Source organism: Janthinobacterium lividum (assembly GCF_011601275.1).
Taxonomy (GTDB): Bacteria; Pseudomonadota; Gammaproteobacteria; order Burkholderiales; family Burkholderiaceae_D; genus Janthinobacterium; species Janthinobacterium lividum_E.
This window is the reverse complement of record NZ_JAAOLY010000018.1, coordinates 1-113,078: the sequence shown is the minus strand read 5'-3', so window position 1 is coordinate 113,078 and position 113,078 is coordinate 1. Positions and strand designations below refer to the sequence as shown.

General features: G+C 60.8%; 114 protein-coding genes, 1 tRNA gene and 3 pseudogenes (1 of these 118 running past the window's edge). 70 read left to right on the top strand and 48 right to left on the bottom strand.

Going from position 1 to position 113,078, the window contains the following annotated elements:
* Window positions 1-2,419, top strand: partial view of a bifunctional diguanylate cyclase/phosphodiesterase gene (locus GYK42_RS23830; RefSeq protein ID WP_166449509.1) — the 3' portion only. The gene continues 338 nt to the left of window position 1, outside the view; only the last 2,419 of its 2,757 coding nucleotides appear in the window; its start codon lies off the left edge, out of view; its stop codon occupies window positions 2,417-2,419.
* Window positions 2,420-2,616: 197 nt separating this feature from the next.
* Entirely contained in the window at window positions 2,617-4,050 is a 1,434-nt protein-coding gene (locus tag GYK42_RS23825; protein WP_046682947.1) for an OmpP1/FadL family transporter, read from the top strand.
* 140 nt (window positions 4,051-4,190) lie between these two features.
* Here the strand turns inward: GYK42_RS23825 and GYK42_RS23820 are convergent, their stop codons facing one another.
* From GYK42_RS23820 to wrbA, 9 genes are read right to left on the bottom strand one after another with little or no spacing between them, the layout of a single operon-like run.
* Window positions 4,191-5,282 carry a beta-eliminating lyase-related protein gene (locus GYK42_RS23820; protein ID WP_166449508.1) on the bottom strand — a complete coding sequence of 364 codons (1,092 nt, stop codon included), beginning with the start codon at window positions 5,280-5,282 and terminating at the stop codon, window positions 4,191-4,193.
* A 10-nt stretch (window positions 5,283-5,292) separates the two neighbouring features.
* Window positions 5,293-5,967 (bottom strand): leucine efflux protein LeuE, encoded by a 675-nt coding sequence (leuE, locus tag GYK42_RS23815; protein WP_166449507.1) that lies wholly within the window; start codon window positions 5,965-5,967, stop codon window positions 5,293-5,295.
* Window positions 5,968-5,978: 11 nt separating this feature from the next.
* Window positions 5,979-7,850 (bottom strand): ABC transporter transmembrane domain-containing protein, encoded by a 1,872-nt coding sequence (locus GYK42_RS23810; protein WP_166449506.1) that lies wholly within the window; start codon window positions 7,848-7,850, stop codon window positions 5,979-5,981.
* 36 nt (window positions 7,851-7,886) lie between these two features.
* The gene (locus GYK42_RS23805; RefSeq protein ID WP_166449505.1) at window positions 7,887-8,963 is read right to left on the bottom strand and encodes a lipocalin-like domain-containing protein; all 1,077 of its coding nucleotides are present in this window, start codon (window positions 8,961-8,963) and stop codon (window positions 7,887-7,889) included.
* Window positions 8,963-11,554, bottom strand: coding sequence for an FtsX-like permease family protein (locus GYK42_RS23800; protein ID WP_166449504.1), 2,592 nt, complete (start codon window positions 11,552-11,554; stop codon window positions 8,963-8,965). The genes GYK42_RS23805 and GYK42_RS23800 overlap by 1 nt, the downstream gene beginning before the upstream one ends.
* Window positions 11,542-11,934 carry a DUF4124 domain-containing protein gene (locus tag GYK42_RS23795; protein WP_166449503.1) on the bottom strand — a complete coding sequence of 131 codons (393 nt, stop codon included), beginning with the start codon at window positions 11,932-11,934 and terminating at the stop codon, window positions 11,542-11,544. Before GYK42_RS23795 ends, GYK42_RS23800 begins: the two co-directional genes overlap by 13 nt.
* 32 nt (window positions 11,935-11,966) lie before the next feature.
* Window positions 11,967-13,382, bottom strand: a complete 1,416-nt coding sequence (locus tag GYK42_RS23790) for an FAD-binding oxidoreductase (protein ID WP_166449502.1) — start codon at window positions 13,380-13,382, stop codon at window positions 11,967-11,969.
* Window positions 13,379-13,789, bottom strand: a complete 411-nt coding sequence (locus GYK42_RS23785; protein ID WP_166449533.1) for a DUF2069 domain-containing protein — start codon at window positions 13,787-13,789, stop codon at window positions 13,379-13,381. Before GYK42_RS23785 ends, GYK42_RS23790 begins: the two co-directional genes overlap by 4 nt.
* Window positions 13,789-14,397, bottom strand: coding sequence for an NAD(P)H:quinone oxidoreductase (wrbA, locus tag GYK42_RS23780; RefSeq protein WP_166449532.1), 609 nt, complete (start codon window positions 14,395-14,397; stop codon window positions 13,789-13,791). The genes GYK42_RS23785 and wrbA overlap by 1 nt, the downstream gene beginning before the upstream one ends.
* 67 nt (window positions 14,398-14,464) lie before the next feature.
* Here wrbA and GYK42_RS23775 point away from each other — a divergent pair, with 67 nt between their 5' ends.
* Window positions 14,465-15,841, top strand: a complete 1,377-nt coding sequence (locus tag GYK42_RS23775; RefSeq protein ID WP_046682940.1) for a YihY family inner membrane protein — start codon at window positions 14,465-14,467, stop codon at window positions 15,839-15,841.
* A 122-nt stretch (window positions 15,842-15,963) separates the two neighbouring features.
* A complete protein-coding gene (locus GYK42_RS23770) occupies window positions 15,964-17,361 on the top strand; it encodes an esterase-like activity of phytase family protein (RefSeq protein ID WP_166449501.1) in 1,398 nt (465 codons plus the stop codon).
* A 22-nt stretch (window positions 17,362-17,383) separates the two neighbouring features.
* Here the strand turns inward: GYK42_RS23770 and GYK42_RS23765 are convergent, their stop codons facing one another.
* The 4 genes from GYK42_RS23765 to GYK42_RS23750 are packed head-to-tail and all read right to left on the bottom strand — an operon-like array spanning window position 17,384 to window position 22,973.
* Window positions 17,384-19,396 (bottom strand): DUF6630 family protein, encoded by a 2,013-nt coding sequence (locus tag GYK42_RS23765; RefSeq protein ID WP_166449500.1) that lies wholly within the window; start codon window positions 19,394-19,396, stop codon window positions 17,384-17,386.
* Between the two features lie 24 nt (window positions 19,397-19,420).
* On the bottom strand, window positions 19,421-20,815 hold the full coding sequence (locus GYK42_RS23760) for a PoNe immunity protein domain-containing protein (protein ID WP_166449499.1): 1,395 nt from the start codon (window positions 20,813-20,815) through the stop codon (window positions 19,421-19,423).
* A gap of 33 nt (window positions 20,816-20,848) precedes the next feature.
* A complete protein-coding gene (locus tag GYK42_RS23755) occupies window positions 20,849-21,661 on the bottom strand; it encodes an alpha/beta fold hydrolase (RefSeq protein ID WP_166449498.1) in 813 nt (270 codons plus the stop codon).
* Window position 21,662: 1 nt separating this feature from the next.
* On the bottom strand, window positions 21,663-22,973 hold the full coding sequence (locus GYK42_RS23750; RefSeq protein ID WP_166449497.1) for an O-acetylhomoserine aminocarboxypropyltransferase: 1,311 nt from the start codon (window positions 22,971-22,973) through the stop codon (window positions 21,663-21,665).
* 296 nt (window positions 22,974-23,269) lie between these two features.
* Between GYK42_RS23750 and GYK42_RS23745 the strand changes: the two genes are divergently transcribed.
* Both GYK42_RS23745 and GYK42_RS23740 read left to right on the top strand, forming a co-directional pair.
* Window positions 23,270-23,893 (top strand): 2OG-Fe(II) oxygenase, encoded by a 624-nt coding sequence (locus GYK42_RS23745; protein ID WP_166449496.1) that lies wholly within the window; start codon window positions 23,270-23,272, stop codon window positions 23,891-23,893.
* A gap of 128 nt (window positions 23,894-24,021) precedes the next feature.
* A complete protein-coding gene (locus GYK42_RS23740) occupies window positions 24,022-24,468 on the top strand; it encodes a CBS domain-containing protein (RefSeq protein WP_010398828.1) in 447 nt (148 codons plus the stop codon).
* 68 nt (window positions 24,469-24,536) lie between these two features.
* Here the strand turns inward: GYK42_RS23740 and GYK42_RS23735 are convergent, their stop codons facing one another.
* Window positions 24,537-26,798 carry a putative bifunctional diguanylate cyclase/phosphodiesterase gene (locus GYK42_RS23735; protein ID WP_166449495.1) on the bottom strand — a complete coding sequence of 754 codons (2,262 nt, stop codon included), beginning with the start codon at window positions 26,796-26,798 and terminating at the stop codon, window positions 24,537-24,539.
* 408 nt (window positions 26,799-27,206) lie between these two features.
* Between GYK42_RS23735 and aroC the strand changes: the two genes are divergently transcribed.
* Window positions 27,207-28,301, top strand: coding sequence for a chorismate synthase (gene aroC, locus GYK42_RS23730; protein WP_166449494.1), 1,095 nt, complete (start codon window positions 27,207-27,209; stop codon window positions 28,299-28,301).
* Window positions 28,302-28,498: 197 nt separating this feature from the next.
* On the opposite strand, the gene GYK42_RS23725 is transcribed toward aroC, so the two are convergent.
* Both GYK42_RS23725 and GYK42_RS23720 read right to left on the bottom strand, forming a co-directional pair.
* Window positions 28,499-29,995 carry an HDOD domain-containing protein gene (locus GYK42_RS23725; protein WP_046682931.1) on the bottom strand — a complete coding sequence of 499 codons (1,497 nt, stop codon included), beginning with the start codon at window positions 29,993-29,995 and terminating at the stop codon, window positions 28,499-28,501.
* Window positions 29,992-31,731, bottom strand: a complete 1,740-nt coding sequence (locus tag GYK42_RS23720) for a putative bifunctional diguanylate cyclase/phosphodiesterase (protein WP_166449493.1) — start codon at window positions 31,729-31,731, stop codon at window positions 29,992-29,994. The genes GYK42_RS23725 and GYK42_RS23720 overlap by 4 nt, the downstream gene beginning before the upstream one ends.
* 397 nt (window positions 31,732-32,128) lie before the next feature.
* Between GYK42_RS23720 and GYK42_RS23715 the strand changes: the two genes are divergently transcribed.
* The 4 genes from GYK42_RS23715 (at window position 32,129) to GYK42_RS23700 (ending at window position 35,495) form a co-directional block, all read left to right on the top strand.
* Window positions 32,129-33,811 carry an isovaleryl-CoA dehydrogenase gene (locus tag GYK42_RS23715; RefSeq protein WP_166449492.1) on the top strand — a complete coding sequence of 561 codons (1,683 nt, stop codon included), beginning with the start codon at window positions 32,129-32,131 and terminating at the stop codon, window positions 33,809-33,811.
* 146 nt (window positions 33,812-33,957) lie between these two features.
* Window positions 33,958-34,608, top strand: coding sequence for a uracil phosphoribosyltransferase (upp, locus tag GYK42_RS23710; RefSeq protein WP_166449491.1), 651 nt, complete (start codon window positions 33,958-33,960; stop codon window positions 34,606-34,608).
* Between the two features lie 22 nt (window positions 34,609-34,630).
* Window positions 34,631-34,993: an Hpt domain-containing protein gene (locus GYK42_RS23705; protein WP_166449490.1), complete on the top strand. Its 363-nt coding sequence runs from the start codon at window positions 34,631-34,633 to the stop codon at window positions 34,991-34,993.
* A 298-nt stretch (window positions 34,994-35,291) separates the two neighbouring features.
* Entirely contained in the window at window positions 35,292-35,495 is a 204-nt protein-coding gene (locus GYK42_RS23700; protein WP_010398811.1) for a cold-shock protein, read from the top strand.
* A 384-nt stretch (window positions 35,496-35,879) separates the two neighbouring features.
* Here GYK42_RS23700 and GYK42_RS23695 read toward each other — a convergent pair whose 3' ends face one another.
* A complete protein-coding gene (locus tag GYK42_RS23695) occupies window positions 35,880-36,791 on the bottom strand; it encodes a LysR family transcriptional regulator (protein ID WP_046682926.1) in 912 nt (303 codons plus the stop codon).
* Window positions 36,792-37,007: 216 nt separating this feature from the next.
* Between GYK42_RS23695 and aceB the strand changes: the two genes are divergently transcribed.
* Window positions 37,008-38,606, top strand: a complete 1,599-nt coding sequence (aceB, locus tag GYK42_RS23690; protein WP_166449489.1) for a malate synthase A — start codon at window positions 37,008-37,010, stop codon at window positions 38,604-38,606.
* 79 nt (window positions 38,607-38,685) lie between these two features.
* Here aceB and gloB read toward each other — a convergent pair whose 3' ends face one another.
* The gene (gloB, locus tag GYK42_RS23685; RefSeq protein WP_166449488.1) at window positions 38,686-39,495 is read right to left on the bottom strand and encodes a hydroxyacylglutathione hydrolase; all 810 of its coding nucleotides are present in this window, start codon (window positions 39,493-39,495) and stop codon (window positions 38,686-38,688) included.
* A 19-nt stretch (window positions 39,496-39,514) separates the two neighbouring features.
* Here gloB and GYK42_RS23680 point away from each other — a divergent pair, with 19 nt between their 5' ends.
* From GYK42_RS23680 to GYK42_RS23665, 4 genes are all read left to right on the top strand, one after another.
* The gene (locus tag GYK42_RS23680) at window positions 39,515-40,291 is read left to right on the top strand and encodes a class I SAM-dependent methyltransferase (RefSeq protein WP_166449487.1); all 777 of its coding nucleotides are present in this window, start codon (window positions 39,515-39,517) and stop codon (window positions 40,289-40,291) included.
* The gene (gene rnhA, locus GYK42_RS23675) at window positions 40,284-40,721 is read left to right on the top strand and encodes a ribonuclease HI (protein WP_034755581.1); all 438 of its coding nucleotides are present in this window, start codon (window positions 40,284-40,286) and stop codon (window positions 40,719-40,721) included. Before GYK42_RS23680 ends, rnhA begins: the two co-directional genes overlap by 8 nt.
* A 101-nt stretch (window positions 40,722-40,822) precedes the next feature.
* Complete coding sequence (gene dnaQ / locus GYK42_RS23670; RefSeq protein WP_166449486.1) at window positions 40,823-41,539, top strand: DNA polymerase III subunit epsilon; 717 nt, start codon at window positions 40,823-40,825, stop codon at window positions 41,537-41,539.
* Between the two features lie 81 nt (window positions 41,540-41,620).
* Window positions 41,621-41,695: transfer RNA gene (locus GYK42_RS23665), tRNA-Val, on the top strand.
* Between the two features lie 88 nt (window positions 41,696-41,783).
* Here GYK42_RS23665 and GYK42_RS23660 read toward each other — a convergent pair.
* From GYK42_RS23660 to GYK42_RS23640, 5 genes are read right to left on the bottom strand one after another with little or no spacing between them, the layout of a single operon-like run.
* On the bottom strand, window positions 41,784-42,794 hold the full coding sequence (locus tag GYK42_RS23660; protein ID WP_166449485.1) for a tyrosine-type recombinase/integrase: 1,011 nt from the start codon (window positions 42,792-42,794) through the stop codon (window positions 41,784-41,786).
* On the bottom strand, window positions 42,683-43,042 hold the full coding sequence (locus GYK42_RS23655) for a helix-turn-helix transcriptional regulator (protein ID WP_166449484.1): 360 nt from the start codon (window positions 43,040-43,042) through the stop codon (window positions 42,683-42,685). Before GYK42_RS23655 ends, GYK42_RS23660 begins: the two co-directional genes overlap by 112 nt.
* Window positions 43,039-44,793 (bottom strand): DEAD/DEAH box helicase, encoded by a 1,755-nt coding sequence (locus GYK42_RS23650; RefSeq protein ID WP_166449483.1) that lies wholly within the window; start codon window positions 44,791-44,793, stop codon window positions 43,039-43,041. Before GYK42_RS23650 ends, GYK42_RS23655 begins: the two co-directional genes overlap by 4 nt.
* Window positions 44,790-45,161 carry a hypothetical protein gene (locus GYK42_RS23645; RefSeq protein ID WP_166449482.1) on the bottom strand — a complete coding sequence of 124 codons (372 nt, stop codon included), beginning with the start codon at window positions 45,159-45,161 and terminating at the stop codon, window positions 44,790-44,792. Before GYK42_RS23645 ends, GYK42_RS23650 begins: the two co-directional genes overlap by 4 nt.
* Window positions 45,158-45,826, bottom strand: a complete 669-nt coding sequence (locus GYK42_RS23640; RefSeq protein WP_166449481.1) for a hypothetical protein — start codon at window positions 45,824-45,826, stop codon at window positions 45,158-45,160. Before GYK42_RS23640 ends, GYK42_RS23645 begins: the two co-directional genes overlap by 4 nt.
* Before the next feature lie 81 nt (window positions 45,827-45,907).
* Between GYK42_RS23640 and GYK42_RS23635 the strand changes: the two genes are divergently transcribed.
* Window positions 45,908-46,504 (top strand): hypothetical protein, encoded by a 597-nt coding sequence (locus tag GYK42_RS23635; RefSeq protein ID WP_166449480.1) that lies wholly within the window; start codon window positions 45,908-45,910, stop codon window positions 46,502-46,504.
* 23 nt (window positions 46,505-46,527) lie between these two features.
* Here GYK42_RS23635 and GYK42_RS29395 read toward each other — a convergent pair whose 3' ends face one another.
* The 19 genes and pseudogenes from GYK42_RS29395 to GYK42_RS23545 form a co-directional block, all read right to left on the bottom strand.
* On the bottom strand, window positions 46,528-46,836 hold the full coding sequence (locus GYK42_RS29395; protein WP_240943774.1) for a DNA translocase FtsK: 309 nt from the start codon (window positions 46,834-46,836) through the stop codon (window positions 46,528-46,530).
* 243 nt (window positions 46,837-47,079) lie between these two features.
* Window positions 47,080-47,997 (bottom strand): annotated as a pseudogene (locus GYK42_RS29390) (recombination-associated protein RdgC); the annotation flags it as partial.
* A 9-nt stretch (window positions 47,998-48,006) separates the two neighbouring features.
* Window positions 48,007-48,420, bottom strand: coding sequence for a recombination protein NinB (locus GYK42_RS23625; RefSeq protein ID WP_166449479.1), 414 nt, complete (start codon window positions 48,418-48,420; stop codon window positions 48,007-48,009).
* Window positions 48,421-48,448: 28 nt separating this feature from the next.
* Window positions 48,449-49,135 (bottom strand): hypothetical protein, encoded by a 687-nt coding sequence (locus GYK42_RS23620; RefSeq protein ID WP_166449478.1) that lies wholly within the window; start codon window positions 49,133-49,135, stop codon window positions 48,449-48,451.
* Complete coding sequence (locus GYK42_RS23615) at window positions 49,132-49,374, bottom strand: hypothetical protein (RefSeq protein ID WP_166449477.1); 243 nt, start codon at window positions 49,372-49,374, stop codon at window positions 49,132-49,134. The genes GYK42_RS23620 and GYK42_RS23615 overlap by 4 nt, the downstream gene beginning before the upstream one ends.
* Entirely contained in the window at window positions 49,371-50,081 is a 711-nt protein-coding gene (locus GYK42_RS29125) for a KTSC domain-containing protein (protein WP_205711524.1), read from the bottom strand. Before GYK42_RS29125 ends, GYK42_RS23615 begins: the two co-directional genes overlap by 4 nt.
* A gap of 31 nt (window positions 50,082-50,112) precedes the next feature.
* On the bottom strand, window positions 50,113-51,387 hold the full coding sequence (locus GYK42_RS23600) for a hypothetical protein (RefSeq protein ID WP_166449476.1): 1,275 nt from the start codon (window positions 51,385-51,387) through the stop codon (window positions 50,113-50,115).
* Window positions 51,384-52,040 (bottom strand): lambda exonuclease family protein, encoded by a 657-nt coding sequence (locus GYK42_RS23595; protein ID WP_166449475.1) that lies wholly within the window; start codon window positions 52,038-52,040, stop codon window positions 51,384-51,386. Before GYK42_RS23595 ends, GYK42_RS23600 begins: the two co-directional genes overlap by 4 nt.
* Window positions 52,037-53,050, bottom strand: coding sequence for a hypothetical protein (locus GYK42_RS23590; RefSeq protein WP_205711523.1), 1,014 nt, complete (start codon window positions 53,048-53,050; stop codon window positions 52,037-52,039). Before GYK42_RS23590 ends, GYK42_RS23595 begins: the two co-directional genes overlap by 4 nt.
* Window positions 53,051-53,162: 112 nt before the next feature.
* On the bottom strand, window positions 53,163-53,408 hold the full coding sequence (locus GYK42_RS23585; protein ID WP_166449474.1) for a hypothetical protein: 246 nt from the start codon (window positions 53,406-53,408) through the stop codon (window positions 53,163-53,165).
* Window positions 53,405-54,118, bottom strand: coding sequence for a zinc-finger-containing protein (locus GYK42_RS23580; protein ID WP_240943761.1), 714 nt, complete (start codon window positions 54,116-54,118; stop codon window positions 53,405-53,407). The genes GYK42_RS23585 and GYK42_RS23580 overlap by 4 nt, the downstream gene beginning before the upstream one ends.
* Window positions 54,115-54,246, bottom strand: a complete 132-nt coding sequence (locus GYK42_RS29615) for a hypothetical protein (protein WP_277346671.1) — start codon at window positions 54,244-54,246, stop codon at window positions 54,115-54,117. Before GYK42_RS29615 ends, GYK42_RS23580 begins: the two co-directional genes overlap by 4 nt.
* A gap of 237 nt (window positions 54,247-54,483) precedes the next feature.
* Window positions 54,484-54,663 carry a hypothetical protein gene (locus GYK42_RS23575; protein WP_166449473.1) on the bottom strand — a complete coding sequence of 60 codons (180 nt, stop codon included), beginning with the start codon at window positions 54,661-54,663 and terminating at the stop codon, window positions 54,484-54,486.
* A gap of 375 nt (window positions 54,664-55,038) precedes the next feature.
* Complete coding sequence (locus GYK42_RS23570; protein WP_166449472.1) at window positions 55,039-55,263, bottom strand: hypothetical protein; 225 nt, start codon at window positions 55,261-55,263, stop codon at window positions 55,039-55,041.
* Window positions 55,264-55,506: 243 nt separating this feature from the next.
* Window positions 55,507-55,785, bottom strand: a complete 279-nt coding sequence (locus tag GYK42_RS23565; RefSeq protein WP_166449471.1) for a hypothetical protein — start codon at window positions 55,783-55,785, stop codon at window positions 55,507-55,509.
* Window positions 55,786-55,794: 9 nt separating this feature from the next.
* A complete protein-coding gene (locus GYK42_RS23560) occupies window positions 55,795-56,667 on the bottom strand; it encodes a hypothetical protein (RefSeq protein ID WP_166449470.1) in 873 nt (290 codons plus the stop codon).
* On the bottom strand, window positions 56,646-57,530 hold the full coding sequence (locus tag GYK42_RS23555; protein ID WP_166449469.1) for a hypothetical protein: 885 nt from the start codon (window positions 57,528-57,530) through the stop codon (window positions 56,646-56,648). Before GYK42_RS23555 ends, GYK42_RS23560 begins: the two co-directional genes overlap by 22 nt.
* 36 nt (window positions 57,531-57,566) lie before the next feature.
* A complete protein-coding gene (locus GYK42_RS23550) occupies window positions 57,567-57,890 on the bottom strand; it encodes a hypothetical protein (RefSeq protein WP_166449468.1) in 324 nt (107 codons plus the stop codon).
* Between the two features lie 65 nt (window positions 57,891-57,955).
* Window positions 57,956-58,720 (bottom strand): S24 family peptidase, encoded by a 765-nt coding sequence (locus GYK42_RS23545; RefSeq protein ID WP_166449467.1) that lies wholly within the window; start codon window positions 58,718-58,720, stop codon window positions 57,956-57,958.
* 80 nt (window positions 58,721-58,800) lie between these two features.
* Here GYK42_RS23545 and GYK42_RS23540 point away from each other — a divergent pair, with 80 nt between their 5' ends.
* From GYK42_RS23540 to GYK42_RS23500, 9 genes and pseudogenes are all read left to right on the top strand, one after another.
* A complete protein-coding gene (locus GYK42_RS23540) occupies window positions 58,801-59,124 on the top strand; it encodes a transcriptional regulator (protein ID WP_166449466.1) in 324 nt (107 codons plus the stop codon).
* The gene (locus GYK42_RS23535; RefSeq protein ID WP_166449465.1) at window positions 59,121-59,258 is read left to right on the top strand and encodes a hypothetical protein; all 138 of its coding nucleotides are present in this window, start codon (window positions 59,121-59,123) and stop codon (window positions 59,256-59,258) included. The genes GYK42_RS23540 and GYK42_RS23535 overlap by 4 nt, the downstream gene beginning before the upstream one ends.
* Window positions 59,259-59,329: 71 nt before the next feature.
* On the top strand, window positions 59,330-59,620 hold the full coding sequence (locus GYK42_RS23530) for a hypothetical protein (protein WP_166449464.1): 291 nt from the start codon (window positions 59,330-59,332) through the stop codon (window positions 59,618-59,620).
* A gap of 17 nt (window positions 59,621-59,637) precedes the next feature.
* Window positions 59,638-59,853: a hypothetical protein gene (locus GYK42_RS23525; RefSeq protein WP_166449463.1), complete on the top strand. Its 216-nt coding sequence runs from the start codon at window positions 59,638-59,640 to the stop codon at window positions 59,851-59,853.
* Between the two features lie 75 nt (window positions 59,854-59,928).
* Window positions 59,929-60,168 (top strand): annotated as a pseudogene (locus GYK42_RS23520) (helix-turn-helix domain-containing protein); the annotation flags it as partial.
* A 20-nt stretch (window positions 60,169-60,188) separates the two neighbouring features.
* On the top strand, window positions 60,189-60,353 hold the full coding sequence (locus GYK42_RS23515) for a hypothetical protein (RefSeq protein ID WP_166449461.1): 165 nt from the start codon (window positions 60,189-60,191) through the stop codon (window positions 60,351-60,353).
* Window positions 60,354-60,380: 27 nt separating this feature from the next.
* Entirely contained in the window at window positions 60,381-61,163 is a 783-nt protein-coding gene (locus tag GYK42_RS23510) for a KilA-N domain-containing protein (protein ID WP_205711522.1), read from the top strand.
* A complete protein-coding gene (locus GYK42_RS23505; protein WP_166449460.1) occupies window positions 61,160-61,588 on the top strand; it encodes a hypothetical protein in 429 nt (142 codons plus the stop codon). Before GYK42_RS23510 ends, GYK42_RS23505 begins: the two co-directional genes overlap by 4 nt.
* On the top strand, window positions 61,585-63,855 hold the full coding sequence (locus GYK42_RS23500) for a DNA cytosine methyltransferase (protein ID WP_166449459.1): 2,271 nt from the start codon (window positions 61,585-61,587) through the stop codon (window positions 63,853-63,855). Before GYK42_RS23505 ends, GYK42_RS23500 begins: the two co-directional genes overlap by 4 nt.
* Window positions 63,856-63,860: 5 nt before the next feature.
* On the opposite strand, the gene GYK42_RS23495 is transcribed toward GYK42_RS23500, so the two are convergent.
* Window positions 63,861-64,052, bottom strand: coding sequence for a hypothetical protein (locus tag GYK42_RS23495; protein ID WP_166449458.1), 192 nt, complete (start codon window positions 64,050-64,052; stop codon window positions 63,861-63,863).
* A 122-nt stretch (window positions 64,053-64,174) separates the two neighbouring features.
* Here GYK42_RS23495 and GYK42_RS23490 point away from each other — a divergent pair, with 122 nt between their 5' ends.
* Entirely contained in the window at window positions 64,175-64,564 is a 390-nt protein-coding gene (locus GYK42_RS23490; RefSeq protein WP_166449457.1) for a hypothetical protein, read from the top strand.
* Between the two features lie 2 nt (window positions 64,565-64,566).
* Window positions 64,567-65,796 (top strand): phosphoadenosine phosphosulfate reductase family protein, encoded by a 1,230-nt coding sequence (locus GYK42_RS23485; protein WP_166449456.1) that lies wholly within the window; start codon window positions 64,567-64,569, stop codon window positions 65,794-65,796.
* Window positions 65,797-65,813: 17 nt separating this feature from the next.
* Here the strand turns inward: GYK42_RS23485 and GYK42_RS23480 are convergent, their stop codons facing one another.
* Window positions 65,814-66,323, bottom strand: coding sequence for a hypothetical protein (locus GYK42_RS23480; RefSeq protein ID WP_166449455.1), 510 nt, complete (start codon window positions 66,321-66,323; stop codon window positions 65,814-65,816).
* A 32-nt stretch (window positions 66,324-66,355) separates the two neighbouring features.
* Here GYK42_RS23480 and GYK42_RS23475 point away from each other — a divergent pair, with 32 nt between their 5' ends.
* From GYK42_RS23475 to GYK42_RS23435, 9 genes are all read left to right on the top strand, one after another.
* Window positions 66,356-66,892, top strand: coding sequence for a nuclease domain-containing protein (locus tag GYK42_RS23475; RefSeq protein ID WP_240943759.1), 537 nt, complete (start codon window positions 66,356-66,358; stop codon window positions 66,890-66,892).
* On the top strand, window positions 66,889-69,516 hold the full coding sequence (locus GYK42_RS23470) for a DNA methyltransferase (protein WP_166449454.1): 2,628 nt from the start codon (window positions 66,889-66,891) through the stop codon (window positions 69,514-69,516). Before GYK42_RS23475 ends, GYK42_RS23470 begins: the two co-directional genes overlap by 4 nt.
* Window position 69,517: 1 nt before the next feature.
* Entirely contained in the window at window positions 69,518-70,330 is an 813-nt protein-coding gene (locus tag GYK42_RS29120; RefSeq protein ID WP_346768158.1) for a YdaU family protein, read from the top strand.
* Window positions 70,317-70,961, top strand: a complete 645-nt coding sequence (locus tag GYK42_RS23460; protein WP_166449453.1) for a DUF6475 domain-containing protein — start codon at window positions 70,317-70,319, stop codon at window positions 70,959-70,961. The genes GYK42_RS29120 and GYK42_RS23460 overlap by 14 nt, the downstream gene beginning before the upstream one ends.
* A gap of 105 nt (window positions 70,962-71,066) precedes the next feature.
* Window positions 71,067-71,399 (top strand): hypothetical protein, encoded by a 333-nt coding sequence (locus GYK42_RS23455; protein ID WP_166449452.1) that lies wholly within the window; start codon window positions 71,067-71,069, stop codon window positions 71,397-71,399.
* Window positions 71,396-71,743, top strand: a complete 348-nt coding sequence (locus tag GYK42_RS23450) for a DUF1064 domain-containing protein (protein ID WP_240943758.1) — start codon at window positions 71,396-71,398, stop codon at window positions 71,741-71,743. The genes GYK42_RS23455 and GYK42_RS23450 overlap by 4 nt, the downstream gene beginning before the upstream one ends.
* Window positions 71,743-72,168: a hypothetical protein gene (locus tag GYK42_RS23445; protein WP_166449451.1), complete on the top strand. Its 426-nt coding sequence runs from the start codon at window positions 71,743-71,745 to the stop codon at window positions 72,166-72,168. Before GYK42_RS23450 ends, GYK42_RS23445 begins: the two co-directional genes overlap by 1 nt.
* A gap of 77 nt (window positions 72,169-72,245) precedes the next feature.
* Window positions 72,246-72,788 carry a hypothetical protein gene (locus GYK42_RS23440; protein ID WP_166449450.1) on the top strand — a complete coding sequence of 181 codons (543 nt, stop codon included), beginning with the start codon at window positions 72,246-72,248 and terminating at the stop codon, window positions 72,786-72,788.
* 355 nt (window positions 72,789-73,143) lie between these two features.
* Complete coding sequence (locus tag GYK42_RS23435) at window positions 73,144-73,578, top strand: hypothetical protein (protein ID WP_166449449.1); 435 nt, start codon at window positions 73,144-73,146, stop codon at window positions 73,576-73,578.
* A gap of 225 nt (window positions 73,579-73,803) precedes the next feature.
* Here GYK42_RS23435 and GYK42_RS23430 read toward each other — a convergent pair whose 3' ends face one another.
* Window positions 73,804-74,430 (bottom strand): DUF6988 family protein, encoded by a 627-nt coding sequence (locus GYK42_RS23430; RefSeq protein WP_166449448.1) that lies wholly within the window; start codon window positions 74,428-74,430, stop codon window positions 73,804-73,806.
* 425 nt (window positions 74,431-74,855) lie between these two features.
* On the opposite strand from GYK42_RS23430, the gene GYK42_RS23425 reads away from it, so the two are divergent.
* The 29 genes from GYK42_RS23425 to GYK42_RS23285 all read left to right on the top strand — a co-directional run bounded on the left by GYK42_RS23425 (window position 74,856) and on the right by GYK42_RS23285 (window position 102,480).
* Window positions 74,856-75,104: a hypothetical protein gene (locus GYK42_RS23425; protein WP_166449447.1), complete on the top strand. Its 249-nt coding sequence runs from the start codon at window positions 74,856-74,858 to the stop codon at window positions 75,102-75,104.
* 18 nt (window positions 75,105-75,122) lie between these two features.
* The gene (locus GYK42_RS23420; RefSeq protein WP_166449446.1) at window positions 75,123-75,671 is read left to right on the top strand and encodes a helix-turn-helix domain-containing protein; all 549 of its coding nucleotides are present in this window, start codon (window positions 75,123-75,125) and stop codon (window positions 75,669-75,671) included.
* Window positions 75,652-76,938, top strand: a complete 1,287-nt coding sequence (locus GYK42_RS23415) for a terminase large subunit domain-containing protein (RefSeq protein ID WP_166449445.1) — start codon at window positions 75,652-75,654, stop codon at window positions 76,936-76,938. The genes GYK42_RS23420 and GYK42_RS23415 overlap by 20 nt, the downstream gene beginning before the upstream one ends.
* 14 nt (window positions 76,939-76,952) lie before the next feature.
* On the top strand, window positions 76,953-78,320 hold the full coding sequence (locus GYK42_RS23410) for a DUF4055 domain-containing protein (RefSeq protein ID WP_166449444.1): 1,368 nt from the start codon (window positions 76,953-76,955) through the stop codon (window positions 78,318-78,320).
* Entirely contained in the window at window positions 78,321-79,409 is a 1,089-nt protein-coding gene (locus GYK42_RS23405; RefSeq protein WP_166449443.1) for a hypothetical protein, read from the top strand. It begins immediately after the preceding gene.
* A gap of 74 nt (window positions 79,410-79,483) precedes the next feature.
* Complete coding sequence (locus tag GYK42_RS23400) at window positions 79,484-80,086, top strand: hypothetical protein (RefSeq protein WP_166449442.1); 603 nt, start codon at window positions 79,484-79,486, stop codon at window positions 80,084-80,086.
* Between the two features lie 148 nt (window positions 80,087-80,234).
* Complete coding sequence (locus GYK42_RS23395) at window positions 80,235-81,044, top strand: GPO family capsid scaffolding protein (RefSeq protein ID WP_166449441.1); 810 nt, start codon at window positions 80,235-80,237, stop codon at window positions 81,042-81,044.
* A 162-nt stretch (window positions 81,045-81,206) separates the two neighbouring features.
* The gene (locus GYK42_RS23390; protein WP_166449440.1) at window positions 81,207-82,376 is read left to right on the top strand and encodes a P22 phage major capsid protein family protein; all 1,170 of its coding nucleotides are present in this window, start codon (window positions 81,207-81,209) and stop codon (window positions 82,374-82,376) included.
* A 72-nt stretch (window positions 82,377-82,448) separates the two neighbouring features.
* Window positions 82,449-82,823 carry a hypothetical protein gene (locus tag GYK42_RS23385; protein WP_166449439.1) on the top strand — a complete coding sequence of 125 codons (375 nt, stop codon included), beginning with the start codon at window positions 82,449-82,451 and terminating at the stop codon, window positions 82,821-82,823.
* A 62-nt stretch (window positions 82,824-82,885) separates the two neighbouring features.
* Complete coding sequence (locus GYK42_RS23380) at window positions 82,886-84,568, top strand: SGNH/GDSL hydrolase family protein (RefSeq protein ID WP_166449438.1); 1,683 nt, start codon at window positions 82,886-82,888, stop codon at window positions 84,566-84,568.
* A complete protein-coding gene (locus tag GYK42_RS23375; protein WP_166449437.1) occupies window positions 84,565-85,080 on the top strand; it encodes a DnaT-like ssDNA-binding protein in 516 nt (171 codons plus the stop codon). Before GYK42_RS23380 ends, GYK42_RS23375 begins: the two co-directional genes overlap by 4 nt.
* Complete coding sequence (locus tag GYK42_RS23370) at window positions 85,077-85,448, top strand: hypothetical protein (protein WP_166449436.1); 372 nt, start codon at window positions 85,077-85,079, stop codon at window positions 85,446-85,448. The genes GYK42_RS23375 and GYK42_RS23370 overlap by 4 nt, the downstream gene beginning before the upstream one ends.
* A complete protein-coding gene (locus GYK42_RS23365; protein ID WP_166449435.1) occupies window positions 85,448-85,822 on the top strand; it encodes a hypothetical protein in 375 nt (124 codons plus the stop codon). Before GYK42_RS23370 ends, GYK42_RS23365 begins: the two co-directional genes overlap by 1 nt.
* Window positions 85,822-86,319, top strand: a complete 498-nt coding sequence (locus GYK42_RS23360; protein WP_166449434.1) for a hypothetical protein — start codon at window positions 85,822-85,824, stop codon at window positions 86,317-86,319. The genes GYK42_RS23365 and GYK42_RS23360 overlap by 1 nt, the downstream gene beginning before the upstream one ends.
* Window positions 86,316-86,717 carry a DUF4128 domain-containing protein gene (locus tag GYK42_RS23355; RefSeq protein WP_277346669.1) on the top strand — a complete coding sequence of 134 codons (402 nt, stop codon included), beginning with the start codon at window positions 86,316-86,318 and terminating at the stop codon, window positions 86,715-86,717. The genes GYK42_RS23360 and GYK42_RS23355 overlap by 4 nt, the downstream gene beginning before the upstream one ends.
* 67 nt (window positions 86,718-86,784) lie before the next feature.
* Window positions 86,785-87,987 carry a phage tail tube protein gene (locus GYK42_RS23350; protein ID WP_166449432.1) on the top strand — a complete coding sequence of 401 codons (1,203 nt, stop codon included), beginning with the start codon at window positions 86,785-86,787 and terminating at the stop codon, window positions 87,985-87,987.
* A gap of 128 nt (window positions 87,988-88,115) precedes the next feature.
* Window positions 88,116-88,583: a hypothetical protein gene (locus GYK42_RS23345; protein WP_166449431.1), complete on the top strand. Its 468-nt coding sequence runs from the start codon at window positions 88,116-88,118 to the stop codon at window positions 88,581-88,583.
* Window positions 88,580-88,930: a phage tail assembly chaperone gene (locus GYK42_RS29765; protein WP_431190183.1), complete on the top strand. Its 351-nt coding sequence runs from the start codon at window positions 88,580-88,582 to the stop codon at window positions 88,928-88,930. The genes GYK42_RS23345 and GYK42_RS29765 overlap by 4 nt, the downstream gene beginning before the upstream one ends.
* Window positions 88,931-94,132: a hypothetical protein gene (locus GYK42_RS23335; RefSeq protein ID WP_166449429.1), complete on the top strand. Its 5,202-nt coding sequence runs from the start codon at window positions 88,931-88,933 to the stop codon at window positions 94,130-94,132.
* Window positions 94,129-95,598, top strand: coding sequence for a hypothetical protein (locus GYK42_RS23330; RefSeq protein ID WP_166449428.1), 1,470 nt, complete (start codon window positions 94,129-94,131; stop codon window positions 95,596-95,598). Before GYK42_RS23335 ends, GYK42_RS23330 begins: the two co-directional genes overlap by 4 nt.
* Window positions 95,595-97,802 carry a phage tail tip fiber protein gene (locus GYK42_RS23325; RefSeq protein WP_166449427.1) on the top strand — a complete coding sequence of 736 codons (2,208 nt, stop codon included), beginning with the start codon at window positions 95,595-95,597 and terminating at the stop codon, window positions 97,800-97,802. Before GYK42_RS23330 ends, GYK42_RS23325 begins: the two co-directional genes overlap by 4 nt.
* A complete protein-coding gene (locus GYK42_RS23320; protein WP_166449426.1) occupies window positions 97,802-98,074 on the top strand; it encodes a hypothetical protein in 273 nt (90 codons plus the stop codon). Before GYK42_RS23325 ends, GYK42_RS23320 begins: the two co-directional genes overlap by 1 nt.
* Before the next feature lie 203 nt (window positions 98,075-98,277).
* Window positions 98,278-98,811, top strand: coding sequence for a hypothetical protein (locus tag GYK42_RS23315; RefSeq protein WP_166449425.1), 534 nt, complete (start codon window positions 98,278-98,280; stop codon window positions 98,809-98,811).
* A complete protein-coding gene (locus tag GYK42_RS23310) occupies window positions 98,808-99,662 on the top strand; it encodes a hypothetical protein (RefSeq protein ID WP_166449424.1) in 855 nt (284 codons plus the stop codon). The genes GYK42_RS23315 and GYK42_RS23310 overlap by 4 nt, the downstream gene beginning before the upstream one ends.
* Window positions 99,663-100,877, top strand: a complete 1,215-nt coding sequence (locus GYK42_RS23305; protein ID WP_166449423.1) for a tail fiber domain-containing protein — start codon at window positions 99,663-99,665, stop codon at window positions 100,875-100,877.
* 166 nt (window positions 100,878-101,043) lie between these two features.
* Entirely contained in the window at window positions 101,044-101,373 is a 330-nt protein-coding gene (locus GYK42_RS23300; protein ID WP_240943755.1) for a hypothetical protein, read from the top strand.
* Window positions 101,370-101,807, top strand: coding sequence for a D-Ala-D-Ala carboxypeptidase family metallohydrolase (locus GYK42_RS23295; RefSeq protein WP_166449421.1), 438 nt, complete (start codon window positions 101,370-101,372; stop codon window positions 101,805-101,807). Before GYK42_RS23300 ends, GYK42_RS23295 begins: the two co-directional genes overlap by 4 nt.
* Window positions 101,804-102,199 (top strand): hypothetical protein, encoded by a 396-nt coding sequence (locus tag GYK42_RS23290; RefSeq protein ID WP_166449420.1) that lies wholly within the window; start codon window positions 101,804-101,806, stop codon window positions 102,197-102,199. The genes GYK42_RS23295 and GYK42_RS23290 overlap by 4 nt, the downstream gene beginning before the upstream one ends.
* The gene (locus tag GYK42_RS23285) at window positions 102,196-102,480 is read left to right on the top strand and encodes a hypothetical protein (protein WP_166449419.1); all 285 of its coding nucleotides are present in this window, start codon (window positions 102,196-102,198) and stop codon (window positions 102,478-102,480) included. The genes GYK42_RS23290 and GYK42_RS23285 overlap by 4 nt, the downstream gene beginning before the upstream one ends.
* A 1-nt stretch (window position 102,481) precedes the next feature.
* On the opposite strand, the gene GYK42_RS23280 is transcribed toward GYK42_RS23285, so the two are convergent.
* The gene (locus tag GYK42_RS23280) at window positions 102,482-103,414 is read right to left on the bottom strand and encodes a hypothetical protein (protein ID WP_166449418.1); all 933 of its coding nucleotides are present in this window, start codon (window positions 103,412-103,414) and stop codon (window positions 102,482-102,484) included.
* A gap of 113 nt (window positions 103,415-103,527) precedes the next feature.
* Between GYK42_RS23280 and GYK42_RS23275 the strand changes: the two genes are divergently transcribed.
* The 3 genes from GYK42_RS23275 to GYK42_RS23265 all read left to right on the top strand — a co-directional run bounded on the left by GYK42_RS23275 (window position 103,528) and on the right by GYK42_RS23265 (window position 106,059).
* Window positions 103,528-104,211 carry an SOS response-associated peptidase gene (locus GYK42_RS23275; protein WP_166449417.1) on the top strand — a complete coding sequence of 228 codons (684 nt, stop codon included), beginning with the start codon at window positions 103,528-103,530 and terminating at the stop codon, window positions 104,209-104,211.
* Window positions 104,212-104,282: 71 nt separating this feature from the next.
* A complete protein-coding gene (locus GYK42_RS23270) occupies window positions 104,283-104,756 on the top strand; it encodes a LexA family protein (RefSeq protein ID WP_166449416.1) in 474 nt (157 codons plus the stop codon).
* Window position 104,757: 1 nt separating this feature from the next.
* The gene (locus tag GYK42_RS23265) at window positions 104,758-106,059 is read left to right on the top strand and encodes a Y-family DNA polymerase (RefSeq protein ID WP_166449415.1); all 1,302 of its coding nucleotides are present in this window, start codon (window positions 104,758-104,760) and stop codon (window positions 106,057-106,059) included.
* 1,263 nt (window positions 106,060-107,322) lie between these two features.
* Here the strand turns inward: GYK42_RS23265 and GYK42_RS23260 are convergent.
* Both GYK42_RS23260 and GYK42_RS29760 read right to left on the bottom strand, forming a co-directional pair.
* Window positions 107,323-107,862: a hypothetical protein gene (locus tag GYK42_RS23260; RefSeq protein ID WP_166449414.1), complete on the bottom strand. Its 540-nt coding sequence runs from the start codon at window positions 107,860-107,862 to the stop codon at window positions 107,323-107,325.
* 1,501 nt (window positions 107,863-109,363) lie between these two features.
* A pseudogene (locus GYK42_RS29760) lies at window positions 109,364-109,660 on the bottom strand (hypothetical protein); the annotation flags it as partial.
* A gap of 573 nt (window positions 109,661-110,233) precedes the next feature.
* Between GYK42_RS29760 and GYK42_RS23255 the strand changes: the two are divergent.
* Window positions 110,234-113,078: FG-GAP-like repeat-containing protein (locus GYK42_RS23255; RefSeq protein WP_240943753.1), on the top strand; the 2,845-nt coding region annotated here is incomplete at its 3' end.

Below are 113,078 nucleotides of genomic sequence, written 5' to 3'. Positions count from 1 at the left end.
GTATGCCTTGCCGCAATTTGCCATCGTCGCCATCCTTGACCGCAAGGGCCACCCCGTGACGGCCACGGCGCCGCTGCAGCGCCTGCGGGTCAACGAGCGCAGCGATTTCCTGTTGCGCCACTGGCGCAGCAATTCCAGCGCGCTGCGCATCGCGCTGGGGCGGGCCAACGCCGCCAATGCGGCCAGCGAGGCGCCCGGCGCCGACGAAAGCCTCGTGCATTTCACGCGCCGACTCGAGGACGAAGATGGCAATTTCGACGGCGTGCTGCTGATCTCGATTCATTCCAGCTATTTTTCCGAATTCTACAACAGCGTCAATTTCGGCAAGTTCGGCATGTCCGCCATGGTAGGCGAGGAGGGCGAGCTGTTCAGCACGCGCCTCGGCGCGCGCGTGCTGCCGACACGGAGCGGTGAAGGCACGCCATTTCTCGACACCAGCTTCCTGGAAACGGAGAGCGGCGCCCTGCATTCGAGCGGCCGGATCGCTTTTTCCGACAAGCAAAGCCGCTACGTGGGCTGGCAAGCGCTGAAAGCCTATCCGTTTACGGCCGTGGTCGGACTGTCGGACGGCGAAATGCTGCACCCCTACGAGGAGACGCGCACGATTTATATCGGCATCGCCCTGGCCGTCACTTTGCTGCTGCTGGCCTTTACCGCCATCGCCACCGTGCTGTCGCTGCGCCTGGCCTGGCGCCACCACCAGTCCGAAGGCGTGCGCAATGCCTACCGCATGGCCACCGAAGGCACGAGCGACGGCTTTTATATCATTGCCGCCCTGCGCGGTGCGGATGGCAGCATCCTCGATTTCGAGATGGTCGACTGCAACGAGCCGGGCGCCGGCTATTTCGGCGTACGGCGCGAACAATTGCTGGGCATGCGATTGCAGTCGCGCGCCCATGAACCGTATTTCCGCGACCTGATCCATAATTACCGGGCCGCCATGGTTTCCGGCTTTTCCGAGGAAGAGATCGAACTGCCGGAAGGCAACCCCTTCAAGCTGCGCTGGATACGCCGGCGCCTGGTGCGCAGCGGCGACCGCCTGGCCGTCACCCTGCAAGACATCAGCACGGCCAAGGAGCACGAGCGCGACTTGCGCCGCCTGGCCACCGAAGACGGCTTGACGGGCTTGCCCAACCGTTACTGGCTGCAGCAATTCCTGCCCGGTGCGCTCGGCCGCGCCGCTGTCGCGCGGCGCATGCTGGCGCTGCTGTTCATCGACCTCGACGGCTTCAAGGATATCAACGATACTCAGGGCCACGCCGAGGGAGACAAGGTGCTGCGCGCCGCCTCCTTGCGCCTGAAGGCCGTGCTGCGGCCGGGCGACCACGTGGTGCGCCTGGGCGGCGACGAATTCGTCGTCGTGCTCGACCCGGTGGAAGACGACAGCCGCGCCGAACAGGTGGCGCAGCGCATCACCATCGCCTTCGACGAACCGTTTTACCTGGGCAGCGAACGCCACAAGATGGGCGCTTCAATCGGCATCAGCCTGTATCCGCGCGACGGTGCCGAGACGGACGTGCTGCTGAAGAACGCCGACATCGCCATGTATGCCGTCAAAGTGGCGGGCAAGGGCCATCACCGCTTCTTCCAGCCGGAACTGTTCGAAACCATTCGCAGCCGCCGCGAACTCGAGCAAAGCCTGGTGGCGGCGCTGGAGCAGGATCAGTTCCTTGTCGTCTACCAGCCGCGCGTCGACGCCATGAGCGGCCAGCTGTGCAGCATGGAGGCGCTCGTGCGCTGGCACCATCCGCAGCACGGTATGGTGCCGCCGCTCGAATTCATTCCGGTGGCCGAGAGCAGCGGCCTGATTTCACAGCTGGGCGAAGTCGTCATCGAAAAAGTATGCCTGCAGATGGCGCGCTGGCAGGCGAGCGGACTGGAACTGGTGCCCGTGTCGATCAACGTCTCGGCGCGCCAGTTCGGGCGTGGCGACGTGCACCAGGTGCTGGCGTCAGCGCTGACGCGCCACCGCATCGATGCGCGCCTGATCGAGGTGGAAATCACGGAATCGGCCATGATGGATGAACAGAACCGCGCCGTGGAGCAGCTGTCGGCCATCCGCGCGCTGGGCGTGCGCCTGCTGGTCGACGATTTCGGCACGGGATACTCTTCGCTGTCGCAGCTGCAGAAGTTCGCCATGGATGGCTTGAAGATCGACCGCGCCTTCACCATGGAGCTGGGTCGCTCGGAGCAGGGCGAGGTATTCGTGCGCGCCATCCTGTCGATGGCGCATGCGCTGGGCATGAGCGTGGTGGCCGAGGGCGTGGAGACGCGCGAGCAGCTCGACATCCTGCGCGCGCTGCAATGCAATGAAGTGCAGGGCTATTTCATCTCGCGCCCCGTGCCGGCCGAACAGATGCTGGCGCTGATGCATCAGCGCTTTCTGATACCGCTTCCAGCCCCGGCGCTGGCGCTGTAGAACGTCGTGATTGGCGAGGAAAACAACGCTGTTTCATAAAAAGAGCGAACGTTCGCTTTTTTCTAAAAAATATTATATGCTTCGCTCATGCCGTCAGTGAATTGGAGTTCACGGCGGCAAGAAAAGCGCAAGACGGGGCAGTTGAGATGCCCGCGATAGTGTGCCGAAGACACTTCATATAATAAAGAGAGACTAACTTGAAACATAAATATCTGCCCCTCCTGATCGTTGCCGCGTTCGCCGGCATCTCTTCCACCGCACAAGCATCGGGCTACCGTTTTGGTTCGCAAAGCGTATCGGGCCAGGGTTCGGCCGACGCCAACGGCGCAGAAGCGGCCGACGCGTCGACCATTTTCTACAACCCGGCCGGCATGTCGCGCCTGGAAGGCACGCAACTCGTTGGCGGCGGCACCCTGGTGGTACCGCATTCGACCTACCAGGACACGGGTTCGAAGACCTTCACCGGCCGCACGCCGGGCGGAACGACCAAGGATTACGCGCCGGACGCCGTCTTTGCGCCAGCCCTGTATGCGAGCAAGAAGGTCAATGATCAATGGACCGTCGGCATGGGCCTGTTCGTGCCTTACGGCGCCAAGCTCGACTACGGCAATGACTGGAGCGGCCGCTATGCGATCACCAACATCAAGCTCGAAGCCATCGCCCTGAATCCTTCCGTTTCCTTCAAGGTCAATGAACACCATTCCTTCGGTTTCGGCGTTACTGCGGAACACATGAAGGCGGAACTGGGCCAGGCGGTCGACGTGCCGGGTTCCGTGGCCTTCCTAGCCCAGCACGCGCCAGCCGCGTCGCAAGCCTTCCTGGCCAATATCGCCAAGACGCAGGGCCTGGCCGCGGCGCAGGCAGCCGGCGCCGCGCTGAAGGGCGCCAAGGATGGCCACGCCTCGATGGATGGCGACGACTGGGGCTTCGGCTTCAACCTGGGCTATCTGTACCAGATGAATGAAGGCACGCGTTTCGGTATTTCCTACCGTTCGTCGATTTCGCACAAGCTGAAAGGCGACACGATCTGGGACTTCTCGCAAGTGTCGGACAACGCCGCCGTGAACGCCTTCATCGCCAAGGCATCGAACAAGGTCAATTCCAAGGCGCTGGTGGAAGTGCGCACGCCGGAAACCCTGTCGATCAACGCCTTCCATCAGATGGATGACCGTTGGGCCTTGATGGGCGACGTCACCTGGACCCGCACTTCGCGCCTGCAGAACCTGGACATCCAGTTCCCGCCGACGGCCGAAGGCGCCGAGCGCATCCGCCAGCAATGGAAGAACACCTACCGCGTCTCGCTGGGCACCAACTACAAATACAGCGAAAACCTGCTGCTGCGCGCCGGTATCGCGCATGACCAGGCGCCAGTGCGCAGCGCCGAGCTGCGTCACCCAGCCCTGCCGGACAGCGACCGCATGCAGTACTCGATCGGCGCGAACTGGAAGCTGAACGCCAATTCCTCGCTCGACCTGGCCTACAGCTTCATCGACTTCAAGGATGCTGACGTCAATTACAAGAATGACTGCTCGCCGGTGACCCCTGGCTGCACCGGCAACGGTGAAACCACCAAGGGCCTGTTCAAGACCCGCATGCAGCTGATCGGTCTCGCTTACAACTACAAGTTCTAAGCAGGTAGTGGCGGCCGACCCGGCCGCCATGAAATGAAAAAAGCGCCTTCGGGCGCTTTTTTTTGGTGACGACTGTAGTGTTGTCGGGTTACGCGCTGTGTGCTAACCCGACCTACCCGACCTACCTCGATCTGCGTTGCTCAGGCTTTCATGCGCATGGCCTGATCCAGCAAAGTCAATGCCAGCCGCACGGTGTCATCGGGCAGGTCCAGCAAGTTATCTCCCACATACCATTCCACCACGCTGTGCCCGGGCAGGGCGGCGTGGCTGGCGCGGCCGAACAGCCAGATGCCGTGGTCTTGCGCCAGCTGATTGCGGATGGCGATGGCCCGCTCGCGCGAGACGGGCAGGTGCAGGTGCAGCATGTTGGCCTGCGGGGCGGCGGGATTGACGGCAATCGATGGAAAATCGCGCAACAGCGCGTACAGCCACTGCGTGCGTGCGAAATAGCGGGGCATGGCGGCGAGGCGCGCGTCGAACTGCATGGCGGCGGCCACCACGTAGGGCGTGCGGTGGACGATGTTGCCGCCCTGGCGGCGGAACCATTCGCGCGCCCGTTCGACAAAGGGGCGGCTGCCGGCCAGCACGGCGCCGCCGAGGCCGCCGATGCCCTTGTACAGCGACACGTAGACGGAGTCAAAGCCGTCGCAGATGGCGGGCAGGGATTGGTTGAAACCGGCTTGCGCTTCCCACAGGCGCGCGCCATCCATGTGCAAATGGATATTGTGGTCGCGGCAGTGCCGCTTGATGTCGTTCAACGCGTCCCATGACGGGCACTGGCCGCCGATTTCGCGCATCGGCAACTCGACCTGCGCGGCGCCCAGCGCATCGGGCACGGCGCACAAATCGTCGACCGTCCAAGGACGGTGCGGGTCGCCGAGTATCAAACCCTTGAAGTGATCGAGCAATTCATGGTTGCCCCGCTCGTGGCGCAGGATATGCGAAGTGGGGTGCAGCGCGACCAGGCGCGAGCCCCGGTCCTGGCACGCCAGGCGCAGGGCCGTCACTTGCGTCATGGTGCCCGTGATGCAGAATACGGCAGCCTCGAAACCGAGCAGGCTGGCGATCTTGTTCTCGAACTGTTCGATCAGCGCGCCTTCGCCATAGGTATCGTGCGCAACAGCATTGGCGTCGCACCAGGCGGCCATGGCGGCGAAGGTGGCGGCTGGCGTGGGCTGGCGGTGGCCGGGCAGGACGGTGTGGCAGCGCTGGCGCAGCTCAAGTTCGTTCACGGTGTTTTCCTCACAAGGTGGCCGTGGCCAGTTTCGCGCCAAAGCCGATGAACATGGCGCCCACGCCGCCGCCCATGCCGGCCGACAGGCGGCGACGGCGGCGGAAGGTGTCGGCCAGGCGGGCGCCGACAAAGATGATGGCCGTCAGATAGGTAAAACTGATCACCTGGCAAATCAGGCCCAGGCCGACGAAGGACAGCACGGGATTCGGGAAGGCCGGGTCGACGAACTGGATGAAGAAGGAGATGAAGAACAGGATCGCTTTCGGGTTCATCAGGCTGATGATCAGCGCCTTGCGGAATGGATCGCTTTCCTTGACGGGGGCTGGCGCGGCAGGCGCCTCACCGTCGACGGAGCTTGGCGCGCGCAGCTTGCGCCAGCAGCCGATCAGCATTTGCAGGCCGATCCAGCCCAGGTAGGCCGCGCCGATGTATTTCACGACGTAGAACAGGGCCGGGCTGGCTTTCAGCAAGGAGGCCACGCCGCAGGCCGACAGCACCATCAATATCAGGTCGCCGGCGAAGATGCCGAAGGCGCCCTGGTAGGCGGTGCGCACGCCCCGTTGCGCGGCCACCGACAGCACATACATGGAATTGGGACCAGGCAGGATGACGATGAAGATCGTCCCCAGTAAAAAGGTCCAGAAGTCGGTGATGCCCAGGTTGGCGTGGAAAAGTGCGTTCATGATGGTCCTGTTTAATTGAGTTGTACGTGATGGAATTGCAGGGCCGCCAGATTCGCATAGATGCCACCCAATCCGACCAGTGACGCGTGCGTGCCCGTCTCGACGATCTTGCCGTCTTCCATGACGATGATGCGGTCGGCCCGCTGGACGGTGGCCAGGCGGTGCGCGATGATGACCGTGGTGCGTCCCACCATCGCCGCTTCCAGCGCTTTTTGCACCAGGCGTTCCGATTCCGCGTCCAGCGCGCTGGTCGCTTCATCGAGCAGCAGCAGCGGCGGATTTTTCAGCAGGGCGCGGGCGATGGCGATGCGCTGGCGCTGGCCGCCGGACAGGCGCACGCCCCGTTCGCCGAGGAAGGATTTGTAGCCGTTCGGCAGGCGCTCGATAAATTCGTGGGCGGCCGCCATCTTCGCGGCCGCGATGACTTCCGCATCGCTGGCGCCGGCGCGGCCGTAGCGGATGTTTTCCATGGCGTCGGCCGAGAAGATCACGGTATCTTGCGGCACGATGCCGATGGCGTCGCGCAGGGTGTGCAGGTCAAGCTGTTTGATATCGACACCGTCGAGGCGGATGCTGCCGCTTTGCGGGTCATAGAAGCGCAGGAACAGCTGGAACAGCGTGGTCTTGCCGGCGCCCGACGGACCCACGACGGCCACCGTTTCGCCGGCGCGGATATCGAGGCTGACGTGATCGAGTGCTGCAGTATCGGGACGCGACGGGTACGAGAACATGACATCGTCCAGCGACAGCGCGGCGCCGGTGGCGGCGCGCGCGGGCAGCGGCAGCGGCGTGACCGGCGATTCGATTTCCGATTTGACGGCCATCAGTTCCAGCAGGCGTTCGGTGGCGCCGGCCGCGCGCTGCGCTTCGCCCATCACCTCGGACAGGGCGCCGATGGCGCCGGCCACGATGGATGCGTACAGGATGAACTGGCCCAAATCTCCGCCCGTCATCGAGCCTTCCAGCACGGCGCGCGCGCCCAGCCACAAGACAAACACGATGGTGCCGAAGACCAGCAGGATGGCGATCATGGTGAGCAGGGCGCGGGCGCGGATGCGGCGCATGGCCGTCATGAAGGCGCCTTCGACGGAGTCGCCGAAGCGTTTCGATTCGATTTTCTCGTGCGTAAAAGCCTGCACGGTGGGCATGGCGTTGAGGATTTCCCCGGCCATGGCCGACGCGTCGGCGATGCGGTCCTGCGAATCGCGCGACAGCTTGCGCACGCGGCGGCCAAACACGATGATGGGCACGACGACGAGGATCAGCAAGCCGATGATGATGCCCGCCAGCTTGGCGCTGGTGACGAACAGCATCACCAGGCCGCCCAGGAACAGCAGCACATTGCGCAGCGCCATCGAGATACTGGTGCCGACGACGGCCTGTATCAGGGTCGTGTCGGTGGTGATGCGCGACAGGACTTCACCCGTCTGCGTCGTTTCAAAGAAGGCAGGGCTTTGCGTGACGACGTGGCGGTACACGGCGCTGCGGATGTCGGCCGTGACGCGCTCGCCCAGCCACGACACAGTATAGAAGCGCGCCGCCGTGGCCAGCGCCAGGATGGACGCCACGCCGAACAGGGCGAGGAACACCAGGTCGACGTGCTGGATGCTGCTCGAGCCGGCCGCGCCGCCGAAACCGAGGTCGATCATCTGCTTGAAGGCTGCCGGAATGGCCAGGGTCGAGGCGGCGGCCACCACCAGCGCGATACCGGCCAGGAAGAACTGCTTGCGGTACGGCGTCAGAAAGGGCATCAAGCCCTTGAAGGCGGCCAGGCTGCCTTTTTTCAGTTCGCGGCTGGTGCCGGTGTCGGGCGTGGGTGCGGTGCTTGCGGCGGTTGCTGCGGTTGTTGAACTGGTGCTGCCTGTTTCTGTGCTGGTTGTCATTGTTTTTCGCTTAGTCTTTACTGTATTTTGTACTGCTTACAACTTCATCGGCTGGACGTAGCCCGTCATTTCCAGGTAGGCGCGGCCCACCGGCTGGCCGTCGCGCTCCACCGTCACGGCGCCTTCCCAGTACACGGCTCCCGTCGAGCGGCGCGAATCGAGTTCCTGGTCCGCTTGCAGCGGCTTGATGTGCCAGCGCGTGGCACCAGTGCGGATCTCGGTGGCGACCGGGTATTCGGCTTGTGTGCGGGGCGAGCGCCACAGCTGCGTGGGCGTGAAATCGACGTCGCCGGGCGCGAACTGCGTCATCTTACCGGACGCGTCGCGCCATGTCGCGTGCGCCCATAGTTTAGCACCTGTTTTGCTGCGGATCTGGAAGGCCATCAGGGCGCCGCCGTCATCAAGGTTGGCGCCTATCCAGTTCCAGCCGCTGGCATCTTCATCGAGCACCTGGCTCGACCACTCGTGATCGAGCCAGGTGGCGCCCGTCACGGCTTCCGGCTTGCCGCCCGCGCGCGCGATCGTGCCCGTTGTGCGCAGCTGCGGCTTGCTGTAGTAGTAACTCGATTGCGCGGGCCGCGCGCCCTTGCGCGAGTAGCCGTTCTCGCCCTGCAGCAGCACGGGCTGGGTCGGGGCCAGGGTCAGCTGCAAGTTGAATTCGCGCGCGGCGAGGCTGACGCGGTAGCTGCCGTCCGCTTGCCGCCGCATGCGCCAGTCATCGAGTTTCACGTCCGTGTCGCCCACCTTGGCGTAGGCCAGGCCGAAACCCTCGCGCGCGCTTTTCTCGTCGTGCAGCAGCTTGCCCACTTTCGGGTCGGACAGGGCCGCATGGCCGATGATCAGCTGCTTGGGCGCAAAAGCGCTGGGGTTGTCCGCGTCCGTGGCCGTGGCGCTGCGAAAGAAGGTCACCTGGTAGCCCAGTTGCTCGCCGCCGGCGGTTTTTACCCAGCCCGTGGCGTACCACCATTCCGTTTTATACGCGGGATGGGCGCCGAAGTCGTGCGGCAGGCGCAGGGTCTGGCCGGCAGGCAGCGGCGTGACGGGGGCGAAGGCGGGCGGCGCGGCCAGGGCAGGCAAGGCCAGCGCAAGCAGCAAGATGGCGATATGGCGCATTACCAGTCCTCCCTGACGGCGCGGATGGGGCCAGCAGACAGCGCCTGGCGGCCTGCGATCAGCGCCGTGGCGGCGGCTGCCGTCAACAGGGCGCCGGCCACGGTGGCGATCAGGGGCCAGGGCAGGTGCAGTTGCATGGTCCAGTGGAACGATTGGGGATTGACGATGAAGACCAGCACAAAGCTGATCAACAAGCCCAGGACAAAACCGGTGGCGATGCCCAGCGCCGTCAGCGCGCCCCCTTCCAGCGCCAGGATGGACAAGATCTGACCACGCGTCACGCCCACGTGGCGCAGCATGCCGAATTCGCGCGCGCGCGCCAGGGTCTGTGCGGAGAACGTGGCGGCCACGCCGAACAGGCCGATGACGATGGCGATGGCTTCCAGCAGATACGTGACGGCGAAGCTGCGGTCGAAGATCCGCAGGCTCAGGGCGCGGATGGCCGAGGGGTTCGACACTTCCAGGCTGGCGCCGAAGGGCAACGCTTTCAGGCGCTGCTGCAGCGCGTCGCCCGTGGCGTCCTTGGCCAACCACAGGGCCGCATCGCTGACATCGAGGTCGCCCGTCAGCGCGCGATAGTCGTCCAGCGGCATCTGGATGGCGCCGGACGAGCGCGCATAGTCGCGCCAGATGCCGGCGACAAAGAACTGGTGCAAGCCGCCCGCCAGCGGCAGAGCTATCTGCTGGCCAGGTTTGACGTTGTACAGGTCGGCCGCCGCTTCGGACAGCCACACGGGTTTCGCGCCATTGGGCACGGGCAGGGTGTCGCCCACCAGCACCATGCTCTTGCCCGGGTCCTGCAAATTGATGGGGCGCGCCAGCAAGATCACGTTGGGGCGGTCGGGCGCCAGCGACAGCGAACGCACGCGCTGGAAATCCACCCTGGCCACCTCGGGCAGGGCCGTGATGCTCGCCTGTTCGCGCGGGTTCAAGCCTGCCGTGCCGCCGCTGGCGGCCGTGCGCGCATACACGTCGGCCGGCAAGATCTGCAGCAGCCAGTCGTCGACGGAGACGCGGAAACTCGACACCATGATGGCCATCGCCACCATCAGGCTAAAGCTTGACAGCACGCCGCCGAGGGCGATGCCGGCCTGGCCCGAGGCGTTTGCCAGGCGCGCCAGGGTCAGGCTGCGCACGGGCGCATGTTTGCTCGTTTCCGTGCGCAGCCAGGCGCGCTGCAGGAAACGGAAGACGACGGCGGCCAGCTGCGGCATCAGGGCGATGGCGCCGATCAGCAGCAGGGCGATGGACAGATAGCCGAACAGGGGCAGCTCGAACACGGGCGGCAGGAACGTCAAAGCGCCAGCCAGCAGCAAACATGCCAGCGCCGGCCAGGTCTTGGCCAGGCGCGTCGTCACGACTTCCTCGCTGCCCGATTTCAGGGCGATGGCGGGTGCCGCGCGCGCCGCTTCCAGCGCTGGCGCAGCGCAACCCAGCAAGGCGACGCCAAGACCCAGCGCGAAGTAGACGAAGGCGGCGACGGGCGTGAACTGCACCTGCGGCTGCACGCCCGCGAAATAGCCGGCGCCCAGGTCGCCGCCGAAAAAGCGCAGGGCCACGGCCGCCATGGCGTAACCGCCGGCGATGCCCAGTACGGCGCCGACGACACCGAGGCTGGCGCCTTCCAGCAGCACCTGGCGCAGCAACTGGCCCCGCTCCATGCCCAGCACGCGCAGCAGCGCGAATTGGCCGCGGCGGCGGATGACGGACAGGGCCTGCGTGGAAAAGACCAAAAAGGCGCCCGTAAACAGGGCGACGAGGGCCAGTACCGTCAGATTGACCCGGTAGGCGCGGCTCAGGTTATTGTTGCGGCTATTCTGGTTTTCGTCATTCGGCTGACCCACCTGGAAGCGCCCCGGGTACTGCGCTTCCAGCGCGCGGGAAAGATCCGCCTGGAAGGCGTCGCGGTTGACGCCCTGGCGCAGTTTCAGGTCGATGCGCGACAGTTTGCCCAGCTTGTTGAAGCGCCATTGCGCCGCGCCGATATCCATTACGGCGATGCGCTGGCCGGCGCGCGCGCGCTGCAGCGAACCGGCCACGCGCAGGGACACCGTGCCCGTACCCGATTGCAGAACCACCTGGCCGCCTTCGGCCACGTCGAGCCAGCGCAAGGCGGCTGGCGACAGAAAGACGGCGTCGTCGGCCAGGGTGTCGAAAGGCTGGCCTTCGGCTGGCGCGCCGATCAGGTCGGGCGAGATGAAGCCCGCGCGGAAGACGTCGAGCGCCAGGATGTGCAGCGGGCCGCCGTCCTTCTTGCCCGCCACCGTGGCTTGCAGCTCCAGCACGGGCGAGGCCACGGCCACGCCGTCGCGCTGCGCCAGCTGCGGGTAGACGGCTTCGTCGAACAGCGCTTCGCGCCCGGCCACCTGCACGTCGGCCTGGCCGGACAGGCTTTTGACGGCCGTGGAAAATTCATTGAAGGCGGCCGCGTTGATCAGATGGATGGCAAATCCCAGCGACACGCCGATGGCGATGGCCAGGATGGCGACGAGGGCGCGCACGGGATGCGCGCGCCATTCGCCCAGCAGTAGCCAGCGCGACAGCAGGCGCGTCGTCGCCGGGCTGGCCAGCGGCGCACTCAATTCAGGCATTCGACGGCGAGGCGTTCACCGGCGCGCCGCGCTTTCAGTTGCGCCGCGTCGCGGGTTTTATCGCCCGCGCCGACGGCGTCCTGTGCCGCCCATTTCTGTTCCAGGCGCAGCTGGGCGCAATGCTTGTCGCGCGCTTCAAGCTGTTTGGCGGCCCGTTCACGGGCCTGGTCTTCCAGTTTTTCCTGCTGCTTGCGCGCCGCTTCCATCTGGCTGGCCACCCGTTCCTGGCGCGTGGCCGCACCCTTGTCGACGGCAGGCGGAGGCGAGGGGACTTCGAGGATCTGCAGCTGGCCGGCCGTGCACGGCGTGGCGCTATAGCTGGTGTGGCCATCCTGCACGCATTTGTAGACGTCCTGCGCGCTGGCGGAACCGGCCAGCAAGGCTATGGCACATAGCAGAAGGGACGGCGATCTCACAATATCTTCCCCGGATTCATGATGTTCTGCGGGTCCAGCGCCTGTTTGACAGCGCGCATCAGCTGCAGTTCCAGCGGCGATTTATAACGCGCCAGATCGTCCTTTTTCAGGGCGCCGATGCCGTGTTCGGCCGAAATGGAGCCGCCAAAGCCATGGACCTGGTCGTGCACGATGCGGTTGATGGCATCCTGGTTGGCCAGGAAATCCTGGTCCGTCATGCCGGCGGGCGGCGCCACGTTGTAATGCAGGTTGCCGTCGCCCAGGTGGCCGAAGCACACGAGCTGGCAGCCGGGGAAGGCCCTTGCCAATGCCGCATCCGTGACGCTGATGAAATCGGCGATGCAGGAAATCGGCAGCGAGATATCGTGCTTGATGTTCTTGCCCGCCTGCGCCTGCGCCAGCGGAATATGTTCGCGCAGCTGCCATAGTCCCTCGGACTGCGCCACGGAACTGGCGACGACGGCGTCGGCTATCAATTCGTCTTCCAGGGCCGCGCCGATGCTCGCTTCCAGCAATTCCACGGCGTGCGCCTCGGACTGGCTGCTCGATAATTCCAGCAGCACGTATTGTCCGTGGGCTTCGGCGAAAGGCCGCGGCAGTTGCGGGAACTGTTCCGCCACCAGTTGCAGACAGTATTGCGACATCAGTTCAAAACCCGTCAGGCTGGCGCCGCAATGGTCCTGCATCAGGCTTAATAAACGCAGGGCGTGGGCGGGCGTAGGCATGGCGGCCAGCGCCGTGATACAGGCTTTCGGCTGCGGATACAGCTTCATGACGGCGCCGGTAATGACCCCCAGAGTGCCTTCGGCGCCGATGTACAGGTCGCGCAAATCGTAGCCCGTATTATCCTTGCGCAGGCCGCGCAAGCCGCTCCAGACTTCGCCCTGCGGCGTGACCACTTCCAGGCCCAGGCACAGTTCGCGGGTATTCCCGTAGCGCAGCACGGCCGTGCCGCCCGCGTTCGTCGCCAAATTTCCGCCGATGGTGCAACTGCCTTCGGCCGCCAGCGACAGGGGGAACAGGCAACCGGCGGCGCTGGCCGCTTCCTGGATGGTTTGCAGGATGCAGCCCGCGTCCACGGTGATGGTGCGGTTGACGGGATCGAGCGCGCGTATGCCGTTCAGGCGCGTCAGCGACAGCACGACGGCAGTGCCGGCGGCATCCGGGATGCTGCCCAGCACCAGGCCCGTGTTGCCGCCCTGCGGTACGACGGGGATCTGCCATTGCGTGCAGGCGCGCAGAATACCCGCCACGTGTTCCACAGTGGCGGGGCGCAGCACGGCCAGGGCCTTGCCCGTAAACCTGTCGCGCCAGTCGGTGAGAAAGGGCGCCGTGTCGGCGTCGCTGGTGAGTACATGAGTGTCGCCCAGCAGGTCGCGGCAGGCGGCGAGGAAATCGGTTTGATCAGTCATTTCTTGATGCTCACTTTATTCACTTTTTCCAGCAGTTCCCGGGCCATGCGCTTGGCCGCCTTTTTATACGGGCGCAGATACAGCACGGCGCAGACAAAATAGATGCAGACGATGACCGCTTCGCCCCAGGCCATCAGGGCCGAGGTGGGGTTCGTGTCGCTGTAGCCGCGCACCACACCTTCCGTGAAATACAGCAGGATGACCATCGACGACCATTGCAAGGTGTAGACGTCGCGTTTGATGACCCCGTACAGGGGAATGAGCAGGGGCGCCGCCTTGAGGACGGCCCAGGAGCCGCCCGGCTGCAGCGGGGCGATCACGGTTTCCCACAGCACGCACCAGGCGATCAGAGTGACGAGGCTGGCGATGGCGCCCCAGTGAAAATACTTGTGCAGTACGCCGTGCATCATGCGCCTGCCAGTTTCGCGGCGTTTTCCGCCAGACGCCGGCCCAGGGCGATGGCCAATCGCTTTTCATCGTCGCTCAGGGCCTTGTCGCCATCGATGCCCGACCAGTGCGTGGCGCCATACGGCGAGCCGCCCGTGGACGTCGTCATCAGTTCGGGATGCGTGTAGGGCAGGCCCATGACCAGCATGCCGTGGTGGAAGAGGGGGATCATCATCGACAGCAAAGTCGATTCCTGGCCGCCGTGCAGGCTGCCCGTGGACGTAAACACGCAGGCGGGTTTGCCGGACAGGCTGCCGGCCAGCCAGTCGCTGGCCGTGCCATCCCAGAAGTACTTCATGGCGGCGGCCATGTTGCCGAAGCGCGTGGGCGACCCCAGGGCCAGGCCCGCGCATTCCTGCAGATCGTCCAGTTCCACATAAGGAGCGCCGTCAAGCGGCACCTCGGGCGCCGTTGCTTCGGCTACCGTTGAGACGGCGGGCACGGTGCGCAGGCGCGCATCGCAGCCAGGCACGCTTTCCACTCCCTGGGCTATCAGTTCGGCCAACTGGCGCGTGGCGCCATGGCGTGAATAAAACAATACGAGAATAATCAGATTGGTTGGCTTCATCATTGGTATTATAGGGCGCTTTACAGCCTGATACGACTGCTGTCATGGCGCCGTTCTGATTTTGCACATGTTTTCAAAATATATAATCCCGTTCTTCCAATACCTGTGGCGCACCCTGCACGTCGGTGCCGACATTGTGCGCGGCCTGACGTGGTCCGAAACGCGCGACCTGCTGCAGTTCGCGCGCCGCCGCGTGCGCGAGGAAAGCCTGCCGCAAGTGGCCGGCAGCCTGACTTTCGCCACCGTGTTCGCGCTGGTGCCGCTGCTTACCCTGGCCCTGGCGATCTTCACGACGTTCCCCCTGTTTAATACCTTCCGCCACGCGCTGGAAGATTATTTCGTGCAAAGCGTGATGCCCAAGGGGATATCGAACACTATCCTCGATTATCTGACCACGTTCGCCTCGAAGGCCACGCGCCTGTCGGCCATCGGCGCGGGCGCCCTGATCGTCACGTCGGTGGGCATGATGGGCTTGATCGAGCGCGTCTTCAACCGCATCTGGCGCGTGCGCCAGGAGCGCCGCTGGACCAAGCGTCTGCTTGTTTACTGGGCCATCGTCACCCTGGGACCGCTGCTGGTGGGCGTGTCGCTGACGGTGACGTCGCGCCTCTTCATGGCCACCAGCGGCGTGGTTGGCGCCGTGCCTTTCATCGGCGCCGTGTTTTATACGCTGGTGTCGATCGGCCTGACCATGCTGGCGTTTACCCTGCTCTACATCGCCGTGCCGAACCGCGACGTGGACTGGCGCGACGCGGCCTGGGGCGGCTTGCTGGCCGCGCTGGCGTTCGAGGTGGCCAAGCGGGGTTTCGGCGAATTCATCCAGGAATTCCCCACGTATTCGCGCATCTACGGCGCGCTGGCCGCCTTGCCGCTGTTCCTCGTGTGGATATACCTGAGCTGGATGATCACCCTGGTGGGCGCTCTGCTGGTGGCCGCCTTGCCCGTCGTGAAATATGAACGCTGGTGGTATGAAGCGGCGCCGGGCAGCGAATTCGTCGACGCCGTCGCCATCCTGAAAGTGCTGCATCAGGCCTGCCATTGCGCTGATTCGGCCCTGGTGGGCGCGGCCGAGATCCGCCGCAGCACGCGTCTGGGCTTCGAAGAGATGGAAACCCTGCTCGACAAGATGGTGCAGCAGGGTTGGGTGGGCAGAGTCAACGTGGATGGCGCCGTGCGCGTGCAGTGGGGCAAGCGCGTGGCCGACAGTTCCGACCACTGGGTCTTGCTGGGCAACGTCAACCGCATCAGCCTGGCCGATGTCTACCGTTTATTCGTCTTCGGCGGCATGCGCGTGAACTCCGGCTATCCGGCTGGTTCCACGAATGAACGCGACATCAAGGCGGCCGAAGAAGCGGCAGCGCTGGCGGCGCAGGTGGAAAACGCCGTGGAGCAGGGACTGGGCTTGAGTTTGGCGCAGCATTTTGGGGTAGTGCGCTGCGCGTGACGGGCCCCGGCCGCGCGCTTCCTTGCCGGCCTATGCCCCGCACGATAGGGCAAGCATGTCATAAACTGGTCACCGAAGGCCGGTAAGCTTTCCTCTTCATTCATCTTGTTGAGGAAGCAAATATGCGTTGTCATTTGAGCGGTTTGAATGTGTGCCGCGGCTTGGCCATCGTGGTGGTCAGCGGCGTGCTGGCTGCCTGCGGCGGCAGTTCCTCTGCCGCTCCTGAGGCTGCGCCCAAGGACGGGGAAGGCTTGCCGCACCAGCTTGCCGGCTGGGCAGCGTTGCCTGACACGGCACGCTGGCCAGGGCCGGTTACCGGACAGTTCACAGCCGCAGTGCTGGGCGTCACCCCGCCGTTTGCCAGTGGCGTGCCGATTCCCGGCTTTTCCGCGCTGCTCAGGAATGACGACGGCAGCTGGACTGCCATGGCCGACAATGGCTATGGCGCCAAGGGCAATTCGGCCGATTTCGTGCTCGGCCTGTATAACGCCAGCATCAACTTCCGCACGGCCGCTGACGCCGGCAAGACGCCTGGCAGCATCAAGCTCAACAGCTTCCTGGCCTTCAACGACGCCAAGGGTTTCTTAAACGATGGCAAGGGCGTTGACCTGAAAATCACGGCCGACTACGTCAACTACCCCAGCAACACCACCGGCGGCCTGGTCTTTGCCGACAGCGGTATCGCCGTGGATGCGCGCATTCGCGCTGGCCGCTTGCTGACGGGTTTTGATTTCGACATCGAGTCGCTCGCGCGCGCTGCCGACGGTACTTACTTCGTGGGCGAGGAATTCGGCCCCTATATCCTGCACTTCGACAAAAACGGCACGCTGATGGGCGACCCGGTTCCCCATCCTTTCCTGCGTAGCCCGGCCAATCCGGAAGTGCTGGGCAAGGGCGCCAGCATCACCCTGTCAGGCAGCCGCGGCTTCGAAAGCCTGGCCTACAACGCCGACCGCAGTCTGCTCTACGCGGTGCCGGAAGCGGCGCCAAGCGACCCGTCGCTGCGGCCCGTCGCAGCCGATGAGCGCTACCTGAACATTTTTGAGTTCGACCCCGGCGCCATGCGCTACACGGGCAAGAACCTCGTGTACCGCAAGGATGGCGCGGTCAAGGACAATGGCGTCGTGATCGGCGACATGACCAATGTCGGCGGCAGCAAGTTCGTGCTGATCGAACGCGACGGCTTCTGGGGCGCCAAGGCCGTGATCAAGCGCCTGTACCTGGTGGACCTGAAAGAAAAAGACGCTGACGGCGCGCTCAAGAAAACGCTGTTGGTGGACTTGCTGAACATCTCCGACCCCAAAGGCATAGGCGGGCAGGCGAGCAATATGCCCGTGGGTAAGTTCAGCATGCCTTTCGACTCGGTGGAGAGCGTTGAAGTACTCGATGCCCAGACGCTTGTCGTGGCAATCGACACGAACTACCCGGGTGAAGACGGCCGCAAGCCGGGCAAGCCGGACGATACCGAAGTCATTACCCTGCGTTTTGACAAGGCGCTATTCGATCGTTCCGCCAAATAAAGACGACGTGCCGGCAATCCCCTCATAGCAGGACCGGCCGCAAGGCCGCCTGCAGCGCCATTGCCTTGAACGCTTCCGCATCCTGCGCCCGCACCACGCCCAGGTAATACGTGTCCTCGCCGCCGTGCAGGTTCACCAGGCGCAGCTGATGCGGCGCCAGGTGCGCGGCGATGGCGGCCAGGCCTTCGGCCATCGCGTCGCCGTCTTCCCGCTCCGCCCAGCGGAAGTCCTGCAGCGCGGGCAGGTCGATGTGCTGGCCTATGCGCGGCACTTCCTCGACCGATTTCCAGTCCAGGGTGGTGCCGTGGCCCTGCGTGTGGGAAGCCGTGGACCAGAGCAGGAAGAAGCATGCCGTTTCGGGCGAGTCGCCTTCGTATTCCTCTTCCGGGTCGTCCTCCTCCAGCTCTTCCAGGGTGATGTCCACGCAGCGCGCGGCCAGGTCCGCATCGCCCAGCAAGAGCAGGGCGGCCATGCTGCGCAATTGCTCGCGGTCGGCCTTGGCCAGGATTTGCGCCGGCGTGAAGCTGCGGCGTTTGGCAGGCTTTTTCTCGGGCTTTTTCTTGCCCAGGCCCATGGCCTCGCTCAGTTGCGCTGTGACGTTGGCCTTGAAGTTTTCCACGGTGTCGAACTGCTCCAGCAGCTGGCCCGTGAAATCCATGCTCCAGGCCATGCCATCCTTGACGACATACAAAAAGTCGCTTTGCACGGCCACGCCGCGCAGATGGTGGGCGGGGGGATACAGGGGCGTGAAAGCTGGTTTTCCATCCAGGGTCAGCATGCAGGCCAGCCCTCGCGCATCGATGGCGAAGATCAGGTTCTTGCGCAGCTTCGGTGGCGACGAGGTCGTGGCGCAATCGATGGCTTCGTACCGGCACGGCGCCAGCAGCTCGCCCTGGCTATTGACCAGGCCAAACAGGAAGCGCCCGGCGATGCGCTGGCTGACGATGGCGATTTTTTTCTTGGTGCCGAAATCCTGCACGGAGCTGTAGGCCGGCGGCACCACGACCTTGCCCATCTTGTCGACCACGCCGTGCACATTGCGCTTGTCGTCATCGTCAATCTGGTCCGTCTGGCGCTCGATGTCGATCAAGCCATCTTCGCGCTGGCACATATTGTCCACCCTGTCGATGAGCAGCGCGCCATCGGGCAGGCGCAGCAGACGGCTGGCACCGTCCGGATCGATCTGCTGCAGCAGGTGGGGGCTGATCACATACAGGGCGCCGGGGGCGGGCGGCAGCACCACCGTGCCGTTCAAGTCCATGACGCCGTGCGCATCGGGCGCGTCCGCCGTGGCAAAGGTGATCCAGCCATCGTCCGCATAGTAAACACCCAGGTCCACATAGCGTTGCGACAGCGGCACGATCCAGCGGCCATAGGGCGTGACCAGGCCGGTGACGTCCGGTTCGCCGGCGGCGCTCACTTCATAGCACAGCGCGTCCTCCTCCCAGCCCACCACTTCCAGGCCTTGCAGGAACGGCAGTTCGTTCGCGCCCAGTTCCTCGACATCGGCCAGCTGCGCGCTGGCGGTGGCCGACCAGTAGCCGGTGGCCGGCGACGCGGCGCCGATGGCCAGCAACGGCGCCAGCGCGTCCCGGTCGTCGCGCAGCAGAGCGGAGTGCAGGCCTTGCGCCTCGGCGCGCAGGGCGTCTAGCCCGGCCGCGTATTCCGGCGTGCCGATATCGTGGGGGATCAGCTGCACGACATCGAGGATCAGCCACGGCTGGCCGCCGGCCAGCAGGGCGCTGATGGCGCTGCGCGCGACGATGGCGGCTGCATCGCGCGGCCTGTCCATCAGCGTTGACAGAACTTGCCAGCTGGCTTGCGCCTGCGCCATCGGCGCGGCCAGCACGCAGGCGCAGTCCTCGCCATCGCCGTAGATGGGCCAGGCGACAGCTTGCGTGCCGGCGCCGACGAGCAGCTTGAACAGCATGGGAATGTCCAGCCGCCATTCGGCCAGGCCTGTGATCGTATCGGTGTCGAAGCCGGCCTGGCCGGGTAAAAATGCGGTGCTGAACAGGGCTGCGGTATTGATCATGTCTCTTCGTTAAATGTTGGGGGATCAAGGCGATGGCGGCATGAGCCAGTGCGTCAGTGCGCCGCGATCGAGTCCCAGCTGTTTGGCCGCGGCGGCCGCTTCGAAAGCCCACAGGCCGTAATAGCCGCCGAGCCCCTGCGCGCGCAAATGGCCGTTGAACCAGTCTTCGTGGACCAGGGCCCCGTGCCAGCTGGCCAGGTAGTTGCGCAGGTGCTCGAGCTGCTGCGCAGGGTCGTCCGCGTCCAGGCAGTCGTACAGGGCGGTATAGGGTTCGGCGAAATACCATTCGTCGACGGCGGGACGCTGCGGATCGATGGCGGACAGCAGGGCTTCATACACGCCATCTTCGCCATCGAAGGCCGTTTGCAGAGCGGCCAGGCGGGCAGCCAGGTCGTGGCGGCCGAACAGCAGGGCGGCGCCCAGCAACTGCAGGGTGCGTGCGTAATCCGTCAATTGTTCGAAATCAAAGGCGGGCAAGGCATCGTCATCGTAGGCTGCGGCCAGGGCCGCGCGCGCCGTTTCGCAGGCGGCGATGGCCGCTTCCAGCGCCGTTTCCACGTCAGGCAAGGGCAAGCCTGCCGTGTAGCGCAGCGAAAAGACCTGGTAAGCCGTGCTGGCGGCCGCACATGCCCAGTAGGCGCAATCGCCACCGTCGGTTTCCGCCTGGGTCTGCGCGCGGACATAGGCAGCCAGCAGGGCGTCGAGGTAGGCGAGGTTGCGGCTAAAGTCGAACGGGGCGGGCGGCACCTGGCGCGGCGCGTGGGGCCAGGGCGTGGATGAAACCGGGCAGATATCTGCGCAGTCGCGCTGGATGGCCCAGTCGGCGAAGATTTTCCGCATATACTGCGCAGTTTCGTCGTCGTGGACGATGGCGCCGACGCCCACAAAGGTCGTGCCCAACAGGGTGTAGCCAGGGAAGCGGCTGCTCTCGTAAGAGATGGTTGTCACGCTCTGGATGGTTCTGCCGTCGCTCAGGTCGCGCACGCGGAAGTACACGTCGTCCCAGCCGACCAGCGGTGGCGCTGGCGGTTCATTCGGCAGGGTGGTCCAGCTGCTGTCCGCTTGCTCTTCATAGGCGTCGAGCAGCTCGTCGAGGCCACCGGGGCGGTCGATGCGGTTGTTGGCGTCGTATTGCAGGCCCAGTTCGGCCGCGAAGGCTGCCGCGTGGCAGCCCTCGAAGACCAGGTACTGGGAGCTCGTGGTGCCGACCAGCAGGTCCGTCTGCTGGCCTGCCACGACGAGCGCCTGCGGTAGCCTGCACCACTGGTAGTACGGAATGCCGGCCATCGGGCCGCCTTCGTCCGCCAGCGGGTTAGTGAAGCGCAGCTGTTCCAGCCATTTATAGCGTTCGTGCCGCTGCGCTTCCGTGCCGCTGCCGCGGCCAGTCAATTCATCGAACAGGGTATTCAACAACATCATCCATCTATCCTAAAAAATGTGCGTGGCGTGGCGTCATGCCGCTGCCGTTTGCGCAAAGGAAAACAGCGCGTCGAGCACGGCGTCAGGTTGCTCGGCCATCAATTCGTGCCCGCTGTCGACCTGCACCACGGTGCCATGCGCGATGGCCGCTGTCAGCAGCCGGGTCGACTTGGGCGGCGTCATCATGTCGCGCGCGCCGAAAATGAATAAAGTGGGGCAGTGTACCGAAGCGGCGGCGATTTCGCCGTTCGCGTAGGCATTGCAGGCATAAAAATCCGTATGAAACACGTGATCGGGGTTGAGGGCGGCGATGCGCTGCTTCAGGCGCCGCGCGCCGCCCATGGCATAAAAGCCGGGGCCGGGAAACGACGGCTTTTGCGCGATCGACGAGTGCGACCAGATATTGACCATATCGATGGCCGCCTGTTCATCCGTGAGCGACGTTTCCAGCAACGCCGGCGAGACCTTCATCGGGTAGGTGGAGCCCAGCATGGCCAGGTGGCTGACCCGCTCGGGCGCCAGGTGCGCCGCTTCCAGCGCGATCAAGGAGCCCATGCTGTGGCCGACCAGAATGGCCTTGTGCGTGCCGGCAGCGTCCAGCACGGCCAGAATCCAGTGCGCCAGTTCCTCCACGCTGTTTTTGGCCACGCCCTGGCTGCGGCCATGGCCCGGCAAGTCGACGGCCAGCACGTTCCAGCCATGGTGGGCGAAATAGCGCGTTTGCAAGGCCCACACGGAATGGTCGTTTTGCGCGCCGTGGATGAAGACGGCCGTGGGCTGATCCGGGTTGAACGGTTTGCCGCCCGTGTAGCAGTAGGCGGTGGTGTTGTCGATGGTGAACAGCATGTCAAGCACCTTTCTGCGACAGTTTCAGGCCGCGGGCCAGGTCTTCGATCAAATCGTCCGCGTCTTCCAGGCCGACGGACAAACGCATGGTGCCTTGCGTGATGCCCGCCTGCTCGAGTTGATCGTCGGGCACGCGGAAATGCGTGGTGGAGGCGGGGTGGATGACGAGCGACTTGGCGTCGCCCACGTTGGCCAGGTGCGAGAAAATCTTGAGGCTGTCGACAAAGCGCTGGCCCGCCGCGCGGTCGCCGCGCAGACGGAAGGTAAACACGCCGCCCGCGCCTTTCGGCAGCAGGGTCTTGCCCAGCTCGTAATCGGGGTGCGACGGCAGTTCCGGGTAGGACACCGATTCCACGGCCGGATTGGCCAGCAGGAAATCGACCACCTTGCGCGTGTTGGCCACGTGGCGGTCCATGCGCAGGCCCAGGGTTTCGATGCCTTGCAGGATAGCGAAGGCATTGTGCGGGCTCATGACGGCGCCGAAATCGCGCAAGCCTTCGCGCCGCGCGCGCAGGGCGAATGGCGCCACCGTCGATTCCTCGGCGAAGACCATGCCGTGGAAACCCTCATACGGTTCGCACAGTTCGGCGAAACGGCCCGTCTTGTCGTACGCCGTTTGCCAATCAAAAGTGCCGCCATCGACGAGCAAGCCGCCGATGGCCGTGCCATGGCCGCACAGGAATTTGGTGGCCGAGTGGAATACCAGGTCGGCGCCATGCTCGAAGGGGCGCAGCAAATACGGCGTGGTAAAGGTCGAATCGAGCATCAGCGGCAAGTGGTGCTCGTGCGCGAGGGCGGCAATCCGGGGGATGTCCAGCACGTCAAGGCCCGGATTGCCCAGGGTTTCGGCGAACAGCACCTTTGTGTTGGGGCGGATGGCGGCGCGCCAAGAGTCCACGTCGCGCGGGTCGACAAAGGTGGTCTCGATGCCGTAGCGTTTCAAGGTGTAGGCCAGCAGGTTGTGCGAGCCGCCGTACAGGGCGCGCGAGGCAACGATGTGCGAACCGGCGCCCGCGATGGTGGACAGGCCCAGGTGCATGGCGGCCTGGCCGCTGGCCGTGGCGATGCCGGCCACGCCTCCTTCGAGCGCGGCGATGCGCTCTTCCAGCACGGCGTTGGTGGGATTCGAGATGCGCGAGTACACGTGGCCGGCCCGCTCCATGTTGAACAGCGAAGCCGCATGTTCCGAACTCTTGAAGGCAAACGAGGACGTGAAGTGGATGGGCGTGGCGCGCGCGCCCGTGGCCGGATCGGGCGCGGCGCCCGCATGCAGGGATAAAGTATCGAAACCGGGGTATTTCGGGCCGCTCATGGTGTCTCCGCCAAGTTTTATAGTGGCAAGATCGTAACCTGATTTACCTCTGAGCAAAAGGGCTCCTGTGCAGGGCGCATGGCGCCGTGCTGGCGGATGGTCAGGCTCAGCTGGCGTGTAACCGGCAGTGTAAAAAAAGTGACCGGCGCTGTGCGGCGGTGGTAGGATACCGGATCAGCGATATTCGGGCTGTTTTACCTGTGCGCGTGCGCCGCGCCGCAGGGAGGGCTGCTAGGTACCAGCGAAATCCTGGGCTTCAGGCGAACTCTCATCGCATGTCCACCAGGAAAGATTTTATGCCCGCAATATCGTTCGACGGCGACCTCGCCGTACCCGGACCTTCTATAGTCGACGGCCTGTGCCAGGCAGGCTGGCTCATGCAAGAGCATTTTATCTCCCCTGAACTGAGCCGCCAGTTGGCCGCCGAATGCGTGCAATCCATGCTCAGCGGCAAGATGAAGGGCGCCGGCGTGGGCAGCGGCCATGCGCCGTTGCTGCAGCCGGACATCCGCGGCGACCATATCGAATGGCTGGAAACGGGCCGTTCCGAGGCGTGCGACCGCTACCTGGCACACATGGAAACGCTGCGCTGCCTGCTCAACCGCGAGCTGTTCCTGGGGCTGGAAGAATACGAAAGCCATTTCGCCCTGTACGCGCCGGGCGCCTTTTACCGGGCCCATCTGGACCGCTTCCGCGACGACGACAAGCGCACCGTGTCTGTCGTGCTGTACCTGAACGACGACTGGCTGCCCGAGCACGGCGGCGCGCTGCGTCTGCATCCGCAAGGCGCGCCCGTGGTGGACATCTTGCCGCAGGCGGGCCGCATGGCCATGTTCATGTCGGGCGAGATGCTGCACGAAGTGCTGCCGACGGCGCGCCAGCGCCTGTCCATCGCAGGTTGGTTCCGCCGCCGCGCGTGAGGCAACGTGGCGCGCAATCTCCCTCGATTTGATTGCGCGCAAGGCTGGATTTTTCCGCAGGCATAGGCTACAGTCGCAGTAAGGGCTAGAATAACTAAAATACCAATCACGCGGACAGGACGGCCAATATGAAAGTATCTGAAATTCTCCAAGTCAAGGGCAATATTCTCTACACGGTCACGCCTGACCAGCCCCTGCTTGACGCGGCCAATACCATGGCTGAAAAAGACATCGGTTCGCTGGTGGTCATGGAGTTTGGCGACCTGGTCGGCATGCTGACCTTCCGCGAAGTGTTGAACGCGCTGCATGAAAACGCGGGCCAGATCGGCGGCGGCACCGTGCGCAAGCACATGGATGACCACCCGATCACCGTCACCCCGGATACGGAAGTGAACGAAGTGCGCCGCATCATGCTGGAAAAGCACGCGCGCTACCTGCCCGTCATGAACGCCAAGACTTTATTGGGCGTCATTTCCTTCTACGACGTGGCGCGCGCCGTGCTCGAAGCGCAAAGCTTTGAAAACCAGATGTTGAAAGCGTACATCCGCGACTGGCCGGCCGAAACCACCGATTAAGCTTTGCTGATCCACTAAAAACAACGCCGGCAACTGCCGGCGTTTTGCATTCTTGAGGTGAATGGCGGCTAGGCAGCGCCCTGCAGCGCTTCGTTGTTCAGCCATGTGCCCAGCGCCGTCGCTGTCATCGGGCGGGCGAACAGAAAGCCTTGCGCCATCGGGCAGCCCAGCGCCTGCAAAATCTGCGCTTGCCGTTCGTCTTCCACGCCTTCCGCGATCACGGCCAGGCCCAGGTTGCGGCCCAGCTGGATGACCATTTCGGCGATGCTGCTGCCGCGCGCGGAACCCGTGATTTCCGTCACAAACGCGCGGTCGATTTTCAGGCGGTCCACTTGCAGGCGCTGCAAATAGGATAGCGAGGAAAAACCCGTGCCGAAGTCGTCGATGGCGATGCTCACGCCCGTCTGCTTGATCTGCCACAGCATCTTGATCAGCAGGTCCGGCTCTTCCATGGCCATCGATTCCGTGATTTCCAGTTCAATGAATTCGGGCGGCGCCTGCGTTTCTTCGAGCGCCGCGCGCAGCATTTCCAGGAACAGCGGGTGGCGGAACTGCACTTGCGACACGTTGACGGACATGACGAAGTTGCGGTGGCCCTGTTCGCGCAGCAGCACCAGCTCGCGGCAGGCCGTGCGCAGCACCCATTCACCGAGGTCGATGATGATGCCCGAGTATTCGGCGATCGGGATGAAGCGGTCGGGCGAGATGAATTTGCCATCCGGTGTCTGCCAGCGCAGCAGCGCTTCCGCGCCCACGGGGCGGCGCGTGGTCAGGTCGATCTGCGGTTGATACACGACAAACAGCTGGTCCTGGCTGAAAGCCGTGCGCAGGGCGTGCATCATGCGCACCCGTTCGCGTATTTCGATGCCCATGCTGCGCGAGAAATAGAAGTGGCCGGCGCGCTGCTGGCTTTTTGCCCGCTTCAGGGCGATATCGGCATCCTTCAGCGCATCGGCGCCCGTGCCCGCATGTTCGCCCAGGCGCACGAGGCCCAGGGTGGCGGACAGCTGCACGTCCTGGCCATCGATGCAGAACGGCGGCTGGAACAGGGCCAGGATCTTGTTCGGGTTGACTTGCGAGGAATCGCCGAGCACGCAAAAGATGTCGCCGCCCAGGCGCGCCACCGTCAGCTGGGGACCCAGCTGGGTTTGCAAGCGGCCCGCCACGGCGATCAGCAGGGTGTCGCCGAACTGGTGGCCCAGCGCGTCGTTGGTCTCGGCAAAGTGATCGAGGTCGACCAGGGACAAGGTGGCGTCGTCGCGCGCGGGGCCGGCCAGCGTGGCGTCGAGGATTTCCACCAGGCGGGTGCGGTTGGGCAGCTTCGACAACTGGTCGTAGAAGGCGGCATTGTGCAGGTGCGACACCAGTTCGACGTTGTCCAGGCCCACGGCGACGTTGCTGCAGAAGACTTCCAGCAGGCTTTCATCGATGGCGGAAAGGGGGCGCGGCAGCACCAGGTAGGCGGCCGCGTCGCGGCTGGCCTTGCCCGCGAAGTACAGGGTGGCGTAGTCGTGCGCATACACATTGCGCCGCTGTGCCAGTGTGTGCTCGATGGCGGCCATGACGCGGGGGTTTTGCAGGCCGCACAGGGCGCTGTGCGGCAAGCTGGAAAAGCTGCCCGTGCAGGCCGAGACGAGCAGCTCCTTGCTGCCGTTGTCCTGCAAGTCCTGCACGCACAGCACGCCGTCGGCGCGGATGCCCAGCAGGTCGGCGATCTGCGCCAGCACTCCGGCCGAGAAATTCTGCACGCCGTGCAGCGCCATCAGCTGCGTGCTGGCGTGGACGATCCGGTCCAGGCCGCGCCGGCTGCTGCTGATCGAGCGGATCTGCTCGTACGAACGGATGGCGGCCGTCACCGTCGTAAACAGCTTGATGCGCGTCAGTTCGGATTTGGTTTTATAGTCGTTGATGTCGAAATCGCGGATGGCGTCTATTTCCGGCGCATAGCCGGGCTGGCCCGTGCGCAGGATGATGCGCACATCCGTCATTTTCAGGGTTTCGCGGATGTAGCGCACCAGGTGCAGGCCCGCGTCATCCTGTTCCATCACCACGTCAAGCAGGATGACGGCGATGTCGTCTTCATGCTTGAGCAGTTCGCGCGCCTGGCCGGCCGAATACGCATGCACGAATTCCAGCGGGCGGTGCTGCATTTCCAGGTTGCCCAGGGCGAAAGTGGTGGTGGAGTGGACGTCTTCATCGTCGTCGATGATCATCACCCGCCAGACGCTGCGCGGTGCGGCCGTCAGCGGCGCAGCCGGTTGCTCATCGAGGAATACCAGGTCGTCGTGATCGTCCTTGTTGGCGTCAAGGGGGATGATCGGTGCGGGCATGTATAGCTTCTCCAGGATGACTCGATGTTTATACGAGCGCGTCGCAAAAGCCCATGGCGTTGTTGCGTTGCCTCGCCGTACTTGCGTACTGTCTTCGGCAACGCGCCTAGCCCTGGGTATTTGTGACGCGCTCTCGGCGCAGCCTTGAACCTGCATTGTGTGGTGCGCTTTGATCCAAGTATATAGCTATTTAATAAGCAAAATGTTTTTTTAAATCTATTCTGTGGAGCAATATTTCTTGTTTTGCATTATTGCAACTCATATCTGGTGTTTTTTGCATGAAAAAATACGCGGGATTTAAAAATGGCGATTTGGGTGGGGCAATATCGGGCCTGGGTGCGGCATTAGCGGCATGGCATGCCCCGCAGGCTGGTAGAATTGAGTTTTCCAGTCCTCACACTTCCTACTATGTCCGGCAATTCTTTTGGCAAGCTGTTTACTGTTACCACTTTCGGCGAATCGCATGGTCCGGCCATCGGCTGCGTGATCGATGGCTGTCCTCCAGGATTGATCCTGTCGGAAGCCGATATCCAGCCCGAGCTGGACCGCCGCAAGCCGGGCACGTCGCGCCACGTGACGCAGCGCCAGGAATCCGATACGGTGGAAATCCTCTCCGGCGTGTACCAGGGCGTGACGACGGGTACGCCCATCGCGCTGCTGATCCGCAATGAAGACCAGCGCAGCAAGGATTACGGCAATATCGCGGAAAGCTTCCGCCCCGGCCACGCCGACTACACCTACTGGCACAAATACGGCGTGCGCGACCCGCGCGGTGGCGGGCGCTCGTCGGCGCGACTGACGGCGCCCGTGGTGGGCGCGGCGGCGATTGCCAAGAAATGGCTGCTGCAGCAGTACGGCACCACCTTCAAGGGCTGCATGAGCCAGCTGGGCGACATTCCCGTGCCTTTCCAGTCGTGGGAGCACGTGCATGCGAACCCGTTCTTTGCCGCCAGCGATGACGCGGACCTGATCGCGCGCATGGAAGAGGCCATGGACCAGCTGCGCCGCGACGGTGATTCCATCGGCGCGCGCATCGACGTGATCGCGCAAAACGTGCCCGTCGGCCTGGGCCAACCCATCTACGACAAGCTCGACGCCGACATCGCCTACGCGATGATGGGCATCAATGCGGTGAAAGGCGTGGAAATCGGCGCCGGTTTCGACTCGGTGGCGCAAAAGGGTTCCGAGCACGGCGACGAACTGACGCCGGAAGGCTTTATCGGCAATAACGCCGGCGGCGTGCTCGGTGGAATTTCGACGGGACAGGACATCAGCGTGTCGATCGCCATCAAGCCGACCTCGTCGATCCGCACGCCGCGCCGCTCGATCGACAAAGAAGGCAACCCCGTGATGGTGGAAACGTTCGGCCGCCACGACCCCTGCGTGGGCATCCGCGCCACGCCGATCGCCGAAGCCATGCTGGCGCTGGTGCTGATCGACCACGCCCTGATGCACCGCGCGCAATGCGGCGATGTGTCGGTGAGTACGCCGAAGTTGAAGTAAATTGAAATGTTGTCGGATGACGGGTGCGACCCTGATCCGACTCGCGGCCCATGCCATGCGTTGCGGTGATGTCGGGTTACGCCATTCTGGCTAACCCGACCTACGCGTCTGATCACGGCCCATGTCATGTGTTGCGTGTAGGTCGGATTAGCGGGGCATAGCCCTGCGTAATCCGACAATATCGTTGGCGCTTCCTGTCACGCCACCTTGTTCGCCACCAGCTCCAGCTGGTGCCGCATCTCCACCGACTGCACCAATAAAGCCCGGATATCGTTGATCAGGTTGAACTCCGTCTGGTTCAATTGGATCGGCGGGAAGCTGTCGTCCCAGTCGCCGTACAAAAAGCCCGTGGGGTGGCCGTTGGCCGACAGGGGCAGCACGACGAAGCTGCGCGCTTCGGACAACGTCGCTTTCCACCATTGCGGCAGCTTGGCGGCAAATTTCGGGTCGCGCGCGTTGTCGATGAAGATCACGCGGTCGCTATTGAGGGCCGCGTGGAAGACGTTCGGCTCATACGCGTCGCCAAACACCATCAAGTCCTGTAGGTCGGCCATGCCTTCGCCCATGCTGATGCGCGCCGAATACAGATGATCCCTGTGGTTGCGCACGAACGCCACCGAGCGCGAAAAATCGAAGCCCTGGTGCAGCGTTTCGAGCGCCATCGAGACCATCTGTCCCGGACTTGCGCTGCCGATGGCGCCGCGCAGGTCGGCCAGGCCGCCGATCAATACGCGGTTGCCTTCGGCGCGCATGCGCGTCGACGCCAGCTGGCGCGCGCGCCGTTCGGCCGGTTTCGACAGGGGCGCGATCGACAGGTCGGCCGCCGCCATCGCCTTGGCCTTGTCCACCGCCACCACCAGGTCCGTCGCCGTGATGCCCAGGGTGCCCGCATAATCGTCGATCAGCGCGTGGACCTGCGCCGCGCCGGCCGCATCGTCGTGCCACAGCGAGTCGGCGCAGCGCGCCGCCATCGTCGACAGGCCCGCCATCCAGTCGGCGCCGCTGACGGGAGCGTTGTCGGGCGACGGGTCCATCGGACGCATGCCGTTGATCAGGTGCTGCGGCAAGCCCCAGTGGGCCGCCGTGGCATAGCCCACTTCCGGCAGCGACAGGCCGAGGATTTCGCGCGCGGCGGCCGCCTCGTTGCCGGGACCCGCATGCGCCTGCATGCGCGCCCAGAAGTCCGTCATGTAGAACGTCACCATCATGCGGCCCAGGGTGTGCAGCATCGAGCAGACGACTGCCTGCTCCGCCTGCAGGCTGCCGGCGCTGGTGGCCACCTGCTGCGCCACCATCCCGGCCAGCACGGCCTTTTCCATTTCCACGTGGGCGCTGACGGAATCGGGCGACGCCTGCGACAATTCCTCGATCAATTTCAGGCCCAGCGCCAGATGGCCGATGGCGTCGATGCCCAGCACCAGCACGGCCTTCGAGACCGTGTTGACGCGCTGGCCGAAGGCCGAATACATGCCGCTGTTGGCCAGCCGCAGCACCTTGTGCGTGAGGACAGGGTCGGACAGCACCGTTTGCGTGATGTCGAATTCGTGGTCATCCTCGCCGCGCATGGCACCGAGGATGGCGCTGATGGCTTTCGCGAAGCCGGGCATGTCGCCCTGCTGGCGCGTGCGCGCCCACAGCAGGTCCAGGGTGTTTTTGCCGAGCTGTGTCGGTACCGTGAAATGACCTGGATTCATTGCCCCCCTCCGCGCGGTTCATTGGCAGGCGGCACAGGCACCAGCGCCGCATAGGTTTTGTCGCTCAAGGCCGACAGCGCGGCATGGGCCGGCATCGGTTTGCCCGTCAGGTAGCCTTGCACGTACTGGCAGCCGCGCGATTCGATGAAGTGCATCTGCTCTTCGGTCTCCACGCCTTCGGCCACCACGGACAGGTTCAAATGCTTGGCCAGGTCGAGAATGGTGTTGCAGATGGCCGCATCCTTGCTCGATGCGGGCAAGTCCTTGATGAAGGTGCGGTCGATCTTCAGCACGGAAATGGGGAAGCGCTTCAGATACGCGAGCGAGGAGTAGCCGGTGCCGAAATCGTCGATGGCGATGCGCGCGCGGCGCTCCGTCATCTTGACGAGGATGGTTTCCGCATGCACGGGGTCGATCATCAAGGTGCCTTCCGTGATTTCCAGCACCAGGTGTTCGCCGGACAGCCCTGAAAACGCGATGGCGTCATCGAGTACGTCGAGGAATTTGTCGTTGCGGAACTGGCGCGGGCTGATGTTGACGGAGATGTACAACGGCCGCTTGGCCACTTCCTGGAACTGCTTGAGCTGCACGCAGGCCGCCTTCAGCGCCCAGGCGCCCAGAAGGTTGATCAGGCCATTGGCTTCGGCAATCGGGATGAAGCGCACGGGCGGCACCAGGCCCAGGGTCGGGTGCTTCCAGCGCATCAGGGTTTCGAAACCCTGGATTTGCCGCGTGTGCGCATCGACGATGGGCTGGTAAAAGAGCAGGAATTCGCCTTCGCGCACGGCGTGGAACATGGCCGCTTCCAGCGAAATGTCGTGTTCCGACGGGCCGTTCAAACGCGGGCTGTAGACCAGGCAGCGGGCCTTGCCCGTTTCCTTGGCGCGCGACATGGCCGCATCAGCCAGCGCCACCAGGCGCACTTCATCTTCCGCGTGCAGCGGATAGATCGAGACGCCCACTGACGCCCCCACGTAGATCGTGTGGCCGTCCACTTCGAACGGCGCCTGCAGGGTAGCGAGCAGGCGGCCCGTCACCAGTTTGATCTGTGCGTCCGTGGCGCTGCCGGGCAGCACGGCGACGAATTCATCGCCGCCCACGCGCGCCAGGGTGTCGCTGTCGCGCAGGGTCTTGCGCAGGCGCGCGGCGGCCAGGCGCAGCACGGCGTCGCCGACGGGATGGCCCAGGCCATCGTTGACCTTTTTAAAACCATCGAGGCCGATGGTGGCGACGGAAAAGCCCTGGCCCGAACGGGCGGCCTGGGCGATCACCATGCGGATGCGGTCCGACAGCAGCAAGCGGTTCGGCAAGCCCGTGAGCGCATCGTGCGTGGCCATGTGGCGCAGCCGTTCTTCCGTATTGTGCTGGGCCGACGTGTCGCGCCCGACCACCAGCAATTCGGCCACGCCGGCCGCGTTCATATAAGAAGACAGGCGTAGCTCGAACCAGATTTCCTGGTCCGGCGTTTGCAGGCGCACTTCCAGGCGGCCCGGCTCGGCCAGGGCGTCTTCCAGTGCCGCCTGCAGCGCCGCGCGCGACGCTTCCGTGGCCAGCGGCAGCAGCAAGTGGCCGGTCAGGCCCGATGGTGCGCCAAACAGGGTGGCCGCGCGCTTGCTGGCGAACAGGATCAGGCCGTCCATATCGAGCCGGAACACGACGTCGCCTGCCTCTTCCATGAGGTTGTCCAACTCGTGGCGAGCCTCGCGGTGGGCGGCGGATGGGGTACTGGAAAACATCGTGCTGGCTTTTACCTTTTTATTATCAGTGCCGGCGCTCGCTGCAGGGCAGGGCGCCAACGGAAAGAATGCGTCGTGCATGACGCGCGCCATAGGGGCCGAAAGGGCGGCTATCGGAACGCGATCCACACGAAATGTATCATTGAAAAGCACCCGATTACATGAAATAGAGCAACATTGCTTCAGGTTTTGTAAATATTCCTGCCTTCCATGAAAAAAATCATGCCGCGCGACGCACGCAGGCATTTTCATTCCGCATGGAAACATTTATCTGCGCTTGCTTCCACTGGCGCGCTTGCCCCGTCATGCGCTTTACGCTAGTCTGGCTGGCAGACGGTGTTGACGGTGCGTCCACGGCAGGCAAGGGCGCCATGATAACAAATCGCGGGGGACCCCCATGAATGCTTTTGACACGCATGAAGTTTTCAACCAGGCCACGCCGTTTGAAAACGTCAATCTGTTCGCCTGCGACCCGGCGCTGATCGAAGCGTTGCTGCGGGAGGGCGGCGGGGCGGCGCTCCAGGAACTCGACGCGCTGGGCGAAAGGCTGGGCCGCGCCGAGACCTATGCGCTGGCGCGCCAGGCCAATATCCACACGCCCGAGCTGCAGCAGTTCGACCGGGCCGGGCGCCGCATCGACGAGGTGCTGTTCCATCCGGCCTGGCATGAACTGATGGCCATCCTCGTGGGTGCCGGTGCACACGCTTCGCCGTGGGCTTCGCCCGGTCCCGGCGCCCAGGTGGCGCGCGCGGCCGCCTATCTATTAGTGGGGCAGGTGGAAAACGGTACGCAATGTCCCGTGACGATGACGTATGCCTCGGTGCCGGCCTTGCGCCAGGCACTGGACCTGCCGCAGATCGCGCAGCGCTGGCTGCCGAAAATCCTGTCGCGCGAATACGATCCCCGCTCCCTGCCCGTCGAGCAGAAGCGGGGCGCGCTGGTCGGCATGGGCATGACGGAAAAGCAGGGTGGCTCGGACGTGCGCAGCAATACCACGCGCGCCGTGCCCGTGCCGCCGGACGAAGCGCAAGCCCTGTTCGGCGGCGAGGCCGGCGGCGCCTGGCGCATCGTCGGCCACAAATGGTTTTTCTCGGCGCCCCAGTGCGACGCCCATCTGATCCTCGCCCAGGCGGACGAGGGGGGATTGTCTTGTTTCTTTTTGCCCCGTTACCTGCCCGACGGCAGCCGCAACGCCATCCGCGTGCAGCGCCTGAAGGATAAAGTGGGCAACCGCTCGAATGCCTCGTCGGAAGTGGAATTCACGAATGCCTACGGCTGGCTCGTGGGGCAGCCGGGGCGGGGCATACCCACGATTCTGGAAATGGCCAGCCATACGCGCCTCGATTGCGTACTGGGCAGCACCGGCATCATGCGCGCCGCCTTGACGCAGGCGCTGCACCATGCGCGCCAGCGGGCCGTGTTCGGCAAGCCGCTGGCCGAGCAGCCCCTGATGCAAAACGTGCTGGCCGACCTGGCGCTCGAATCGGAAGCGGCCACGGCCTTCGCGCTGCGCCTGGCCCGCTGTTTCGATGAAAAGGACGATCCGCGGCAAGCCATGCTGGCGCGTGTGTTGACGCCGGCCGGCAAATACTGGATCTGCAAGCGCGGTCCCGGCTTCGGCTTCGAGGCCATGGAGGTGCTGGGCGGCACCGGTTATGTGGAAGACGCGCCGCTGGCGCGCCTGTACCGCGAACTGCCCGTCAATTCGATCTGGGAAGGTTCGGGCAACGTCATGTGCCTCGACGTCTTGCGCGCCTTCGGCAAGTCGCCGGCCGCGCGCGACGCCCTGGCGGCCGAGCTGGCGCTGGCCGGCGATGGCGATGCCATCTTTGCTGGCTATCGCGCGCGTCTGCTGGCTGACCTTGACGGACCGCAGACGGATGAATTTGGTGCCAGACAATTGTCCGAACGCATCGTGCTGGCCGTGCAAGCGGCCTTGCTGTTGCGCCATGCGCCGCCCTTCATCGCGCAAGCATTCCTGCAGTCGCGCCTGGTGCTGGCCCCGGGCGGTGCGTATGGCCGCTTGCCGGCCGGCACCGATTGCGAGGCCATCCTGGCGCGCGCGCTACGCGAGTATTGATTTCAATAAATCCGATTATTTCGAAAATTCCGGCCACAGGCGAGCTGCGGGCTGGGATAATGCTGCAATCCATCATTTTATCGATACACAGCGCGCTTGCGGCCCAGGCTTGCCGCCGCGCCAGACAGTAGAGAAAGAAAAACAATATGAAACAAGACCCACGCTTCCCGAATTTGTTCATTACCGATCACCCATTGATCCAGCACAAGCTGAGCCACATGCGCGAGCACGATACGTCGACGCGCACCTTCCGCGAATTGCTCAAGGAAATCACCCTGCTGATGGGCTATGAAATCACGCGCGACCTGCCGCTGACGACGCGTGAAATCAAGACGCCGCTCGTCACCATCGACGCGCCTGTTATCGCAGGCAAGAAACTGGCCATCGTGCCCATCCTGCGCGCCGGCATCGGCATGAGCGATGGCTTGCTGAATCTGGTGCCATCGGCCCGCGTGGGCCACATCGGCGTGTACCGCGACCCGGCCACCCACATGCCCGTGGAATACCTGGTGCGCCTGCCGGACCTGAATGAGCGCACCTTTATCCTGTGCGATCCGATGGTGGCGACCGGCAATTCGGCCGTGTACGCCGTCGACGTGCTGAAAAAGCGCGGCGTGACGGACGAGCAGATCATCTTCCTGGCCCTGGTTGCCGCTCCGGAAGGCGTGACCGTGTTCCAGCACGCGCATCCGAACGTCAAGATGTTCTGCGCCGCGCTCGATTCGCACCTGGATGACCACGCCTACATCGTGCCAGGCCTGGGCGACGCCGGCGACCGCATCTTCGGCACCAAGTAAGCCGCGTCAGGCGAGTATTGCTATGGCAACCTTGATCGATCCGGACTTTCGCGCGCGTTTGCGCGCCTTGAATGAAAAATATGCGGCTGGCGTGCCGGCGCTGTTGCAGGCGATCGCGCAGGCAAGCAGCCGCTGCGACAGCGAAGGCCCCCGTCTGGAACCGTTGACGGAGCTGCACCGCGCGCTGCATGCGGTGGCCGGCTCGGCTGCCACCTTCGGCTTTGCCGCGCTGGGCCAGGAATGCCGGCGCATCGAACAACTGGTGCGCGCCATGCTCAATGCCCCGGAGCAAGCGGTGGCGGAATGGCCCGCTGTGCGGGCGCAGGTGGCGGCGCTACTGGACTGGGCGGGACGCGATGCGGCTGCCATCCATTTCACCGCGTGAGCGACAGTACTATAGAGATGTGGTTGCAATGATTCATTTGATACAACGCAAAGCACCCGCGTCGCAGATTAGGATATAGTGTCTCCATGCCGCTGCTACAGGGCGCCGCAAGACGGGGATTTGGCTATTAAAGTAGTGTTCGTAAGTTTATTTTGCGAAAGAATGGTTTTTCTCAGTTTTGTTGGTATAATTGGGCATCGTTGGATTCGAGGTAGTAGTGCAGTTTGTCTGTCATTTCTTTCTTGCTTCAAACGATATAACGGGCGCAAGCCCAACTTAACTGAAATAGGAAATTGTAATGGCAACTGGCATCGTAAAATGGTTCAATGATTCGAAGGGTTTCGGCTTTATTACCCCTGACGAAGGCGGCGAAGATCTGTTCGCTCACTTCTCGGCTATCCAGTCGAACGGCTTCAAGTCCCTGCAAGAGAACCAACGCGTTTCTTTTGAAGTGACCGCTGGCCCTAAAGGCAAGCAAGCTTCGAACATTCAGCCAATCTAATACGCTGGATCAAACGAAATAAAGAAATCCTCGGTCTCCGAGGATTTTTTTTTTCGCCTGAATTTCTGTGGAGCATCGGTTTTCCGTGGGCTGCGTGCTTTTTCGGTGTGCTGGGCATCACTGGTAGGTCGGCTTAGCGCTTGCGCGTAAGCCGACAAGAGTGGCGTTGGCAAGATGTATGAGCTGGTGTCGGCTTGCGCTGCACTAAGCCGACCTGCGCTTACCAATGCTGATCCGGGAGTTGTTGTTTCCGCATGCGTCACGACGCCGGACAAAACCGTCGCGAGCGGAAGGAAGAGGTGGCCGAGAAGCGCAACCGTACTCTAGTACGGTGAACATCACAGGCCGCCTATGCCGACGCGCAGCAGGTTTGGTCCCGCGTCTTCAAATAGCCCGCTCGCGCCAGTAATCTGGTTGAGAATACGAGTGCCTTAAAAAATCCACGAACGCCCTTATGCGCAGCGGCAAGTGGCGGCGCTGGGCGAACACGGCATAAATGTCGTTGCCCGGGGCGGCGAACTGGTCCAGTACCGTCACCAGCTGGCCCGAGGCGATCTCGGCGCCCACTTCCCACATCGAGCGCCACGCCAGTCCCTTGCCGGCCAGGGCCCAATCGTGCAGCACTTCGCCATCGTTGCAGACCATATTGCCGGCCACTTTTAAGATCACATTCTTGCCGTTTTCGCGGAAGGTCCAACCCCGCTGGCTGCCTTCGCTGCTGATCGCCAGGCAATTGTGCTTGGCCAGGTCGGCCGGGATGCGGGGCGTGCCCGCCCGTTTCAGGTAGGCGGGCGAACCGACGAGCACGCGCTGGTTGTCGGCCAGCTTGGTGCTCACGAGCGAGGAATCGGACAGGCTGGCGATGCGGATAGCCACGTCGATGCCTTCGCCGATCAGGTCGACGAGGCGGTCGTTCAGGTTCAGCGACACCGTCACGTCGCGGTGCTCGGCGACAAAAGAGGGGATCAAGGGCGCCACATGCTGGCGTCCGAAGCCGGCTGGCGCGGAAATGAGCAAATGGCCGCTGGCTTTCACGCTGCGCACTGCCACGGCCGCTTCCGCCTCTTCCAGTTCGCCCAGGATGCGCTGGCAATCTTCCAGGAAGGCGGCGCCTTCATTCGTCAACGCCAGCTTGCGCGTCGTACGCTGCAGCAATTTGACGCCCAGGCGCTGCTCCAGCGCATCGAGGCGCCGGCCTATCATGGCCGGTGCGATCCCTTCCGCGCGCGCGGCGGCCGACAGGCTGCCCTTGGCGACCACTTCCACGAATGTTGATATCTGTCTGAACTGCCCCATGCCGTGCTCCCGCGATGCCATCACTTGTGATAAAAACGCATAGATGAAGTGATTTTTAATCTCGTTTCCATGCCTTATAGTGCAATACTATAGAACAAACGCGCCGCCCGGCAGAGTGTTTTTGCGCCTCTGTCCAGCTTGTCCGCGCAGTCGTTCAGCTTATACTTGGATCACCAGATTACCTTTGCTTATATTTATTAAAAACCGGAGAACTTCATGACGCAGAACACGATCCCACTTCCAGAGGGCATGCAAATCACGGGTGACATCCAGCCCGGCTATGAACAGATCTTGACGCCGGCCGCGCTGGCGCTGGTGGCCAAGCTGACGCGTGCTTTCGAGCCGCGCCGCCAGGAATTGCTGGCCGTGCGCGTGGAACGCGCCAAGCGCCTCGACGCGGGCGAGCGTCCTGATTTCTTGCCAGAAACTGCGCACATCCGCGACGGCGACTGGAAGATCGCACCGATTCCGAAGGCGCTGGAATGCCGCCGCGTGGAAATCACGGGTCCCGTCGAGCGCAAGATGGTCATCAACGCCTTCAATTCCGGCGCCGACAGCTACATGACGGACTTCGAGGATTCGAACACGCCGAATTGGGATAACCAGCTGACGGGCCAGATCAACATGTTCGACGCCGTGCGCAAGACGATTTCGCTCGAGCAAAATGGCAAGTCGTACAAGCTGAACGACAAAATCGCGACACTGGTCGTGCGTCCACGCGGCTGGCACCTTGATGAAAAACACGTGCTGGTCGACGGCAAGCGTATTTCCGGCGGCATCTTCGATTTCGCCCTGTTCATGTTCCATAACGCCAAGGAACAGCTGGCGCGCGGCGCCGGCCCGTATTTCTATCTGCCGAAGATGGAATCGCACCTGGAAGCGCGCCTGTGGAACGACATCTTCGTCATGACGCAAAACGAATTGGGCTTGCCACAAGGTACGATCAAGGCGACCGTGCTGATCGAAACCATTCTGGCGGCGTTTGAAATGGATGAAATCCTGTACGAACTGAAGGAGCACAGCTCTGGCCTGAACGCGGGCCGCTGGGATTACATCTTCTCGTGCATCAAGAAATTCAAGCTGGACAAAGATTTCTGCCTGGCCGACCGCGCCAAGGTCACGATGACGGCGCCCTTCATGCGCGCCTATGCCTTGCTGCTGCTGAAAACCTGCCACAAACGGGGCGCGCCAGCCATCGGCGGCATGGCGGCTTTGATCCCGATCAAAAACGATCCGGAAAAGAACGACATCGCCATGGGCGGCGTGCGCAACGACAAGGCGCGTGACGCCACCGATGGCTATGACGGCGGCTGGGTGGCGCACCCGGGCCTGGTCGAACTGGCCATGGGTGAATTCACGAAAGTGCTCGGCGACAAACCGAACCAGATCGATAAGCAGCGTCCCGACATCGACGTCAAGGCGTCTGATCTGCTGAATTTCCAGCCGGAAGCGCCGATCACGGAAGCGGGCTTGCGCTACAACATCAACGTGGGTATCCATTACTTGGGTAGCTGGCTGGCCGGCAACGGTTGCGTGCCTATCCATAACCTGATGGAAGATGCGGCCACGGCCGAGATCAGCCGTTCGCAAGTGTGGCAGTGGATTCGTTCCAGCAAGGGCGTGCTGGAGGATGGCCACAAGGTGACAGCCGAGATGGTGCGCGCCATGATTCCGGAAGAGCTGGCCAAGGTGCAGCGCGATGCGCCAGGCGGCAACGGCCCGACCTATGTACGCGCCGGCCAGATTTTCGAGGAAATGTCGACGTCGGAATCATTCGCCGAATTTCTGACCTTGCCGCTGTACGAGGAAATCTGATCCTGATCAAATCGATCAATAAAAAATCCCGGCGGTGCCTGATGGTATCGCCGGGATTTTTCTTTTTGGAAGCACAAGCTTAAAAGCTGTTCTTCCACATCCGTAGCGCGGCAAACGCTTCCACAGGCGAAGCATCGGTGGCCAGCTTGCCTTCCACCTTCAGACTGGTCAAAATCGCCGGTTCGCGGTAGCGCAGGAAGGGATTCGTGGCCTTTTCAAGGGCAATGGTCGACGGCACGGTGGCTAAACCTTGCTGGCGCTTTTCCGTATCGATGGCGATGCGTTCCTGCAAGGCCACATTGCCCGGTTCGACAGCGTTGGCAAAGCGCAAATTGGACAAGGTGTACTCATGCGCGCAAAATACCTCGGTATCGTCGGGCAGGGCGGCCAGTTTGCCCAGCGAATCGGCCATCTGGCCCGGCGTGCCTTCGAACAGGCGGCCGCAGCCGCCAGCAAACAGGGTGTCGCCGGAAAACAGCCACGGCGCGCCGCTGCGCTCGTCGCGCTGGCGCACGTAGGCGATATGTCCCTTGGTATGGCCGGGCACGTCGATGACACTCATCTGCAAGCCCAGCTCGGGCACGTGGGCGACATCGCCTTCGGCAAGCGGTTCCGTGATGGCTGTGATAGCCTCATTGCGCGGGCCGAAGACGGGGACGGCGAAATGCTGCAACAATTCAGGCACGCCACCCGTGTGGTCGGCGTGGTGATGCGTGAGTAAAATGGCGGACAAGGTCAACTGATGGCCTTGCAGCGCATCGAGAATGGCCATTGCATCGCCGGGGTCGATCACGGCGGCGTGGCGGCCGTCATGGATCAGCCACAGGTAGTTGTCGGCAAAGGCGGGCACGGCAAGTACCGATAAAGCGTGTTCAGGGGAGTGTGTCATGAGCAAAAGAGAAAACTGAATGGACAGTGCGGCATCCGAAAAATCCATTATAGCGCTTGACGGCTGGCTGCAGACGCCGGCCGGTCTGTACGTGCGCGCCTGGGAGCAGCAATGCCTCGACAGCCTGACCGTCGACATCTTCGGTTTTAATGCCGTGCAGATCGGCTTGCCCCAGCTCGACGCACTGGCCGCCAACCGCATGCCGAACAAATGGCTGCTCGATGCGCGCCTGCCTTTGCAGTCGCCGCAGGGCCGTCGCCCGACCCTCGTGTCGGCCTTCGACGAGCTGCCGTTCGACTCGCAAAGCCTGGACCTGGTGGTCTTGCCGCACGTACTCGAATTTGCCGCCGAGCCGCACCAGGTCTTGCGCGAAGTCGAGCGCGTGCTGATCCCGGAAGGGCGCGTGATCGTCTGCGGCTTCAATCCGGCCAGCCTGTGGGGCATGCGCCAGGGCCTGGGACGGGTCACGGGACGCCACTACCTGCCGCAGGCAGGCGAGCTGATCTCTATGCCGCGCATGAAAGACTGGTTAAAATTGCTCAACATGGGCGTCAGCCAAAGTTACTTCGGCTGCTACGCACCTGCCTGCAGGACAGAAAAATGGCTGCGCCGTAACGCCTTCATGGACAAGGCCGGTGCGCGCTGGTGGCCATATCTGGGCGCAGTGTATATAGTGCAGGCGATCAAGCGCGTCAAAGGGATGCGTTTGATCGGTCCGGCGTGGACCAAGAAACCGGCGACGGCGCCCGCAGGCGCACCGGTCACGAATAAAAGGCGGGAACAGCAAGATGGATAAGGTAGAGATTTACGCCGATGGCGCATGCAAGGGCAATCCCGGCACAGGCGGCTGGGGCGCGCTGATGGTGGCCGATGGCGCCAAGAAAGAAATTTACGGCGGGGAACTGAATACGACGAATAACCGCATGGAATTGAAGGCTGTGATCGAAGCCTTGACGGCGCTTAAACGTCCCTGCCAGGTGGTGCTGTATACCGATAGCCAGTATGTCCAGAAGGGCATCAGCGAGTGGATCCACGGCTGGAAAGCGCGCGGCTGGAAAACGGCGGCCAAGGCGCCCGTCAAGAACGTCGACCTGTGGCAGGCGCTCGACATCGCCCAGGCCGTGCATGAAGTGGAATGGCGCTGGGTGCGCGGCCACAATGGCCATCCGGGCAACGAAAGGGCCGATCAGCTGGCCAACTTGGGTGTGGAAACGGTACGTGCCTGAGAACTAAATTTCTGCCCTGTAGCAGTGGGCAGGACGTAACCGGAGGGCGCAGGTTTGCTATACTGTGCCCTTCGCTTTTTGCTTTTACGACTGAATCCGCCATGCGTCAAATTGTTCTCGATACTGAAACCACCGGCCTGAACCCGCGCACGGGAGACCGCATCCTGGAGATCGGGGCGGTCGAGCTGAACAACCGCATGTTGACGGGGAATAATTTCCACCATTACATCAATCCCGAGCGCGATTCGGAAGAGGGCGCGTTGGCCGTCCACGGATTGACGACGGAATTCCTTAGCGACAAGCCAAAATTCGCGGAAATCGCCGACGAGTTTCGTGCCTATATCGCCGGCGCCGAACTGATCATCCACAACGCCCCGTTCGATATCGGCTTCCTGAACGCGGAATTCAAACGCCTGAACCTGCCACCAGTCCACGAGCAGGTGCATGGCGTGATCGACACCCTGGTACAGGCGAAGGAAATGCATCCGGGCAAGCGCAACTCGCTCGACGCCCTGTGCGACCGCTACGGCGTATCGAATGCCCACCGCAAGCTGCACGGCGCGCTGCTCGACTCGGAATTGCTGGCCGACGTCTACCTGGCAATGACGCGCGGGCAAAACAGCCTGAGCATGGAAGAAGAATTGGAAGTGGCCGCCGACGGCGCCGTGCTGGAAATCGTGCCCCTGGCCGAAGTCATCTTCCAGAGCGCCACGGCCGACGAACTGGCCGCCCACGAAGCCACCATCGCCGGCCTCGACAAGGCCGCCAAAGGCCAGTGCATCTGGACCGCCGTCACGTCGCCGCCAGCGGCCGCCTGAGAAAAAAGCGGGGCAAGGTAAATTTCCTCTTGCCAGCCCTTGCAGATGCCGCAACACCTATGCGATAATTCGCCTCGCTTCGGGAGGTTAGCTCAGGGGTAGAGCACTGCATTCACACTGCAGGGGTCGCAAGTTCGAAACTTGCACTTCCCACCAAGAATTTCAAGTGAAATCAATCACTTAACTAAAAGTCGGCCTTTAAACAGGTCGGCTTTTTTTATTCAGTGTAATTTTTCAGTGTAATTTATTTGCCTGACACCACCACCAACTGCGACAGCTTGTCGAGGGCACTACGCTGTGCGTCGATCTGCAGGTGGCTGTAACGCTGCGTGGTCTGCACATTGGCGTGGCCGAGGATCTTGCTGATTGTGTACAGGTCTACGCCCAGGCCCAGCATGATACTGGCGCACGAGTGGCGCAGGTCATGGAAGTTCACATGCGGCATACCAGCCTTTACTCGCGCGCGGCGCCACGACGACTGGACGCCGTACAGTGTCATGTCGAGCGGAAAATATTTCAACCACGGCCGCAGTGCCGGGATGATAGGGATCACCCGCATGCGGAGCGTTTTGGTATTGCTGGCTGGGAAAGTGATAGCGTCTCGGCCAATGTGCTGGCTTTCGATCTTGAATAATTCCCCGCGCCGCGCGCCTGTGAGCAGCGCCGCCCAGATTGCAGCCTGGGCGATCGGCGTGCAGAACGATGCGATTTTCCTCACCTGCTCGACAGTGAGGAATACCTCACGCTTGTTATTCACTGCGACTGTCTCGATGCGCAGACCGTAATTCTCTGGTATCAGTCGTTGACGCCAGGCCAAGTGCAATCCTTTCTTGGCGCAGGCCAGAGACCGGTTGATAGTTGCCGGCGCGTATGCAGGGACCATCTTGCCGGTTTTTCGGTCCGGGATTAACTTGCTCATGTCCCGTATGACGTGGTCCGCAAATTCCTGCGCTTGGCTGGCCTTGTATCGCTCCGCCCATGGTCCAAGGCGCTTGGCGTGGTGCTTTGAGGTGTCGGCGCTGCGTAATGCCAGTGAATGCTCCACGAAGATCGCCAGGATCGCGGTCATCGGTGGATCGCCGGGGATGCGCACCTGCTTCTGCTTTGGTGCGCGCGCGACCGAGGAGCGAAGCTCTGCCTCAATCAGCTTGGCATCACTCGCAGTTGAACCTTCCGGCAACTCTCGGTGAATTCTTTTGCCATCGACCATGATCCCGACGTGGAGCTTGCCCTTGCTGTCTTTCCAGACTGACATATTTGATTTTCCCTTAACCAGTTCTTACATTCTTCAAGGTCGTAGCGCTTGGACCGCGCGCCGACCGGTGTATATGGCAGTCCAGCCTGCTCAAGCCGGCGAATTGTCGATTCGCTGACGCCGAGCGCGGCGCAGATCTGCTGCCTGTTCAATTCCCCTGCTGTGCTGGTGGGCTTCTTGCCTGCGGCCTTGTCCAGCGCCGCCACCATTTCGGCGATGCGGCGCATTTCGACTTCGCTCATGTTCATGGCGCATCTCCCGGAATGCCTGGAAGTGCGGCCACCGTGTCCACTGGCGTCAACGCCTCGCCGCGCCTCGCCAAGAACTCACGCGCCAGGCGCTGAATGTTGTTCTCGCCGGTGTTGATCCGTTCAGCAAGCGCCGAGTCCGGGTTTCGCACTGACTCGATCTGCTCGCGCTTCACACCCAGCACTTCGGCCATGATCGGGTCGGCGCCACTGTCCGACACGAGGAAGTAGGCGGAGCAGGGCGCATCCTGGCCATCCCGGTGCACGCGCCCGATACATTGCTCATGCACGCCAGGCGACCAGTCCAGCTCGCCGAACACCACGGTGTTGCAGTAGCCCTGCAGGCCGTCGACGCCGGCGCCGGAGCGCAGCGACATGATCAGCACTTGGGCTTTGCCGGTCAGGAAGGCGCTGACAGCCTCATCCTTTTGGTTCGCCGACTCGCTGCCGGTGTACAGCATGGGATTGAAGGCGGCCAGCGCTTCCATCCAGATGCTATATACCGCGCGGTGCCAGCCAAACAACACGATTGGCTCACCACTGTCGAGTAGCAGCTTGACGAATTCGGCGACGTAGGGCGCCTTCGCGATGCCGGTGGCCTGCCGCATCAGCGCGTCGAACTCGCCAGCGGCCTGCATCTTTTCACCGCGGAACAGCTCGTTATGACGCAAGACGATCTTGGCCAGCGAGATGGCATCGCTGTGCAGGGCGTCGAGCGCCTTCTCATCGGCGTCGACTTCGTGCACGATCTTCGACAGGTTCGGCAACTCGCGACCCACATCGGCGCGCGTGCGGCGCAGCATGATGCCTTCGCGGCGCAGGTAGGCGCCGAATTCCTTGGCATTTGCCAGCCTGGCCTTGCCGTCGACTTCGGTCGAGCACCACTCGCGGACGAATTCGTCATACTCGCCCAACGCCTCGGGTGCCACCACGTTCAGCACGTGATAGAACTCGTGGCCATAGTTGTAGATCGGCGTGGCGCTCAGGCCCATGCGCCGCGCGGCGCCGGCGCCAAGGTGCACAGCGGCCTGGTAGATCGCCGTGCCAGGGCTGCGCAGCGCCTGGCATTCGTCGTAGACCACGTATTTCGCCACGCCGTGCAAGGTCTCGGCCCAGCCGCGCAACTTGTGATACGAGGTGATGATCACGTCCGGTAGACGCGGTGGGATCAGTTCAATCTGCTTCGAGCGCGAACGGGGCATCAGGTCGTATGGCGAGCCTTTCTTGAGGATGTGTACGGTCAGGTCAGGCGCGAACTCCTTGATCATGGCGCGCCACTGGCGCGGCAAGTGCGCCGGACAGACGACCACCACGGGCAGGTTCTCGGCGCGCACCATGCCGCAAATGGCCGATACTGTCTTGCCCAATCCGAGGTCGTCGGCCAGCAGGAAGCCGCCTTTCAGTTCAAGCATCTGCGCCGCGAAGGCCTGGTACTCGCGCGCCGGCTTGGCCAGTTTGATCTCGAAGGGCGGCACATGGCCCGCCATCAGGTCGGCGAGGCGTGTTTCGCAGTCGCGGTGCTGATCGGCCAGGCGATCCATGATGTCGCGGCGGTCGACCTCCATCGGGTACCGGTCGATGAACCAGGCCAGCTCACGCGTATTCTCCGGCGTCACCGAAATGCAGATGTGCTTGGCGGCGTGCTGCGGCACGCGTGGGAAGACCCGCTTGAGGCGCGCCCGCACGAACGGTTCGCCCTGGATCAGCCAGAAACGCTCGGTGTAGTTGATGGTTCCGTATGTCGAGGTCAAAACGATGCTCCTGTCAGTTTGATAATGCGTACGGGTTTTCCATGGAGTTGGTCGACCTCGGCGCCAGCGCCGCCCCAGAATCTGGTCGTCACCAGCACCACGGCCGTAACGTCGGGCCGCGCGGCGTAGCGGGCAATTTGCGTGAGCGCTTGCGACAGCGAACCCTTGATCTTTGCCTCGATCACGATGCCGGACGCGACGAGGAAGTCGAAGCGGTCCTTTGGGCCGGCCACCACCTCGCGCTGGAAGTTGATTCCGGCTTCGGAGAGGACTTGCGCCATCCCTTCATGCAGGGTGACCTCGTTGGCAAACCGGTAGGCGAAGCGCGGCAGAGTTTCCGCTACGCTGCGCAGGATCAATGCGCTCACGGCGTCACCCGCCTGAATTCGATCGCCCATACCCATGGATTCGCTGCCCATGCACCAGCGCCGTTGATGTCGTCCCACAAGCGCTGATACTCGACGCGCGGGTCGTTCATCGTGCGATGCGAAATACCCTCGGCCAGCGCATCCTCGACGCTGCAGTCGTTCAGGCGCTCAACGCGCACCGATGCGATCTCCAGCAGGATACGGCTGGCCGCGCGCGGCATGAAAATCGCCGGGCGCTTGTGCCAGCCGGGCAGGGCGCTGCGGCGGCCGGTCGCCAGCGGCAGGTCCGGGTTGTCAGCGGCGAACTGGTAGGCCCGGTCGCACTCGGTCGTCATATCGACAAAGTGCCACTCGTCGCGCGCCTTCTTGGTGCTGAACCGGGTTTCCCAGCGGCCATAGGCGAAGAAGGTTTCTCGCACCCGCAGCTGATCACGATGCGCACCGTGCGGGCAGGCATCGCCGGCCATACCGTGTGCGCCAGACGCGCGCGTATCCGAAACGCTAACCATCGACTGGAACGCGTTGCAGGGCCACTGGTAGTCCCCTGGCCGATGCGGGGCCGGCTCCGGCTGTGGCTTCATCACCCTCCGCGTCTGCGTCTTGCTGCCGTCGAGCACGGCGCGCACCATGGGAGCGCTGAAGAGGATAGGGCGCACTTTTCTCATGCTAGTATTGCTCCAAATTTAATGGGGTATATGTTGAACAAAATTTTTAATTGGCTTCTTGTTGCTTCCAGCATTTCAAGCATGTTCATTGTTTCCTTTGTTTGCTACACATGTTGGCCAGACAAGGATTCGAGCTTGCCTTCCTGGGTGCAGGCGGTTGGTTCCGTTGCAGCCATCGTTGGAGCGGGTTATGGGGTCAAAGCGCAGCTGAAGCACACAGAAAATAAGGCGATCAACGATCTTGCAGCGGATCAGCGCAACGTGATCATCAGTTTGATTGCCGAGTTGACGGTGTACAGCGCTGCACTTGAAGACATCAACGAAAAAGTCTGGCAAACCCCTAGTGCTGTCTTCGGAAAAATGCTGCAGTTGATCTTTCCCAGCGCGAGTTTCCGATTTCCGATCTACGTAGCGAATGCCGCAAAAATATGGGCGGTGTCCGACGATCATGTCAGAGGCAAGCTCATTGGCGTTTACGCCGAGCTCGACATGCTGTTTGCTCTCCTTGACCGCAACAGTGCGATTGCCCAACTGATCCCGCATAATGAAACTCCGTCGGCAGAAGTTGCTGCCCAGCTCAAGGGCCTTTTTCCAGTGATAAAGGCTCAGTTGGATAAACTTATCCCAGAAGTGCAAACCGTGAAGGCGAAACTGGAAGAGCAAGTTTTTACGCAGTAGACTGCAAGCGATTGCTCTAACGTTCATACGTCACCGCTTTGCGCCAGCAGCTCGCGGCTACCGTTCGACCGCATCGATCCGACGACGGAGCCTTCCATCGCCTCCAGCAGTCGCGCAGCCCGGTTGTAGCCGATACGAAGATGGCGCTGGATCAGCGATATCGATGCGCGCTGGTGCGTGCGTACTACCTCGACCGCCTGGCAATACAGCGGATCGGTTGCGCTGCCGTCGCCGGGCGGCACGGCGCCTGTCGCTTCGCCATTCAGCTGCAGCACCGGGCGCTGCTGGCGGATAGGGGCATCGCCCGCTGCCGGTCGTGGACTCGGCTCCATGATCTCGACGGCGGCTACCAGAAGCAGGTCGGCGGATCGCGAGCCGCCAGGCAGCCCCTTGGCCAGCGTCAGCGCCGATTTAATCGCGTCCTCGGCGGTTTCTGCCATGTGTTCGCGCACGCGGGCAACGGCCGGCTGAACGGTGCTGTCATACAACTCGTTGAGCACATCGCGGTAACGGGCGCGAAGCTTGTACAGATCGGCGGTCAAGTTCACGGCGCGCTCGACCTTCTGCCGGCCGGCAGCAGCCGGGCCCGGCGCCTGCGTCTCCACGTCGGCCTCGCCACCCAGCGCCTCCACCAAGTCGGCCAGCATCTTGGCCAGCTCGCCGGTCATCAGGGCGAAGTCGCTGTCGAAGCGCTCGTCGTCGTTGCGCGTGGCGCTTTCCTTGATAATTTCCAGCGGCTTGACTGACTTGATGGCCAGAGACTCGTCCAGCACGAAGCTGATCTTGTCGTTCCAGGTCATGGCCAGGCGCGTGCACTGCTTGCCGGCGGCAATGTGGCGGCGGATATCGTCCGCTTCCAAGGTATGGCGCTTGTACGCCACCTGGGCCTTGCTCTCGCCGGTGGCGCGCATGATCGCGTCCTGATCGACCGTGAAGCCGGCCGGGGATTCGTCCGCCTGCAGCCATTCCGTCATCACGCCCACGGGCGAACGCTGCACGCGCAGGCTTTCTAGCGGCAGCTTGTCGACGGATTTCAGCAGCAGCTTGACCACCTCGTCTGCCTTCGCCGGGCTGGCCGCGTCCACCACCAACCATCCGTTCACCGGGTCGATCCACACGGCCGTAGTGCTGAGAATGGCGAAGGCGCGCGGCAGCAGCTCGTCGGTGACGCGCTCTTTCAATTCCTTCATGGCCTTCTTGCCGGGCGCGAACCCCTGGGCTTCTTCCATTTCCAGGGCGCGGGCGGCGGCCACCTGGTTGATCACGGTCGACGGCAACAGCTTCTTCTCGGTTTTCAACTGCAGCAGGAACTGGCCGCCCACGGCGTGCACCAGCGGCGCGCTGGCGCCGCGCGGGGCGGTCCAGCCCTGGCGCACCAGGTCCATGCTGGTGGCGGGCGTGAACTGCTGCGGCGCCAGCGCCTGCTCGAGCGCGGCGGCCGTCATGGCCCAAGGGGCGGGCAGGCGGTAAATCTGCAAATTCTTGAAAAACATGACGATTCCTTATTCTGAGAACACGACGCCGCGCGCGGCACCGAAGGCATACAAAAATTCAATGAACTGCGCGGCTTCCTTCACGTAGAAGTCGCTGGTCTGGACGCCTAACTGCACGATGCGGCGCCCGTCGAAGCTGGGCGTAACGCGTCCGTCGTGGTGCAGCGGCGTGCCAGCCAAGCGCATTTCGTCGGCGAATTCGTCCACCAGTAGCCGCTTCATGTCGTCGGCGTCCCACTTGCGCCCGATGTGCTCGACCTGCTTGGCGATCTCGCCGATCATGGCGTGGTACTTTTCTTCCTGGGCGCGTTTCTTCTTCGGCTCGGAAAACACCACCATCCAGCCGGGCGGCGCGGTCTTGGCGAATTCAATCGCCCGGCGCCGCGCCTCGTCGTGTACGAGGAAGTAGGTCTGCTTCGTCATGGCGGTACTCCCGCCGTGCGGCGCGCCATCATGCCGGCACCGCCTCGGCCGCCAGCCGCTGGGCCGCGTCGTATTGCTCGATGCCCCAGGCCAACGCGTAGCAGCACCAGAGGAAGCGGGGCGTGTATTCCTTAGTATCGACCTCCCAAAAATCGGTGAACTCGAACTTTGTATCCAGGCCATGGAATGCTTTCCAGGCATCGCCGGCGTGGGTGAAGTCGTTCGCGGCGTCGAAACATCGCACCTCGTTGCTGTCCGCGCTCAGCACCTCCGACTCGACCTCGGCGCGCAGCTCGGCATAGGCCTCAGCCCACAGCGCAAGCTGTTCAGGCTCGTCGTCGCCCGGCTTGTCGCCCTCTGCTTGCTGGTCCACCCAGTCATTTATCTGGCGCGTGAACTCATCGTGACTGTGTCTTGTCACGCCGGTGTTGTCGGCTGCCTCGATTTTCTCGGCCCAGTAGCGCCGATCGATGCCGTCCAGGCGTCCGTTCTTGCGGAAGAAGCCGAACATGTCTTGCGTGCGCTGGAAAACGTAGGTGCCCATGTCGCCGCTGTAGCACAGGAAACCCGGCCAAGTAACCAGATCGAAGAACATGTTGCTGCTGTCCGGCTGCTTGAACCGGATGTGGCGGTGCACGCCGTCATCACGGATCACGATCATTTCGTGCTTGGCTACGTCGCGCAGGAAACGTTCTTCGGGACAGGCGGCGCTCATGCTGTCGCCGCCTTCAAAGCTGTCACGTGTTCCAGGTCATAACAGCCGCTGATGCCTTCCAGCCAGATGACCGGTGTATGGCCGCTCAGTACCTGCGCCTCACTGGTGGTGACCGTATCGCGAACCTCTCCACTGTCCAGCTTGACGCTGACGGCCGTGCCGACCAGGTGCGTAGCATTGAATTTGTCGCAGACCGCTTGAAGCTGCGCGGCGGACTTGCGGGCCGGGCGGCCGGTCACGCTGCACCGCCCAGGTCAACCACGTCGATCACGATGCCGCGGCAGTACGGTTCACCGCCTTCCACGATTTCGAACGTGGCGTGCGGGATATCGGTGCGGTAGGTCCAGCTGTAGCCGTCTTCCTTGGCCCACAGGGCATCCACGGCGCGCACCTGTGGCGCCCGGGCGAAATAGTCCTTGAGTGCATCGTCGTCGTGCTGGATATCCTCGCGGAACGGCAGCAGGCCTTTGGCATCGACCAGCGCCACGGTAGGGGCGCCGCGCTCGTCGTCCACCAAGCCACGGAACTCCATCAGGTCGTCGCTGGCGCCAAAGATCACGATCAGGCCGGCCGCCTTGGCCTGCTGCTCTTCTTCCTTGGCCATTTCGCTGCCGTATTCGCGGCCCGTTAGCAGGCCGGCCAGCAGTTCCTTGCTCAGCTTGACCGGCGCCAGCTCGACGGCCGGCGTGCCCATGTTCGTGTACGGGTGCTTGTCGGCATGCGGCTTGATGTGCGCGTAGAAGTGCTTGCCGATGGATTCGGCGCCGGCGAAGGCTGCATACTCTGTGGCCGTGACGTTGGCGTAGTGGTAGACGTCCGCTGGCGCGCCCTTGCGGAAGAACTGCACGGCCAGAGTTTCGGTCGCCGGGCAGTGGCCGATGGCGGCGATCTGCGAGGATTGGATGGCTTGCAGGGTGATTTGTGGTGCTGCGACTGCTGTATTCATTGTTTTCTCCTGGTGGTGGGCGGGGCGGTGTTTATGCGGCTTCGGCGACGAGGCCGGCGCGCGCGGCGGCAAAGTCGAACTTGGCCAGGCGGTCGATGGCCTCGGCCGCCGTCAGGCCGAACTGGTCGAACATCACATCGAGGATGTCGCTGTCGGATGGGTAGAGGTCATCGGCGGCGGCGTCGAGCAGATCGGGGGCTGGCGCTGGGCGGCTCGGTGCCGGCGCGATGGGTGCCGGCGTGCGGCGCATGCCGATGGGGGCGGTAGGCGTGAGCGCCGCAACTTGGACGACGGGCGGCTCGGCGGCGCGCGCTACGGCGAGCTGCGCGGTTTGTTCGGATTGCGCAGCATCATTTGCCAGGCGGTCGGCTTCGACCTGGGCCAGCCTTGTGGCTTCGGCTGCAGCGGCCTGCATGTCCAGCAACTCCTGGCGCTGGCGTGCGATTTCCGCTTGCTCCAGCCGGTTCTGCTCGGCTTGGGCGTCGGCCTGCTTTTTCAATTCAGCGGCATGGGCTTCGCGTTGGCGCAGCGCTTCCGCTTCCTGCTCGGCAGCCAGCGCCGCCCGGCGGTCGTCTTCGGCCTGGCGCTGGGCAGCGATGCGGTCAGTTTCCACTTGGGCGATACGCCGGGCCTCGGCAGCCGCTTCGCGCAGTTGCGCCAGCTCAGCGCGCTCGGCGGCAATGCGGGCGGCTTCTTCTTCGTTCGCGACTGCTGCGGCATGCAGGCTGGCGAGCTTGGCGCTCACTTCGGCCACAACCTTGGCAGCGTCCTTCTCGAATTCGGCAAAGCGCTCCTTATCCACGACGATGGCTGCCACGGTAGCTACGGCCGCCTGAATATCGGTAGCGGACTTGCCCACCAGTTCCAGCGGCGCATCATGGATCGCCGCGATATCAGCCTGGATCGCGGCAATGCGCTCGCGCTCCTTCGTAATCGCGGCTTGCTTTTCGGCCTCGACCTTGGTGTCGTAGGCGTCGCGCAGCTCGAACACGCGATTTTCTTCTGGCGTGATCAGCGCAATCAGGTCTTTTTCCTTGGCAATCACCGCCTTGCTGAAGTCGGTCGCGTCTTTGCGTGCGGCCTCGCCGACGGCCTTGATGCCGGTGCGCAGTTTCAGCAGGTTCATTCCTATGCGGTGTGCCTGCTCGCGGCCGGCGGGATCGATGACGGCGGTGATATCGGTCGAAGCCGCAACCTGTTCCTTAATTTTTTCCTCGTAGTCCACGGCGCCCAGCGCGACGGCCGCGCGCTGCGGCAAGGTGAGGGAGGTGGTAGCCGGCGTGGCCTGGGTGGTTTCGGTGATCATGCTGCCTCCTTGAGTTTGAAAAGAATTTCGCGATCCGATACGCGGCGCGCGAAGGCGGCCAGGTCCAGCACCATTGCGTCAATAAAGTTGTCGTCGCGCATCACGCGCTTGATGTACAGGTCGTTACCGGCGTTGGCCAAGTCGGGCACGTACATGATGAAATCGCACCACTTGCGAGCCGTGATCCACATGCCGCCCTGCATTTGGTGCATGTATTCGGTCAGGTCGCCTGTCTCCAGGATCTCGACGATCTTCACGCTGTCGATTGGCGCCTTGATCTCGATCAGGCCGTCATTGCCCACAAACCCGTCCGTCGAATAGCCGAACAAGCCGTCATCCGTCAGCACCAGCCCCGCCTCGGTGACCATGCACTCGGTGCGCGCTTCGTACGCCATGCGTGCCAGGCGCTCCATTTCGTGGCCGCGATCCAGCACCCAGGCCTTGACAGGTGCACCGTAGGGCTTGCCGCTGATTCGCTCAATGGCCAGGTCGGCGGCATATTTATCCGACGCGACAGACGGATCGCCAGCCTTTCGTTTGCCGGACGTACGGGTTAGGGTAGATACCGCATCGGCGTAGCAGGACGCGGTAATCACGCCGGCGCGGGCCTGATGCCATTCCGGCGAACCTTGGGCGCAGGTAATGAATTTCATGCTGCACCTCCCGCCTTCTCCGCACGCGCCATCAGGCCGTCGTAGTGCGCGGCGAGCATGTTTTGTGTGGATTTCGACAGGCTGGCCCAGCTTGCGGCGAAGACCTCGGCGCCATCGTCGGCGAGCACTTCCATATCGGCGAGTATTTCGGCCGCTGCAGTGGAGAGCGGTTGGGGGGCTGGCTTCTCTGCCTTGGGCGCTGGCTGAGTGACAGTGAGTGCCGCGCCGCGTTCCGTTACTGCTGCCTTGAATGCGTTCGACGCAACGGCATCCTTGGCCTCGTTGATCGCTTTGACACCAGCCTTCCATACGGCTGCTAGATCATCAGCGGTTGGCGCAGCGTTGGCCTTTGCCACCCACTCCAGCGCCAAGGGCGACATTGCAGGCTCGCCAGCATCCTGGCCGCGCAACTCTTCTGGCAAGTCTTCGATGTCTTGCGTGAAAATGTCGGATGCCGCTGTGACGTTCAAAGTCATAGCGATCATGGCGCGCTTGCAAGCCATTTTTAGGACCGTATTTGAAAGGTCGGCTGCTTCCGTGCGCACTTGCACCTTCTTCTCGACGTTGCCTTTATATTTTACAAACTTCAGGCGGCGCATCGTTTCAGGAGTCAGATCGAATTCCTCGGCACATACGGCGGCGCGCCATTTGTACTTCTCTTCGGCGGAGGAACATTCGCCGACGCCTTCGCCCAACATGATGTCGGATACCTGATGCTGGCCGATGCAGGTAACGCGGAAGCGTGCAACCAAGTCGGTGCTGAGATCGAGGATGCGATAGATCGGGGCGATGCGAAAGGTCACGCACAGCACTTCGGCACCTGGCTTGTACAGCGTCGGCTTTGGCGTGCCGGGGATGGTCCCATAGTGGGTGTTGAGCTTCATGATCCCGCGCATCACCTCCTGCACCAAGTTGACGCGTTCGCGGATTTCGGCCAGCGAGTAGCGGTGCACTTCGGCTGCAACTAGCCCGGCGCTCTCCTGGCGCGGCATTTCAATAACTGCGTTCATGACTTTTTCCTTGTGAGTTTTATGATTTCTGCTTTCAACAGCGCCAGGCGAACGGCGTGGACGATGGCGTGGCCGGCATGCCAGTTGCGCAAGGCCTGGCTGGCCACGTCCATCACGGCTTGGCTGACGACGTCCACTGCGCCTCCCGGTGGGCGCGGCCCAGCTGCTTCACGCGCGCGGCGGATGCGTCCAGGTCGATCAGTGCTTCGATCTGCGCGGTGATCAGTTCCTTGCGCATTTCTTCGAGCCCGGCCAGTTCGCGGCGCACGCCGGCCAGGCGCATCTTGTTCATGCGGTGCTGGTGCTGCGCCTGGTAGAAGCGGTGGGCGGCCAGCAGGCGGCGGAGCAGGGCGGTCATGGCGCAACCCCGTCCGAGTAAAAGCCGCTCGCGCAGGTTTCCAAGAACTTGCGGCCGTTCGCCGAGACTCGCGGCGCGCCAGCTTCGGCGCTGTCGAGAATGTCTTCGAGCCAGTCATCCTGTTTGCTCGTCAGGCACAGCTCAAAATTCCGCTGCATCTGGCGCACCTTCGCGATAAGGGCCAGCAGATCGTCGGTGGCCACGGTTTGCTTTCCGCTTCCATCGTGATGGCAAACCGCAACGACCCGGGCGCACATCGCAACATCGAACCAGCCGATGTGGCACTCGTTCACGTCGGCAATTCCCAGCGAGGCTGACAGCCATGCGTATGCAAGATCGCGGGTCATTTCGCCGCTTTGCCACATCGGGTTAAATGCGTCCTTTGCCTGTTTCCTTGCTCGACGCAAGCGGGCATCGGCCAAGGTGCCCAGCGGAATTGCCGTGAAGGGATGAAGGCCGACGTGGCTGTCGCAGTCCGTGCCCGTGCACTTGTAGACCCAGGGCCATTCGCCGAATTCGCGACCACCGTAAATCTGGCTGTTATTGACCAACTCGACGGGCGCTGCGCAATACGGGCACTCGGTGGGCGCCGGCAATGGATTCTTGACGCGAGCCACGGCGCGGCGCGATGGGTTTTGTGGCGTGACCGGCACACTGCGAGGTTTGAGCATGCCAACCTCGATCAGCGCCTTTTGCATGGCGCCGATCATGGACGCACCATCGCCGTCACGCCCAAGGCGCCATCGTCATAGGCCGCGTCCTGTAGCGCACCCAGGTCGCCAATGGCGGGATAGCTGCGCACGCCGTCGGCGGTGCGGATGGTGATGATGTAGCTCATGTTCTGCTCCTCTGGTTAATGGGTTGCTGGCGACCCGGGAAAATCCGTCGGGCGTGTGATTCCTGCGGCTGATGGGCCGCCAACAAAGCAAGGGGCTGGTCACAAATCCAGCTGCTTCAAGGCCGGCCTTCGCTTTAACTGCGCGAAGATCGAGGCGAAGTTCACGCCCATCCCTTGCTCTGTTGGCCGCCGGTTACGCCGACGAGACGGGCCAGGGCGACTAGCCCGTGCTTAAAATCAGGCTGCCGACACCTGCGAAGGGCGGAAGCGCTGGCTTTGCGTCGAGCCGTCCAGCAGCACTTCCAGGAAGTCGCCGCGGGCGCCCGGATGCGTCTGCACAAATTTTCCTGGGCGGTCCGTAGGCGCGGTTTTCGTGCCCTTCACGTTCACTTTTTGGTCTTTTTTGAATTTCGACATGCTGTATTTCCTTCAAGGTTGGTTGTGGCGCCGGGCTTCCCCGGGCGCCTGATCCTCACGAAGATCAATCGGGGCATGCTGATCCCACAGGGCATTTATCTGGCCCGCCGGCCTGTCCCGCCTTGAACTACGGCGCGGGCGACCGCTAAACCTTTGCCAGCTCTGCAGTCCACCCCAGCTCGCGGCCATAAAACGTGCCGCTGCAAGACGCCATACGCGCATCTACTCGCGCCAGCTCATGCGCTTGATTCGGGCTTCCTGCCCAGGCAGTTGCCTCAAAATTTCCGTCCTCAAATTTGATCGACACGTTGTACTTGCGAAGCGTTGCGCGTGCTGTTGGGGCTGTGAATAGACCGGGCAGGGCGTCGCGGGCACTCATACTTCTTTCGTCCGCCAGGGGCCGGTGTAGTTGCGGTAGCCCTCGGCGCGTAGCACGGCGGCAGCGCCGCATTCCAGGTACTGCAACTGACCACGCGGCAGACTGGTACCGAACGAGTTGCAGATTTCCAGGCGGCGCGGGCAGCCGATGCTGGCGACCAAGCCGGCGCAATGGCTGTCGTTGGTGGTTTTGGCGGCGCTGATGTTCGAGTCAATCTTCATGGCGATCAGCCGCGCGCTGGGATTGCGATTGCCGGGATCACTTCGCCGTGGGCGATGAGGACCGCTTCAAGTGCTGCGAGCTCTGCTGGGGACATGTCGTACTCCTGTGTTTGCTATCGATGAATGAATAATAGCAAAGCTATTTTAATAGCGCAATAGCATTGCTAGTAAAAATGCGAAATTTCAATAACGGTGTGCGATAGGCGAAAAAAAGCCCCGAATCGTCGAGGCTGGTATGCGTGCTTAGAAGGGCATTTCGGGAGGCGGTGGCGGCCGGCAGGCCTGCCATTCGATTTTGTCAGCGTTGATCTGGTTGATCAGCGGTCCGATGTCGAACGTGGAGTAGCTGCGCGAGAATCCGCCGACGCGCGGCGCCAGTAGCAGAATAGGCAGGGTAGGGAGGAACTGCTGTGCATGGAACAGGGCGGCCGGGCCAGTAGACGGCCAAGTATGCTCCGGCTCGACCCGGACCACAGCCAGCTGTACTTGCTTGATTTTGATGATGGCGGCGTATAGTTGCACCAGTTAGCTTCAGGCGAAAGATTCTAGTGCACTCACTGCTTCATGCTTTGACGTTACTTCAATCGGGCGCACACCATGTTCTTGAGCAAGCCAAGAAAACTGCGAATTTGAATCATCCGCAAGTTTTCTCAGTTCACCACTGAATTCCAGCATTGGTTGTCTATTAATAATTAAAACGGATTCAGTGCTGGTATTTACAAATTTCCTCGCCGTGATCAGTTCCAGAATTTTGCTTTCGGCTTCCTTGGCTAAATATGGCGCCTGACCTAAAGTCGAAGGAAGGCTTGCAAACTGCACAAGCCATTTTTCATACGCGTAATCTAATGTTACCTGCCGAGTTCCGTCGGGAGAAAATCGTTTGAAAAATCGCTTGCGTCGCTCTTTGTGATCCACTGAAAAATCAGCCTGCACAGATCGCAAGAAGGCCAGCGTAGTTGCGGATGACCTTCGCTGATTAATATCAGCCTCTAGAATATCTTCAACATCGCCGAGGGCGGAAACCATCTGGACAGCGCCAGATATCACTTGCTCCTCTGAAAATGCCTTTATTGAGCGAGGATTTCCTATGGTGAATCCGCCAAACGGTGCGTCCAACTCCTCCAAAGTCAAACCTGCATTGAGTCGAGAAGTCATGAAATCTGCAACATGGCCGAGTATTCCGTGAGCCGAACTCCCTCTCGCAATTCCAAGCATTGCCTTTAGGCGCTTCAGGGGAAGGATAAGATGTGCCGTCGGCGTTAGATCCGAGCTTCCAAGCTCCGGCTCGATGGCAACTAGCGCTGTTATTCGCTCAGCGCTTCCAACCATCGGCTCCCAGTAGACCGGGGCAAATCTCGCCGAAATCTGCGGGAGATCAAATTTTAATCCGTGTTCGATGTCCATAGTGATTCAGCGCTGGGTTGCAAAACTCGTGTTTGAAGGTGCTGCGCTAGGGCAGGGAGTCGTAGTTCAATGGCTGTAATTAGTATAGCAGTGGTAGCTAGAATGTCCCGTATCTTCGGGTCATCAGCAGTCCAGCTAGCCGTACGGGAGCTTAGTAGGCTGAGTTCAATTTTTCGCTTCTCTAACTCAAGGGGCTGATCCAATATGCCATGCGATCCTGGGCGCCTCGCTACCATCTGATCGGCCAGAATATTACACTTAGCTGTGAAGCTAACCAGTGCGGCGCGCAGCTGCGGATCGAAAGGATTTTTACTAAATGGACCTGTCGACATCAGGGCCCGGTCGTGGTCAAACAACCACCAATTTACACCATCAAACAGGGCATTTTGGTGATGTCGGTCATCATTTGCCACCAACTCATCCCAAGCAGCTCCAACTGCCCCAGCATTGCTCGAGCACAGCTTGCTCCAAATAAACTCCTCGGCAGCTGGATTGTTTGCTGTAACTTGAGCGAAAAACGCGTCGGCATTCTTATACTCACTGCCAACAAGCAAAATGTATTCGCCTTTTGCTGTTAAGGGGAGTGAGGGCAGATAACTCTTGGGCGCGATGATAATGCCGGGTGCCGGTACTGGAAGGCGAAGAGCTTGCGCTGCCAAAGCACAAGCCAACTCGACACAGAATGCAAGGTGCCCATCAACCCATTTCGCAATCATTGGGAGCGCACGCGTGGCTAGTGGCGTTGCTACCTGTACCCGCCAGGCTGGGTGAGTATGATTTCCTTCCAGTAGGCAAGCTTCAGATAGCAAAAAATAAACATTTAAACCTGATGCGCTAATGGTATTGGTTGATTTATTATTCATTCTTCGCAATAGAAGGCTACTTGCACAGTAAGTAGATTATTTCAACAGACGTACACCGGTATTTGGCGAGGCAATCCCCATCAACTTGCCCTTGCGATAGAACATGATCTCGCGCGCAGCACCACCAAGGCACGCATCCATATCCGCATAGGTTGTGACCATCTGCAGGCGCTTTGCCTCGGGTTGCTTCTCGATTGCGTACGTCCAATGGACTGTCAGATGGTCGCCCTCGATGTGAGACTTGGCGAATTCGCTGAGGCCGCGCTGCACTTCTTGGGCGGCCGTCTTGTTACAGGGCGCTGCGCCAGCCGCAAATGAAAGAGCGAGACCAGCAGAAAATATTAGTGTTTTTATGATCATAGTGTCAGTCGATATGATTGTTCGTAAAGTGCAGCCTGGTGGGTGAGCCGCACCTTGCGTAGCACTCACAAGCGATCCTTGAAATTGCGTGGCTCAAAGCGCACGACGCGGCCGACGACATTGCAGTCGCTTGTTCTGCAAGGCTCCTGCTGGAAATCAGGATTTTCCGATGTCAGATACCATTCGCGGCGCTCATATTTCAAGCGTTTCACGACCGGTTCACCTTTGTAGTTCAATGCGAAAACTCCGCCGTTCACGCGGTTTTTGTCCTTGACGTTCACTACGGCAATGTCTCCCTCGTACATCATCGGGACCATGCTGTCGCCTTTGATCTTGATGGCTAGAAGGGCATTTGGAGTGAGGTCATTCTCTTCAAGCCATTGACGAGGGACGTGTAGATGTCCTCCGTCCTCAAAAGTATGATCTGCCTCAAACCCTGTAATCCCCGCGCGCAGATGCTCAGGCACCATGCGAATGCGAACCATCACCGGCGCCATATCCTCATCATCCGTTACTGGGCTGGCGCCTGGCACGCTCTGCGCGCCAGCTGATGCGCCGGTATGGGAGGCCGCTGCGGCAATTTCTTTAGCAATTGTTGGGCTAATTTCTTCGACATTCACGCCCAAGCCACGGGCAAAGGCGGTAGCCGCTTTGATATTAAGTGGGCGGCGTGCCGCCACATACTGCCAGACCATGCCCTGAGAGCCGATCTCGAATTTTGCGCCAAATTCAGCCTGGGAAATCTTTGGCTCGCGCGCATCAAAGAGCGACTTCAGTCGCTGCGCGTCTTCAATCTGCCAATTTTCTAAGGCTTTGGGTTCTTTTTTCATAAGCGGAGTATAGCGATGCTATTTAAGAGCGCAACGAGCTATGCTATTGACTTTAATACTAGCAATGCTATTATTGCGACATGAACCTCAAAAACTACCTCATCGAGTCAGGCACGAAGAAGGCTGAATTTGCTCGTGCGATCAACGTTTCTCCTGCGCTGCTGCATCAGTGGATTGAAAACATCCGCCCGGTTGCGATTCGGCACTGCCCAGCCATCGAAAGGGAGACGAGCGGCAGGGTAACGCGTCAAGAGCTTCGCCCTGATGACTGGCACAAGATATGGCCCGAACTGGTCGCTGTCGATCCTGACCACGCCGGCCGCCAGCCGCCCACTACGAACGCCATCTTCGACACCGTGCCGCTGCGGGCCGCTGTCGGCATCGATGTGGGCGCGAAGCCATGATCCGCCTGATCCCAATTTCCCCGCCGCGCCCGGCGGCCGACTTCGTGCGCATCCCGCTGCTCGAACCGCATCAGCCGCCTCGCGGCGCGCCGCTCGAAGAGTGCGCATCGCCCGCCAGCGAGCGCCCACCGTAAAACAGCACCAAGCACCACCCTGCATTTTCGCTGTACCCAAACCCTGTAACACCGACCACCAGGAGAAAACCATGAAGCAGAAACAAAAACGTACCGCACTCGTCAAGGGTTACATCACGGACGACAACAAGGATGCCTTGCAAGCCGCGTGCACTGCGATGCGCAAGAGCGTCAGCGATGTGCTGAACGAATGCACCATCGTAATCATCCGCAATCACCTGGACGCCAGGCCGAAACGGAATGATACGCCGCCGTTTTCCAGCGGAGCTAGGCCCAAATCAGTAAATAACAGGGCCCAGATTTCGCCGGCACCGCGCCCGTGCTTTGGCGTCGTCCCGCGCGTCGTGCGGATGCGGGTTTAACGGCATGGAGGCAGCTATTGAATAAACGTGCCGAGGTTACAGCCGAGGAGAAAGAGCTGGTGTTCCAGCGATCGATGATCTACCGCCAGGCCGAGAAGGACTTGCAGGGCGCCAAAGACGGGGAGGGCGAGAGCGCGGCGAAGGCTGCGCACAAAGAAGCGCGCCAGAAATGGCGCGATGCCACCGACAGGGTGGCGAAGAAATACGAGGTGCCGCGGCGCGAACCGCCGTAACGAACCGCACCCGACAGCTACAGCATCGCATGGCCGGAATCGGCCACTTTAATCACCATCAATTAGGAACATGACATGACGCAAGCAACAACCGAATCGCCGTACCGCTCGCTGGACAACCATGCCGGCAACAATGATTTGCTCGACATGCTGCTGGCCAAGGGCCCGAAGAATGATGCGGCCCTGGCCCGCGCGCTCGAGGTCGCGCCGCCAGTGATTTCCAAGATTCGTCACGGTCGCCTGCCTATCGGTGCCTCATTGCTGATCCGCATGCACGAGGTGTTCGACGTGCCGATCCGCGAGCTCAAGCGCATCGCGCGCGCCGAGGTGGCGGCTTGACCCTGGCGACGTTGCAGCCGGAAGGCGGCGCGCCGACGTATGTACGGCAGGGCGACCAGCAGCACGAGCACGTCGAGAACGAATTGCCGGTCGACCCCGGCCATGTGCGGACCCGCCAGCACTACGAAGCAATGCTGCAGGAACTGCAAGGCCAGAAATGAAAAAAGCCCGCTGGCAGGCGGGCTTCCTTGAAACAACAAAAATTCGCGAAAGAATTTATGACCGAAATTGTACAACACAAAGGCATCACGATAGCGAATACGCTGATCGCGACCGACAGCGCAGGGCGTTTTCGCCTGAACGATTTGCATCAGGCTGCCGGTGGCGAGCGCCGACACGGTCCCTCGCTGTGGCTGGAAAACGAGAAAACCAAGGCTTTGGCCGAGGAAATGACGGATACAGAAATCCCTGTATCGGTAATCAAAGGCGGCCTGAATCAAGGCACCTACGTGTGCCGCGAGCTGGTCTACGCCTACGCCATGTGGATCAGCGCCAAGTTCCACCTGGAAGTCATCCGCACCTTCGACGCGGTGGCCACCGGCCAGGCACCGGCCGCCGCGCCCGCGCGCAGCGCAGTCTCGCCCGCCAAGGAATTCCGCGCGATCTTCGGCATTGCGCGCCTGATCGGGCTCGACAAGAACGCTGCGGCTATCAGCGCGAATCAGGGCACGGCCGCGCTGACCGGCGTGAACATGCTGCAATTGATGGAGCGCACGCACCTGGCCACGCCCAGCCAGGACATTTACTACACGCCAACGGAGCTGGGCAGCCGCTTCGTCAAGAGTGCCAAGGCGTTCAACCAGCTGCTGGTGCAGGCTGGCCTTCAAGAGAGCATTGCCGGCCATTGGGTGCCGACGGAGAAGGGCAGGGAGCATGCCTTCGTGATGGACACCGGTAAGGCGCACTCCAGCGGCACGCCTATTCAGCAAGTGAAATGGCGCGATTCCGTGCTGGCGGAGGTGGCATTGTGAATGGCCTGCAAACTGATAAAGCGGCATCAACTGCCGTCGCGCGGCAGATGCGCAGCACCGCCGACCGGCTGGCCACCGTTGCCGCGTCGATGAAGAAGCTGGGCGCTGCCACCGTGCCAGACCTGGCCGCCGATACCGGCTACAACAAGGAAACGTGCCGCCGCTACCTGAATATGCTGATCGACTGCGGCGCTGCCGAGCTGGTCAGCGCGGGCACCACGCACGTCAGTTCGATCTATGCACCAACCGAAATGAGTGGCGAGATCGAGTTCGACGTGCGCCGGGTGAGTACGAAGACCTGGACGCAAGGACAGGGAATGCGTGATCCGCTGGTGGCGGCGTTGTTTGGCGCGCCTGTACTGATGATCGCGGTCAGCCCGCCTTGTGCTCACTTCGCACCGCGTACCGTCGAGGTGCATTCATGAGGCGCGACGACTTCACTATGTCGCTGGACCTTGGAAGCGAGTTGATTATCGACAACTTTGCGGGCGGAGGCGGAACCAGTACAGGCCTGGAGCGCGCCTTCGGCCGTCCGGTCGATATCGCCATCAACCACGATCCCGAGGCGCTGGCCATGCACGCCATCAACCACCCGCACACCAAGCACCTGTGCGAAAGCGTGTGGGACGTCGATCCCATCGAAGTCACGGGCAATCAGCCTGTGGGCCTGGTCTGGCTGTCGCCGGATTGCAAGCATTTCTCCAAGGCCAAGGGCGGTAAGCCGGTCGAAAAGCGCATACGCGGCCTGGCTTGGGTAACGCTGCGCTGGGCCGCCAAGTGCAAGCCACGCGTGATCATGCTCGAGAACGTCGAGGAGTTCAAAACGTGGGGCCCGTTGCTGGTGGCCGCCGACGGCACGAGCAAGCCGGATCCGGCCAAGCGCGGCAAGACCTTCGACAGCTTCGTGCGCCAGCTGCGCGCGCACGGCTACACGGTCGACCACCGCGAGCTGCGCGCCAGCGACCACGATACGCCGACCATCCGCAAGCGCTTCTTCCTAGTGGCGCGCCGCGATGGCCTGCCGATCCGCTGGCCCGACGCCACGCACGGCGCGCCGACGTCGCCGGCGGTGCTGGCCGGCAAGCTGCTGCCGCACCGCACGGCCGCCGAATGCATTGACTGGTCGATCCCATGCCCGTCGATCTTCGAGCGCAAGCGCCCACTGGCGGACGCCACGATGCGCCGCATCGCCAAGGGCATCATGCGCTATGTAGTTGATTCGGCTGCGCCATTCATCGTTGGCCAGGGCGGGCCGATCTACGGCGGCAAGCCCGTATCCGCTGCGCAGCCGTTTGGCACGCTGACCACCGAAAACCATCGCGCCGTCGTCGTGCCGAGTATCGTCCCGGTCACGCACCAGGGCGGGGACCGCAGCGAATCGATCAACGAGCCATTCCGCACGATCACCGGCGCACAGCGCGGCGAGAAGGCGCTGGCCGTGGCTGAGCTTGCGCCATTTGTCATGACCAACACGACCGGCCACGCCGGCGCCAGTGCCGACACGCCAGTGCCGACGATCACATCGGCCGGCAATCAGGCGCTGGCCGCTGCCACGCTGGTGCAGGTCGGCTACGGCGAGCGCGAAGGCCAGGCACCGCGCGCGCTCGACATCGAGAAGCCGCTGGGTACCGTCGTGGGCGGCGCCAGCAAGCATGCCCTGGTCACGGCCTTCCTGAACGAGCACGCTAACAGCAGCAATCAACGCGTCATGCCGGCTGACGAGCCGCTGCGCACCATCTGCGCCCAGGTCAAGGGCGGGCATTTCAGCATGGTAGCGGCATCGCTGGTTGGCGTGGGCGGCCGTGCCGGTGATAGCCGTCCGCGCGGCGCCGACGAGCCGATGGCCACTATCGCGGCCAAGGCCGATACGGCGATCGCTACCGCCTTCTTGGCAAAACATTATACGGGCGTGGTTGGTTCGGATCTGGACGCGCCCATTGGCACCGTGACCAGCTGCGACCACCACAGCCTGGTGACCGCGCACATCACGAAATTCCGCACCGGGTCGACCGGCAGCGAATTGAGCGAGCCGCTGCCGACGATCACGGCCGGGCCTAAGGACAACCCGGCCGGCGCGCCGCATGCGCTGGGCCTGGTGACGGCGCATATACAGCGCGACATGGGCAAGAGCATCGGGCATGCGGTCGACGCGCCACTGGGCACGGTTACGGCCGGTGGTGGAGGCAAGTCGGCACTGGTGGCCAGCAGCCTGGTCAAACTGCGCGGCACCAGCACGGCGACCAGCATGGACGAGCCGCTGCACACGATTAGCGCCGGCGGCCAGCACCACGCCGAGGTGCGTTCGTTCCTGCTGGCCTACTACGGTACCGACCAGGCGCAGCAGCTGGGCGACCCGCTGGCCACCGTCACCAGCCGCGACCGTTTCGGCCTTGTCACGATCCAGGGGCAGGACTACCAGATCGTGGATATTGGCTTGCGCATGCTCGCGCCACACGAACTGTACCGCGCGCAGGGCTTCCCGGCCGGCTACATCATCGACGAAATCCCCGACCCGGCGCTGCTGTTCGTCGACGGCCAGCAGACCACCAGCGACCCGCTGGCCCTGCCGCGCGTGCCGCTGACGAAATCCGCCCAGGTGCGCATGTGCGGCAATTCAGTCTGCCCGCCGCTGTCCGAGGCGCTGATTCGCGCCAACTTCACGCATGAGCGCGAGATTGCGAGGGCGGCATGAGTAGTCTATCCGGCGAAAGCGGAACCTCCGGCGGGGCCGGGGATCGGCTCAGCATCAGTAAATATAGCGAAGAAATCAGAAGTATTGCCGAAGCCGTTGGCCTTCAGCCATTCGGCGGCCTCGTCGTGCCTGGCTCGGGTCTTAAATTTGAAAAACTGATTACCTATCATGATTATCGTTCCCAGCTCTTTTTCCATGCTTCGCTCCTTATTGGTAGTTCACGGAATGTAAACCAAAACAACAAAATTGTCAAATTAGCCATATTTGATCAAGGGAGTTTAGAATGATCAATAGCCGTATCCGAATCACACGCCATCATATGGCAAACCAAGTCACTCCTGACTATTCGCTGGCGCGCAAGGCCTGCGCCTGCGGCAAGTGTACAACCTCCAAGCAACTGATCCAGCACGGCAAATGTGCCGCCTGCGCGCTGGCGGCCGTCCGCGACGCGATCATGCCCGGTGACATGGCAAAGCTCCAGCACATGCTGGGTGCCGTGCAGCAATATCCGAAATCCAAGTGGGGCTGGCGCAATTACTTTGCCGCCGGCAGCGGCCAGCAGCACGAGGCCATGCAGCGCCTGATGGTCGCCGGCCTGGTCACGGCTGGCCATGCCGTTAATGAAATGACCTACTTCCATGCGACCCGCTTGGGCTGCAAGGCCGCCGGCCTCAATGGCGCTGGCATCAAGCGCGCGATGGAGCATTGACGATGAACCAATCCGATATCTTCTCGGCCGGCGCCCAGCGCCTGCAAATGACCGATTCGATCGATCTGACCATCCAATCGCTGCTGGCCTACGGCGAGACGCACGAACACTGGGGTATTGCCTGGTCCGGCGGCAAAGACTCCAGCGCCACGCTGACGCTGATCATCTACCTGCTCGACACCGGCAAGATCAAGCGCCCCAAGAGCTTGACGGTGTTCTATGCCGACACCCGCCAGGAGCTGCCGCCGCTTGCCATCGCCGCCCAGCACATCATGGACGAGCTGGCCGAGCGCGGCATCCGCTGCGAGGTCGTCACAGCACCGATGGATAAGCGCTTTATGGTCTACATCCTTGGCCGCGGCGTGCCGCCGCCGAACAACAACACGCTGCGCTGGTGCACGCGCCAGATCAAGATCGACCCGATGGAGCAGGCTTTGCGCGACCGCCTGGACCAAATCGACGGCCAGATCCTGATGATCACCGGCGTGCGCCAGGGTGAAAGCGCGATCCGCGATCGCCGCATCGAAATGAGCTGCAGCAAGGACGGCGCCGAGTGCGGCCAGGGTTGGTATCAGCAGGTGCTGCCGAACGCCAAAGGCCTGCGCGGCCGCTTGGCCACGCTGGCGCCGCTGCTGCACTGGCGCGTCTGCCACGTATGGGAATGGCTGCGTCATTGGGCGCCGACGGTGGAATTCGGCGACTGGAGCACGGCAACGATTGCCGCCGCCTACGGCGGTGACGAGGCGGAAGAGGTCAACGCCCGGACGGGCTGCATCGGCTGCCCGCTGGCCGCCGAAGATAAAGCGCTCGATACGATCCTGCTGAACCCGCATTGGGCTTACCTGGCGCCGCTCAAGGGCATCAAGCCGTTATGGCGCGAATTGCGTGAGCCACAGCACCGCCTGCGCAAGGCTGGGCGCGAGATATTGAAGGATGGCAGTGTGGCAAAGAACCCGCAGCGAATGGGGCCGCTCACGCTGGAAGCGCGCTTGATGGGCCTGGAGCGCATCCTGGGCATTCAGGGCGCTGTCAACGCGACGGCGCGTGCCACAGGCCGGCCGGAGATCGATCTGATTAATGCTGAGGAAGAGGTGCGCATCCGGGAGCTGATCCGCGTCGAGACTTGGCCGCAGGGCTGGGAGGGTGACGAGCCGCTGGCTACCACGATCATGGATACGGTCTACGCGAACGGCGCCGTGCAGCCGCGTCTGTTTGCTGAGAGTGATGTATGAGCAACTATCGCCATTACTCAATCTTTAAAAAGACCATGCGAGTCAAGAAAGATTTGCCAAAAAGAAATTACTTCTCGGGCGAAAGCGTCCAGTCCGTAAATTCTTCCATCAATAGTGATCGCGATCATATGACGCATCGGTGTCGTGTTATGTACCTCATCCCATCCCGGCATCGCCAAAATCTGAATTTTTGGCTCATTGTCCTTGCTCATGTCGAAATGCTTACTTGCGTTGGCAATCATATGGCAAGCAGCCAGCGCGCGACACTGGCTCTTTGTCCATCGAGCAAAATCGGACTTTGTGGGCCTATCTTTGAACTTCAAAAAGAACTTCTCAGGCAAATGAGGGTAAGTCCAGTCGGCCAGATGCCAGGCAGTAATCACAAAATTCATGAAATGGAAGGATATTTCCCTCCCAGTAGCAAAACCGGCTTTCATGACTTGCTCATATTCCCACTCCAGCTTGTCGTAAAACTGGGAGGGATGGTCAAATCCGAATTTTTTTCCACCGCTGATCTGTATCGCCATATTCATCCTCTTGAAGGAATGGTGATCGTATCATGATGCGCCGCTCACCCATGAAGTCCGGCACCACGCCGATGAAGCGCACCGCCTTCGCCCGCAGCGAGCGCGTTGAGGCGCGGGAAGTATCAAGGTTCAAGCGCACCTCGCCCATGCTCAGCACCGGCATGCTCTCCGTGCAGTCGCACCAGCGCACATCACCGAAGCGCAAGGCCGGCTTGAAGACCAAAGGCCCGCGCTCGACGCCCATCCGGCGCGCCGCGCGCAGCCAGGACTGCACGCTGCGCCTGGACGTCTGCAATTTCGACCCCGAAACCACCGTGCTCTGCCATAGCAATTTTCTGGCGGACGGGAAGGGCATGGGCATGAAGGCGCCAGACACGGCCGCCGCGTTCGGCTGCAGCGCCTGCCACGACGTGCTCGACGGCCGACGCCAGCGCCCGGCTGATCTGTCGCTGGCCGGCCTGGAGGCCGCCTTTCGGGCTGCCGTTGGCCGCACACACGAAATCTTACGGTCGATGGGCCTGCTCGATGCAGCCCCAGTCGCCATTCAACCCACATTGGAACACCCATGAGCGCCTTTAGCCCGCAAGAACAAAAACACCTGAAAGAAGCCGCATACAGCGAATTCCTGCGCGCCAAGATCAAGCTGGCCCAGCGCAAGGGCTTCGACGTGCCGCTGGCCGATATCCACCCCGGCCTCAAGCCGCACACCCGTGACATCGTGCGCTGGGCATTGGCTGGCGGCCAGCGCGCCATCTTCGCCTCGTTCGGCCTGCACAAGACCAGCACCAACCTGGAGGTGATGCGCCAGATCGGTATCCACCGGCCTGGCCTGCGCCTGATCGTGCTGCCGCTGGGCGTGCGCCAGGAGTTCATCCGCGAGGCCGCGAAGCGCTTTACCGGCGAGTACGAAGTGCAAGTGCGGTTCATCCGTACGGACGCCGAGATCGACGGCCAGGACGTCGTCTACCTGACGAATTACGAATCGGTGCGCGAGGGCAAGATCGACGTGCGCAAGTTCCGCGCCGTCGGCTTGGACGAGGCCAGCGTGCTGCGCAGCTACGGCAGCAAGACCTATCAAGAGTTTCTGCCGTTGTTCGAGCAAGTCGAGTTCAAATTCGTCTACACGGCCACGCCGTCGCCGAACCGCTTCAAGGAACTAATCCACTATGCGGGCTTCCTGGGCGTGATGGACACCGGCCAGGCCCTGACGCGTTTCTTCCAGCGCGACAGCGAGAAGGCCGGCAACCTGACGATGTACCCGCATAAGGAACAGGAATTCTGGCTTTGGGTGGCCAGCTGGGCCGTCTTCATCCAGCGCCCGAGCGACTTGGGACATTCCGACGAAGGCTACGACCTGCCGGCGCTCGATGTGCGCTTCCACGAGGTGCCGAGCAACTACGACACGGCCGGCGCCGAGAAGAACGGCCAGGGCCTGCTGATCCCGAACGTGGCCATGGGCCTGTCGGCCGCCGCCGGAGAGAAGCGAGACAGCATGGACGCGCGCGTGTCCAAGGTGGCCGAGATCATGGCTGCGGATCCTGATGATCATTTCCTGATCTGGCACGACTTGGAGGACGAGCGCCACGCCATCCAGGCGGCCGTGCCCGGCGTTGTCAGCGTGTGGGGCACGCAGGACCTGGACCAGCGCGAGCAGCGCATCGCCGATTTCAGCGACGGCAAGATCAAGGATCTGTCGACCAAGCCGATCATCGCCGGCAGCGGCTGCAACTTCCAGGTGCATTGCCATCGGGAGATTTTCGCGGGCATCGGGTTCAAGTTCAATGATTTTATTCAGGCTATCCACCGCGTCCAGCGCTTCCAGCAGCAGCACGCGGTGCGCATCGACATCATCCACACTGAGGTCGAGCGCAAGGTGCTGGCCGACTTGATGGAGAAATGGCGCCGCCACGACGAAATGCAGGCCAAGATGGGCCAGATCATCCGTGCCTATGGCCTGGACCAGCTGTCGATGCAGGATTCTCTGGCGCGCACCATTGGCGTCGAACGCGCCGTGGTGGCTGGCGAGCGCTTCTCGGTGGCCAATAACGACTGCGTGCTCGAAGCGATGCAACAGCCGGACAACTCAGTCGGCATGATCATCACCAGCGTCCCGTTCGCCAACCATTACGAATACACGCCGAGCTATAACGATTTTGGCCACACCCAGGACAACGATCACTTCTGGGCGCAGATGGACTTCCTGACACCTGAGTTGCTGCGAATCCTGCAGCCGGGCCGCATCTACGCCTGCCACGTCAAGGACCGCATCAATTTTGGCAACGTGACCGGCGCCGGCGTGCCGACCGTGAGCCCGTTCCACGCCGAGGCGCTGTTCCATGGCATCAAACACGGCTTCGACTATATGGGCATGATCACCGTAGTGACCGACGTCGTGCGCGAGAACAACCAGACCTATCGCCTGGGCTATTCCGAAGTGTGCAAGGACGGTACCAAGATGGGTGTCGGCTCGCCGGAGTACATCCTGCTGTTCCACAAGCCGCAGACGGACCGCTCGCGCGGCTACGCTGACACGCCAGTCACCAAGGCCAAGCCACTGTGTCTGGACGATGCCGGCGACCGGATCCCGTTTGATCGCAAGGCCGCGCCCATTCCTGGTACTGGTTACAGCGTGGCGCGTTGGCAGGTCGATGCGCATGCGTTCTGGCGCTCCAGTGGCGACCGTTTGCTGGGTGCGGCCGAGCTGGCCAGCTTCGGCCCGGGCAAGCTGGCGAAGCTGTTCACCAGCATGTCACTGGAGAACGTCTATAACTACGAATATCACGTCGAGGTGGGCGAGGCGCTGCTGGCCAACAAGGCATTGCCTGCGGATTACCTCAGCCTGGCGCCGGGCAGCGCTGATCCGGCCGTGTGGCACGACATCGTGCGCATGCGCACCTTGAACGGCGAGCAGTCGGCGCGCGCGGTGGAAAAGCACGTTTGCCCGTTCCAGATCGACATCGTGGATCGCTTGATTGGCCGCTACAGCAACCCAGGCGACGTGATCTACGACCCGTTCTGTGGCCTGGGCACCGTGCCCGTGCGCGCCATGAAGCTGGGCCGCCAAGGCCGCGGCAGCGAGCTGAACCCGGCCTATTTCACCGACCAGGTGCATTACTGCCGGGCGATGGAGCGCGAGATTAGCATGCCTACGCTGTTCGATCTTGCTGCGCTTGACGCGGAGCAGGAGCACTGACGTGAACTATTACCCTTTTCATATCGGCGACTTTCGATCCGGAACAATCAACATGTCTCGCCAGGCGCGCTGGATTTACCGCGACATGATGGACGTCTACTACGACGCTGAGGCGCCGCTGCCGCTCGACATCGATGTTCTATGCGACGCATTGGGCATCGAGGCAGCAGACGAGCGCGCGATTGTCGAGCGACTGCTGCGCTTCAAGTTCATTAAAACTGATGACGGCTACCGCCACGAGGTCTGTGAGCAGGTGATTGCGGACTATCGCATTAAGGCAGAGACAGCGAAAGCAAATGGCAAGCTTGGCGGTCGCCCGCGCAAGCAAACGGCAACCAATCAAGAACCCAGCGGGTTTCCATCCGGTTCTGATTCGGATGCTACCGGCAACCCAGCTGAAACCGGATCAAAAACTAACCAAGAACCAATAACCAATAACCATAAACCAGTAAAAACAAAAGACAAGTCGCCTCCGGCTCCCGGTTTCCTGTTTCCCGACATTGATCCGCAGATCGTCGCCGACTTCAAGGCGCTGAGAACGAAGCACCGGGCGCCGATAACGCGGACGGCCATCCAGGGCATCATGCGTGAAGCCGAAAAGGCCGGCCTGACCCTGGAAGGCGCTTTGCGCATCTGCTGCGAACGCGGCTGGCGCGGCTTCAAGGCCGAATGGATCACCCAGCACTCCGTGCGCGCTGGGCCAGGGCAGGGCGCCAGCACGGTCTACGATCAAACGATGGCGGCCGCCGAGCGCGCCAAAGCCCGAATCTTCGGTAACGCAGCACCGCAGGGAGAAAAGCATGACGCAGGATGACTACGAGGATTTTGCAGGCATGGTGGGGGCAATCACCGAACTCTACGGTCGGGCTGCAAGCGAGTTTGCCATCGCGATCTGGTGGGGCGCCCTGCGCCAGCACGACCTGGCAGCCGTCCGTCAGGCATTCGATCGTCACGTCCGCAATCCCGATACCGGGCAGTTTGCACCGAAGCCGGCCGACCTGATCCGCATGATGGGCGGCACCACGCAGGACTCGGCGCTAGTGGCTTGGGCCAAGGTCGACCGCGCACTGCGCGTCGTCGGCCCATACCGAAGCGTCGTGTTCGATGATCCGCTGATCCACCGTGTCCTGGTCGAGATGGGCGGCTGGGTCTCGTTGGGCGGGAAGACGGAGCAGGAATGGCCCTTCGTCGGCAAGGAGTTCGAAAACCGATATCGCGGATACCGCATGCGCAACGAGCGGCCGGATTACACGCCGGTGCTGGTGGGTATGTCCGAAGCGCAAAACCAGCGCGCCGGTTTTGGCGTGGAGCCGCCGATGATGATCGGTGACCAGAAGCTGGCCTCGCTGGTGATGGCAGGTGGAACGTCGCAGCAAATCATCGCCATGGCGCCAGTTGGCGCGCTCGCAGCGCCGCTGGCCCGCATTAATGGGCGCGCTGCATAGCGGTAAAAGCTGCTCAGGCTTGTGGAGCGGTTCGCTACAGCACGAACGTGGTGAGGCCGCTACCAAGCCTCATCCGATACGAAAAGAATTGAATACAGAGGCTCTATGCAAAATCACGAAGATAAAATCGCAGCAAATAAACGCCTGGCCGAGCTGCTGGGGTGGACCAGCATTGTCGAGGTGGGCGGAGCCTTGGTTGGCACGCCGCCGGCTGGTGCCGCCGCAAGTCGCTGCCAGGCCATGGTGCCAGACTGGACTGGCGACTGGGCGGCGGCCGGCCCGCTGCTCGCACAGTTCGAGATCCGGCTGATGCCGATGTCGGCGGGCGTCGATGCCGCCGGTTTCCTGGAGTGGTACCGGCTCTATCCGGACAGGGATGCCGCGGCCCGTGGTGCAATCGTCAAGGCGGTCACGCATCGCCTGGAGAAATCGCGATGATGGCCCGTGGCTTACAGGCGCTGGGCCGCCTAAAGGTCGGCGCCATGAACCAGACCGAGGCAGCGTACGCCAGGACGCTGGAGCTGCGCAAGGCGGCCGGCGAGGTGGCCTGGTACAAGTTCGAGGGCCTGAAATTTCGCTTGGCCGACAACACTTTTTACACGCCAGATTTTGCCGTGCTGCTGGTCGACGGCGCGCTGGAGGCTCACGAAGTCAAAGGCCATTGGCAGGACGACGCGCGCGCGAAGATCAAGATCGCGGCCGACATGTACCCGCTGCGCTTTATTGCCGTGCAGGCGCTGCCGAAGAAGGCGGGCGGCGGTTGGAAAGTGGAGGAATTCTGATGGCTTCGAACAAGAAGCCGCGCAAGCGGTACATCCCGAAGCCAGCCGTGCTGCCGGCCGGCCTGCGCCAAGACTTGGCCTTCGAAATGCCAGGCTTTCAGGCCAGCGAGGCTATGGGCAAGGGCCACTTCCAGGAACAGCACGTCTACGACCTGCTGAGCAACGCCGACATGACGCGGCGCACGGCGCCGGCCGGCCACGAGATCCTACCAGTGGCGCAAGCCATGGTGGAGGCGATCGCGGAAATCCAGGCGCGCGCTGGCCGGAACGGCACCTTTGGCGTCAACGGTGATGAGATGCGCGTGCTGCGCGAAGGCATCGGCAAAACGATGGTATTTCTGCGTGGCGTGTCGAATTTCGAGATCGCACGCGCCTCGCTGGCTGCCGTGCGCGAATTCAACCGCACCGGCGTGTTGCGTGTATGAAGGGCCCCGAAGGGTCACAGGGCTGGCACAGGGCTAAAAAGGGTGTTAACGTTGGCATACAAAATGAAAGGCAAGACATGGGCTTTACAGACCGCTACATCGCAGCAATCGGTTCGAGCAACCTGATGGACGATGCGCAGCACCACCAGACGGATCCGCTGGCGGCCGCGGCGCTCGCCGGCGACATCGGTGCGCTGCTGTGCCGCGTGAAGTACGCAGACGGCACGCTCAACCGCATGTTCGAGGGCAACCAGCAGAACCTGGCGCAGCTGCTGCGCATCTGGACTGTTGAAGTCATCCGACGCGGCCGGGCGCGCCGTTGGCTGCCGGAAAACACGGCTTGGGATGCCCAGTCCGCGCAGGCGCTGTACCGGCGCGTAGCAGAGAAGTCGCTGGCGCACTGGCTGGACGGCAAGTGCAAGGGCTGCAGCGGTACCGGCGTCAAGGTGCTGCTGGGGAATGGGCAGTGCACGTCGTGCAAAGGAACCGGTGTGGCGCCCGTGTATGGCGTGGCGGGCTTGGAGTTGGAGCGAGTCAAGGACATGGTGAGCGAGCTGAGCGCCATTTACGACAGCCATTCTGGACGGGCGGGCGGGTTGTTGCGCGGTGGAGACCTGTAGCGCAGATATTCTTTAGGCCTGTGTTTACAAACAGTATTTCTGCGGTATACTTCAGGCCTCAGCTCAAGAAACTCTTCCGGAAATCGTAATGTGCGCATCGCGCCACCGATAGCTGGAACTCGCGACAGTACCCGGACCCAGCGCCGCACCTTCACGCCTTGAATTTGCCGCTCACCACGCACTATAGCCGTGGGGGCAAACATCAAAGCCCGCTTATGCGGGCTTTTTCTATGCGCAGTGTTGGTTGACAACGTCAAGCCGATCTTTTTTGTCCAGGACGGACCACCGCATTTTCGAGCTATTCAGAAGAATCATTTCTTAGACTAAAATCTACTTCTTTTATTAAGGGGTTGAGATGGAATTGATAAGCTTTGTTTCCGGTGCGATATCTAGCACTATCCTTTTGGCAATCGCTGCGTTTTTATCCAAGACCTGGATAGAGAAGCGCATTGAATTTTCCATCGCACATGAATACGATAGGAAAATTCAGTCTGCTGAACATGAGCACGAACTCCGCATGAAAGCGGCTTTGGTTGCCGAGCTTTTAGCAGTATGGGCGCTGAGTACAAATTTGAGTGCTGACACGGTCACGCGTTTGAATCAGTTGAGTTTCGAGGCATTTCTTTGGTTGCCGGAATCCATAGCGAGAGATCTTTCTAACACTTTGGCGCACGAGCCAGGGGCTGATGGGGTTAAGACTATTTTGATAAAGGTCAGAAAGCATTTGCTGAATGCCGATGACCAGTTGACTGCTCATGAGATTGTTTCTTTCCGCAGCAGCACTCCTTAACACCCACATTGTCTTCATAATTATCGAAGCCACGCTTGCGGTGGCTTTTTTATTCGCGCGCGACTTCGAGGTCGCCATGCCCGAGACGATATCTCCATCGCGCCGCCTCGCCCGCGAGTACTTGGTTCGCTGCATCTGCGTTACACCCGACGCTACGGCAGAGGAGGAGACCGCCAGAGCAAAGATGCCTTAACCCACGTCGCAGGTGAAAATCCTAGCAAACCTCTATTGCTCCTGCGAAGCCATTTGCGCGAGGCGCGAACGCTCCAGTACCGATTCCATCAGTGCCGAGAGGTTAAGTACTGGTCGGTCCAAGATTTTTTCGCGCTGTACGGCAGCTAGTAAGCCGACTAAATCTGTATGGTGCAGCGTTTCGATCATTTGACGGATATCGTAACAGGGCCCTGCCGTGCCTGAGCGAAGCCAGCGAGACAGCTGACGCTCATTGCCATGGGTGTAGTCGTTAAAGATTTTGTAATGACCTCTGAAAATTTCAATCCACTTGCCGAAATCGTGCGACTGGATCAGCTTGCGGGCTGCAACATCGAATTTAGGTGGCGGTCGTTCAATACGTCGAATCTCCTCGACTTGCGTATCGGTCGCACAAGATTCGACCCAAAGACCTGTGATTGCCGCTTCAAGAAGGGGGCGCTGCAGTGCAGTGGCGCTGGAAAATGCACCAACACCAACCAGAAGCAGAATGGCCTCACGGTGATCAAGCGCCATGTTCAAGTACGCTAGGGCAACGTATGAACGAGCGCTAACCTCGCCTCGCTTGCCAAGCATAGTTTGCAAAGCTTCCGATACTGCGTGCGAATGCGCCATCTCAAGCTCTAAGTCTTTATTTTTCAAAGCCCGCCCCTTCATGGAATAGGAAGTTATTAGTTCGATATCGTAACACCAGCAGTCTGCCAGCGCACTCCAGCGGCAGGGCTTGAAAAAGCGGGTGCAGTCACCGACGAACAAAAGCCAAGTGGCTCTGGCTGCCAGGCGCACTCCAATGCGTTCGGTGGTTCCATCTTGGCGCGGGCGGTGACAAATGTGAGGCAGAACTTTTAAAGCCGTGCATTTACGGCCTCGACAATGTGAAGAATGGCTTCAATCCATGCCGGGCCGTTGACGAAAAATGCAAAGAGGTAGAAGTATGGGGGTGATTTCTTCGGCATAACTATTCCTTAGGTTGTTTAGTCCTATTGTGGAACTCTGAGAATTTTAGATCTTGTGGTGGGTTTTCCGGGCGCTGTGCCCGCGCACCGTGACTAAGCCGCATTCATCACATGAATAAAATCCAACACCCATCGAACAACGGCGTGCTCGGCGCGCCTGCTGGCTGGGACCAAGGCGAGCTGCCCTGCAACGCGTTGCCGATCACGCGCACGCACGTTGGTCACCTGCCAGCTGTGCTGTCGTACTGGCGCCCAGATGCCGAAGAATTGGCCGTGCTGAACGCCGGCGGCGCAGTCCGGCTGTGGGTAGTGGGCGCAACGATGCCGCCCGTGATGCTCGACGTGGAGCCATCGCCGTAGCAAAGAAATGGAATACACATGGGGCGCAAATCAGCACTGACCGAAAAGCAGTGGGCAGTGGTAGGCCAGCGACTCCTCAAGGGGGAGGCGGCCCGGGCGCTTGCTCGGGAATTCGGCGTATCCGAAGCCGCGATCAGAAAACGCTTTGGTGCGCAGACGAAACAAATAAAAGACGTTGCAAATCAATTGGTTGCAGCAGAGTCAGCGTTTAGTGCGCTGCCGATTGGTGCGCAGATAAGTGCGCGGACGTTGGCCGACGAGCTGAAAGAAATCTCGATGCACCTGGCTGGCGCAGCACGATATGGCGCTGCCACCGCGCACCGGCTGTCCGGCATCGCGCACAACAAGGCTGGCGAGATTGATGACGCCGAGCCGCTGGACGAGCAGAGCCGCCTTGCCTTGGGCGATATCGCCGTGTTGACCAGGATGGCCAATGGCGCCGCTGAGATCGGCATGAACCTGCTGAAAGCCAGCAAGGACGTGAAGCCGGACGACGACGCGCCCACACCTGTCGCCATCACCTTCGGCGTGAAAGACGCCAAGCGCCATGACGACAATCCAGTTTGACCTGAACGTACCGCAGTCGAGCTTCCTGCAGTTGCCACACAAATTCAAGGCCTACGTGGCCGGGTTCGGCTCGGGCAAGACGTTTGTGGGTTGCGCGGGCATCTGTGCCCACTTCTGGCAGTGGCCAGGCATTAACCAAGGCTACTTCGCGCCGACCTATCCGCAGATCCGCGACATCTTCTATCCCACGATGGAGGAAGTGGCCTACGCGATGGGCCTGCGCATCAAGGTGAAGCAGGGCGACCACGAAGTCGAGGTGTACGAGGGCCGCCGGTACCGGGGCACGGTGATCTGCCGCTCGATGGAGAAGCCTGAGACCATCGTCGGCTTCAAGATCGGCCATGCGCTGATCGATGAGCTGGACGTGATGCCGCTGAAGAAGGCACAGATGGCCTGGCGCAAGATCATCGCCCGAATGCGCTACAACGTGCCCGGCCTGATGAACGGCATCGACGTGACGACGACGCCCGAGGGCTTCAAGTTCGTGTATCAGCAGTTCGTGAAGGCGATCCGGGACAAGCCGGAGCTGGCCAGCCTGTACGGCCTGATCCAGGCCAGCACGTTCGACAACGAGCTGAACCTACCAGACGACTATATTCCGTCGCTGATGGCCAGCTACCCTCCGGCGCTGATCGACGCCTACCTGCGCGGCAAGTTCACCAACCTGACCAGCGGCAGCGTGTATGCCGACTTCGACCGCGCGCTGAACCACACGAACGAGATCATCCTGCCGGGCGAGCCGCTGATGGTGGGCCTCGACTTTAACGTGCAAAACATGACTGCCTGTATCAACGTGGTCCGGGAAGGGCTGCCGCGCACGCTGGCCGAGCGCGTGCAGGTGCGCGACACGCCAGCCATGGCCAGGATCCTGAAGGAGGACTTCAAGGACAAGGGCCACCAGGTGAAGATTTTCCCGGATGCTTCCGGCCAGAACACCAGCAGCAAGAACGCCAGCGAGTCCGACCTGTCCATTTTGCGCCAGGCGGGCTTCCTGCTCGAAGTGAACCACTCAAACCCAGCGGTCAAGGACCGGGTCAACGCCTATAACGGCATGATCCTGAACGCGCAGGGCGAGCGCCGCTGGAAGATCAACACTGACCAGTGCCCGACCACCACCGAGGCGCTGGAGCAGCAGGTGTGGGGCGCCGACGGCCAGCCGGACAAGAAATCCGGCCACGACCACCCGAATGATGCGAATGGCTACTTTCTCATAAAGCGCTACCCGATCGTGAAGAGCACGACGACTACGGCGCCGCTGCGGATGTAACAACAAGGATTTCCATGACCGATGCCGTACGCAAACAATCAGCTGAAGCCGCGAAGCTGAACGAGGACTGCGCGCTGATTGCCGCGCTGTTGGGCGGCACGAAGACCATGCGAGCGGCTGGCAAGAAGTATCTGCCGCAATGGCCAGGCGAGGACGCCGGAAGCTACGACCTGCGCCTGGCCGTGGCCACGTTGTTTCCAGCCTACGCCCGCACCATCGACGTGCTGTCGGCCAAGCCGTTCAGCAAGCCGGTGACGCTGGGTGAGGACGTGCCGGAGCGGCTAAAACCGTGGCTTCAAAATGTCGACCTTTCCGGCCGCGACTTGCATAGCTTCCTGTCGGAGATCACCCAGGAGGCGATGGGCTACGGCTTCGCCGGCATCCTGGTCGACTTTCCCAAGGCTGGCAACCTGGTCACGAAGGCCGACGAGCAGGCCGCTGGCGTGCGCCCGTACTTCGTCCAGGTGCACGTGCAGAACGTCCTGGGCTGGCTGCCCAAGAACGCGACCAGTCTCAACGGGCTGACACAGCTTCGGCTTCTAGAAAGCGTGTCCGAGCCGAATGGCGACTTCGATACCAAGGAAGTCGAGCAGGTCCGCGTCTTGGGGCGCGGCACCTGGCAGACTTGGCGTCAGCGCGAAGCCGGCAGCAAGAAGGAATGGGAGCTGTACGAGGAAGGTGTCACCACGCTGGAGATAATTCCCTTCGTGCCGGTCTACGGCAAGCGCCTGGGCTATATGCAGGCCACGCCGCCGCTGTTGGAACTAGCGCACAGCAACGTGGAGCACTGGCAGAGCAAGAGCGACCAGCAGAACATCCTGCACGTAGCGCGCGTGCCGATCCTGTTCGCCAAGATGCTGGGCGAGGGCGGCATTACCGTCGGCGCCGGCAGCGCGGTGAAAACGGAAGCGCCAGAAGGCGATCTGAAATTCGTGGAGCACGGAGGCAAGGCTATCGAAGCGGGCCGCCTGTCGATCCTTGACCTGGAAGACCGCATGCGCCAGGCTGGCGCCGAACTGCTGGTGATCAAGCCGGGCAACGTGACCGAATCGCAAACCCTGGCTGATAACGAGCAGGGCGCCTGCGCGTTGCAGAAGATCGCGGGCAACGTCGAGGATGCCGGCGACCAGGCGCTGCAGTTCATGGCTGAATGGGTGGGGGAGGCCGAAGGCGGCCACATTACCATTTTCAAAGACTTCGGCGCCGCGTCGCTGGCCGAGGCCAGTGCGGAGTTGCTGTTCAAGAGCGCAGCCAGCGGCAAAATCTCTGGCGAAACCTACTTCAACGAGTTGCAGCGCCGCGGCATCCTGTCGCCGGACTTGAACTGGGAGGCGGAGCAGGAGCGCATCCGGTCGGCCCCGCCTGACCTGATGGGGGCATAAATGGGTGCCCTTGAAGAGTGGATTGCCGAGATGTTCCTCGTGCATTCCCTGAACCTGCTGCGCTTTTCGGCGGACGTGCAGGGCAAGATCGTGTCGCTGATGAGCGATATGTCGAAGGAGTTGGTCGCCAAGCTGGGCGAGGGGGAGGTGTCGAGTTATGGCAAGCAGCGGATGGCCGCGCTGCTGCGCGAATCGAATGCCGTGATTTCCTCGCATTACAGCGGCATCGAAGCGGAAGCCATGCGCAACTTGCTGGGCATGACACGCATCGAGGCGGATTACACGGCCAAGGTGCTGACACAGGGTCTCAAGATTGAGCTGGGCGCGAAGTTGCCGCCGGCGACCTACCTCGAAAAGCTGGTCGGCGATACCCTGATCAAGGGCGCCTCGTCAGCCAATTGGTGGAAGCGCCAGGAGCTGGCCACGCAGTTCAAGTTCGCTGACCAGGTGCGTCTCGGTGCTGCACAGGGCGAGACGACTTCGCAGATCGTGGCGCGCGTCATCGGCACCAGTTCCAAGGCCGCCGGCGGCGATACGGAGATTATGCCCGGCATCCTGAAGACGTCCGAGGCGAATGCCCGCGCGCTGGTACACAGTTCAGTGCAGGCCGTGGCCAATGCGGCGCGCTTGGCGTCGTTCCAGCAGAATGCGGACCTGATTGAATGCCTGGTCTGGCTGTCGACGCTGGATTCGCACACCTGCCTGCTGTGCGCCATGCGCGATCTGCACGAGTACTCGCTGGACGACCAAGAGCCGATCAACCACACCCACGAGTGGGCGGGTGGACCGGGCGCCATCCATTTCAGCTGCCGATGCGTGCTCAGCACGCGCACCAAGTCTTTCAAGGACCTGGGTATCGAGCTGGACGAGCCGGGCGACAGCACGCGCCCCAGCGATGGCGGGGCGGTCAGCAGCAAGATGAACTTTGCCAGCTTCCTTGCCAGCAAGGACAAGGCCTGGCGGGCAGAGTACTTGGGGCCAGGCCGTGCCGAGATGTACGAGGCCGGGAAGATCACGCTGAATGACCTGATGAACCTCAAGGGGCGGAAGTTGACGCTGGATGAATTGCAGGCGAAGTATTCTCGATAAGTTAAGATGTGTTTTTAACCATCAATTCGGAGTCTATCCTTGACTGAATTGATTCAAGATAAAACGGATCTAAATTGATTGAGCAAATAATCGCCGCTGATACGGCTGCTGTAGAGAAGTACAACTTGAAAGCGAAACCTGAGCACCATTTGCAGATGAGCCTTGGGCCGTGCCCATACGAGGGCAATATCCACACGAGTCCGGTTGTGTTACTGCTTGCCAATCCAGGGTACGATAAAAACTCATCAGAGAATGATCACCATTTCCGGGCGGATGGTTGGCCGCTCTCAGGACTACATGAGGACGCGCCAGCCGGGATGCGGAATTGGTGGCAGCCGCGTTTGCGGCAACTTTGCAGTATTCATGGTGCCAAGAAGGTAGCATCAAATATTGCTGCATTGCAAATTAACCCATGGGCTAGCAATAAATATCACGATACCGTTCGCTTACCAAGCCAGCTTCTGATGATGGAATTGGCTGAGGCGGCAGCACGACGGGGTGCAGTCATCGTGCTTATGAGGGCATCCAAAAAATGGCTTAAAAGTCCAATAATCAGTGGTCACGCGGACTTGTTCCGAACAAAGTCGCCGCGCTGCTCCTACATTAGTGAGGGCAATCTGCCCTCCCACGCGTGGAAGTCCATAAACGATCAAATTGCTGCATCGAAATTGTATTGATTTTAATTTAATTTATTGCCCCGTTCCTGCGGGCTTTTTATGACCATTTCAGACCGCCCTTGAGGCGGTTTTTTATTGCCGCAAGCGGACGCGACGCGGTGCACGGCCGGAAGGCCATTAATAGGGCGGATGCCCGGAAAGAACGACCATGCCATTCAAATTCAACGCAGACGGAACCATTGCTATCGACGGCGAGAAAAAGCTGCCGATTTTCATTCACCCGAACGGTACCGAAGCGCCATTCGACGCGGACACTACGCTGGGCACGATTACCCGCCTGAACGGCGAGGCCAAGACGCACCGCGAGGCGAAGGAGGCTGCAGAGGCCAAGTTGAAGACCTTCGAAGGCATCGAAGACGGCGTGGCTGCATTGGCCGCCCTGAATACGGTCAAGAGCCTCAGTTCCGGCGAACTGAAGACGGCCGCCCAGGTCAAGGAAATCCAGGATGCCGCCGCCAAGACCGCGCAAGAGCAAGTCGCCGCCCAAGCCAAGGCGAGCGCCACGCAGTTGCAGGAATTGACCGCGCAGCTGGATAAGCGCACCAACGAATTGAACACCCACATGATCGGCGGCGGCTTCGCCAGTTCGAAGCTGCTGACCGACGACAAGCACCCGAGCCGCCTGGCTATCCCGACCGAGATGGCAAAAGCCTATTTCGGCAGCCATTTCAAGGTCGAGGACGGCAAGATGGTGCCCTACGACGCTGCCGGCAACAAGATTTTCTCGCCGACCCGCCCGGGTGAGGTCGCTGATTTCGATGAAGGCTTGGCGCAGCTGGTGCAAGCTTGCCCTTTCAAGGACCAGATCCTGAAAGGCTCCGGCGCATCTGGTAGTGGCGCCCAAGGCGGCAATGGCGGCGGCGCAGGCGCCAAGCAAATCTCCCGCGCCCAATTCGAGTCGATGGGCGTTCAAGATCGCGCCGCAGCAATGAAAAGTGGCATAACGGTAGCCGGTTAAAAATTCTCAATTCAGGGCGTCGCCTTGACGCTCTATACGTACCCTTTCGATGGATGTCGACGGGGTGCTTTGGGCTGGATGGCCTCTCTGTTCTAAAACTCAAATCACCCCTCAATGGCTCGCCTTCGCGGGCCTTCTTCATTTTTGAAAGGCTTTACAACAATGGGCACTCTTACCCTGAATGGCTTGCTGCCAACGATTTACAACGCGATGGAAGTTATCTCGCGCGAACAAATCGGCATGATTCCCGCTGTTTCGCGCGATTCCAATGCCGAGCGCGCGGCAATCAATGAAACCGTGCGTTCGCCGTCCGTCGGCCCTATGGTCGCCGAAGATTTGATGCCAGGCGCTTACGCTCCGGATACGCCGAATCAGACCATCAACTACGTCGACATGACGATTCAGAAGGCGCGCTCGGTGCCATTTGGCATCACGGGCGAAGAAAATCGCGGCTTAAACAACGCCGGCACGCTGGGCGATATCAACGCGCAGCGCATTACCCAGGCGCTGCGCACGCTGGGCAATGAAGTCGAGGCCGATCTGGCCGCGCTGCATATCTACGCCTCGCGTGCCTACGGTACCGCCAACGTGACCCCGTTCGGCACTGCCGCCGACTTCACCGACTTCTCAAATCCGCTGCGTATCCTGGACGACAATGGCGCGCCGCTGACCGACCGTCAAATGGTTCTGGGCTCGTCCGCGATCTCGAACATCCGCGGCAAGCAGTCGGGCCTGTTCAAGGCGAACGAAGCGAACAGCGATGAACTGCTCCGCCGCGGCATCATCGGCCAGGTCGAGGGCTGGGACATCCATAACTCGGGCCAGATCCGCTCGCTTGTCCCTGCCGGCACTGCGGCTGCATCGACCACCAATGCTGCGGGCTATGCCGTCGGTGCCACGGTGATCAACCTGGCTGCTGCTGGTACCGGCACCTACATCACGGGCGACATTGTGGCGTTCGCTGGCGATGCCGACAACAAATACCTGCTGGCGGCTGGCGACGCTGACACCTCGAACGGCGGCACTATCGTGCTGGCCGAGCCGGGCCTGCGCAAGGCAATTGTCGGTGCCACCGCGATTACTGTGATCGCGGCAACCACCCGCAACATGTTCTTCCACCGCTCGGCCATCCAGCTGGCTTGCCGCGCGCCGGCCATGCCGGATGAAGGCGACTCGGCCGATGACGTGATGATGGTGACCGACCCGGTTTCCGGCATTACTTACGAGTTCTGCATCTACAAGCAGAAGCGCCAGGTCCGCTACGAGGTCAACTTGGCCTGGGGCGTGAAGGCCGTGGCACCTCGTCATATGGGCATTCTGATCGGCGCGTAAGCGCTGCTGGGCCAATCATCAACCCGGCCCGGCCGGCACTGCGGTGCTGCCGGGCCTCACCAGGAATTCACCATGGATACCCTCAAAATTGTATCGACGGACCTGCGCACGCAGGGGCCGTTCGTCGTTATCAACAAGTTCGATTACAACCCCGACGTGCACGAGCTGTACGGCGACCAAGACCTGGGCGCGCCCACCGAGCGCGTGCCGACGATGGCCGAGTTGTTGGCCGCGCGTGATCAGCTGCTGGAGCGCGAGCGTGAACTGGCTGCCGAAAAGGATCGCATCGCCGAGCAGGCCCAGGCAAACGAAGTCGAAGCGCAGCGCTTGCGCGACCAAGCGGCAAGCCTCCAGGCCGCCAAGGACGCTGCTGCCGCACAGTCGCAAGTTGTCTCGGGCACTGCTACGGCCGTGGTCGAAAAGCCACCGAAGGCAGCCAAGGCGTAATCCCTATCCATCACCGCCCCGCATGCCGGAGCGCCTCATAAACCGCACCCCCGAAAGTCACCATGCCAACCATTACCGCCGGCGGCACGCCGCAAACCATCACGCTGCCCGAGGGCCAAGTCCTGAATGTCAGCGGTACTGCCGGCACGGCTGGTGTCGTCTACCGCCTCGATCCGGTTCAGGGTGGCACGAATTCGCTGCAGTCGTGGGCTATCGGCGCGGGTGCGCTGGCGCCTATCGGGCCGTATGCGGGGGAGCAGCGCTTTCTGGTGACGTGCTCTGTGGGGAGCGTGGATGCGGCAGTGGGAGGCGCGATCCCTTTGCTGGCCTCGGTGCCAGTTTTGAAGCTTTCCAGGATTTTGACTCGCGGGCCGCTCAACAACACGCCAGTCCACGGCTCGGGCGCACCCAACAACAATAATGGCGCTACCGGCGCGAACACAGCATCCATCAAGATGGAACTGGAAGGAGACTTCGACCAAGTGCGATTAATCATCGGAGGCTTTGAGATTAATGGCAGCCCGATCGCTGGCATCAAGGCATTGTTGGCGGCAACTGAAACAGCATCTACAGATACGACTGACAATGCATTTCGGCCGATCGCTGGCGGGTTGAAGTACAACGTGCTGCGTTCTCAGACTGATAATTACGGTTGGGATGCTGTAACTTGGAGAAGCACCTCTGCCTGGGATGGCGTGTCAGCGCTGCCGATTGTTACCGATCTTGCCAGCGCTGCGACCGGCACGCTGCCACTTGCGCAAGTTGATAACTTGCCCAATCAACGACCGGTGGATGGTCCGTCAGGTATGACATTGCCTTCGTTCTTGATTTCTGATTGGATGCCAACATCATCGATCCCCCGGGCTGACGGCGGCATGCGGCCACTGCTGTTGGTCCGCATCTATATGCCTGGTGACGCTACGCATAAGTGGTCATGGATGAGCATCCCTGCTGGCGGTTCATACCAGGCTGATGCTGCACAGCGTGCTGCGTTCCGGTATCGTGTTTATCAAGCGGCATATAGCTTCTCCGACAATGTCGGAACGCTGACGGATAGCTTCAGCCTTGCTGTCGCCTCGATCATTCCATGGTTTTTTGTGCAATACAAATCAAGGAATGGCGGAATCACGACCATGAACATCGGCGATTCGATTACCGAATGCACTTACATGAATGACACTGTCAGTGCTTGGGGCCACCGGGCGGCGTGTGATGCATCGTCTCCTGAGTTGCCGATTCAGGTAATCAATGGCGGATGGTCTGGCAAGAGCACCATGCAGTACTGGAAGCAGGCGCGAAACCTTATGACCGTAATGCGGCCGGACGTTATCACTTACAGTCCTTACTCGCAAAACGATGTGATTTATACGCGCCGCGCATCACAGAGCCAACTGATTCGTACATCAGATATGCTCGACTACTGTGCACAGAACGGGATCACGCCAATTTGTTGGACCGGGACCCCGATAGAAACCTTTGGCGCTGCTCCGGAAGCGGAGCGGAGGTACGTGAATGCCCAGGCAATGCGACTATTACCTGGCACGCTCGCTTTGACACAAATGCTCGACCTCAGTGCGTTGGTATCGCGGGGGCTGGCGGCCCCAGCGACTGATCTGTTTAAACCCGATTTGAACGGGAATTCATACAAATTCAATGCAGGCCACCCGAGTGAGTGGGCGATGGAGACATCGTTCGTTCCCACATTGGCGACAGCGTTGCGGCGCTTAGTTGGAAAAGTGACATGACCATCATTACTGAAACCGGCGCCGGCCTGCCCGACGCCGAATCCTATGCCAGCATTGCCGCATCAGACACGCGCTGCGCCAGTTTGGGCCTGACCGCTTGGGCGTCGCTGGCTGAGGCTGATAAGGAAATCGCCCTGCGCAAGGCGACGATCTTCATGGCCACCTACCGCACGCGCTGGGCTGGACGCCGCGTGTATCAGCGCCAGGCGCTGGACTGGCCGCGCTACAACGTGGCCGTCGACGGCTTCATCGTGCCCGGCACCATCGTGCCGCTCGACATCGTCAATGCCTGTATCGACCTGGCCGTGCGCGCCGGCGGCGGCGAGGATCTTCTGCCCGACCTCGACACCGGCTCAAACGCGATCAAAAAAGACAAGACCGGCCCACTGGAAACAGAGTACTTCCAGAACACCACAGACGCGCGCGAGCGCTTCGTGGCCGTGGACGCGCTCCTGGCGCCTTACTTCGGCTCAGCCGGCAGCGGTAATTCGATCAAGGTGACACGAGCATGAGTACATTCCCGGTGGTGCAAATCGAGGGCTGCGCTGCCCACGAGAATACGTACAGCCATAACGGCAAGGTGTGGACGGTCACAAACCTCATCGCTCGCTCCAAGGACCTGGAGCCGTTTGACTTGCCACTGGCGGCTATCTATCTCGGCACCGAAGTCTGGACGCCAGAAGGCTCACCGTTCGGCATGGCACACCACATGCGGCGCGCGCTGGACGTTGATACCCGTCATCCGGTGATTCTGAGTCAAGAGGGCTTCATTATGGACGGCTGGCATCGCGTGCTGCGCGCGCTGATCGACGGCAGGGCCGCCATCAAGGCAGTCCGCTTCGGCAAGACCCCGCCGCATGACTATTTGAAGGCTGACTGATGGTCGACTACGCAAAGACGGCTGCTCGCGCCGACGCCTCCCTGCGCCGCAAGGGCGGCATCGTGGTGCTGCGCCAGGTCGTGACCGGCGAATACGACCCGGACCTGGGCGCGGCGCCCACCATCACCACGGACTACGAAGGTACGGGCGTGAAGATCGCCTACGAGGCCGAGAACATCGACGGCACGCTGATCCTGGCGGGCGACCAGAAGATGCTGCTGTCGCCGCTGCAACGCAACGGCGCGTCAATGCTGGCGCCGACCACGGCTGACCTGGTGCTGTTCGGCGGCGCCAGCTACACCGTGAAGGCAGTTGAAACCACTGCACCAGTTGATGTGGCCGTGCTGCACACGCTGCAACTCAGGGGGATTTGATGGCCAATATGTCGTTTTCCATGCAGATCGCCGAATTCATTGCGAAGACCAAGGCCAACCAGGATTTGGTCGTGCGCGCCATGACCATGAAGATCGATAATAAGTTGGTGCAACGCTCGCCAGTCGGTGACGCCAAGTTCTGGAAGCACAAACCGCCGCCCGGCTACACCGGCGGCCGCTTCCGCGCCAACTGGCAGCTTTCCATCGGCTCGCCGGCGGCTGGCGTGCGCGACCTGATCGACAAGGACGGTAGCGCCACAATCGCCGCCCACGGCAGCACGATCAGTGCAGCGAAGGCGGGCGATGTGATCTACCTGGTCAACAATTTGCCTTATGCGAAGCGCATTGAGGAGGGCTGGTCCCGTCAGGCGCCCGTAGGCGTGGTTGCCTTGACGGTCGTGGAATTCCGCACCATCGTGGACAACGCAGTGAATGGCGTGCGCGACGGGACCACCGCAAGCGAATTCGCCCAAGGCTACTCGACATACAAATTATGAGCCAACCAATAATACGCGCAGCCCTGGAGGCCGCCCTGGCCAGCCTCATGCCGGCCATCGATACCGCCTGGCAGAACGTGCCTTACACCCCAGTCACCGGCCGGCCGTATCAAGCCGCCTACCTGCTGCCGGCGGAACCAAACAACCATTCCATGGGCGACGGTGCACGCCAGGAGCGCGGCATCTTCCAGGTCAGCTTGCTGTATCCGCCAGGGCAGGGCACTGCGGCGGCCGGTGCGCGCGCTGAGATGATCGCGGCGCTATTCAGGCGCGGCGCATGCTTCACGAAGGGCGATGTGACCGTGCAGATCGAGCGCACGCCCGAAATTGCCGATGGCCGCGAGGATGGCGATCGCTGGATGATCCCGGTCAAGATACGGTATTTCTGCAACCTGTAACCCGCATTACCCCACACAGATCGCCTCGGCGGTCTTTTTTTTCGACCAAAGAAAGGCAATCCACACCATGACCACTGCAAACGGCATCGACAGCCTGCTCGTTATCGGCAAGCAAACTGCGGAAGGCACGAAGGCGCTGACCGCCGCCGGCCGCCTCTATCCGCGCGTGACCGCGACCTTCGACACGGACGCCGACAAGTACTCCTCGGCTGAAATCGACCCCAGCCAGCAGCAGAGCGATACGCGCCTGGGTAACTTCCGGACTTCGGGCGCCATCAAGGGCGAGGCAAGTTGTGGCACCTATGCGGTGCTGCTGGCCGCGCTGCTGCGCCGAGACTTCACTGCTGGCGGCGTCACTGCAGCGCAAAACACCATCGCATCGGGCGCTACGGGGCTGACGCGCAGCGCCGGCTCGTTCCTGGCTGATGGACACCGCGCCGGCACCGTCGTGCGCATCGGCGGCTTCCTGACCACCGGCGCGGCCAACAATGCCAAGAACTTCTTTGTCACCTCGGCCACCGCGCTGAAGCTGACGGGCCAGTTCATGGACGGCAGTGCCATGACGGTGAAGGTCGAGGGCGACCCGGTAACCGTGACCGCAACCGGCAAGCGCAGCTTCACGCCGCTGACCGGGCACACCACGGACTGGTTCACCGCCGAGGTGCAGGATCCGGGCATCGCCGTGAATCGCTGTTTCATCGACCAGTTGGTGAGCAAGGTCGATATGGCCGTGCAGCCGAACGGCATCACGAGCATGGACTTCACTTTGATGGGCAAATTGGAGGGCCCGACTACGCCGGCTGCGTACTTCAACGCGCCTGCGGCCACGCCCGGCACCGGCAAGTTTTCCGGCGCCACCGCGATGCTGTCAGTCGCCGGCATCCCTTCGCAAATTTGCACGGGCATGTCGCTGTCGCTGGATGGCCAGGTCAAGATCGATCCCGTGATCGGCTCCAAGTTCGCCACGGCTGCCTCGCGCGGCAAGGTGCTGGGCAGCGGCCAGTTCACGGTGCTGATGCAGGACTCCGTCTACCTCGATTATTTCAAGAACGAGGTCGAGCTGTCGCTGGCCTACGCCATGGCAGCCAGCACGGCGCCGTTGGCCGAAGTGATGACGATCGCCATGGGCCGCATCAAGATCACCTCGGCTAAGGTCGATGATGGCGAGAAAAACAAGATCGTGACCTGTGCTTTCGACATTCTGCGCTACCAAGGCGCCGACGCCCAACACGAGGCCACGACCGTGGCTTTCCAGGACACGAGCCTGTAAACCATAGCCCGGCCTCACGGCGGGATTTCTTTTTGGCGCAAGCCAACCCAGCACCGACCGGTCGCTGTCGCCTTCGTGGGCGCGGCGGCCGGCACGGGCACTTATCAAACCCACGAAAGGCACTATCCATGAACACTACCCAAGTAACCCTGAACACCGCACAAACCCTGGCCGTCGCTGGCTTCGATATCGCCAACCTGTCCGCGCCTGCCGCGCGCGTGACCTTCGACGTGCCCGTGATCTTCGACGCCGACGGCGAGCCCGTGGCCGGCATCAAGATTGTCGGTAAGAACTCCGACGAGTACCGCAAGGAAAGCCACGCCGTGCGCGCCGAAGGCTACAAAAAGTCGGCCAAGCGCAAGACCGCCATTGACGCTTCCACTGATGAAGGCGCGGATCAGCTGGTGCACGTCATCGATGACAACCAGAAGCGCCTGGCGCTGGCGGTGACCGTTGACTGGTACGGTTTCACCAGCAACGGCGCGGCCGTGCCGTTCGACAAGGGGCTGATCGCCACCGCCTTCGATAAGTACCCGACTTGGCAGGACCGCGTCACGGCAGCCTTGGAAAATGACGCCAATTTTTTGAAGGTCTGACCCAGGCCCTGCTGCTGTATGCCGATCACCTGTTTGATCGTGCTGCAGCTGCAGGCGATGGCAACGCCAAGGGAGATCACCTGGACATCGCCCGGAAAAATCCGCTTTATCGGGCGCCCGATGCGCCGGCGATGCCGCAGCTGCCGCCCGAGCTTGCATATATCTGGACGTGGTTCACCCAGCTGAACCAGAAGCGCCAGTGCGGTATGGCCGTGAACGCGCTGACCAGTGCCGAGATACTGGCCTGGCAAGCGCGCCACGGCGTGCGCTTCGATCCGTTCGAAGAAGCCGTCATCGATCGCCTGGATGCGCTGTTTATTTATCACCAAAATAAGAAGGAAAAATAAATGCCTGATATCGCCCAACTTGGACTTTCCATCGATACGCGTCAGGTGGCCGAGGGCAGCAAAGCCCTGGATTCCCTCGGTGAGGCAGCGGTGCGCGTCGAGCAAAAGACTGCTGGTGCCACTGCAGCTGTCGACAAGTTGGGCGAGGCAAGCGCTGGCGCTAAGACAAAATCGACTGAGGGTGCGGCGGCTGTCGATGCGCTGGGTGATGCCGGTGCACGGGTCGCGCCAAAAGTGGCTGGGGCAACCACGTCCGTTGATTCGCTGAGCGCAGCGACGGCGCGCGTGCGCTCGACGTCGGCGGAAGGCGTAAGTGCACTGGACAACTTCACCAACTCGTCGGCCGGTGTATGGCGCCGCGGCGGCGATGCGGCCAAAAGTGTCGATGCCTTGGGCGATGCCACGCAGCGCACCGGCCAACGTGCGGCCATCAGCAATGGCCAAATGGATGACACGTCCAAAATCATGCGTGCGCAGGCTGAGCAGGCGCGCTTGGCGGCTCAGGCTACGCAGGCGCTGGGCGGATCGACCACGCAATTGACGCTTGGCCAGCAGCAGCTGATCGAGCGCATGCGCGAGCAGGCGGCGACGATCGGCATGAGCCGCACGCAGTTGCTGGCCTATCAGGCCGCGCAGATGGGCGTTACCCAGGAAACGCAGCGAGCAATCGCGACAATCAAAGCGCATGAAGATGCACTCAAGGCCGCCGCAAAGGCTAAGGAGGATGCGTCTGCCGCATCCGGGCGCCTGACGGGCGCGTTGCAATTATTAGCTGCCGGCTTTGCGCTTTTAAAGATTGCTGATTACATCAAAGAATCCACTTTGTTGGCTGCTCGATATGAAACATTGGGTGTGGTAATGAGGGTAGTCGGGCGCAATGCAGGCTATACAGAAACGCAAATGATGACCGCGACGGACGCGATTGCGCGGCAGGGTATCACGATGGTCGAATCGCGCGAGTCCGCAGTGAAGCTTGTTCAGGCCCACGTTGATTTGAAAAACGCTACGGTCTTGGCGCGTATTGCACAAGACGCAGCCGTTATCGGGCACCTGAATTCGTCGGATGCATTCGACCGTCTGGTGAACGGTATTTCGCGTGGCAACGTGTTAATTCTGCGAAACATCGGCATCAACGTGAATTTGCAAACAGCATATCGCCAAATGGCCGATGAGCTTGGCAAGACCACGAAGGAGCTTTCGGAAAACGAGCGGGTGCAAGCCCGGCTGAACGCCGTTATTGAGCGTGGTTCCGACATTGCCGGGACCTACGAGGCTGCGATGGGCACTGCTGGGAAGCAGTTGACGTCGATGCAACGTTATACGCAAGACCTGAAAACTACCATCGGCGAAACCTTTACAGAGGCTTTGACCGTGGTCGTCATGGGTTGGACTGCGCACCTCAAGGATGCAAACGGGCAGGTAAGCGAACTTGCTCGCAATGGGGAACTGCATGACTGGGGGGTGTCGCTGACTAAGGTTCTGGTCGGAGTGGCAGACACAATCGATACGATTATGACTGGCGCCCGTATGGCCGGAGCTTGGCTGGCACACCAATCGGCAGGGGCGGAAATCAATAAGCGCTACGACCGCGCGCCGATGAAACTCGAGGACGGTCAGTCCGTTTCAAATTGGGTAGCAAAACGAGATTCTCGACGTGCAACTGAGCTGGCCGAAGAAAATGTGGCTTATGAAGCTGCGCAGGCTGCCTTGGCGGGAACTGTCGGGCGTTTTGAAAGGGCATATGAAGAACGGCAGGCGACGCAGACCGCCAAGAGAAAGCAAGAGGCCGACGCAAAGCTGAAGGTGGATGCGGACTATAGCGCCAAGTCCCAGGCGTTGATGATCGCGAACGCTGGGAAAAGCCTGAAAATTCAACAAGATGCTCAACTTGCACTTGCAAACTCGGTCTATGTGGGAACGCCGACTTACCGCGACACGGAAGGGCGCGAGCCAAAACCAAAGGCCGACCAGGCCGAGAACACTCGCCTGGCCGCGCAGATCAAGAGCTACGAGCGCGAGGCAGCCGAGGCAAAGCAGCACTATGACGCCCTGAGCAAATTAGATGATCTTTACCTGAAAGCCGGGGAATTGTCCGCAGATCAGGCCTTTGAGAACAAACGCGCGTATGCCACTGCCACTTATGAGGCAGAGGTGGATTCTTACCAGCGCGAGCTGGCCGCGCTCCAAAGCCACAAAAACGCCACGAAGGCAGAGGAGGAAAAGCACCGGAAAGAGGCCGAAGCAATCCTTGGCAAGCTTGATGCAGCTGAAAAGACGTTTTTCGCGGATCGGAAATATCGTGATGAGGAGGAGCGCGTACGCAAAGATGCGTTAGTAGCTGCCTCGAACGATGCAATGAATAAGTATATTTCTAGCATCAATCAAGAGGCCCAAAAGATCGAGGATTCGAACCATATCCATGAAAAGGCGCGCAGCGTCATTGAGCGCGAAGAGGTTGCCCGACTGGATCTGGCCATCGCTTACCAGAGGCAGTTTATGGAAGGGCAGGCTGCCGCTGGAGCAACGGCAGAGGAAATTGCGCAAGCCCCGGCGATCCTCAAGTATCTGGAAGACCAACGTGCAGCGCGACTTCGTTTGGCACAGGGCCTGGACCAACAGGATCAGGTGAAGTTGGCGCAAGCCCAGATCGAAACTAACAAAAAAATGTGGGAATCGATCGACACGACGGCGCACGATACCTTCGTATCCATCTTCGACTCGGGGAAGTCTGCCTTCGACCGCCTGCGGGACACGCTGAAAAACGGCCTGCTGGACCTGCTGTACCAGATGACGATCAAGAAGTGGATCTTGAACATCGGCGCATCGGTGACCGGGGCAGGCGCCACCAGCCTGGCGATGGCCGGTGATTTGGGCGCGGTCGGCGGTGCTGCCGGTGCCGGACTTGGCGGCGTGGCGAACCTTGCGCAAAGCGCTAAAACTGCCTACACCATTGCCACGCAGGGATTCTCCGGTGTGGCCGCAGGCATCGGCGGCAGCATCGCCACCCTGGGCAATCTCTTCGGCTCCTCTGCCGTATCCGCTTTCGGTGCCGGCATGGGGATGACGGGAGCGCAGGCCGCCGCCGCTTCCGCAGCCTATGGATCGGCGGGCATGGCCAGCACGGGTACGGCGCTGACTTCTGGGGCCTTTGCTGGAGCGGCGGTTACAGCCGCTGCTGGCATCGCCGCTGGGGTGCTCGGAGGCAAACTGATCTCCGGTCAGTATGGCAGCAATGCCACGGTGATTGGCGGTACCGGAGTTGGCGCCGTCGCAGGCGCGTTCCTGGGCGGACCTATCGGCGCGGCTATTGGCGGCGCCTTGGGCGGTGTTATCGGAGGTATCGGCAACCGCATCTTCGGCATGGGCGACAAGAAATATGGGGAAACTGGCATCACCGGGACACTGTCCGGTAGTGGGTTCGCGGGAAACGAGTATGCCAAATGGACGCAGAAAGGCGGCTGGCTGCGCAGCGACAAGTCGGATACGGACCGCAAAGCCGTCGACGCCACGACATCCAATGCGTTTGTGGAGACGTATGCAGCCATCCGCAACGTCTCGGCCACACTGGCTAATACGCTGGGCGTCGACACCTCTAGCCTGGCCACGCGCGCCCAGGCGCTGAATATCAACCTGACCGGCCTCACCACGGAAGCTGACAGGCTGGGCGCTGTCACCAAATTCTTCGAGGGCGTGGGCAATGCGATTGCGCTGGAGCTGGTACCGAGCCTCGGCCAGTTCAAGATCGGCAATGAAGAGCTGAGCACGACCCTGCAGCGCGTAGCCGGGAACTACGCCGGCGTCGACGCGGTGCTGCAGCTGATCGGCCGTACGTCGCAAGATGCCTTCGGCGCCGTGGGCGTGGCCACCATTGGCGCGCGCGAGAACCTGATCAAGCTGGCTGGCAGCCTGGACGCGCTCACTAGCGGGACCAGCTTCTTTGCCGAGAACTTCCTGACGGAAGCCGAGCAGATGGCGCCCGTGCTGTCGACCGTGGCCGATACGCTGGGCAAGCTGGGCATGTCCGGTGTCAAATCAGTGGAGCAGTACAAGGACGTAGTGCTGGGCCTGGATTTGGCCAGCACGGGCGGCCAAGAGATGTACATCAAGCTGCTGGCCTTGGCGCCGGCATTCAAGGCGGCCACCGACTACAGCAACCAGCTTGCCGCTGCGACAGGAAATTACGCTGCTGTGGTCAAGTCGGCAAGCGAGATTGCCAGCGAACACTTGGACCTGCAAAAACAGCTGAACGAATTGACGAAAAGCGAAACGGAACTGCTGGCCATCCAGCGCTCCAGCATCGCCGCCGTCAACCGTGCGCTGTTCGACCAGGTGCAGGCGGCCAAGGCGGTGGTATCGGCCAAGGATGCGCTGGCCAAGGCCTACGAGACGGAATCGGCAGCGGCCACGACGGCGCTGGAGAAATCGAAATCGTGGGTGGCAACCCTCAACGGCCTGAACGCCAGCATGGCCCTGGGCAACCAGTCCATCCTGACGCCGGAGCAGAAATACGCCGAGGCGCGCGCCCAGTTCGAGAAGACCCTGGCGGCGGCCAATGCCGGCGACACGACGGCGCAGTCTGGCCTGTCGGCCGCCGAGCAGGCATTCCTGACGGCTTCGCAGGTGGTCAACGCGTCAGATGCCAAGTACGCGGCAGATTACGCGCGCGTGCTGGCGGCCAATGACGAGGCGCTGAAATGGGCCTCGGCCCAGGTCGACGTGCAGCAGGCCAGCTTGGATGCCCTCAAGGCCCAGGTCTCGGGCCTGATCACCATCAACGACAGCGTGCTGACGGTGGCGCAAGCCATCGCCAACCTGCACGCGGCGATGGGCACGGCGACCGGCCTGGGCGTGCAGTTTGATGGCTCCCATGCCGGCGGCCTGGCCAATGTGCCGTTTGATGGCTACGCGGCCGAGCTGCATCGCGGTGAAGTGGTGGTCGACGCGCAAGCGGCAGCGGCCATGCGCCGCTACTTCGGTGGCGCACCAAGCCAGGGCGGCGGTAATACCGATGCCCTGGTGGCCGAGATCAAGGGCCTGCGGGAGGAGGTCAAAGGATTGCGCGCCGACCAGGACAAGCAGACCGGCGCCACCATTCAGGCCACGGTCGAGTCGAACGACAAAGCGGCCAAGACGGTCGTGGCCGGTGTCGACAAATCCGCCAAGGCATCCGCCTGGGCGCAACAAGTGGAGTATTCAGCATGACAGATGCGCAATTTTTGGCGTGGTTGCAAAACCCGTCGGCCACTCGCATGGTGCTGATCGAGGCGCAGGTCAATGTGGCGGGCGTCGAAGTGACGCGTTTTATCTCGTCCTGGCCGTATGTCACCGAATCGACAGATATCCCGCCCAACGTCGAGTATTTGCCGCTGGCCACCGGCGGGCTGGCCTTCACGGAGCAGGTCAGCCTGACCGGCGAGGCTGGCCTGTCAGGCGGCGATATTGAGCTCGATAACGGTGATGGTGCGCTCGATGGCTGGCTCGCCGACGTCTGGCGCAATCGCCCTATCAAGGCCTGGGCCGGCGATCCTGCGTGGCCGCGCAGCGACTTCCGGCTGGTCTTTGACGGCATCGTCGCCGATATCGGTAGTTCGTCGCGCGAATCGATCAACCTGTCCCTGCGTGACAAGCTGCAGCGCCTCGATACCCCCATCACCGAGGCCAAGCTGGGCGGTGCGACGCCGAACAAGGATGCGATCTTGCCGGTGCCGTTCGGCGAATGCCACAACGTCACGCCGATGCTGACTGATCCGGTCACCTTGGAATATGGCTTTCTTGGCGCCGTCGAGTCGAGTTTCGAGGTGCGCACCAATGGCAAGCCGATTGCGGTGGCCTTGAACGACCAGGCCGGGCGCTTCAACCTGACCACGCCGCCGTATTCGGCGGCGATCACGGTGAGCGTGCAGGGCGACAAGGGCGGCGGCTACGCGCCCCGCATCGCCCCGCTGGTGCAGCGGATTGCCACCGCTTATGGCAAGGCATCGGACCGCTTCACCCTGGCCGACCTGGACCTTGCCAATTTGGCCGCCTTCGATGCAGCTCACCCGCAGCTGGTGGGCCTGTACGTTGCGGACCGTATGAACCAGGCGCAAGCCATCCAGCAACTGGCGGCCAGCGTGGGCGCCCAGGCGGTCATGTCGCGCACGGGCCAGCTGCGCCTGGTGCAGATCGCGCTGCCTGCCGCCGGCGTGCCGGTGGAGATCGGTCCGGACGACATGCGGCTCGATACGCTGCGGCCGGTACAGCGCTTGCCGGTGGTGGCGGCCGTCAAGATCGGTTTCGACAAGAACTGGACTGTGCAGGCCAGCCTGACGACCAGCATTCCTGCCGCGCACGCCGACCTGTACGCCACGGAATGGCTGACCGAGACGGCGGTCGATGAAGCGGTGCGCGTGCGTTATCGCCTGACGGACGACCCGCCGCAGATCGATACCTGCCTCAAGACCAATGAAGACGCGCAAGCGGAAGCGGCGCGGCGCCTGGCGCTGAATAAGGTGCAGCGCACGATTTACGAGTTTGACGGAGAGCCTGAGATGATGATGCTGGAACTGGGACAGCCTGTGCTGCTGCGTGATGATCGCTTCGGCCTGCAGGACGGCGCGCCTGGCGTGGTGGTGCTGCTGTCGCACCAATGGCTGGCCGGGCGCGTGACGGTGGGGGTGCTTGTATGACCGCCATCGGTGGTGCCCGTGACAAGCTGCTGCAAGCCACGGCGGAGCGATTCAGCACGACGGCCGATGGCAAAGCAATCCTGCTGGCCGGCAGCACGCCAGTGTTTCGCGTGAACAGCGCCGGCGCCGGTGCACCCGGCTCGATTGCCATCACCGCCAAGCCGGTGAATGTGGTGGGCGATATCGTGTTTTCGGTGTCTGCCGGAACGCAACTGACCGTCAACGGCAACGTGGCCACGGTCGATTTTTCCAGCATGACCACGGATACGGCCCTGGTGCAGGCGCGCATCCGCGAATTCGGCGTCGACTACATTGGCAACTACATGATCAGCAAGGTCTTCGATGGCGCCGCCGGCGACGCAGGCCTGGCTGGCATGAACACGGGCCAGGCCTTCGCATACAAGCGCGCGGCTGCCGTGCCTGGCGATTCGCCAGGTGACGTGATCTTTACCTTTGCCACGGCCAGCATCACGACGCCGGCCGGCAACGACCTGGCCAATGGCTGGTCGAAGAATATTCCGGCCGGCACGGCGCCGCTGTACGTGCGTGTAGCATCGGCCAGCTCGCGCAACGCCACGGACAATATCGCGGCCAACGAGTGGTCCGGGGCCGTGCTGCTGGCGAAGGATGGTGCCGATGGTGAGAACGGCAACAATGGCGTGGACGGCCTGAATGTGGCGCCCGTGCGTATCTACCAGCGCGGCGCCACCAACGTCGCGCCGGCGCTGCCGAGCGCGGCCTGTACGTTCACCTTTGCCACGGGCGTGCTGACCGGGCTGAACAATGGCTGGTCGGCGCAGGTGTCGACGGCGGGCGGCGCCTATCTGTTCACGTCCGGCGCCACGGCCGCGTCGCGCACGGCGACCGACGATATCGCGCCAGGCGAATGGGCGGCAGCTGCGCGGCTGGCGGCCGACGGCGCCACTGGCCAGCGCGGCACCGTCACCGTGACGGCGCCCGGCTATTCGACCTGGTCAGATGCCTCGGCGGTGTATGAGCTGGGGCGTGCAGGCTATGGCGCCCCGGTCAACCGCGACGTCGTCACGCTGTATGACGCGACGCATGCAGTGACGAAGTATTTTGAGAACGGCGCATGGCTGGTGCTGGGCACGGTGCTGAACGGCAATCTGCTGGTCAACGGGTCGGTGGCCACCGAGGCGCTGGCGGCAGACTCCGTTACGGCCAACAAGATTGATGCGCGCGGCCTGAGCATCATGGACGCGGCTGGCAATATCATCCTCAGCGCCGGCACGCCCTTGACGGCGAACTATATGAATGCCGGTATAGGCGCAGGTAACCTGATAGGTAACTCTGCTCCTGCACCACCTACGGCTGAAGGTATCGGAGGTACAGGGGGCTTTTTCCTGGACTATTCTTACTCCCCAAGTACAACCACTTTTGCGGCTAGTTACGCTCCCTATGTGCCAAGCGGTGCTGGAGGCGTCTATGTCCGGTGCACTGGAACTGTTGCAGAAGCTACCACCGGCGCTGTCGTGGGAATACGGCAGGGGGCGGTAAGCCGAAAGTTTCCGGTAATTCCGGGTATGCGTTACGAATTCAGTGTGTATATGAGCGCACATCGCTGCCGCGGCGCTGTGAACATTGCCTTTTATGATGTAAATGGCACTTACCTCACCGAAGTATCCGGCAGCGTGGTGTCTAATAATTCGGCTGCAGGAGGGCTGGCTAATTGGGGCCGATCAACGTTGTTTGTTGCCGCTCCTGTAGGGGCAGCTTTTGGTTATCTTCGCAGTGTGCTTGTTGGCAATGGCGGGACTGATGCATACCTCTTCCTTTCCATGTGGTACTTCGGCACGGCACTAGCGGCGCAGACCGTACCCTCAGCCTGGGCGGACGGGCCAGGCGCGACACTCGGCGACAACCTTTACGGCCAGATTACGCCGACCAACTCGCCGACCTATATCGCCAACGCGGCCATCGTGAATGCTCAGATCGGTGGCGATATTTATAGCAGCAACTGGAATGGCAGCACGGCAGGATGGCTTCTGGATCGGAATGGGAATTTCTATGCGAACAGCGGCACTTTTCGCGGTGCGCTGTCGGGAGCCACGGGGACGTTTCAGCTCATCCGCAGTCCAGGGCGTTTGGCGACGGGTACTGGCGCCGGCTACGATCTGAGCGGCACCGGCTGGAGTTTTTATGACGCGAACAACGTGCCGCGCATCGAGCTGGGGGAATACTGATGGCGTATGGCATTCGCGTGCGCGATGCGCAGAGACGCATCGTGTTTGATTCGAGCCTTGCTGTCGGCGGCGTGCCGCTGGGCTTTTACACCGTCGCGCCAGGCGGCTCGACATGGGAATTCCCCGATTTCAGCGGTGCCGGCGGCTACGCCATCGGCGCCGGCCGCACAGGCGGCTACGTCAACTACACCACCGACAATTCGTTAGGGCATTTGCGATTTGTTTTCCATCGCTTTTCCGAAGGCCAAACCGTCGTACTGTTCGCAAAATGACATTTAAACTACGCTTTAGAAATCCAGGTCAGGATCTGGTGATCAGTGGCGATGCTCGGGGTTTGACCTGTATTGGGCGAGCTACCCAATATGGCGAGGTGGTCCAGCCGCATGGCAGTGCCACCGGCACCATGCCCGGCCGTACCTGGGGCTACTCCACGTACCGTATTGCGCATGATGGGCCGGTAATATGGGCGTTGGATATGCCGCTCGATAGCAACGTCGGCATCATTTCATCGTCCGAGGTGTCGCCAGGGCTGTGGGAGGTCGTCTGCTACTGCGGCTCGTCGCGCGATGCGTATCAGTTCGATTCCGTGCAGTCGCCCCTGGCGGTGTGGGCCTACGGATTCGCATCGACGCTATACAACGGTGGCATCCGTGCGGCGTTCTACAACGCCAATGGCACTCTTGCCTACGACTTCAGCCGTCCTAACCCGCTGTTCCCGCTCGCTTCTGGTGTCGCAAATGGGGACGTCATGACGATCCCGGCGCTGACCCGGCCTGTGGTGATGGGCTGCCCAACCTCCGACCCGTCATACGATCCCAACGCCGGCCCCAATCGCTGGCGCGCCGAGTTCTATCGGGGGATGTGGCGCCGCACGTCCAGTACCGAGATAGTCGAGGTGATGGTGTCGAAGCAGCGCTGGGAATATGCCGCCAACGAGCCTATTGGTGTTGCCACTGGGTATATTTCGCCAACCACTTACCTGATCCTGGAAGGAGCACTGCTGCCATGACCAATCTGCGCATCATTCACGACAACGCCGCCGACCGCGCGGTGCTGACCGCTTCGAGCCAGGCTGGGGCGCTGGGTCCGGCCAACCTGCACTTAGACAGAAAAAGTGCAGTGCTGCGCGCTACGGGAACGGCCCAGACTATTACCGCCATCTGGCCAACGCAGGAATCTATTGCTTGCGTGGCGCTGATCTACACCAACATGACCAGCAGCGCGCGTATGCGCGTGCGCGGCTACGCGCAGCCGGGAGACGCCGCGCCGGTGCTCGATACGGGCATCGTCTTCCCGTGTCCGGCCGCGCTGCATGGAACCTATCCTTGGGGCGTGCTGCCGCTGGGCTGGAATGCGTATAAGGACGGCGGCGTCAGCACCTGGGCGCGCGGTGGCGGCGCTGACGGTGTCGCCTGGTTCGCCCCGGTACGCGTGCGCCAGCTGGTAATCGAGGTATCGGCGCCACAAAGCCCGGAAGGCTATCTGGAAATTTCGCGCCTGGTGGTGGGCGATTATTGGTCGCCAGAGAATAACGCCGAATACGGCGCACAGCTGCAGCTGCAGGACGGAAGCGAGGATTACCGTACGGGCGCCGGCGACCTCAAGACGCAGGTCCGGCCAACCAGCGACAAGCTCAGCATCAACCTGGCACACCTGACACCAACGGACCGTGCACTCTTCATGCGCATCTTGCGCGAGAACGGCAAGGGTAAGGCCATGCTGTTCAGCCTGTTCCCTGAAAACCCTGATCCGCTGCTGGAGCAGGACCACATGCTTTATGGCAAGGCCAGCAATATCGACGCCGTGGCCACGCCGTATTACGAGACTTATGCAGCACCACTTCAAATTGAGGGAATTTAAATGGCAGACAAATTTTATGATCGCATGCCGAATGTCAATGAGAAATTGAATGAAATGGATCGGGCGTTTACGGCCGGGCCGTTTAATGCGTTGCCGCTGACGGGCGGTACATTGACTGGGCAATTGACTGCTCCCACGATCAAATCATTACGCACTGCTGAGTCGGTGTTTGTCATCGGCGGGGATAAGGGGGGCTGGTGGATGGTGGCCAAAGTTAATCCACAGAATATCGCTACAGAGGCTGTCATCAGAATATCTGGAACTACGCCATTTTTTGCGCGAGACGCAAGCGGAAATGCGATGCAGACGGTTATTTCCTTGCGCTGCGATGCTGACGGCGTGGTGCGCGGCCACTTTTACTCGATTGGAGCCAGTCCATCTGATACATGCATTGCTGTGTCTGTTGATGTTGATGGGAGGGTCTTTGCGCAACTGTATGCTCTTTCTACTCTGAGTATTTACACGGATTCCACGATGTCGATTCCTCAAGAGGTTGAGTATTACCCTGGCGGCCCGCCCGCCAGCGCTCACTCAATTCCCCCGGTATTTGGTCTCAAGCTGGGAAATGAGAACACTTTCAATGTGACGCCTGGGGCGGTTCTGGCAAACGCGAGCATTACAGCAGGGGCGATCGGACCACTCCAGGACAACACGTATGATATTGGTCGGGCGTCTGTAGCATACCGGACAATCTATGCCCGCACGGGTACCATCAATACCTCCGACGCGCGCATGAAGCGCGATTTCCGCGACCTGAATGCGGCCGAGATTGCTGCTGCCAAGGACCTGGTGCGCGCCATCGGCATTTACCGCTGGCGTGACGCTGTCGACTGCAAAGGCGCCGACGCGCGCGAGCACGTTGGTCCCACCGTGCAATGCGCCGTGGAGATCATGCAGGCCCACGGCCTGGACCCATTCAACTACGGATTTATCTGCCACGACACCTGGGATCAGCAGACCATCGAGCACCCGGCCATCGAGGCCCGGCCAGCCATTCCCGCCACCGAAGCAGTGCCGGAAGTGCTCAATTCGTTCGGCGATGTCATCACGCCGGCTGTGCTGGCGAGCGCGGGCGTTTCTGCCGTCGAGGCGCGCGCGGCGTATACGGAGGTCACGCTGGAGGCTGGCGACCGCTACGCGTTCCGGTATGACGAACTGGCCATGTTTATCGCTGCCGGCCAGGAGGCGCGGCTGGCGGCGCTCGAGGCGGCATAAAAATTCAATGCTCCACCACAAACCCGCTTCGGCGGGTTTTTTCATTTCTACCACCTGAAAGGCATACATGGCCATCGAAACAACCGCCGCTGGCGGCGCACTGATTAAAATTTTTGGCATCCCGGTCCTGGCCGGCGCTGCCGCAACTTCACTGGGATTCATGTTCATGTGGCCAAAAACCGCCAAGGAAGCGGGCGTGCGCTTCTTCGTCACCATTCTCTTCTCCGCCCTGATGGGGCCGGCCCTGGTCGTGGTCGTGCGCAACTGGATGCCGGGCCTGTTCGACAGCGCGCGCGCCGTCGCCGTGCTGTACGGCAGCGACCCGGCGCTGGGCTTCCTGTTCATTGCCGCGCCGCTGATGGTGGCCGCTGGTCTACCGGCCTGGTGGGTGCTGGGCGCCACGGTGCGCTGGTTCGACAAGCGCAAGGACAAGGATATCGGAGAGCTGGCGCGCGACATGGCCGCCACCGTCAAGGATGTGCGGGGTGGCCTGTGAACCTGAGCCCACATTTCAGCCTGGCCGAACTGGTCGCCTCGCAGGTGGCCACCCGCAAGGGCGTCGACAACACGCCGGCGCCCGCCATTGTCGCCAACCTTACCCGCCTTGCCGCGCTGCTCGAGCAGGTGCGCACGCTGGTGGGCGCGCCCATCACTATTTCCAGCGGCTACCGCTCGCCGGCGCTGAACAAGGCCGTGGGTGGCGCGGCCAACAGCGCCCACGTGCTGGGCCTGGCTGCCGATATCAGCACGGCCAAGCTGGCGCCCAAGGCGCTGGCCCTGCTGATTCGCCAAAGCGGTATCGTCTTCGATCAGCTGATCTACGAGGGCACGTGGGTGCACATCGCGCTGTCGGCCGGCGTGTCGCGGCGCCAGGTGCTGACGGCCAAGTTTGCTGGCGGCGGCGTCAGCTACGTGGCGGGCATCGTATGAGCGCGCTTGGCACCCTGGCAGCCGGCGCCGTCAGCGGCATCTGGAAGGCGGCGGCCATCATCCTGGCCGCCGCGCTGCTGGCGGTGGCCAGCTCCACCGGCACCGGCTGGTGGCTGGCCGCCGGCGACCGTGACACCGCGCGCGCGGCGCTGGTGCGGGAGCAGGGCGTCAGCGCTGCGCTGCGCAGCTCGATCGCCGAGCAGAACCGCGCCATCGATGGCATGGCCAAGGCAACCCTGGCGGCGCAGGAGCGCGGCGCGGCCGCACAGGCGGCAGCCGCTGCCAAGGGCAAGAAGTACGACGCGGCACTGGCGCAGATCGCTGGCGCGCGCGCCACGACCTGTGACGAGGCTATGCCGGCCGTCAGGCTGCTGCTGGAGGGCGTTCGATGAAACGCCGGATGGCGCGACAAATTATTCCAAAAATTATTCTTGCTGCACTGCTGGCCGGCTGCGCCAGCGCACCTCCAGCGCCGCAGCTGGTCGAAGTCCCCGTCTTTACACCATGTGTAAAGATGCAACCGCAGCGCCCAGTCTACGAAATTGACGGCCTGACGCCAGTCGCCACGGACGGTGAGACGATCTTGGCGCTGGCGCGGGACTGGGCTCGCGGTAGAAAATATGAAGCGGATCTGGAGTCGATTCTAATGGGCTGCTTATCACTTCGATATTAAATTATTCCGCAGGATCTTTTTTCCTTTCGAGTGCGAAAGGTCGAAAAGTTAACCTCGATATTGTTTCCGCGGGAATCTGTCGAGTATCAATATTGATTATAAAATCAACAAAGGGAGGCGTTTCATATTTTGTGTCATACGATAATATTCTATCTATAAAATTGAAGTAGTCAATAAACGTTATTATGTAATCCCTTAAATTTGAATTAGTAATTATAATTTGTTCATGTTCATTTATTGGAAGTGAGCTTCCACTTTTATTTTCCGTGTAGCGGATGTTTAATTTTGAAAGACTTCTGCTTCTTAATTTATTAATGTTTGCTATTGTTTCTAGATTTTTTTCCTCATATTTAAATCCAGAACCAATGTTTAGAAATTCCACAGCAATATCATTGAATTCATGATAGAATTTATTGTCAGTCTCAAAATCTCCATCTTTTGAATTTGGATATGCTGTCGTATAAAATTTTCTTGGTGAATTTATTTTGTATGAGCTTCCATTTTCATGGTGGTTGCAATTTTTTATAAATTCTTCTAAGTTTTTGAAATGATTTGAAAATAGGTTTTGTTGTGATGCAACTTTAATTTGACGGTCTGATCTTTCGATTTGCTCTTGTGTTAGTGCCATTTGCCTTTTTGTTTGTTCTGATCTATGAGTAGCAGCAATTAGGGCCAAAAATGGAATGCTCAAGGTGGAAATTGCTAAGGGAACGCGAAATTGATTTGCGGCATGATTGAAACCATTTGCGTCAGGCTGAAATGGAAGGTCTGTTTCTAGAATTATTATTGCTGCACACACAAGTGATATAATTAAAAAAATAGAAATAAATATCCAAACTATTGGCAGCTGTAAGAAACTTTTGTTTGGATCGAATAATTTAGAGATTCTAGATTCTGTGGTTTTTGATTTTGGATATTCTGTATATATATTCATTTTATTTAATTTAGATGATGTTTTATGTAAATAAAAGATGCTGTAGTCCGTTTTTGCATTGAGTTTCTGCTGCTATTTAATATCAAAATGTTGTTTTAGTGCAAGGTAATTTTATGTGTGCCGACTACACTCCCAGCCGTAAGGAGCAGATCGAAGAAAGCTTTCGAACTGGATACCCGCTGCTCGACCTCCCGCCCGAGGCATGGCCCGGGTACATGGCCCCAATCCTGCGCGGCTCTCACGAAGCGCCCGGCGAACTGGAAATCGCCCCGGCCATGTTCGGCATGGTTCCGCACTGGGCCGACCACAAGCTGGCTCGTCAGACCTACAACGCGCGCACGGAAACAGTGGCCAGCAAGCCATCCTTCCGCAGTGCCTGGAAGCGCAAGCAGTTCTGCATCATCCCGGCCTCCAATTTCTTCGAGCCCAATTACGAAACCGGCAAGCCCGTGCGCTGGCGCATCGAACGAGCCGACGGTGGGCCGGTGGCCATTGCCGGCATATGGGAATACCGGCCGGCGGACCAGCTGCTGTCGTTCTCGATGCTGACGATCAACGCAGACGGGCACCCGCTGATGCAGCGCTTCCACAAGCCTGACGATGAAAAGCGCATGGTGATGATCCTGGACCCTGATCAGTACCACGGTTGGCTGGATGGCTCGCTGGTGTCGGAAGAGGACGTTTATCGGCAGTATCCTGCAGAGTTGCTGGTCGCGCAGCCTGACCCGTTACCTCCTCGGACAAGAGCGAAGCCGACGGTGAAACCTGATGCTACGCCGCCTGACTCCCTTTTATAGAAACAATTTTATACTTCCTGTTTCTTGCTTCGGTCGATATACTGTATAAAAACACAGTATATCGGCCAGCCATGAATGCAACATTACTAATACTTCAATCTAGCCAGCCGGGTGTCTCGCAGGTGCCTTTGCCGCTTGCGCAGTACCCAATCCCCAGCGCCCGGCCGGAAATTTCCCACCGGATATCCGCTGGGTTCCCGTCGCCGGCCGCCGACTATACCGAAGATGGCCTGGACCTGAATGCGCTTCTGGTGCAGCATAAGGCCGCTTCGTTCTTTTTCACGGTCGAGGGCGACTCGATGCGCGACGCCGGCATACTGGATGGCGACAAAGTTGTGGTCGACCGTTCCGTCGCGCCTTTGCATGGTCACATTGTCATTGCCGTCATCGATGCCGAATACACCCTCAAGCGCCTGTATTGTCAGCGTGGCAGGGTAGAGCTGCGTCCGGATAACCCTGCGTACAAGTCGATCTGCCTGGCCGAGGGCAGCGAGTTGCAGATATGGGGTGTAGTCACGGGCGTCGTGCGAAAGTTGCGGGTGTGACATGGGCGACCCGACCAAGCAGATTTTTGCGCTTGTCGACGTCAACAACATGTATGTCAGTTGCGAGCGTGCTTTCAATCCCCGCTTGCGCGACCGGCCGGTGGTGGTCCTTTCCAATAACGATGGCTGCGCCGTGGCCAGGTCGAACGAGGTGAAGGCCTTGGGCGTACAGATGGGGACGCCCTGGTTCCAGATGCGCGACCTGGCGCGGCAGCACGGCATCGTTGGGCTGTCCTCAAATTACACGCTCTACGCGGATATGAGCAATCGCATCATGGACATCCTGCGGACCTACAGCCCCAATGTCGAGGTCTACTCGATCGATGAATCGTTTCTCAGCCTGAACGGCCTCGGCGGCCTGTGGACGTCGCCTACAGCCATGGGGCAGGATATTCGCGCCAAGGTGGCGCAGTGGACCGGCCTGCCCGTGTGTGTGGGAATAGGGCAGTCGAAGACCTTGGCCAAGCTGGCCAACCACGTGGCAAAGAAATTTCCTTTATTCGATAGCGTCGCCGACTTCACGACCATGTCGGATGCCCGGGCCGCCTGGCTGCTGCAGCGTATCGACGTCGGGGAGGTGTGGGGTGTCGGGCGGCGCATTGGCTCCAAGTTGCGCGGCATGGGCATCAACACGGTGCAGGATTTGAAAGATGCGCCGCCCAGCGGCATGCGGGCGCACTTCGGAGTCGTGCTCGAGCGCACGTGCAATGAACTGCGCGGTATTTCCTGCTTGGAACTGGAAGAGGTAGCGCCGCCCCGAAAGGAAATCGTGTCGTCGCGCTCCTTCGGCTCCATGGTCATGACCGCGGTCGAGCTGGGCGAGTCGATATCTACCTACGCCGCGCGCGCCGGTGAGAAGCTGCGCGGCCAGCGTTCCCTATGCGGCGCCGTTCATGTTTTCGTGCAGACGAACCGGTTTCGTGAAAAAGACAGCCAATATAGCAACGGCATCACCATCCCCTTGGCCGAGCCCAGCGCCGATAACCGCGTTTTGGCCGGCGCAGCGCTGCACGGCTTGGCCATGATTTTTCGAGATGGATTCAAATACAAGAAAGCCGGGATCATGCTGATGGACCTGCAGCCGGATACTCGCCGCCAGGGAGTCTTGTTCGATGCCGGGCGGGACCGGGCAAGAGCGGCGAGCACAATGGCTGCAATGGACGCGCTAAATGAACGGTTCGGCCGGGACACCGTGCACCTCGGATCTGCTGGTCTAGTCAGGCGCTGGGCAATGTTGTCGGAAAACCGCACGCCGAGGTACACCACGAACTGGATGGAGCTTCCGAAGGTGAGGGCGCAGTAGTGTTAATGGTGCTGGGTTTGGCGTTATTTAATTGTAAGTTTTGCATGGATGAAGAAACATGGGCAAGCATCGAAAACCTCTAAGTAGTGCGGAATTGACGGAAATTCGGATACGAAGCGATTCGCCAGATATTCGAGCATTGCTGTGGGAGATTCACCGCCTGAGACAGGTCGCGGCTAAGGCGGACCAGGTAGATCGCAGCCTTGGGCCGCGTGTAGGTGAGCTGGGCCTTATCCGCGCGGAACTACGCGTGCTGCTCGATGATGAGCCGTGCATTGTGGAAATGCCGCGTATTGACCTTAACACGAGGTAGTGACGTTAGCGAGCCCGGGGCGAGCACATAGGGCCTGACGATGCCCAACCAGCCACGCGCTGATCCTGGTCGACCAGCACGATGACCTGGCAACCTGCAGCCGTGCCGCCATAATTCAGTTGCAGATAATCGCCCAGGTGCTGGTAGCCGGCGGGAGTGCCGTAGCGGGAGGCGAGGGCGAAGCTGTCTATTCCAATGATGCTTGGCGGCTTGTCAGAAAGTGAGGGCGAAGCAGTGCAGCCTTGCTGCGTCAGCATAGTGCACAAAGTGACGACGAGCAGTGAGTGACGCATAATTATATTAAGAAAAGATTTGCTTTTATATATTATGGCAACGCGCACGGATCGACGCTTGACGCACAGCAAACCGAATGGCTGAAAATCTCAGTGTAATTCTCAGTGTAATTCAGTGCAATTCTGGGCGTTTCAATGACTGCCATCAAGTCAGCGCCCCTATGAGAGCACTGCGTTTTTGGATGTGCAATGGCATTCACACTGCAGGGGTCGCAAGTTCGAAACTTGCACTTCCCACCAAGAATTCGTTTGATATCAAAGGCTTACACTGATCTAGTGTAGGCCTTTTTTGTTTGGTATGAAAAAAGCATGAAAAATCCGCTTCGGACCCGCTTGGACGAGGCCGGACAACAGACAATACAATTACTGGATAAGCGCGCAGAGGGATGCTTCTCATCTGAGCGTTAAGCGGTCTGTATGTTGCTTCGGGGTACCGGACTTCAATTGCTTGGTAGAGAAGTGTGTATCCCTATGACGTCAAAAAATACCGGAAAATCCGCATTCTGGGTTAGTGCTGTTCAGTTAACGTTTCGTTTCGACACTCGAACACTGTAACGTCGAGGCGATGTCTACCTGCTCGATCCTATTGTCGATCTGTCCTTCACCCAATCATACTTGGCCGCATGTTCAACTTACGACACGTGAATGCCTCGACAATTACGCGTACAAAGGGGCATCAGTGTTCGGGTAAACTGGCCATAGCGCGGGGCGATTTCGCCATCGGTTGGTCCACATGTTGGCGTAGTTGAAAATAAGCTCGGGATTATAAATGGACGCGATCACGCGCGCGATTGCAATCTGATCGGGGTGAGAATGGATTTTCTCGTTTGTACTGAAAGCGAATCGCTTGCATTGTATTCTGCTCAGGAGGCTCGTAGAAGTATTTGCTTGGCTACCATGGTGCGATATTTTCAACAGGTCGATCTGCAACTTGCGTCCAGGCCAGGATTTCTCCAGTGCCTCGCAGATCACATCAGCATGAGCATCGCTAGATAACAGAATGCGCTTTTCTCTGTAGTTCAACAAGAGAGCAATACTGCTGGCATTTGATGCGGATTGATCCGCAGGCGTTCTTTTCTCGAGCAGGCTAGCGAGAGATGGCGGTGGCCAGTTGTCATGTCGCCCTAGGCGATCACGCGGCCCGGCTTTCTCATCATTGAACATGCGGACGCCGCCGTGCTTAGCCAAGGCGGTCAACCCCTTCCGTGAGGACGATAAAATTTCGACGGTAACACCACCCCTCAACGAGATTTTGTTCGCCCAATTTGCGCAAACGGCGTTTCCGTAAAACTCCTTATTCCACGGAAGCTGCTGCTCCACTCTTGCTGTTTTTGATGGAGGATAGGGGCCGTGCGCCTATTTTGTGCGGAAAGCAGCCAGACGGTATATGAATATTTTAAATTATGTTTCTAGTTCGACCTACTTCCCTCGCAATTCGTGAATTCGTTTTTAATGCGGCGGAACATGATAGCGAAAATATCGAGCTACCCAAGGATATTTGGCGAGATGCAATCCGCTACATAATTTGTTGGTTTCGATTATTCGAGTAAAAGGTGGTGGACACAAGCAGCTAGTTCACGCCGCATGCCTCATGCTCTTGGCCGGAAACCTTCTCTCCGTCGCCCGCTTGCCCATCTACATTGGCGTCTCTGCACCAACGCCCCAACGAGTTAGCGCCAATGCCGAGGTCGCGGGCGATACCGGTCTTATTTGCACCAGGCTGGCCTACCAGCTTGACTGCTTCGCGCTAAAGCTCTTCAGAAATAACCATCTTTCACGTCCCGTGTAATACCTCCGATAGTGAGATCATACCTATCGAAATTGTCCGTCATACTGGGGGGGGGAGACCATGCCGCCAAAGGGTGGATAGTGCAGTTTACCCGAGGCAACGGCCGCGTCGCCAATGCGGCAGAACCTGCCAGGTGGATATCGAGAACGTCGATACCAAGCCTTCCCGCGACCTGAATGGCTGCGTTCGACCGGCTATTCGGCTATTTTTAACTTAAATTTACAGTAGACCGATTTCCACTCGTAACTACCTCTTCTTTTTTGGAATTATGACTCAAGAGTGCCTAAAAATTGTGGCGTGTCAATTCTCGACGAGAACATCGTCATTAATTTAAAATATCCAAATACGATAATTCGCACCCTCCGCCCCGAATTGGTAATTGATCATCAATGTTAATGTTAATTTTCTTCCCTGTCGCGAACGCAAGATAGGCAGAAGTGATAATATGTTTATGTTTTATATCGACGTGAACACGATAATTGTTGGGAGTGCATCTCGTTCCAGTTGGAAAAATTAATGGTGAAGAAAACCAAATTTCAATCGTATTTGAAAATGTTGGAGAGTAGTATTCGCCAACGGCACGTATTTTGCTAATAGTTAAATCGCCAATGTAGATATCGGAAGCTCTCGCATGAGGGTCAAATATTACTAGAATAAGGAATAAAAGAAGAGATTTTATTTTTGAAAAATTGGCAGTAATATTCATTTTTTATGTAAGAGGTTCATATTCTCAACGAAAAATCATCTCTCAAGAGGTTGTTTATGTGGAAATTTATTATACTTTTGAATACGTGATTAATCTATAGGGAACCTCGAATTACCGCTGATTTTCTGGTCGGCGGCACATCGTGGGTGCTAAACGCGCATCGAATCACTTTGGGTGCTTTACTTCCGTGTGCCATTTTGGGGCTACTCCAGCAGTTTCAGTAGTCCAGACGGACTGCGGGCGTCAAATGCTACGATCCTCGCCTCCTTTACATATACCAGGCTCCGCAGGTTGTAAGTGGCGACCTTCAAATTTAAGTGCAGCGTAGCGCGCTCCAGACCAATGCGGCGCAGGATTTTACCGCCCAACTGCGCTAGCCCGGCGAATACATGTTCAACGCTGATCTTGCGGACCAGCTTGTAACGCTTGTCGGCGCTGGCCGAGATCTTGTAACCAAAGTAGGACTTGCCATGCTTTTTAGTCCAGCGGGTGTCGAGCTCCTAGCGGCGGTGCTGGGCCGGTTTCCAGTGCTTGGTGGCATCGGTAGGATGTCATTTACTGACAATCTTATGCGCCAACAGGGGGGAAATAGCCTAGTAGAGTGAAATAACTTTGAAAAAACCCAGTGTTATCGTAAGTATAATAAACAAAGAGTCACACCTGGTGTGGCCGCGTCCTCACTATACGCGCGCTCCAAAAGCAGGAGTATCTCTGCGTGAGCAAAAATCCAAGAGAAAAAGTAACTTTTCGTATGGACTTTAAATTAGAAATATTCCTTGAAAGTAATTCTGAAAATTGTTACTATTGAAACAATATGGCAATTTTCGACCACCTTAAAATAAGTAGGTGAAAAGCTACAACGAATTTTTTACGGCGATAAGGACTACTTCGTGACGTTTCTACTTGATTTTGGCTGGAATGCATTAGTTCGGAAGAGTGTTAAGTGCGGAATGGTAGTGGTGGCCCTTACTTTGATATCGCAGCAGGCCTGCCACGCGAATCAGGTGTCTGTTTCAGCTGGAGGAACGCCTTCTTATAGTTTACCTATTTCAGTGCCACCCGGTGTCGGGGGCATGGCGCCGAATATTGGCCTGTTGTACAGCGGCGGCAGCATCAATGGTCCGGTTGGGTATGGCTGGACATTGCAGGGAATCTCCATGATTACCCGCTGTCCTGGCAATAAGCAAATTGATGGCCGCGTGGTGCCTGTCCGATTTAATGGCAACGATAAATTATGCATCGATGGCCAACGCCTGATCCAAACGAATGCGGACGGCGCAGTACTCAGTCCGGACAGCATGCCTTTCCAGCCCGGTGACAGCCTGGGCGGAAGTGGTTTCGTGCGCGAGTACAGGACGGAGAAAGACATGTATGCGCGTATTCGGGCATATGGCATGGCCGGGGGCAATCCGGCGAATGGTCCCGCCTATTTCAAAGTGTGGACCAAAAGCGGGCAGATTTACGAATACGGCGTGAATGGCAATGCCACTGCCAATGCGAACATCATCGCCAATGCACCAGTCGATGCCGACGGAAATTATTCTGCCACCACCAGACAGGTAGCGACAGCCTGGCCCGTGAGTCGGATTACCGATACCGTTGGCAACTATATCGATTTTCAATATGAACAGCGTGACATCGCCTGGGGCAGCCAGACGGGAGGTGGCCCCGGCCACGAATGGAATTTGACGGAAATCCGCTATACGGGCACAGCGGCACAAGCGCCGATGAACCGTGTGGTATTTGAATATGCCGATCGGCCCGATACACCGAACCAGGCGCAGGATCGTGCCGAGACTTACCATAACGGCGCGAAGAATGTCAGCGTGCGCCTGCTGCAGAAAATTCATACCTATATCAACTGGCCAGCGGCTCAAGCCACCCAGCCGGCGAGCGCCATACGTACCAAGGTGATGAAATTATCATACGACAAAGGACTGCGTAGCGGGCGCAGTCGTGTTGTCAAAATTTCCGAATGCACTGGCTCCAATGAGCAAAAATGCCTACCAGCGACCACCTTCAATTATAGCCAAGGGGGGGGGCTTGCCTATTCCCAGAGCGCCAACTTTAGCTCGGGCCCTCTGGTAAATGAAAAAATGCTGCCTGGCCTCGGGCATTATGGCGCGGTAGTGGGCAGCTTCTTTGGCAGTGGCCGTACCGATATCCTGCGCTGGTCGGATAACCCTGGAGAAAACCGCTTGTATGAAAGTACAGGGCAAGGAAATTTTTCCCCTTCCGGCAGGCTTAATATCACTGATCAGAATTTATTCAAGAGCGATGGCTGTTACAGAAGTATCGTGGCGGACTTTAATGGTGACGGTTTAAGCGATATCTTGCGCACAATGCAGACAACGTCTGTGCAGAGCACATCTTGCGGTGTGGTGCGCAATATCCTGTACCTGTCGCAAGGCGATGGCTCTTTCAGGTCGGTGGACATTGCTGGAATTGATTTTAGCATTAAGGCGAGTGTAGTCAAAGAACATTGCATTCGCGGAAACTGTGGTGGCGATATGGACAATGGCCAGCCAACTGTGCCAGTGTCATATTCCGCGACGCAGGGAAACGTTTTTCATGTGATTGATGCGAATGGCGACGGTTTGCTCGATATTGTGGCAAGCATCATTCCCGCGTATCCACGCACAAATAAACCACCAGAAGGCGATCAAGCCTGTGCCACTGTTATCTGTACTCGCTTGTATCTGGGACAGGCAAGTGGGGGATTTATCGAAGCATCGACCAATATTGCGCATCGTTCCGTGTATACGACAACCATTAATTTGCGAAATGCATCGCCGACTGTGATTGATTTGAATGGCGATGGGTTGCCCGATCTGGCAGTAGATTCTGGAGGGTGGTTATCTAAAGGAAATGGAGATTTTGAATATGTGGCGCTCGGTGATAGCTGTAACAACCCGCTAGATTTCAATGGCGATGGCAAGATGGATTGCGTATGGCCAAATCATATGATGCCACTACAGCATCTGTGGGTATCTGATTCAACCAAAAGCTTAAAAGAGATCAGCAATTTCAATTTAATCTCTGCTGGGGATGAACTGATGTTATTTCCCCCATATGTACCCGGCAGCCTTGGCATTTCCAATCACTCTTCCTATTTTCAGACCGTGGACATGGACAGAGACGGACGTACCGATATCCTGCGCTGGGGCGACGATACCAGCAGGAATACTGTCTTCCTGAGCAATGGAGATGGAACTTTTAGACGTTCGGATACCTTCAATATCACCCAGCAACTGCAACATAGCGACGGCAAGACCATCATGCTGCTGGGTGACTTCACAGGGAGCGGCACCACCGAGATCCTGCGCCTTTCCTATCCGTCTCCCGGCGCCTATAACTCGCTGTTCGTGCGCACCGATATCACGCCAGCCGACCAATTGATCTCCGTTACGTCCGGCACGGGACTGAAAACCACCCTGACTTGGGTACTCCTGACCAGTCCGAACACCGGCAGCCTGGGCCCGCGCTACAAGAGCGATCGCGGTAGCCCTGACGCCGCCGTGTACCCCATGGCCGACGTGCTCACGCCGACCTATGTCGTGGCCACCGTGACGGCCAATGCCGGCTTTGGCGGTACCCTGCAAAAGACCGAGTATGCCTACACCGGCATGAAGATGGCCTACGATGGCCGCGGCTGGCTGGGATTTCGCAGCAACGCGATCCAGAATACGGCGCCCAACGACGAGTACCTGACCGTCACCACGCAGAACATCCAGAAAGGCCCCAATCCGGGTCCGGCCAGCATGAGCGAAACGCGCCGTGGGGCCCTGGATCAGCCCTCCGCGCCACTGCTCAGCCGCAGTACCTTTATCTATTGCGATAAAACAGCGGCGGCCGGCGCGCAGGAGGCAGCCACCCCCGGCGCCCCATGCGCCACCAGCGCCAAGGTACAGCGTCCTT

Excerpts from the sequence above, each read along its gene's own strand:
- leuE (WP_166449507.1), bottom strand. The coding sequence starts at position 5,967 with ATGAACGCACTTTTCCACGCCAACCTGGGCATCACCGACTTCTGGACC.
- GYK42_RS23810 (WP_166449506.1), bottom strand. The coding sequence starts at position 7,850 with ATGACAACCAGCACAGAAACAGGCAGCACCAGTTCAACAACCGCAGCA.
- GYK42_RS23805 (WP_166449505.1), bottom strand. The coding sequence starts at position 8,963 with ATGCGCCATATCGCCATCTTGCTGCTTGCGCTGGCCTTGCCTGCCCTG.
- GYK42_RS23800 (WP_166449504.1), bottom strand. The coding sequence starts at position 11,554 with ATGCCTGAATTGAGTGCGCCGCTGGCCAGCCCGGCGACGACGCGCCTG.
- GYK42_RS23790 (WP_166449502.1), bottom strand. The coding sequence starts at position 13,382 with ATGACTGATCAAACCGATTTCCTCGCCGCCTGCCGCGACCTGCTGGGC.
- GYK42_RS23785 (WP_166449533.1), bottom strand. The coding sequence starts at position 13,789 with ATGCACGGCGTACTGCACAAGTATTTTCACTGGGGCGCCATCGCCAGC.
- wrbA (WP_166449532.1), bottom strand. The coding sequence starts at position 14,397 with ATGAAGCCAACCAATCTGATTATTCTCGTATTGTTTTATTCACGCCAT.
- GYK42_RS23775 (WP_046682940.1), top strand. The coding sequence starts at position 14,465 with ATGTTTTCAAAATATATAATCCCGTTCTTCCAATACCTGTGGCGCACC.
- GYK42_RS23770 (WP_166449501.1), top strand. The coding sequence starts at position 15,964 with ATGCGTTGTCATTTGAGCGGTTTGAATGTGTGCCGCGGCTTGGCCATC.
- GYK42_RS23765 (WP_166449500.1), bottom strand. The coding sequence starts at position 19,396 with ATGATCAATACCGCAGCCCTGTTCAGCACCGCATTTTTACCCGGCCAG.
- GYK42_RS23760 (WP_166449499.1), bottom strand. The coding sequence starts at position 20,815 with ATGATGTTGTTGAATACCCTGTTCGATGAATTGACTGGCCGCGGCAGC.
- GYK42_RS23755 (WP_166449498.1), bottom strand. The coding sequence starts at position 21,661 with ATGCTGTTCACCATCGACAACACCACCGCCTACTGCTACACGGGCGGC.
- GYK42_RS23750 (WP_166449497.1), bottom strand. The coding sequence starts at position 22,973 with ATGAGCGGCCCGAAATACCCCGGTTTCGATACTTTATCCCTGCATGCG.
- GYK42_RS23745 (WP_166449496.1), top strand. The coding sequence starts at position 23,270 with ATGCCCGCAATATCGTTCGACGGCGACCTCGCCGTACCCGGACCTTCT.
- GYK42_RS23740 (WP_010398828.1), top strand. The coding sequence starts at position 24,022 with ATGAAAGTATCTGAAATTCTCCAAGTCAAGGGCAATATTCTCTACACG.
- GYK42_RS23735 (WP_166449495.1), bottom strand. The coding sequence starts at position 26,798 with ATGCCCGCACCGATCATCCCCCTTGACGCCAACAAGGACGATCACGAC.
- aroC (WP_166449494.1), top strand. The coding sequence starts at position 27,207 with ATGTCCGGCAATTCTTTTGGCAAGCTGTTTACTGTTACCACTTTCGGC.
- GYK42_RS23725 (WP_046682931.1), bottom strand. The coding sequence starts at position 29,995 with ATGAATCCAGGTCATTTCACGGTACCGACACAGCTCGGCAAAAACACC.
- GYK42_RS23720 (WP_166449493.1), bottom strand. The coding sequence starts at position 31,731 with ATGTTTTCCAGTACCCCATCCGCCGCCCACCGCGAGGCTCGCCACGAG.
- GYK42_RS23715 (WP_166449492.1), top strand. The coding sequence starts at position 32,129 with ATGAATGCTTTTGACACGCATGAAGTTTTCAACCAGGCCACGCCGTTT.
- upp (WP_166449491.1), top strand. The coding sequence starts at position 33,958 with ATGAAACAAGACCCACGCTTCCCGAATTTGTTCATTACCGATCACCCA.
- GYK42_RS23705 (WP_166449490.1), top strand. The coding sequence starts at position 34,631 with ATGGCAACCTTGATCGATCCGGACTTTCGCGCGCGTTTGCGCGCCTTG.
- GYK42_RS23700 (WP_010398811.1), top strand. The coding sequence starts at position 35,292 with ATGGCAACTGGCATCGTAAAATGGTTCAATGATTCGAAGGGTTTCGGC.
- GYK42_RS23695 (WP_046682926.1), bottom strand. The coding sequence starts at position 36,791 with ATGGGGCAGTTCAGACAGATATCAACATTCGTGGAAGTGGTCGCCAAG.
- aceB (WP_166449489.1), top strand. The coding sequence starts at position 37,008 with ATGACGCAGAACACGATCCCACTTCCAGAGGGCATGCAAATCACGGGT.
- gloB (WP_166449488.1), bottom strand. The coding sequence starts at position 39,495 with ATGACACACTCCCCTGAACACGCTTTATCGGTACTTGCCGTGCCCGCC.
- GYK42_RS23680 (WP_166449487.1), top strand. The coding sequence starts at position 39,515 with ATGGACAGTGCGGCATCCGAAAAATCCATTATAGCGCTTGACGGCTGG.
- rnhA (WP_034755581.1), top strand. The coding sequence starts at position 40,284 with ATGGATAAGGTAGAGATTTACGCCGATGGCGCATGCAAGGGCAATCCC.
- dnaQ (WP_166449486.1), top strand. The coding sequence starts at position 40,823 with ATGCGTCAAATTGTTCTCGATACTGAAACCACCGGCCTGAACCCGCGC.
- GYK42_RS23660 (WP_166449485.1), bottom strand. The coding sequence starts at position 42,794 with ATGTCAGTCTGGAAAGACAGCAAGGGCAAGCTCCACGTCGGGATCATG.
- GYK42_RS23655 (WP_166449484.1), bottom strand. The coding sequence starts at position 43,042 with ATGAACATGAGCGAAGTCGAAATGCGCCGCATCGCCGAAATGGTGGCG.
- GYK42_RS23640 (WP_166449481.1), bottom strand. The coding sequence starts at position 45,826 with ATGAGAAAAGTGCGCCCTATCCTCTTCAGCGCTCCCATGGTGCGCGCC.
- GYK42_RS23635 (WP_166449480.1), top strand. The coding sequence starts at position 45,908 with ATGTTCATTGTTTCCTTTGTTTGCTACACATGTTGGCCAGACAAGGAT.
- GYK42_RS29395 (WP_240943774.1), bottom strand. The coding sequence starts at position 46,836 with ATGGAGCCGAGTCCACGACCGGCAGCGGGCGATGCCCCTATCCGCCAG.
- GYK42_RS23625 (WP_166449479.1), bottom strand. The coding sequence starts at position 48,420 with ATGACGAAGCAGACCTACTTCCTCGTACACGACGAGGCGCGGCGCCGG.
- GYK42_RS23620 (WP_166449478.1), bottom strand. The coding sequence starts at position 49,135 with ATGAGCGCCGCCTGTCCCGAAGAACGTTTCCTGCGCGACGTAGCCAAG.
- GYK42_RS29125 (WP_205711524.1), bottom strand. The coding sequence starts at position 50,081 with ATGAATACAGCAGTCGCAGCACCACAAATCACCCTGCAAGCCATCCAA.
- GYK42_RS23600 (WP_166449476.1), bottom strand. The coding sequence starts at position 51,387 with ATGATCACCGAAACCACCCAGGCCACGCCGGCTACCACCTCCCTCACC.
- GYK42_RS23595 (WP_166449475.1), bottom strand. The coding sequence starts at position 52,040 with ATGAAATTCATTACCTGCGCCCAAGGTTCGCCGGAATGGCATCAGGCC.
- GYK42_RS23590 (WP_205711523.1), bottom strand. The coding sequence starts at position 53,050 with ATGAACGCAGTTATTGAAATGCCGCGCCAGGAGAGCGCCGGGCTAGTT.
- GYK42_RS23585 (WP_166449474.1), bottom strand. The coding sequence starts at position 53,408 with ATGACCGCCCTGCTCCGCCGCCTGCTGGCCGCCCACCGCTTCTACCAG.
- GYK42_RS23580 (WP_240943761.1), bottom strand. The coding sequence starts at position 54,118 with ATGATCGGCGCCATGCAAAAGGCGCTGATCGAGGTTGGCATGCTCAAA.
- GYK42_RS29615 (WP_277346671.1), bottom strand. The coding sequence starts at position 54,246 with ATGAGCTACATCATCACCATCCGCACCGCCGACGGCGTGCGCAGCTAT.
- GYK42_RS23575 (WP_166449473.1), bottom strand. The coding sequence starts at position 54,663 with ATGTCGAAATTCAAAAAAGACCAAAAAGTGAACGTGAAGGGCACGAAA.
- GYK42_RS23570 (WP_166449472.1), bottom strand. The coding sequence starts at position 55,263 with ATGAAGATTGACTCGAACATCAGCGCCGCCAAAACCACCAACGACAGC.
- GYK42_RS23560 (WP_166449470.1), bottom strand. The coding sequence starts at position 56,667 with ATGGACATCGAACACGGATTAAAATTTGATCTCCCGCAGATTTCGGCG.
- GYK42_RS23555 (WP_166449469.1), bottom strand. The coding sequence starts at position 57,530 with ATGAATAATAAATCAACCAATACCATTAGCGCATCAGGTTTAAATGTT.
- GYK42_RS23550 (WP_166449468.1), bottom strand. The coding sequence starts at position 57,890 with ATGATCATAAAAACACTAATATTTTCTGCTGGTCTCGCTCTTTCATTT.
- GYK42_RS23545 (WP_166449467.1), bottom strand. The coding sequence starts at position 58,720 with ATGAAAAAAGAACCCAAAGCCTTAGAAAATTGGCAGATTGAAGACGCG.
- GYK42_RS23540 (WP_166449466.1), top strand. The coding sequence starts at position 58,801 with ATGAACCTCAAAAACTACCTCATCGAGTCAGGCACGAAGAAGGCTGAA.
- GYK42_RS23535 (WP_166449465.1), top strand. The coding sequence starts at position 59,121 with ATGATCCGCCTGATCCCAATTTCCCCGCCGCGCCCGGCGGCCGACTTC.
- GYK42_RS23530 (WP_166449464.1), top strand. The coding sequence starts at position 59,330 with ATGAAGCAGAAACAAAAACGTACCGCACTCGTCAAGGGTTACATCACG.
- GYK42_RS23500 (WP_166449459.1), top strand. The coding sequence starts at position 61,585 with ATGAGGCGCGACGACTTCACTATGTCGCTGGACCTTGGAAGCGAGTTG.
- GYK42_RS23495 (WP_166449458.1), bottom strand. The coding sequence starts at position 64,052 with ATGGAAAAAGAGCTGGGAACGATAATCATGATAGGTAATCAGTTTTTC.
- GYK42_RS23490 (WP_166449457.1), top strand. The coding sequence starts at position 64,175 with ATGGCAAACCAAGTCACTCCTGACTATTCGCTGGCGCGCAAGGCCTGC.
- GYK42_RS23485 (WP_166449456.1), top strand. The coding sequence starts at position 64,567 with ATGAACCAATCCGATATCTTCTCGGCCGGCGCCCAGCGCCTGCAAATG.
- GYK42_RS23480 (WP_166449455.1), bottom strand. The coding sequence starts at position 66,323 with ATGGCGATACAGATCAGCGGTGGAAAAAAATTCGGATTTGACCATCCC.
- GYK42_RS23475 (WP_240943759.1), top strand. The coding sequence starts at position 66,356 with ATGATGCGCCGCTCACCCATGAAGTCCGGCACCACGCCGATGAAGCGC.
- GYK42_RS23470 (WP_166449454.1), top strand. The coding sequence starts at position 66,889 with ATGAGCGCCTTTAGCCCGCAAGAACAAAAACACCTGAAAGAAGCCGCA.
- GYK42_RS23460 (WP_166449453.1), top strand. The coding sequence starts at position 70,317 with ATGACGCAGGATGACTACGAGGATTTTGCAGGCATGGTGGGGGCAATC.
- GYK42_RS23455 (WP_166449452.1), top strand. The coding sequence starts at position 71,067 with ATGCAAAATCACGAAGATAAAATCGCAGCAAATAAACGCCTGGCCGAG.
- GYK42_RS23450 (WP_240943758.1), top strand. The coding sequence starts at position 71,396 with ATGATGGCCCGTGGCTTACAGGCGCTGGGCCGCCTAAAGGTCGGCGCC.
- GYK42_RS23445 (WP_166449451.1), top strand. The coding sequence starts at position 71,743 with ATGGCTTCGAACAAGAAGCCGCGCAAGCGGTACATCCCGAAGCCAGCC.
- GYK42_RS23440 (WP_166449450.1), top strand. The coding sequence starts at position 72,246 with ATGGGCTTTACAGACCGCTACATCGCAGCAATCGGTTCGAGCAACCTG.
- GYK42_RS23435 (WP_166449449.1), top strand. The coding sequence starts at position 73,144 with ATGGAATTGATAAGCTTTGTTTCCGGTGCGATATCTAGCACTATCCTT.
- GYK42_RS23425 (WP_166449447.1), top strand. The coding sequence starts at position 74,856 with ATGAATAAAATCCAACACCCATCGAACAACGGCGTGCTCGGCGCGCCT.
- GYK42_RS23420 (WP_166449446.1), top strand. The coding sequence starts at position 75,123 with ATGGGGCGCAAATCAGCACTGACCGAAAAGCAGTGGGCAGTGGTAGGC.
- GYK42_RS23415 (WP_166449445.1), top strand. The coding sequence starts at position 75,652 with ATGACGACAATCCAGTTTGACCTGAACGTACCGCAGTCGAGCTTCCTG.
- GYK42_RS23410 (WP_166449444.1), top strand. The coding sequence starts at position 76,953 with ATGACCGATGCCGTACGCAAACAATCAGCTGAAGCCGCGAAGCTGAAC.
- GYK42_RS23405 (WP_166449443.1), top strand. The coding sequence starts at position 78,321 with ATGGGTGCCCTTGAAGAGTGGATTGCCGAGATGTTCCTCGTGCATTCC.
- GYK42_RS23395 (WP_166449441.1), top strand. The coding sequence starts at position 80,235 with ATGCCATTCAAATTCAACGCAGACGGAACCATTGCTATCGACGGCGAG.
- GYK42_RS23390 (WP_166449440.1), top strand. The coding sequence starts at position 81,207 with ATGGGCACTCTTACCCTGAATGGCTTGCTGCCAACGATTTACAACGCG.
- GYK42_RS23385 (WP_166449439.1), top strand. The coding sequence starts at position 82,449 with ATGGATACCCTCAAAATTGTATCGACGGACCTGCGCACGCAGGGGCCG.
- GYK42_RS23380 (WP_166449438.1), top strand. The coding sequence starts at position 82,886 with ATGCCAACCATTACCGCCGGCGGCACGCCGCAAACCATCACGCTGCCC.
- GYK42_RS23375 (WP_166449437.1), top strand. The coding sequence starts at position 84,565 with ATGACCATCATTACTGAAACCGGCGCCGGCCTGCCCGACGCCGAATCC.
- GYK42_RS23370 (WP_166449436.1), top strand. The coding sequence starts at position 85,077 with ATGAGTACATTCCCGGTGGTGCAAATCGAGGGCTGCGCTGCCCACGAG.
- GYK42_RS23365 (WP_166449435.1), top strand. The coding sequence starts at position 85,448 with ATGGTCGACTACGCAAAGACGGCTGCTCGCGCCGACGCCTCCCTGCGC.
- GYK42_RS23360 (WP_166449434.1), top strand. The coding sequence starts at position 85,822 with ATGGCCAATATGTCGTTTTCCATGCAGATCGCCGAATTCATTGCGAAG.
- GYK42_RS23355 (WP_277346669.1), top strand. The coding sequence starts at position 86,316 with ATGAGCCAACCAATAATACGCGCAGCCCTGGAGGCCGCCCTGGCCAGC.
- GYK42_RS23350 (WP_166449432.1), top strand. The coding sequence starts at position 86,785 with ATGACCACTGCAAACGGCATCGACAGCCTGCTCGTTATCGGCAAGCAA.
- GYK42_RS23345 (WP_166449431.1), top strand. The coding sequence starts at position 88,116 with ATGAACACTACCCAAGTAACCCTGAACACCGCACAAACCCTGGCCGTC.
- GYK42_RS23335 (WP_166449429.1), top strand. The coding sequence starts at position 88,931 with ATGCCTGATATCGCCCAACTTGGACTTTCCATCGATACGCGTCAGGTG.
- GYK42_RS23330 (WP_166449428.1), top strand. The coding sequence starts at position 94,129 with ATGACAGATGCGCAATTTTTGGCGTGGTTGCAAAACCCGTCGGCCACT.
- GYK42_RS23325 (WP_166449427.1), top strand. The coding sequence starts at position 95,595 with ATGACCGCCATCGGTGGTGCCCGTGACAAGCTGCTGCAAGCCACGGCG.
- GYK42_RS23320 (WP_166449426.1), top strand. The coding sequence starts at position 97,802 with ATGGCGTATGGCATTCGCGTGCGCGATGCGCAGAGACGCATCGTGTTT.
- GYK42_RS23315 (WP_166449425.1), top strand. The coding sequence starts at position 98,278 with ATGCCGCTCGATAGCAACGTCGGCATCATTTCATCGTCCGAGGTGTCG.
- GYK42_RS23310 (WP_166449424.1), top strand. The coding sequence starts at position 98,808 with ATGACCAATCTGCGCATCATTCACGACAACGCCGCCGACCGCGCGGTG.
- GYK42_RS23305 (WP_166449423.1), top strand. The coding sequence starts at position 99,663 with ATGGCAGACAAATTTTATGATCGCATGCCGAATGTCAATGAGAAATTG.
- GYK42_RS23300 (WP_240943755.1), top strand. The coding sequence starts at position 101,044 with ATGTGGCCAAAAACCGCCAAGGAAGCGGGCGTGCGCTTCTTCGTCACC.
- GYK42_RS23290 (WP_166449420.1), top strand. The coding sequence starts at position 101,804 with ATGAGCGCGCTTGGCACCCTGGCAGCCGGCGCCGTCAGCGGCATCTGG.
- GYK42_RS23285 (WP_166449419.1), top strand. The coding sequence starts at position 102,196 with ATGAAACGCCGGATGGCGCGACAAATTATTCCAAAAATTATTCTTGCT.
- GYK42_RS23280 (WP_166449418.1), bottom strand. The coding sequence starts at position 103,414 with ATGAATATATATACAGAATATCCAAAATCAAAAACCACAGAATCTAGA.
- GYK42_RS23275 (WP_166449417.1), top strand. The coding sequence starts at position 103,528 with ATGTGTGCCGACTACACTCCCAGCCGTAAGGAGCAGATCGAAGAAAGC.
- GYK42_RS23270 (WP_166449416.1), top strand. The coding sequence starts at position 104,283 with ATGAATGCAACATTACTAATACTTCAATCTAGCCAGCCGGGTGTCTCG.
- GYK42_RS23265 (WP_166449415.1), top strand. The coding sequence starts at position 104,758 with ATGGGCGACCCGACCAAGCAGATTTTTGCGCTTGTCGACGTCAACAAC.